At 58.8% G+C, this 113,513-nt stretch carries 106 protein-coding genes and 7 pseudogenes (2 of these 113 cut by a window edge); 62 read left to right on the top strand and 51 right to left on the bottom strand.

Annotated features, from left to right (window positions below; genetic code table 11):
• The 3 genes in view from ACRQ1B_RS24010 to fhuB are tightly spaced (each overlapping or abutting the next) and all read left to right on the top strand, a layout consistent with a single transcriptional unit that may run on beyond the window.
• Nucleotides 1-1,456: the 3' portion of a TonB-dependent siderophore receptor gene (locus ACRQ1B_RS24010; protein WP_432296654.1), read on the top strand. It extends 944 nt beyond the left edge of the window; 1,456 of the gene's 2,400 nt are visible here — the last part of the coding sequence; its start codon lies off the left edge, out of view; it ends in the stop codon at nt 1,454-1,456.
• Nucleotides 1,456-2,343 (top strand): ABC transporter substrate-binding protein, encoded by an 888-nt coding sequence (locus tag ACRQ1B_RS24015; RefSeq protein WP_432296655.1) that lies wholly within the window; start codon nt 1,456-1,458, stop codon nt 2,341-2,343. Before ACRQ1B_RS24010 ends, ACRQ1B_RS24015 begins: the two co-directional genes overlap by 1 nt.
• Nucleotides 2,343-4,343 carry a Fe(3+)-hydroxamate ABC transporter permease FhuB gene (gene fhuB, locus ACRQ1B_RS24020; protein ID WP_432296656.1) on the top strand — a complete coding sequence of 667 codons (2,001 nt, stop codon included), beginning with the start codon at nt 2,343-2,345 and terminating at the stop codon, nt 4,341-4,343. Before ACRQ1B_RS24015 ends, fhuB begins: the two co-directional genes overlap by 1 nt.
• Nucleotides 4,344-4,393: 50 nt before the next feature.
• Here the strand turns inward: fhuB and hutC are convergent, their stop codons facing one another.
• The gene (hutC, locus tag ACRQ1B_RS24025; protein ID WP_432296657.1) at nt 4,394-5,125 is read right to left on the bottom strand and encodes a histidine utilization transcriptional repressor HutC; all 732 of its coding nucleotides are present in this window, start codon (nt 5,123-5,125) and stop codon (nt 4,394-4,396) included.
• Between the two features lie 308 nt (nt 5,126-5,433).
• On the opposite strand from hutC, the gene hutI reads away from it, so the two are divergent.
• The 14 genes and pseudogenes from hutI to ACRQ1B_RS24095 all read left to right on the top strand — a co-directional run bounded on the left by hutI (nt 5,434) and on the right by ACRQ1B_RS24095 (nt 21,407).
• A complete protein-coding gene (gene hutI / locus ACRQ1B_RS24030) occupies nt 5,434-6,663 on the top strand; it encodes an imidazolonepropionase (protein ID WP_432296658.1) in 1,230 nt (409 codons plus the stop codon).
• Nucleotides 6,660-8,150 (top strand): annotated as a pseudogene (hutH, locus tag ACRQ1B_RS24035) (histidine ammonia-lyase); the annotation flags it as partial. The gene hutI and the pseudogene hutH, both read left to right, overlap by 4 nt.
• Before the next feature lie 117 nt (nt 8,151-8,267).
• Nucleotides 8,268-9,953, top strand: coding sequence for a urocanate hydratase (gene hutU / locus ACRQ1B_RS24040; RefSeq protein ID WP_432296800.1), 1,686 nt, complete (start codon nt 8,268-8,270; stop codon nt 9,951-9,953).
• Nucleotides 9,954-9,991: 38 nt separating this feature from the next.
• A complete protein-coding gene (locus ACRQ1B_RS24045) occupies nt 9,992-10,144 on the top strand; it encodes a HutD family protein (protein ID WP_432296659.1) in 153 nt (50 codons plus the stop codon).
• A 281-nt stretch (nt 10,145-10,425) separates the two neighbouring features.
• Nucleotides 10,426-10,953, top strand: a complete 528-nt coding sequence (locus ACRQ1B_RS24050; protein WP_432296660.1) for a MarR family winged helix-turn-helix transcriptional regulator — start codon at nt 10,426-10,428, stop codon at nt 10,951-10,953.
• Entirely contained in the window at nt 10,953-11,642 is a 690-nt protein-coding gene (locus tag ACRQ1B_RS24055) for an SDR family NAD(P)-dependent oxidoreductase (protein WP_432296661.1), read from the top strand. The genes ACRQ1B_RS24050 and ACRQ1B_RS24055 overlap by 1 nt, the downstream gene beginning before the upstream one ends.
• 212 nt (nt 11,643-11,854) lie before the next feature.
• Nucleotides 11,855-13,510: a peptide ABC transporter substrate-binding protein gene (locus ACRQ1B_RS24060; RefSeq protein WP_432296662.1), complete on the top strand. Its 1,656-nt coding sequence runs from the start codon at nt 11,855-11,857 to the stop codon at nt 13,508-13,510.
• A gap of 64 nt (nt 13,511-13,574) precedes the next feature.
• Nucleotides 13,575-14,525 carry an ABC transporter permease gene (locus tag ACRQ1B_RS24065; RefSeq protein ID WP_432296663.1) on the top strand — a complete coding sequence of 317 codons (951 nt, stop codon included), beginning with the start codon at nt 13,575-13,577 and terminating at the stop codon, nt 14,523-14,525.
• Nucleotides 14,526-14,536: 11 nt separating this feature from the next.
• Nucleotides 14,537-15,409 (top strand): ABC transporter permease, encoded by an 873-nt coding sequence (locus ACRQ1B_RS24070; protein ID WP_432296664.1) that lies wholly within the window; start codon nt 14,537-14,539, stop codon nt 15,407-15,409.
• A 7-nt stretch (nt 15,410-15,416) separates the two neighbouring features.
• Nucleotides 15,417-17,018 (top strand): ABC transporter ATP-binding protein, encoded by a 1,602-nt coding sequence (locus tag ACRQ1B_RS24075; RefSeq protein ID WP_432296665.1) that lies wholly within the window; start codon nt 15,417-15,419, stop codon nt 17,016-17,018.
• A gap of 63 nt (nt 17,019-17,081) precedes the next feature.
• Nucleotides 17,082-18,404 carry an NAD(P)/FAD-dependent oxidoreductase gene (locus ACRQ1B_RS24080; protein WP_432296666.1) on the top strand — a complete coding sequence of 441 codons (1,323 nt, stop codon included), beginning with the start codon at nt 17,082-17,084 and terminating at the stop codon, nt 18,402-18,404.
• Nucleotides 18,405-18,432: 28 nt separating this feature from the next.
• The gene (locus ACRQ1B_RS24085) at nt 18,433-18,795 is read left to right on the top strand and encodes a cupin domain-containing protein (protein ID WP_432296667.1); all 363 of its coding nucleotides are present in this window, start codon (nt 18,433-18,435) and stop codon (nt 18,793-18,795) included.
• Nucleotides 18,796-18,864: 69 nt separating this feature from the next.
• Nucleotides 18,865-20,037, top strand: a complete 1,173-nt coding sequence (locus ACRQ1B_RS24090) for an NAD(P)/FAD-dependent oxidoreductase (protein WP_432296668.1) — start codon at nt 18,865-18,867, stop codon at nt 20,035-20,037.
• A gap of 38 nt (nt 20,038-20,075) precedes the next feature.
• Entirely contained in the window at nt 20,076-21,407 is a 1,332-nt protein-coding gene (locus ACRQ1B_RS24095) for an NAD(P)/FAD-dependent oxidoreductase (RefSeq protein ID WP_432296669.1), read from the top strand.
• Between the two features lie 267 nt (nt 21,408-21,674).
• Here the strand turns inward: ACRQ1B_RS24095 and ACRQ1B_RS24100 are convergent, their stop codons facing one another.
• The gene (locus ACRQ1B_RS24100) at nt 21,675-21,863 is read right to left on the bottom strand and encodes a hypothetical protein (protein WP_432296801.1); all 189 of its coding nucleotides are present in this window, start codon (nt 21,861-21,863) and stop codon (nt 21,675-21,677) included.
• 63 nt (nt 21,864-21,926) lie between these two features.
• On the opposite strand from ACRQ1B_RS24100, the gene ACRQ1B_RS24105 reads away from it, so the two are divergent.
• Nucleotides 21,927-22,133 carry a hypothetical protein gene (locus ACRQ1B_RS24105; protein WP_432296806.1) on the top strand — a complete coding sequence of 69 codons (207 nt, stop codon included), beginning with the start codon at nt 21,927-21,929 and terminating at the stop codon, nt 22,131-22,133.
• Nucleotides 22,134-22,366: 233 nt separating this feature from the next.
• On the opposite strand, the gene ACRQ1B_RS24110 is transcribed toward ACRQ1B_RS24105, so the two are convergent.
• The 8 genes from ACRQ1B_RS24110 to mdcA all read right to left on the bottom strand — a co-directional run bounded on the left by ACRQ1B_RS24110 (nt 22,367) and on the right by mdcA (nt 29,618).
• Complete coding sequence (locus ACRQ1B_RS24110; protein ID WP_432296670.1) at nt 22,367-23,293, bottom strand: malonate decarboxylase subunit epsilon; 927 nt, start codon at nt 23,291-23,293, stop codon at nt 22,367-22,369.
• A 4-nt stretch (nt 23,294-23,297) separates the two neighbouring features.
• Nucleotides 23,298-23,933 (bottom strand): malonate decarboxylase holo-ACP synthase, encoded by a 636-nt coding sequence (locus tag ACRQ1B_RS24115; protein ID WP_432296671.1) that lies wholly within the window; start codon nt 23,931-23,933, stop codon nt 23,298-23,300.
• A 10-nt stretch (nt 23,934-23,943) separates the two neighbouring features.
• On the bottom strand, nt 23,944-24,888 hold the full coding sequence (locus ACRQ1B_RS24120; protein WP_432296672.1) for an AEC family transporter: 945 nt from the start codon (nt 24,886-24,888) through the stop codon (nt 23,944-23,946).
• A gap of 162 nt (nt 24,889-25,050) precedes the next feature.
• The gene (gene mdcE / locus ACRQ1B_RS24125; protein WP_432296673.1) at nt 25,051-25,881 is read right to left on the bottom strand and encodes a biotin-independent malonate decarboxylase subunit gamma; all 831 of its coding nucleotides are present in this window, start codon (nt 25,879-25,881) and stop codon (nt 25,051-25,053) included.
• Nucleotides 25,878-26,753: a biotin-independent malonate decarboxylase subunit beta gene (locus ACRQ1B_RS24130; RefSeq protein ID WP_432296674.1), complete on the bottom strand. Its 876-nt coding sequence runs from the start codon at nt 26,751-26,753 to the stop codon at nt 25,878-25,880. Before ACRQ1B_RS24130 ends, mdcE begins: the two co-directional genes overlap by 4 nt.
• On the bottom strand, nt 26,750-27,043 hold the full coding sequence (locus ACRQ1B_RS24135; protein WP_432296675.1) for a malonate decarboxylase subunit delta: 294 nt from the start codon (nt 27,041-27,043) through the stop codon (nt 26,750-26,752). The genes ACRQ1B_RS24130 and ACRQ1B_RS24135 overlap by 4 nt, the downstream gene beginning before the upstream one ends.
• A 13-nt stretch (nt 27,044-27,056) precedes the next feature.
• Nucleotides 27,057-27,947 (bottom strand): triphosphoribosyl-dephospho-CoA synthase, encoded by an 891-nt coding sequence (locus ACRQ1B_RS24140; RefSeq protein ID WP_432296676.1) that lies wholly within the window; start codon nt 27,945-27,947, stop codon nt 27,057-27,059.
• Between the two features lie 15 nt (nt 27,948-27,962).
• A complete protein-coding gene (gene mdcA, locus ACRQ1B_RS24145; protein WP_432296677.1) occupies nt 27,963-29,618 on the bottom strand; it encodes a malonate decarboxylase subunit alpha in 1,656 nt (551 codons plus the stop codon).
• Nucleotides 29,619-29,862: 244 nt separating this feature from the next.
• Between mdcA and ACRQ1B_RS24150 the strand changes: the two genes are divergently transcribed.
• Both ACRQ1B_RS24150 and ACRQ1B_RS24155 read left to right on the top strand, forming a co-directional pair.
• Nucleotides 29,863-30,522, top strand: coding sequence for a GntR family transcriptional regulator (locus tag ACRQ1B_RS24150; protein WP_432296678.1), 660 nt, complete (start codon nt 29,863-29,865; stop codon nt 30,520-30,522).
• 159 nt (nt 30,523-30,681) lie between these two features.
• Nucleotides 30,682-31,223: pseudogene (locus ACRQ1B_RS24155) on the top strand (FMN-dependent NADH-azoreductase).
• Nucleotides 31,224-31,337: 114 nt separating this feature from the next.
• Here the strand turns inward: ACRQ1B_RS24155 and ACRQ1B_RS24160 are convergent.
• From ACRQ1B_RS24160 to ACRQ1B_RS24175, 4 genes are all read right to left on the bottom strand, one after another.
• Nucleotides 31,338-32,096, bottom strand: coding sequence for an SDR family NAD(P)-dependent oxidoreductase (locus tag ACRQ1B_RS24160; protein WP_432296679.1), 759 nt, complete (start codon nt 32,094-32,096; stop codon nt 31,338-31,340).
• A gap of 48 nt (nt 32,097-32,144) precedes the next feature.
• Complete coding sequence (locus ACRQ1B_RS24165) at nt 32,145-32,891, bottom strand: SDR family NAD(P)-dependent oxidoreductase (RefSeq protein WP_432296680.1); 747 nt, start codon at nt 32,889-32,891, stop codon at nt 32,145-32,147.
• 103 nt (nt 32,892-32,994) lie between these two features.
• Nucleotides 32,995-33,918, bottom strand: a complete 924-nt coding sequence (locus tag ACRQ1B_RS24170) for a LysR family transcriptional regulator (protein WP_432296681.1) — start codon at nt 33,916-33,918, stop codon at nt 32,995-32,997.
• 319 nt (nt 33,919-34,237) lie between these two features.
• On the bottom strand, nt 34,238-34,633 hold the full coding sequence (locus tag ACRQ1B_RS24175; protein ID WP_432296682.1) for a winged helix-turn-helix transcriptional regulator: 396 nt from the start codon (nt 34,631-34,633) through the stop codon (nt 34,238-34,240).
• A 74-nt stretch (nt 34,634-34,707) separates the two neighbouring features.
• Here ACRQ1B_RS24175 and ACRQ1B_RS24180 point away from each other — a divergent pair, with 74 nt between their 5' ends.
• Nucleotides 34,708-35,457, top strand: a complete 750-nt coding sequence (locus tag ACRQ1B_RS24180; protein ID WP_432296683.1) for an SDR family oxidoreductase — start codon at nt 34,708-34,710, stop codon at nt 35,455-35,457.
• A gap of 229 nt (nt 35,458-35,686) precedes the next feature.
• Here the strand turns inward: ACRQ1B_RS24180 and ACRQ1B_RS24185 are convergent, their stop codons facing one another.
• From ACRQ1B_RS24185 to ACRQ1B_RS24195, 3 genes are read right to left on the bottom strand one after another with little or no spacing between them, the layout of a single operon-like run.
• Nucleotides 35,687-36,265, bottom strand: a complete 579-nt coding sequence (locus tag ACRQ1B_RS24185; RefSeq protein WP_432296684.1) for a sugar O-acetyltransferase — start codon at nt 36,263-36,265, stop codon at nt 35,687-35,689.
• A gap of 39 nt (nt 36,266-36,304) precedes the next feature.
• A complete protein-coding gene (locus tag ACRQ1B_RS24190) occupies nt 36,305-36,886 on the bottom strand; it encodes a DUF1349 domain-containing protein (RefSeq protein ID WP_432296685.1) in 582 nt (193 codons plus the stop codon).
• A gap of 10 nt (nt 36,887-36,896) precedes the next feature.
• Entirely contained in the window at nt 36,897-38,102 is a 1,206-nt protein-coding gene (locus ACRQ1B_RS24195) for an MFS transporter (protein WP_432296686.1), read from the bottom strand.
• Nucleotides 38,103-38,161: 59 nt separating this feature from the next.
• Here ACRQ1B_RS24195 and ACRQ1B_RS24200 point away from each other — a divergent pair, with 59 nt between their 5' ends.
• Nucleotides 38,162-38,719, top strand: a complete 558-nt coding sequence (locus ACRQ1B_RS24200) for a TetR/AcrR family transcriptional regulator (protein WP_432296687.1) — start codon at nt 38,162-38,164, stop codon at nt 38,717-38,719.
• A gap of 13 nt (nt 38,720-38,732) precedes the next feature.
• On the opposite strand, the gene ACRQ1B_RS24205 is transcribed toward ACRQ1B_RS24200, so the two are convergent.
• The gene (locus tag ACRQ1B_RS24205; protein WP_432296688.1) at nt 38,733-39,341 is read right to left on the bottom strand and encodes a LysE/ArgO family amino acid transporter; all 609 of its coding nucleotides are present in this window, start codon (nt 39,339-39,341) and stop codon (nt 38,733-38,735) included.
• Between the two features lie 96 nt (nt 39,342-39,437).
• On the opposite strand from ACRQ1B_RS24205, the gene ACRQ1B_RS24210 reads away from it, so the two are divergent.
• Nucleotides 39,438-40,334, top strand: coding sequence for a LysR family transcriptional regulator ArgP (locus tag ACRQ1B_RS24210; RefSeq protein WP_432296689.1), 897 nt, complete (start codon nt 39,438-39,440; stop codon nt 40,332-40,334).
• 47 nt (nt 40,335-40,381) lie between these two features.
• On the opposite strand, the gene ACRQ1B_RS24215 is transcribed toward ACRQ1B_RS24210, so the two are convergent.
• The 3 genes from ACRQ1B_RS24215 to ACRQ1B_RS24225 form a co-directional block, all read right to left on the bottom strand.
• On the bottom strand, nt 40,382-40,807 hold the full coding sequence (locus ACRQ1B_RS24215; protein WP_432296690.1) for a putative quinol monooxygenase: 426 nt from the start codon (nt 40,805-40,807) through the stop codon (nt 40,382-40,384).
• Nucleotides 40,808-40,882: 75 nt separating this feature from the next.
• Nucleotides 40,883-41,902, bottom strand: a complete 1,020-nt coding sequence (locus ACRQ1B_RS24220; RefSeq protein WP_432296691.1) for a zinc-binding alcohol dehydrogenase family protein — start codon at nt 41,900-41,902, stop codon at nt 40,883-40,885.
• A 24-nt stretch (nt 41,903-41,926) separates the two neighbouring features.
• A complete protein-coding gene (locus ACRQ1B_RS24225; RefSeq protein WP_432296692.1) occupies nt 41,927-42,346 on the bottom strand; it encodes a GlcG/HbpS family heme-binding protein in 420 nt (139 codons plus the stop codon).
• Nucleotides 42,347-42,645: 299 nt separating this feature from the next.
• On the opposite strand from ACRQ1B_RS24225, the gene ACRQ1B_RS24230 reads away from it, so the two are divergent.
• A complete protein-coding gene (locus ACRQ1B_RS24230) occupies nt 42,646-43,011 on the top strand; it encodes a winged helix-turn-helix transcriptional regulator (protein WP_432296693.1) in 366 nt (121 codons plus the stop codon).
• A 36-nt stretch (nt 43,012-43,047) separates the two neighbouring features.
• On the opposite strand, the gene ACRQ1B_RS24235 is transcribed toward ACRQ1B_RS24230, so the two are convergent.
• A complete protein-coding gene (locus tag ACRQ1B_RS24235) occupies nt 43,048-43,920 on the bottom strand; it encodes a LysR substrate-binding domain-containing protein (RefSeq protein WP_432296694.1) in 873 nt (290 codons plus the stop codon).
• A gap of 107 nt (nt 43,921-44,027) precedes the next feature.
• On the opposite strand from ACRQ1B_RS24235, the gene ACRQ1B_RS24240 reads away from it, so the two are divergent.
• The 6 genes from ACRQ1B_RS24240 to ACRQ1B_RS24265 all read left to right on the top strand — a co-directional run bounded on the left by ACRQ1B_RS24240 (nt 44,028) and on the right by ACRQ1B_RS24265 (nt 49,827).
• Nucleotides 44,028-45,149 carry an ABC transporter ATP-binding protein gene (locus tag ACRQ1B_RS24240; protein ID WP_432296695.1) on the top strand — a complete coding sequence of 374 codons (1,122 nt, stop codon included), beginning with the start codon at nt 44,028-44,030 and terminating at the stop codon, nt 45,147-45,149.
• Nucleotides 45,146-46,027: a carbohydrate ABC transporter permease gene (locus ACRQ1B_RS24245; RefSeq protein WP_432296696.1), complete on the top strand. Its 882-nt coding sequence runs from the start codon at nt 45,146-45,148 to the stop codon at nt 46,025-46,027. The genes ACRQ1B_RS24240 and ACRQ1B_RS24245 overlap by 4 nt, the downstream gene beginning before the upstream one ends.
• A complete protein-coding gene (locus tag ACRQ1B_RS24250) occupies nt 46,024-46,854 on the top strand; it encodes a carbohydrate ABC transporter permease (protein WP_432296697.1) in 831 nt (276 codons plus the stop codon). Before ACRQ1B_RS24245 ends, ACRQ1B_RS24250 begins: the two co-directional genes overlap by 4 nt.
• Before the next feature lie 40 nt (nt 46,855-46,894).
• Nucleotides 46,895-48,145, top strand: a complete 1,251-nt coding sequence (locus tag ACRQ1B_RS24255) for an ABC transporter substrate-binding protein (RefSeq protein ID WP_432296698.1) — start codon at nt 46,895-46,897, stop codon at nt 48,143-48,145.
• Nucleotides 48,146-48,212: 67 nt separating this feature from the next.
• Nucleotides 48,213-49,049 (top strand): phosphodiesterase, encoded by an 837-nt coding sequence (locus tag ACRQ1B_RS24260; RefSeq protein WP_432296699.1) that lies wholly within the window; start codon nt 48,213-48,215, stop codon nt 49,047-49,049.
• Nucleotides 49,050-49,137: 88 nt separating this feature from the next.
• Complete coding sequence (locus tag ACRQ1B_RS24265; protein WP_432296700.1) at nt 49,138-49,827, top strand: HAD-IIA family hydrolase; 690 nt, start codon at nt 49,138-49,140, stop codon at nt 49,825-49,827.
• Nucleotides 49,828-50,083: 256 nt separating this feature from the next.
• On the opposite strand, the pseudogene ACRQ1B_RS24270 reads toward ACRQ1B_RS24265, so the two are convergent.
• The 6 genes and pseudogenes from ACRQ1B_RS24270 to ACRQ1B_RS24295 form a co-directional block, all read right to left on the bottom strand.
• Nucleotides 50,084-50,221, bottom strand: a pseudogene (locus ACRQ1B_RS24270) (IS5/IS1182 family transposase); the annotation flags it as partial.
• 162 nt (nt 50,222-50,383) lie between these two features.
• A complete protein-coding gene (locus ACRQ1B_RS24275; RefSeq protein ID WP_432296701.1) occupies nt 50,384-51,388 on the bottom strand; it encodes an ABC transporter ATP-binding protein in 1,005 nt (334 codons plus the stop codon).
• On the bottom strand, nt 51,385-52,179 hold the full coding sequence (locus tag ACRQ1B_RS24280) for an ABC transporter permease (RefSeq protein WP_432296702.1): 795 nt from the start codon (nt 52,177-52,179) through the stop codon (nt 51,385-51,387). Before ACRQ1B_RS24280 ends, ACRQ1B_RS24275 begins: the two co-directional genes overlap by 4 nt.
• A complete protein-coding gene (locus ACRQ1B_RS24285; protein WP_432296703.1) occupies nt 52,176-53,003 on the bottom strand; it encodes an ABC transporter permease in 828 nt (275 codons plus the stop codon). Before ACRQ1B_RS24285 ends, ACRQ1B_RS24280 begins: the two co-directional genes overlap by 4 nt.
• Entirely contained in the window at nt 53,000-53,824 is an 825-nt protein-coding gene (locus ACRQ1B_RS24290; protein WP_432296704.1) for an alkaline phosphatase family protein, read from the bottom strand. Before ACRQ1B_RS24290 ends, ACRQ1B_RS24285 begins: the two co-directional genes overlap by 4 nt.
• A gap of 92 nt (nt 53,825-53,916) precedes the next feature.
• Complete coding sequence (locus tag ACRQ1B_RS24295) at nt 53,917-54,966, bottom strand: ABC transporter substrate-binding protein (protein ID WP_432296705.1); 1,050 nt, start codon at nt 54,964-54,966, stop codon at nt 53,917-53,919.
• Nucleotides 54,967-55,041: 75 nt separating this feature from the next.
• Here ACRQ1B_RS24295 and ACRQ1B_RS24300 point away from each other — a divergent pair, with 75 nt between their 5' ends.
• Nucleotides 55,042-55,782 (top strand): UTRA domain-containing protein, encoded by a 741-nt coding sequence (locus ACRQ1B_RS24300; RefSeq protein ID WP_432296706.1) that lies wholly within the window; start codon nt 55,042-55,044, stop codon nt 55,780-55,782.
• 633 nt (nt 55,783-56,415) lie between these two features.
• On the opposite strand, the gene ACRQ1B_RS24305 is transcribed toward ACRQ1B_RS24300, so the two are convergent.
• From ACRQ1B_RS24305 to ACRQ1B_RS24325, 5 genes are read right to left on the bottom strand one after another with little or no spacing between them, the layout of a single operon-like run.
• Nucleotides 56,416-57,369 (bottom strand): aliphatic sulfonate ABC transporter substrate-binding protein, encoded by a 954-nt coding sequence (locus tag ACRQ1B_RS24305; RefSeq protein ID WP_432296707.1) that lies wholly within the window; start codon nt 57,367-57,369, stop codon nt 56,416-56,418.
• Between the two features lie 49 nt (nt 57,370-57,418).
• Nucleotides 57,419-58,123: an ABC transporter ATP-binding protein gene (locus tag ACRQ1B_RS24310; RefSeq protein ID WP_432296708.1), complete on the bottom strand. Its 705-nt coding sequence runs from the start codon at nt 58,121-58,123 to the stop codon at nt 57,419-57,421.
• On the bottom strand, nt 58,120-58,959 hold the full coding sequence (locus ACRQ1B_RS24315) for an ABC transporter permease subunit (protein ID WP_432296709.1): 840 nt from the start codon (nt 58,957-58,959) through the stop codon (nt 58,120-58,122). The genes ACRQ1B_RS24310 and ACRQ1B_RS24315 overlap by 4 nt, the downstream gene beginning before the upstream one ends.
• Nucleotides 58,952-60,085 (bottom strand): LLM class flavin-dependent oxidoreductase, encoded by a 1,134-nt coding sequence (locus ACRQ1B_RS24320; RefSeq protein WP_432296710.1) that lies wholly within the window; start codon nt 60,083-60,085, stop codon nt 58,952-58,954. Before ACRQ1B_RS24320 ends, ACRQ1B_RS24315 begins: the two co-directional genes overlap by 8 nt.
• Nucleotides 60,082-60,945 (bottom strand): ABC transporter substrate-binding protein, encoded by an 864-nt coding sequence (locus ACRQ1B_RS24325; RefSeq protein WP_432296802.1) that lies wholly within the window; start codon nt 60,943-60,945, stop codon nt 60,082-60,084. Before ACRQ1B_RS24325 ends, ACRQ1B_RS24320 begins: the two co-directional genes overlap by 4 nt.
• 130 nt (nt 60,946-61,075) lie before the next feature.
• Between ACRQ1B_RS24325 and ACRQ1B_RS24330 the strand changes: the two genes are divergently transcribed.
• The gene (locus ACRQ1B_RS24330; RefSeq protein ID WP_432296711.1) at nt 61,076-61,477 is read left to right on the top strand and encodes a metalloregulator ArsR/SmtB family transcription factor; all 402 of its coding nucleotides are present in this window, start codon (nt 61,076-61,078) and stop codon (nt 61,475-61,477) included.
• 21 nt (nt 61,478-61,498) lie between these two features.
• On the opposite strand, the gene ACRQ1B_RS24335 is transcribed toward ACRQ1B_RS24330, so the two are convergent.
• On the bottom strand, nt 61,499-61,759 hold the full coding sequence (locus ACRQ1B_RS24335) for a hypothetical protein (protein ID WP_432296712.1): 261 nt from the start codon (nt 61,757-61,759) through the stop codon (nt 61,499-61,501).
• Nucleotides 61,760-62,033: 274 nt separating this feature from the next.
• Here ACRQ1B_RS24335 and ACRQ1B_RS24340 point away from each other — a divergent pair, with 274 nt between their 5' ends.
• The 7 genes from ACRQ1B_RS24340 (at nt 62,034) to ACRQ1B_RS24370 (ending at nt 70,151) form a co-directional block, all read left to right on the top strand.
• A complete protein-coding gene (locus ACRQ1B_RS24340) occupies nt 62,034-62,876 on the top strand; it encodes an ABC transporter permease (protein ID WP_432296713.1) in 843 nt (280 codons plus the stop codon).
• Nucleotides 62,877-62,902: 26 nt separating this feature from the next.
• Nucleotides 62,903-63,901, top strand: coding sequence for an ABC transporter substrate-binding protein (locus ACRQ1B_RS24345; protein ID WP_432296714.1), 999 nt, complete (start codon nt 62,903-62,905; stop codon nt 63,899-63,901).
• A gap of 10 nt (nt 63,902-63,911) precedes the next feature.
• Entirely contained in the window at nt 63,912-64,688 is a 777-nt protein-coding gene (locus tag ACRQ1B_RS24350) for an ABC transporter ATP-binding protein (RefSeq protein ID WP_432296715.1), read from the top strand.
• A gap of 13 nt (nt 64,689-64,701) precedes the next feature.
• Nucleotides 64,702-66,159 carry an NtaA/DmoA family FMN-dependent monooxygenase gene (locus ACRQ1B_RS24355; RefSeq protein ID WP_432296716.1) on the top strand — a complete coding sequence of 486 codons (1,458 nt, stop codon included), beginning with the start codon at nt 64,702-64,704 and terminating at the stop codon, nt 66,157-66,159.
• 16 nt (nt 66,160-66,175) lie between these two features.
• Nucleotides 66,176-67,615 carry an NtaA/DmoA family FMN-dependent monooxygenase gene (locus ACRQ1B_RS24360; RefSeq protein WP_432296717.1) on the top strand — a complete coding sequence of 480 codons (1,440 nt, stop codon included), beginning with the start codon at nt 66,176-66,178 and terminating at the stop codon, nt 67,613-67,615.
• A gap of 9 nt (nt 67,616-67,624) precedes the next feature.
• Entirely contained in the window at nt 67,625-68,431 is an 807-nt protein-coding gene (locus ACRQ1B_RS24365) for a sulfurtransferase (protein WP_432296718.1), read from the top strand.
• Nucleotides 68,432-68,720: 289 nt separating this feature from the next.
• On the top strand, nt 68,721-70,151 hold the full coding sequence (locus ACRQ1B_RS24370) for an MFS transporter (protein ID WP_432296719.1): 1,431 nt from the start codon (nt 68,721-68,723) through the stop codon (nt 70,149-70,151).
• Between the two features lie 78 nt (nt 70,152-70,229).
• On the opposite strand, the gene ACRQ1B_RS24375 is transcribed toward ACRQ1B_RS24370, so the two are convergent.
• A complete protein-coding gene (locus ACRQ1B_RS24375; RefSeq protein WP_432296720.1) occupies nt 70,230-70,577 on the bottom strand; it encodes a type 2 periplasmic-binding domain-containing protein in 348 nt (115 codons plus the stop codon).
• A 73-nt stretch (nt 70,578-70,650) separates the two neighbouring features.
• On the opposite strand from ACRQ1B_RS24375, the gene ACRQ1B_RS24380 reads away from it, so the two are divergent.
• Nucleotides 70,651-71,097 carry an RrF2 family transcriptional regulator gene (locus ACRQ1B_RS24380; RefSeq protein WP_432296721.1) on the top strand — a complete coding sequence of 149 codons (447 nt, stop codon included), beginning with the start codon at nt 70,651-70,653 and terminating at the stop codon, nt 71,095-71,097.
• A gap of 12 nt (nt 71,098-71,109) precedes the next feature.
• Here ACRQ1B_RS24380 and ACRQ1B_RS24385 read toward each other — a convergent pair.
• Together ACRQ1B_RS24385 and ACRQ1B_RS24390 are read right to left on the bottom strand one after the other, a co-directional pair.
• Nucleotides 71,110-71,765: pseudogene (locus ACRQ1B_RS24385) on the bottom strand (acyl-CoA dehydrogenase family protein).
• 150 nt (nt 71,766-71,915) lie between these two features.
• On the bottom strand, nt 71,916-72,449 hold the full coding sequence (locus ACRQ1B_RS24390) for a flavin reductase family protein (protein ID WP_432296803.1): 534 nt from the start codon (nt 72,447-72,449) through the stop codon (nt 71,916-71,918).
• 392 nt (nt 72,450-72,841) lie between these two features.
• Between ACRQ1B_RS24390 and ACRQ1B_RS24395 the strand changes: the two genes are divergently transcribed.
• From ACRQ1B_RS24395 to ACRQ1B_RS24425, 7 genes are all read left to right on the top strand, one after another.
• Nucleotides 72,842-73,837 carry an MsnO8 family LLM class oxidoreductase gene (locus tag ACRQ1B_RS24395; RefSeq protein WP_432296804.1) on the top strand — a complete coding sequence of 332 codons (996 nt, stop codon included), beginning with the start codon at nt 72,842-72,844 and terminating at the stop codon, nt 73,835-73,837.
• A gap of 20 nt (nt 73,838-73,857) precedes the next feature.
• The gene (locus tag ACRQ1B_RS24400; RefSeq protein WP_432296722.1) at nt 73,858-75,195 is read left to right on the top strand and encodes an LLM class flavin-dependent oxidoreductase; all 1,338 of its coding nucleotides are present in this window, start codon (nt 73,858-73,860) and stop codon (nt 75,193-75,195) included.
• Nucleotides 75,196-75,259: 64 nt separating this feature from the next.
• Nucleotides 75,260-76,447, top strand: a complete 1,188-nt coding sequence (locus ACRQ1B_RS24405) for a M20 aminoacylase family protein (protein ID WP_432296723.1) — start codon at nt 75,260-75,262, stop codon at nt 76,445-76,447.
• Nucleotides 76,448-76,486: 39 nt separating this feature from the next.
• Nucleotides 76,487-77,026 (top strand): GNAT family N-acetyltransferase, encoded by a 540-nt coding sequence (locus ACRQ1B_RS24410; RefSeq protein WP_432296724.1) that lies wholly within the window; start codon nt 76,487-76,489, stop codon nt 77,024-77,026.
• A gap of 11 nt (nt 77,027-77,037) precedes the next feature.
• Nucleotides 77,038-78,828, top strand: coding sequence for an amino acid ABC transporter permease/ATP-binding protein (locus tag ACRQ1B_RS24415; RefSeq protein ID WP_432296725.1), 1,791 nt, complete (start codon nt 77,038-77,040; stop codon nt 78,826-78,828).
• Between the two features lie 24 nt (nt 78,829-78,852).
• On the top strand, nt 78,853-79,791 hold the full coding sequence (locus tag ACRQ1B_RS24420) for an ABC transporter substrate-binding protein (RefSeq protein WP_432296726.1): 939 nt from the start codon (nt 78,853-78,855) through the stop codon (nt 79,789-79,791).
• Nucleotides 79,792-79,914: 123 nt separating this feature from the next.
• Complete coding sequence (locus ACRQ1B_RS24425) at nt 79,915-80,871, top strand: ABC transporter substrate-binding protein (protein ID WP_432296805.1); 957 nt, start codon at nt 79,915-79,917, stop codon at nt 80,869-80,871.
• Nucleotides 80,872-80,881: 10 nt separating this feature from the next.
• Here the strand turns inward: ACRQ1B_RS24425 and ACRQ1B_RS24430 are convergent, their stop codons facing one another.
• The 8 genes from ACRQ1B_RS24430 to ACRQ1B_RS24465 all read right to left on the bottom strand — a co-directional run bounded on the left by ACRQ1B_RS24430 (nt 80,882) and on the right by ACRQ1B_RS24465 (nt 88,958).
• Entirely contained in the window at nt 80,882-81,463 is a 582-nt protein-coding gene (locus ACRQ1B_RS24430; RefSeq protein ID WP_432296727.1) for a nucleotidyltransferase family protein, read from the bottom strand.
• Between the two features lie 90 nt (nt 81,464-81,553).
• Nucleotides 81,554-83,269 carry an ABC transporter ATP-binding protein gene (locus ACRQ1B_RS24435; RefSeq protein WP_432296728.1) on the bottom strand — a complete coding sequence of 572 codons (1,716 nt, stop codon included), beginning with the start codon at nt 83,267-83,269 and terminating at the stop codon, nt 81,554-81,556.
• Nucleotides 83,266-84,222 (bottom strand): ABC transporter permease, encoded by a 957-nt coding sequence (locus tag ACRQ1B_RS24440; RefSeq protein ID WP_432296729.1) that lies wholly within the window; start codon nt 84,220-84,222, stop codon nt 83,266-83,268. Before ACRQ1B_RS24440 ends, ACRQ1B_RS24435 begins: the two co-directional genes overlap by 4 nt.
• A 1-nt stretch (nt 84,223) precedes the next feature.
• On the bottom strand, nt 84,224-85,207 hold the full coding sequence (locus tag ACRQ1B_RS24445) for an ABC transporter permease (RefSeq protein ID WP_432296730.1): 984 nt from the start codon (nt 85,205-85,207) through the stop codon (nt 84,224-84,226).
• A 60-nt stretch (nt 85,208-85,267) separates the two neighbouring features.
• Nucleotides 85,268-86,854, bottom strand: a complete 1,587-nt coding sequence (locus ACRQ1B_RS24450) for an ABC transporter substrate-binding protein (RefSeq protein WP_432296731.1) — start codon at nt 86,852-86,854, stop codon at nt 85,268-85,270.
• A 205-nt stretch (nt 86,855-87,059) separates the two neighbouring features.
• Nucleotides 87,060-87,245 (bottom strand): hypothetical protein, encoded by a 186-nt coding sequence (locus tag ACRQ1B_RS24455; RefSeq protein ID WP_432296732.1) that lies wholly within the window; start codon nt 87,243-87,245, stop codon nt 87,060-87,062.
• Nucleotides 87,242-87,817: an LLM class flavin-dependent oxidoreductase gene (locus ACRQ1B_RS24460; RefSeq protein WP_432296733.1), complete on the bottom strand. Its 576-nt coding sequence runs from the start codon at nt 87,815-87,817 to the stop codon at nt 87,242-87,244. The genes ACRQ1B_RS24455 and ACRQ1B_RS24460 overlap by 4 nt, the downstream gene beginning before the upstream one ends.
• Before the next feature lie 298 nt (nt 87,818-88,115).
• Entirely contained in the window at nt 88,116-88,958 is an 843-nt protein-coding gene (locus ACRQ1B_RS24465; RefSeq protein WP_432296734.1) for an alpha/beta fold hydrolase, read from the bottom strand.
• A 265-nt stretch (nt 88,959-89,223) separates the two neighbouring features.
• Here ACRQ1B_RS24465 and ACRQ1B_RS24470 point away from each other — a divergent pair, with 265 nt between their 5' ends.
• From ACRQ1B_RS24470 to ACRQ1B_RS24490, 5 genes and pseudogenes are all read left to right on the top strand, one after another.
• Nucleotides 89,224-90,216, top strand: a complete 993-nt coding sequence (locus tag ACRQ1B_RS24470) for a GlxA family transcriptional regulator (RefSeq protein WP_432296735.1) — start codon at nt 89,224-89,226, stop codon at nt 90,214-90,216.
• A gap of 1,164 nt (nt 90,217-91,380) precedes the next feature.
• Nucleotides 91,381-92,103 carry a response regulator gene (locus tag ACRQ1B_RS24475; protein WP_432296736.1) on the top strand — a complete coding sequence of 241 codons (723 nt, stop codon included), beginning with the start codon at nt 91,381-91,383 and terminating at the stop codon, nt 92,101-92,103.
• Nucleotides 92,104-92,107: 4 nt separating this feature from the next.
• The gene (locus ACRQ1B_RS24480; protein WP_432296737.1) at nt 92,108-93,469 is read left to right on the top strand and encodes a sensor histidine kinase; all 1,362 of its coding nucleotides are present in this window, start codon (nt 92,108-92,110) and stop codon (nt 93,467-93,469) included.
• Between the two features lie 394 nt (nt 93,470-93,863).
• Nucleotides 93,864-95,000: a porin gene (locus ACRQ1B_RS24485; RefSeq protein WP_432296738.1), complete on the top strand. Its 1,137-nt coding sequence runs from the start codon at nt 93,864-93,866 to the stop codon at nt 94,998-95,000.
• 265 nt (nt 95,001-95,265) lie between these two features.
• Nucleotides 95,266-95,897, top strand: a pseudogene (locus tag ACRQ1B_RS24490) (IS3 family transposase); the annotation flags it as partial.
• Nucleotides 95,898-96,073: 176 nt separating this feature from the next.
• Here ACRQ1B_RS24490 and ACRQ1B_RS24495 read toward each other — a convergent pair.
• A complete protein-coding gene (locus tag ACRQ1B_RS24495) occupies nt 96,074-96,676 on the bottom strand; it encodes a TetR/AcrR family transcriptional regulator (RefSeq protein WP_432296739.1) in 603 nt (200 codons plus the stop codon).
• Between the two features lie 163 nt (nt 96,677-96,839).
• Between ACRQ1B_RS24495 and ACRQ1B_RS24500 the strand changes: the two genes are divergently transcribed.
• The 3 genes from ACRQ1B_RS24500 to ACRQ1B_RS24510 all read left to right on the top strand — a co-directional run bounded on the left by ACRQ1B_RS24500 (nt 96,840) and on the right by ACRQ1B_RS24510 (nt 99,845).
• Nucleotides 96,840-97,247, top strand: a complete 408-nt coding sequence (locus ACRQ1B_RS24500; RefSeq protein WP_432296740.1) for a RidA family protein — start codon at nt 96,840-96,842, stop codon at nt 97,245-97,247.
• 1,093 nt (nt 97,248-98,340) lie between these two features.
• Nucleotides 98,341-99,246 (top strand): DMT family transporter, encoded by a 906-nt coding sequence (locus tag ACRQ1B_RS24505; RefSeq protein ID WP_432296741.1) that lies wholly within the window; start codon nt 98,341-98,343, stop codon nt 99,244-99,246.
• A complete protein-coding gene (locus ACRQ1B_RS24510; protein WP_432296742.1) occupies nt 99,243-99,845 on the top strand; it encodes a TetR/AcrR family transcriptional regulator in 603 nt (200 codons plus the stop codon). Before ACRQ1B_RS24505 ends, ACRQ1B_RS24510 begins: the two co-directional genes overlap by 4 nt.
• A gap of 93 nt (nt 99,846-99,938) precedes the next feature.
• Here the strand turns inward: ACRQ1B_RS24510 and ACRQ1B_RS24515 are convergent, their stop codons facing one another.
• The 3 genes from ACRQ1B_RS24515 to ACRQ1B_RS24525 form a co-directional block, all read right to left on the bottom strand.
• Nucleotides 99,939-100,973 carry an HlyD family secretion protein gene (locus tag ACRQ1B_RS24515; protein WP_432296743.1) on the bottom strand — a complete coding sequence of 345 codons (1,035 nt, stop codon included), beginning with the start codon at nt 100,971-100,973 and terminating at the stop codon, nt 99,939-99,941.
• Nucleotides 100,974-100,989: 16 nt separating this feature from the next.
• A complete protein-coding gene (locus ACRQ1B_RS24520; protein WP_432296744.1) occupies nt 100,990-102,555 on the bottom strand; it encodes an MFS transporter in 1,566 nt (521 codons plus the stop codon).
• 183 nt (nt 102,556-102,738) lie between these two features.
• Nucleotides 102,739-103,506 carry a siderophore-interacting protein gene (locus tag ACRQ1B_RS24525; protein ID WP_432296745.1) on the bottom strand — a complete coding sequence of 256 codons (768 nt, stop codon included), beginning with the start codon at nt 103,504-103,506 and terminating at the stop codon, nt 102,739-102,741.
• A gap of 29 nt (nt 103,507-103,535) precedes the next feature.
• Between ACRQ1B_RS24525 and ACRQ1B_RS24530 the strand changes: the two genes are divergently transcribed.
• Both ACRQ1B_RS24530 and ACRQ1B_RS24535 read left to right on the top strand, forming a co-directional pair.
• The gene (locus ACRQ1B_RS24530; RefSeq protein ID WP_432296746.1) at nt 103,536-104,531 is read left to right on the top strand and encodes a LysR family transcriptional regulator; all 996 of its coding nucleotides are present in this window, start codon (nt 103,536-103,538) and stop codon (nt 104,529-104,531) included.
• Between the two features lie 546 nt (nt 104,532-105,077).
• Nucleotides 105,078-105,714 (top strand): annotated as a pseudogene (locus ACRQ1B_RS24535) (ATP-binding protein).
• A 112-nt stretch (nt 105,715-105,826) separates the two neighbouring features.
• Here ACRQ1B_RS24535 and ACRQ1B_RS24540 read toward each other — a convergent pair.
• The gene (locus tag ACRQ1B_RS24540) at nt 105,827-106,108 is read right to left on the bottom strand and encodes a hypothetical protein (RefSeq protein ID WP_432296747.1); all 282 of its coding nucleotides are present in this window, start codon (nt 106,106-106,108) and stop codon (nt 105,827-105,829) included.
• A 130-nt stretch (nt 106,109-106,238) separates the two neighbouring features.
• Here ACRQ1B_RS24540 and tssI point away from each other — a divergent pair.
• The 5 genes and pseudogenes from tssI to ACRQ1B_RS24565 all read left to right on the top strand — a co-directional run.
• Nucleotides 106,239-108,377: pseudogene (gene tssI / locus ACRQ1B_RS24545) on the top strand (type VI secretion system tip protein TssI/VgrG); the annotation flags it as partial.
• Between the two features lie 715 nt (nt 108,378-109,092).
• Complete coding sequence (locus ACRQ1B_RS24550) at nt 109,093-109,632, top strand: hypothetical protein (RefSeq protein ID WP_432296748.1); 540 nt, start codon at nt 109,093-109,095, stop codon at nt 109,630-109,632.
• Between the two features lie 6 nt (nt 109,633-109,638).
• Nucleotides 109,639-110,700, top strand: coding sequence for a DUF2169 family type VI secretion system accessory protein (locus ACRQ1B_RS24555; protein ID WP_432296749.1), 1,062 nt, complete (start codon nt 109,639-109,641; stop codon nt 110,698-110,700).
• Between the two features lie 110 nt (nt 110,701-110,810).
• Nucleotides 110,811-112,406 (top strand): PAAR-like domain-containing protein, encoded by a 1,596-nt coding sequence (locus ACRQ1B_RS24560; RefSeq protein ID WP_432296750.1) that lies wholly within the window; start codon nt 110,811-110,813, stop codon nt 112,404-112,406.
• Nucleotides 112,406-113,068 (top strand): T6SS immunity protein Tdi1 domain-containing protein, encoded by a 663-nt coding sequence (locus ACRQ1B_RS24565; RefSeq protein WP_432296751.1) that lies wholly within the window; start codon nt 112,406-112,408, stop codon nt 113,066-113,068. The genes ACRQ1B_RS24560 and ACRQ1B_RS24565 overlap by 1 nt, the downstream gene beginning before the upstream one ends.
• Before the next feature lie 211 nt (nt 113,069-113,279).
• Here ACRQ1B_RS24565 and ACRQ1B_RS24570 read toward each other — a convergent pair.
• Nucleotides 113,280-113,513, bottom strand: a protein-coding gene (locus tag ACRQ1B_RS24570; RefSeq protein WP_432296752.1) for an IS3 family transposase (it continues 866 nt past the right edge of the window). Within the gene, nt 113,280-113,513 belong to an annotated coding region that runs on past the window's edge; the region does not span the whole gene.

The raw sequence follows: 113,513 nt of genomic DNA on the forward strand, positions 1-113,513 counted from the left end.
CGGTGAAACCAACCTCCAGATCGCTGACGATCGATATTTTCTGCAGCCATCGGTAACCTGGGCACCATCGGATCAGACGTCCTTCACCATCTACAGTCTCATCCAGAATTCGAATACGGGAGGCGGTGTCGGCGCGGTGGTCGATCCCGCAGGAAATGTGCTCGACCTGCGATCCAGTGATCCGGACTATGACTACAACAAGATCCAGCAGCGTCAGGTCGGTTACGAATTCGATCATGAATTCAACGATCTGGTGACCTTCAGGCAAAATCTGCGGTATTCCGACATGGATCTGCGCAGCCGCTATCTCACGGTATCCAGTTGGACGGGGACGATGGCGCATCGCACGCCCTGGTCCGTTCGCGACGATACCTGGGTTTTCCAGGTGGACAACCAGCTTGAATGGACTTTCGATACCGGGCCGGTCTCACATACGCTTTTAACCGGCGTGGATTTCATGAAGGTCAAGGGCTCCATCGGTTACGGGTTCGGTGCCGCCGATCCCATATTCGATCTCGATATCAGTAACCCTGTCTATGGCATCGACGGACCGACGGCTCCATACAATTTCCTCCTGCTCGATAGAGACCTGCAGCAGACGGGGATTTATGCCACGGATCAGCTCGAAATCGACAACTGGCGCTTCACGCTCGGTGGTCGATATGCCTGGGCGAAGCAGGGTGCCGATGGAACGCAAGGTGGTGTCGCTTACAGCGAAAACATCGACAAGGGCGCTTTCACGATGCAGACAAGCGCGCTTTACGCCTTCGATAACGGCATTTCTCCCTATGTCAGCTACGCCACGTCCTTTGATCCTGTGACCAATCTTCCGGTTCCCGGTACCAGTCTGAAAGCTGCCGAGGGCGAACAGTTCGAAATCGGCGTCAAATACCAGCCGCCCGGTTCGGACATCCTGCTGTCGGCTGTTGCCTATCATCTCGTCGAAAAGAACAAGCCGGTCCTCGACGATCCTTTGCTTGGAACCTATCGCTCGCTCGGTGAACTGACCAACAAGGGAATCGAGTTGGAAGCGCGCGCGAATTTCGCCGACGGCTGGGACATGGTGGCTGCTTATACCTATGCGCACTCTCGGATCACCGCGGGTACGAATGTCGGAAATGAACCAGCGGTCAAGCCGGCGCATGTCGCCTCGCTTTGGGGCAATTACACGTTCGCGGAAGGAACGGCACTCGACGGTTTATCCGCCGGAGCCGGTATTCGTTACGCAAGCTCTGCCTATACCAGTGAGGCCAATACCCGAAAAAACGACGCGACATTGTATGTGGATGCTGCGCTCAACTACAATTTCGGTGCGATCGACAAAAAATATGACGGCCTGACCGCGGCATTCAATGTCCGAAACCTCGGCGACAGCAAGGACGTGGTGTGCAACGGGACATATTGCTCTCTGGCGCAGGGGCGCAATTTTACTGGCTCGTTGAAATATCGCTGGTAATGGCGACGAAGGTTCAGATCTCCCGTCGGTTGTTGATGACCATGGCATTGGCGATGCCGTGGTCTGCTTCAAGGCCTGCGCGTGCTGAGACCGGGGGGATCGCGTCGCTTGATTACGGTCTCGCCTCCACCATGCTGATGCTGGGCATCGCCCCGGCAGCCGTGGTGGCACGCGCGGACTGGCAGCAATGGGTTGTCGATCCGGTCATGCCGGAAAGCGTCGCAGATCTCGGCACCGCGACCGAAATCAATCTGGAAGTGCTGGCGAGGTTGAAGCCGGCGCTCATTCTCAGCACGCCGTTTCTGGCTGCGTCGCGATCCCGTCTGGAGACAATTGCGCCGGTGAGGGAGTTCGACGTCTATACGGGGGGAGGCAACGCATTGCCGGCCTCCTTCGATGCCACACGGCAACTCGGGAAATTGCTGCAGCGGGAAAACCAGGCCGCGGATTTTCTGGTCCGCGCTGATGCCACCTTTGAGAATTGCCGCCGACGAATTGTGAGACGGCCGGCACCGCCGGTGGCGCTCATCACCATGATGGATGAACGTCACGCCCGTATCTATGGTGGGCCGGGGCTTTACCAGGGAACGCTTGAACGGCTGGGCGTCAAAAATGCCTGGCAGGCCGAGACCAATTTCTGGGGTTTTCAGACGGTCGCCATCGAACAATTGATCAGCCTGCCCGACAATGCCCATCTGATGATTTTCGAGCCGCTGATGCCGCCAGATATCCTGCTGCGCCTCGGCGATAGCCCTCTCTGGCGCAACCTGCCATTCGTGCGTGCGGGCCGCGTATCCGTGCTGCCTGGCGTATTGATGTTCGGCATGGTGCGTGAGGCCATGCGCTTTGCCGAACTGCTGACGGAGCGGTTGGAGCAGCTCAGTTGATGCCTCTTATCTCCTTCAGGTCGCCTGTCGCCGTTGTTCTCCTGCTGTTTTGTCTGGGATTGTTGCTCGCTGCCTGGAACATCGGCTCGGATGTTTGGCGGTTGTTCGAACCTGCGGAAAATTACGATCCCAGGCGGATGATGTTGGCCTATTCTGTCTTGCCGCGCCTGGTCACTGCGCTGACCGTGGGCGCCGCGCTGTCGCTTTCCGGGGTCATGCTGCAGCAGGTCTTGCGCAATCCGCTTGCCTCACCGACCACGCTCGGCACGTCTGCCGGGGCCAATCTCGCCATGGCGGTGACAATCCTGTTCGTGCCATCACTGCAAGGGTTCGGTCGCGATACGATCGCGATTGGCGGTGCTGCCCTCTCTGCCTGTCTGGTGCTTGCGATCGGCAGCCGAAAAGGAGCGTCGCCGCTATCCTTCATTCTGTCGGGATTGATGGTCGGTCTGTGGTGCAGCGCGCTTTCAGCCGTATTCATCCTGATGAACGATCGTTATCTTTCGGGCCTGTTCCTCTGGGGGGCAGGCTCGCTCGCCCTTCAGGGATGGTCGGTGCCGCTGTCACTCCTTCCCAAGGTCATCGCTTGCGCCTTGGCCGCCGGTCTTATGGTTCGACCGATGGCGCTGATGGAACTGGGTGATGCCGGTGCGATTTCTGCCGGTCTTTCGGTCCGCAGGGTGCGGGTGATGGCGATCGTTGTCGCCGTCATTCTGTCGGCGTTGGTGACCAGCGCCGTTGGTGTCATCGGTTTTGTCGGCCTTGTTGCGCCGTCGATTGCCCGGCTTGCAGGGGCAAGGCGGTTTTCCCGGCAGATCCTCTGGTCACCCTTGATCGGTGCCGGGCTTCTGCTGGTCACCGATGAAGCGGTCAAGCTTTTGTCCGCCGTCACCGGTGCCCTGCTGCCGACGGGTTCGATGACGGCGCTGTTGGGGGCGCCGGTCATTCTTTTGCTGCTTGCCCGATTGCCGTCGGAGAATGGTCGCCCGCCCAATCTCGGGGAAGGGCGCGGCCACAGATGGCATACGCCGCGCTTCATTCCGGTCCTGTTCGTCGCCGCACTTCTCATCGCGGTTATTGCTGTTCTGCTTGTCGGGCGGACTGGGAACGGACACTGGGAAATTCTGCCTCTTGCCGAGTGGCGGAGCATATTGCCCTATCGCTGGCCACGGGTTGTTGCCGCGTTTTCGGCAGCGGTCATGCTGGGTGCCAGCGGTGTCATCCTGCAGCGGCTGACCGGTAACGAAATGGCCAGCCCCGAACTTCTCGGCATTTCCGGCGGTGCGACCACCGGCGTGGCGTTGGCGCTGTTTACGATAACCTCGGCCGGATTTACCGTTCAGTTGGGCTTTGCGGCATTCGGTGCACTGGCCGTTCTGGTGGTGGTGCTTATTCTCGGGCGGCGATCGGGATTTTCACCGGAGCGCGTATTGCTGGCTGGTGTGGTGCTGACGGCCATGCTCGATGCGCTCATCGGATTCCTCGCGGCCGGTGGTGACCCACGCGCGATGATGTTGATCGGCTGGATGGCCGGCTCCACCTATCTCGTAAACGAGACATCGGCGCTTTCGGCTCTGGCCAGTGCGATGCTATTGGCCGCATTGGTATTGCCGGCAACGCGCTGGCTGACGCTGTTGCCTCTGGGTCGGGACGTTTCTCAGGGCGTCGGTGTGAAGGTGCCGCTCGCCCGCGCTGTGCTTCTGCTCCTGTCAGCCGTAATGACAGCAGCTGCAACACTTGTGGTCGGTCCCTTGAGCTTCGTCGGCCTCGTCGGGCCGCATATCGCCCGCGAACTGGGTTTTCGCAGCGCTTTGGCTCAACTGGCGGGTGGGGCGCTGGCGGCCGGTTTTTTGATGCTGATTGCCGATTGGCTGGGCCGTATGATTGCTTTTCCCTACCAGATTCCGGCGGGCCTGATTGCGGTCCTGCTCGGCGCGCCGCTGCTGATCTCCATACTGATGAAGAACAGTGAAAGCGGCTCACGGCGGTGGCTCCGATGAGGAACGGCAGGGAGCGTCCTGTCGTAATCGTCGGATGAATGGCGTATTGCTCAAACCGTCGTTGCGGGTGTGAATTTGGCAATGATCGCGTGGTGCTCGGCAGGATAGGTAAACCTCACGAAGGTGACAGGTCCCTGATCGCTCCAGGTTTTCCTCTGCACGACGAGACAGGGAGCGCCTTTTGCGATTTTCAGCTGGACTGCGTGATCGTCATCCGCTGCGATCGCATAGATCCTGTGTTCGGCGGTAATCCATGGAACTTGAAGCTGAAGCCATTTGCCAGGCGGGATTGCCGAGAAATCGATCTCGGAAGCGGCGGGGACGACGTCGAGATTGATGATGCGCTCTTCCAGGCAGAAAGCGATGTCGCCGGCATGGTGCACGCACACGATTTCATTGACGCTTCCGGTCTTGCCGAGGCCAAGGGTCTCGATCTCCGTCTTGTCATTCCGGCGCTTTCGGCTGGACACGAGGGTGAAGCTGTACTCCCGCTTCAGCGCGATGACTTCCGACTCGATGTCGTGGATTTCCAGTATGGCTGACTGGGTCCGAGGCTGAGCGACGACGCTGCCGGAGCGCTTGCGCCTTTCTATCAGGCCGGCGCTGGCCAGCTGCGACAATACCTTGTTCACGGTCATCCGCGATACGCCGTAGGACTTTGCCAAATCCACCTCGAAGGGCAGGCGGAAGCCCGGTGGCCAGTCCCCCGAAATGATTAGCTTTTCAATGTCGCCGAGTATGCGACGATGCAGCGTGGCCGTGCTCGGCGACTTGGGTGTCATGGATGGTCCTGCAGCTTCTATCGTTCTTCCGTCTTCAGCCCGCAGCACTTTTCTTACGCGTCGCGTGAGTTCAGCCTTCTCGGGCGTGAGGCTGGCCGATGGATCTTCGATTTTATCTGGCGACCCTTTGCGGCGCAGTTTTTACCCTGAACACACACGGTGTCCACCCTGATGCATCGCTTCCGCATGCGTCGGTGGTCTTGAGTGTCAGGTCTCCTCTTCACTCTTTACTCATGGTCAGAAAATTCTTGCTCATATCGTTTTATGTATATACATAATTTGCGTCAGACGAAAAGGAGGGTCAGGACATGCTTGCACGCAGGCTGGTTCTGAGAAATGCGCGCCTGGCGACGCTCGATGAAACGCATTCCGGGCTGGGCCTCATAGAGGCGGGTGCGCTTGTAGCCGAAAACGGCATCGTTGTTTATGTGGGGCCAGAGGCGGCCCTGCCGGCAGAATTGTGTGGAGACGATGCGGAACTGCTCGACCTGCAGGGGCGGTGGGTGACACCGGGTCTGATCGACTGCCACACCCATCTTGTCTACGGCGGCGATCGCGCAATGGAATTCGAGATGCGTGTGGCGGGAGCGACCTATGAGGAAGTCGCCCGCGCCGGCGGCGGGATCGTCTCTTCGGTCAAGGCGACGAACGCACTCTCGGTGCAGGAACTCGTTGCCGCCACACTGCCGCGTCTGGACGCGCTGATTGGAGAAGGCGTCTCGACCGTTGAGATAAAATCCGGTTACGGGCTGTCCATCGAAGGTGAATTGAACATGCTTCGTGCCGCCCGCGCACTGGAAGAGGTGCGACCGGTGCGCATTCTCACCTCGTATCTTGCCGCCCATGCAACGCCCGTCGAATACAGGGGGCGCAACGGCGACTACATCACGGAGGTCGTGCTGCCGGGCATGGACGAGGCATATGCCGCAGGCCTGATCGATGCGGTCGATGGCTTTTGTGAGGGGATCGCTTTTTCGGTGGATGAAATGCGCCGTGTTTTCGACCACGCCAAACGACTGGGAATTCCGGTCAAGCTGCATGCGGAACAGCTTTCAGAGCTTGGTGGTGCGCAGATGGCGGCGTCCTATGGGGCGCTCTCTGCTGATCACCTTGAATATCTGACCTCCGAAGGTGCCGCTGCAATGGCGCGGGCAGGCACGGTTGCAGTCCTTTTGCCAGGCGCGTTTTATGCATTGAATGAAACCCGCAAGCCACCGGTTCAGGCGTTGCGCGATGCCGGCACAAAAATCGCGGTCGCGACCGATTGTAATCCCGGCACCTCGCCGCTGACCTCTTTACTGCTCGCCATGAACATGTCCGCCACCCTGTTCGGGCTGACCGTCGATGAATGTATTGCCGGCGCGACACGAGAAGCCGCACGGGCACTCGGCATCTTGTCGAAGACAGGAACGCTTGAGGTGGGCAAGTCGGCGGACCTTGCCATCTGGGACATCCAGCGTCCCGCCGAACTTGTCTACCGCATCGGCTTCAATCCGCTCCATGCCCGCATCTTCAAGGGCCACAAGGTGACAGAATGACGATCTTACTTCATCCCGGGCAGGTTCCGCTCGCCGACCTCGAAACCATCTATTGGAACAACGGTTCGGCCGTGCTCGATCGATCCTTCGATGCAGGGATCGAGAAAGCTGCCAAGCGCATCGCAGAAATTGCCGCGGGTAACGCCCCGGTCTACGGCATCAATACCGGCTTCGGCAAGCTTGCCTCGATCAGGATCGACAGCACCGACGTTGCAATGTTGCAGCGCAACCTCATCCTTTCACATTGCTGCGGCGTTGGTGCTCCCTTGCCCGAGAACGTCGTGCGCCTGATTATGTCGCTGAAGTTGATTTCACTTGGTCGTGGTGCATCCGGTGTGCGCCTTGATCTCGTCCGGTTGATCGAGGGCATGCTTGAAAAGGGCGTGATCCCGCTTATTCCGGAAAAGGGGTCGGTTGGTGCTTCGGGGGATCTTGCCCCGCTTGCGCATATGGCGGCGGCGATGATGGGAGAGGGCGAAGCGTTTCTGTGCGGCGTTCGCATGACATCATCAGAAGCCTTGTCGAAGGCGGGTCTCAAGCCCGTTATGCTGGCGGCCAAGGAGGGTCTGGCGCTCATCAATGGCACACAGGCATCGACGGCCCTGGCTTTGGCTGGTCTCTTCCGCACACATCGCGCGGCGAAAACGGCTCTTGTCACCGGCGCACTTTCGACTGACGCGGCGATGGGTTCCTCCGCGCCGTTTCATCCCGACATTCATACTCTGCGTGGTCACAAGGGGCAGATCGATGCTGGTGCGGCTCTGCGCAAACTTCTCGCGGGATCAAAGATCCGGGAAAGCCATATCGACGGTGATGAACGCGTGCAGGATCCCTATTGCATTCGTTGTCAGCCGCAGGTCGATGGCGCCTGCCTCGACTTGTTGCGTCAGGTTGCGCGAACGCTGGAAATCGAGGCCAATGCGGTCACCGACAACCCGCTGGTGCTGTCCGACGACGAGGTGGTGTCCGGCGGGAACTTTCATGCCGAGCCGGTGGCATTCGCGGCAGACCAGACCGCGCTGGCGATATGCGAGATCGGCGCCATTGCCCAGCGTCGTATCGCACTTCTCGTCGATCCCGCCTTATCCTACGGATTGCCTGCTTTTCTCTCGAAGAAACCGGGATTGAATTCCGGCTTGATGATCGCCGAGGTGACCTCTGCTGCATTGATGAGTGAGAACAAGCAGATGTCTCATCCAGCCTCGGTGGACTCCACACCGACCTCGGCCAATCAGGAAGACCATGTGTCCATGGCATGCCATGGCGCACGCCGACTGTTGGCGATGACGGATAACCTGTTCGCCATCCTTGGTATCGAGGCGCTGGCCGCCGTTCAGGGAATAGAGCTGCGCGGCCCGCTTTCGACAAGTCCGGAGCTGCAGAAAACAGTTGCGGTTCTGCGTGCCTCTGTGCCGACGCTGGAGGACGACCGGTACCTGGCGCCCGACCTTCAGGCGGCGAGCGAACTGGTTGCGTCCGGTGCTTTGGCCGGGTCCATTTCGCCCGGCATCCTTCCGGTGCTGGAGGTTGACCACGGGTCTTGTCAACGCCACGCAGGGTTCTGGCCCCTGCGTCTGAATTCAGGAACAAGTGGGAGGAAAGTCATGAACAATCCGCGTCACAACATCCGCGAGGTGCGCGCACCGCGCGGCAGTGAGCTCAATGCCAAGAGCTGGATGACGGAAGCGCCGTTGCGCATGCTGATGAACAATCTCGACCCGGATGTCGCGGAAAACCCGCACGAACTGGTCGTCTACGGCGGGATTGGCCGTGCCGCCCGCACTTGGGATGATTTCGATCGCATCGTCGGCACGCTGAAGACCCTCGGCGACGATGAAACGCTGCTCGTGCAATCGGGCAAACCGGTCGGCGTATTTCGGACCCATAAAGATGCGCCGCGTGTGCTGATCGCCAATTCCAATCTGGTTCCGCATTGGGCCACCTGGGACCATTTCAATGAATTGGATAAACGAGGTCTCGCCATGTATGGCCAGATGACTGCCGGTTCGTGGATTTATATCGGCACGCAGGGCATCGTGCAGGGCACCTATGAGACCTTTGTCGAGGCTGGTCGCCAGCATTATGGCGGCAATCTCAAGGGCAGGTGGATCCTGACCGGCGGTCTCGGGGGCATGGGCGGCGCCCAGCCGCTTGCTGCAGTCATGGCCGGCGCCTGTTGCCTGGCCGTCGAATGCGATGAAACCCGCATCGATTTTCGCCTGCGCACCCGTTATGTCGATGCCAAGGCCAGGACGCTCGATGAAGCGCTGGCGATGATCGCCGAGTGGACAGCGAAGGGTGAGGCCAAATCGGTTGGCCTGCTCGGCAATGCCGCCGAAATATTTCCGGACCTAGTCAACCGCATGCAGGCGGGCGGCCCGCGCCCCGATATCGTCACCGACCAGACCTCGGCGCATGATCCGCGCAACGGTTACCTGCCGGTAGGCTGGACAGTAGAGGAGGCCAAAGCCAAGCGTGAGTGCGATCCGAAATCGGTAGAAATCGCGGCGCGCGCTTCGATGAGAGCCCATGTCGAAGCCATGGTTGCCTTCTGGGATGCCGGTGTGCCGACGCTTGATTACGGCAACAATATCCGTCAGGTCGCCAAGGACGAAGGTTTTGAAAACGCCTTTGCCTTCCCCGGTTTCGTACCGGCCTATATCCGCCCGCTCTTCTGCCGCGGCATCGGACCGTTCCGCTGGGCAGCCCTCTCCGGCGATCCGGAGGATATCTACAGAACCGACGCAAAGGTGAAGGAACTGCTGCCTGACAACAAGCACCTACACAACTGGCTGGACATGGCTCGCGAACGCATTGCCTTCCAAGGTTTGCCCGCCCGCATTTGCTGGGTAGGTCTCGGTGATCGCCACAAGCTCGGCCTCGCCTTCAACGAAATGGTGCGCAATGGCGAGCTTTCCGCTCCGATCGTCATCGGTCGCGACCATCTTGATAGCGGTTCCGTCGCCTCACCCAACCGGGAGACGGAGGCGATGAGGGACGGTTCGGATGCCGTGTCCGACTGGCCGCTGCTCAACGCACTGCTCAATACCGCATCGGGCGCCACATGGGTGTCGTTGCATCACGGCGGCGGTGTCGGCATGGGTTTCTCGCAGCATTCCGGCATGGTGATCTGTGCCGACGGTTCGCAAGATGCCGATCGCCGGCTGGAACGTGTGCTGTGGAACGATCCGGCCACCGGCGTCATGCGCCATGCCGATGCGGGTTATGACATAGCGCTCGATTGCGCGAAGGAAAAAGGCCTGCGACTTCCCGGCATTCTGGGAAACTGAGCCATATGCAAGTCCTGCGCTCGTCGCACTGCAGACGCATGCCGTGGAAAAGCGGCAAGGAGGAAACGACGGAGATCGCCGTTTTCCCTCCCGATGCATCGATCGATGATTTCGACTGGCGTATCAGCATGGCGACAGTTGCGCCGGACGATCCGTTCCCTCGCTCTCCACGGAAGGGCGCTCGCCTGTAGACGTTCTGCCGAGAACTGCGCCGCATGCGTACCCTGCAGATATATCGGCGTCCGCTCACATTCTTGGCTCCACACTTGGGTGACCAGACCTATTTCAAGCCAATTGTGGTCGCGCGTGGCTGCCTCCTTTCCGGGCGAAAATGAAATATACCAAGGTGCAAACAGCGCATTTATTGGGCATGATAATGAGATGATGTAAAAATAGACATTTATCAAAAAACTGCTTGACGATCTCAATCAAATTATAGTTGACTACCTCAATCAAATGACTGGGGCGTCGGATGGATGAGACGGTTAAAAATGGCGGTTCGGAATGGCCTGGCGAAGGGTTGGTTGTTTCGCCTGAAACCATCGACCTTGACGTTTTGCACGACACGTTCAGCTACTTCATCCGTGACATCAACATTGCCGTCAGCCGAGATTGGGATGCGCGGATTGCCGACATGGAGGACATTCGCGGCACGGGCAAGGTTACCGCGCTTTTCATGATCGCCAACTATCCCGGCATTCACCCGTCCGCGATTGCCCAGATCAATCTGCGCGATCGCGCCGAGGTGGCCCGGACTTTGAACGGGCTGGAGAAGGCGGGTCTCATTCACCGCAAAACCGGGCGCAAGGATTCCCGTTCATGGTCTCTCTTCCTGACGGAAGAAGGTGAGAAATGCGTGGTGGAACTGCGCAAGCGCATTCAGGAATCTCGTAAATTCCTCTGCGATATCTCCGATGACGAATACGAGCAGGCGATGAATGTGCTGCGCCGGATCTATTGGCGTCTCGTCATGGCGCCGCATCCGGTGGGAGAGCGCTGATGGAGGACAGGGTCGCACTCATTAGCGGCGCCGGTCGCGGAATAGGCAGAGCTATCGCCGAGCGCCTGGTTGCTGACGGGTGGAAACTGTCGCTCGGTCTTCGGCAGCCGCAAGAGCACTGGCATGGGAATGCCGCGATACACACGCATGCCTACGACGCCCTAAAAGGCGGCGAGGCGCAATGGGTTGATAAGGCACTGGCACGTTTTGGCCGCATCGATGCGGTTATTGCCAATGCCGGGATCATGATCGCCAAATCCGTTGTCGAGATAGATGACGAGGATCTGGATGCCATGTGGGCGGTGAATGTCAGGGCGCCGCAGCGTTTGGCGAAGGCTGCATTTCCTGCCTTGTCGGTGTCCGGTCGTGGCCGCATTGCCATCATCGCATCACTATCCGGAAAGCGCGTGGCTTCGGTCGATTCCTCTGCCTATGCGCTGACCAAGCACGCGGCTGTGGCGCTGGCTCACGGATTGCGCCAAGCGGGCTTTGAAAAGGGCATCCGCACCACCGCCATCTGCCCGGGTTTCGTGGCGACCGATATGGGGCTGGCGCTCGCCGCGGAGAATGCCGATGCGATGACGCGCCCGGAAGAAGTCGCCGACATCGTTGCTTATGCCATCAACCTGCCGAACCGCGCGAGCGTTGCGGAAATGACCGTCAACTGGCGGGCCGAACAACTTTATTGAGGAGATTAGGGCGCCTTGCCGGGCGCAACGAACTCGACCGCGCTGCGGTCGCAGATTGAAAAAAGAAGTCGGAGAAGGCGCGTCCTTACAACCGGCCATCAGGGGCAAGCCCCTGTTTAGGGAGTCATAAGTACCTGCCCGGCCAACCGGGCAAGGATTGCATCGTTCGAAATTTATGAACGCCAACAATTCTGATAATAAGGGGAACAAAAATGACCACCAGAAACAATGACTTCCATGCCAGCCGGCGCCAGGTTCTGGCCATGCTCGGAATCGGTGCCGCCGGAACGGCCCTGTCCACCATGCTCGGGCCGGGCATCGTGAGGGCTCAGGAAGCCCCAAAGGGCCAACTCGTGCTCGGCTTCTCTCAGGAGCCGACCGTTTTCAATCCCCATCTTCTCCATATCGAGGTTGATGAAGGTGTCTATTTTGCCCTTTTCGACCCTCTTTTCGGTGTCGATGAAAAAGGCGAATTTTTCCCGTGCCTTGCCGCCGAAGTACCGACGGTCGCCAATGGCGGCGTCTCCGAAGACGGGCTGAAATGGAAGGTCAAGCTGCGCGAAGGTGTGACCTGGCATGATGGCAAGCCGTTTACGGCGGAAGATGTGAAGTTAACGATCGAGCTTCTGGTCAATCCGAAATTCAACAGCTGGCGCCACACCGGCCATGAACTGGTCCGCGACATGACGGTGGTTTCGCCGACCGAACTGACCTGGACGATGGAAAAGCCATACGCGCCCTATGCGTCGATCCTGGCGTCCACCTTCATCGTGCCGAAGCATGCTTTCGACGGGCAGGCCGACCTCAACAACACGCCGTTCAACAATGCTCCGATCGGCACCGGTCCCTACAAATGGACAAAGCGCGTCGCCGGCGATTACATCGAAATGGCCGCCAATACCGGATATTACGGCGATGGTCCCTATGTCGAGCGTCTGGTCGTCAAATACATTCCGGACCTGACGGTCATGTATACCCAGTTCAAGACCGGCGACCTCGATGTCGTTGGCCTTCAAGGCATCAGCGCCGATCATTATGAGGAAGCGTCGGGCCTTGCCGACCGCGAGGTGGTGAAGGCACCGGGAAGCCCGATCGAGACCTTCTCGTTGAACCTCGCCCTGCCGGTGTTCCAGGACAAGGCCGTGCGTCAGGCGCTCTATATGGCCGTCGATAAGGCGTCGATCATCGATGCGCTTTATTTCGGTCTGCCGGTGGCGACCGAAAGCTACATGCCGCAACAGGCTTTTCATTACAATGCCGACCTGCCCAAGCACGAGTTCAACATCGAAAAGGCGAGTGCGCTTCTGGAAGAGGCAGGATGGAAGCTCGGCAGCGACGGTGTCCGCGCCAAGGACGGTCTGCGCCTGTCGTTCGAAAACTCGACGACGTCCGGCAACCATCTGCGTGAACAGATGCAGCAGTTTCTACAGCAGACCTTTGCCCAGATCGGTGCGGAGATGACGATCCGCAATCTGCCGCCGGCGGTCATGTGGGGCGACCACTGGATGATGTCGCAGTTCCAGAGTGCGATCGCCGGCATCGTCTTCCTGACGGGTGGCGATCCCGACACGTCGGATTACTTCAGTTCGAAGTCGATCGCGGCACAGGGCGGGGCAGGGCAGAACACCTGGCAGTGGAAGAATGAGGAAGTCGACAAGCTGCTTGCCGAAGGCGCTTCCATCTTCGTGCCGGAAGAGCGGAAGAAGGCCTATGCCAGGATCCAGGAACTGGCGCGCGACGAACTGCCCTTCCTGCCGCTGCACCAGTTCACCGATCTGCGCGGCTACAAAAAAGGCTTTGCCGGATATGTCGCCAACGTCAACGTGCGCATCGACAGCTGGAACGTCAACAGCTGGCGCTGGAGCTGATTGACCGGGCCGGGCCTTCGGGCCCGGCTACCTCCCCACATGACCGCGACGACGGAGATGCGAAATGCTGCGCTTTCTGCTTGGCAGATTGGGGCAAAGCCTTGTCCTGTTCCTGATTGTTTCCCTGATCGGCTTCTGCGTGCTGATGCTGGCACCGGGAGGCCCGATGTCGAAATTTGCGCTGACGCCGGGTATCAGCAAGGCGGATCTCGATCGCATTGCCCATGAAATGGGTCTCGATCGGCCGATCTTCATCCAGTATGCCGACTGGCTCTGGGGGCTGGTGCGCGGTGACTGGGGCAATTCGTTCCGGGACGGGCGACCGGTTCTCTCGATCATCGGCGGCCATATGTTCGCCACGCTGCTTCTGATGGGAACATCGACGGCGATTGCCATCGGTCTCGGTGTGTGGATCGGCATGAAGAGCGCGATCAAGCGTTATTCGGTGTTCGACTATTCGATGACGATTGCGACCATGGTCGCGCTTTCCATCCCGACATTCTGGTTCGGCCTCGTCGCTATCTACATCTTTTCGCTCAATCTCGGCTGGTTCCCGGCCGGCAACATGTACACGATCGGCGACCAGTCGTTTCTCGATTACGTGCATCACCTGATCCTGCCATCCATGGTGCTGGCGCTCGTCAATATCGCCATCTGGAGCCGCTACATGCGCTCCTCCATGCTGGAGGCGATCGGGCAGGAGTTTGTCAAAACGGCGCGGGCCAAGGGTGTTCCGACAAGAACCATCATGCGCCGCCATGTCGCCCGCAATGCACTCCTGCCGATGATCACGCTGGCCGGCATGCAGATCCCGCAATTGCTGGGCGGAGCGCTGGTCGCCGAAACCGTCTTCACCTGGCCGGGCATGGGGCGGCTGTTCCTCGATAGTCTCGGTTACAGCGACTACCCGGTGATCATGGGCCTGCTGATGTTTTCCGCGATCCTCACAGTTATCGGCAGCCTGCTGGCAGATCTCTGCTCAGCTTTTGTCGATCCCCGTATCCGGCTGGCATGAGGAGACAAACAATGGCAACCGCAGATCTCATCCTTCCGCCGCGTCCGCGCAACCGTGTCGTCGCACGTTTCATGCGCCACAAGCTGGCCGTCATCGGTTTCTTTATCGTCACGATACTCATCCTCGCCAGTATCGTCGGACCATGGCTCATTCCCTATGATCAGCTTTATATCGATCTGCGCGCCCGCAACGCTCCGCCCCTGACCGGCGCCCATATCTTTGGGACAGACCCGCTCGGACGCGATGTCGCGGCACGTTTGTTGATGGCCGGCAGGGTGTCACTCACTGCCGGCGTGGCAGCCATGCTGATCTCCACCGTGATCGGTGTGCTGGTCGGAACCGTGTCCGGTTATTACGGCGGGCGTATCGGTGCCGTGCTGATGCGCATCGTCGATGGCTTTCTCGCCTTCCCGAGCGTCTTCCTGATGCTGACACTTGCCTCCTTCATCAAGCCGAGCCCGCTGATGATCACCGTCATCATCGCGATCACCAGCTGGATGCAGGTCGCCCGCGTGGTCGATGCGGAAGTCCGCTCGCTCAGAAACCGCGAATTCGTGCTGGCGGCAACCATGCTGGGTCTTGCGCCAAACCGCGTCATGTTCCGGGAAATCCTGCCCAATGTTATGGGGCCGATCATCGTTTCGGCGAACCTGACAATCGCGAACGCCATCCTGCTGGAAGCCTATATCTCCTTCTTGGGTTACGGCATCCAGCCGCCGCTTCCCTCCTGGGGCAACATGCTCAACGGGGCCCAGCAATATCTCGACAAGGCGCCCTGGCTTGCCATCGTGCCGGGCATGGCGATCACGCTTGCCGTGACCGGGTTTAATTTCGTCGGCGACGGGCTGCGTGACGCGCTCGATGTCCACGGCGACGGAAAGTGAGGCAGCCATGACCCCTGTTTTGACCGTAACCGACCTGACCGTCAGCCTGCCGCTGGTCGCCGATCGCCCCCATGCCGTCCAGAACATATCCTTCACGCTGGAGGCCGGAGAAATCCTCTGCATCGTCGGTGAATCCGGGTCCGGAAAATCGGTGACCGCCAATGCGGTGATGGGCCTTCTGCCGCCACCGTTGAAGATCGAAAGCGGTACGATCCGTCTTCATGATCGGGAAATCCAGTCGCTCGGCGAAAAGGAGCGATCGAGTGTCAACGGCCGCGTCGTGTCGATGATCTTTCAGGATCCCCTGTCGGCCCTCAATCCGTTGATGACGGTCGGCCAGCAGATCGAAGAGGTGATGCTGACACATCCGGACGTCGCGCCACCGGATCGCTGGGCGCGTGTCATAGAACTGCTGGATATGGTCGGTCTGCCGAACCCTCCTGCCATGGCGCATCAATATCCGTTCCGGCTTTCCGGCGGTCAGCGCCAGCGCGTGATGATCGCCATGGCGTTGGCGCTCGATCCCGATCTGCTCATCGCCGATGAACCGACCACGGCACTCGACGTGACCACGCAGGCGCAGATCCTCGACATCATCAAGCGCCTGCAAAGGCAGAAGAAGATGGCGGTGATGTTCATCACCCATGATTTCGGCGTGGTGGCCGATATCGCCGACAAGGTGATCGTCATGGAAAAGGGCAGGCTGATCGAGCAGGGGGCGGCGGATGCGGTGCTGCGCGCCCCGCGCGAGCCCTATACCCAGCGCCTGCTGGCCGCCATTCCCACCATGCGCACGGAGCCGCGCAAAGCGGTGCGCGCGGATGCGCCGACGGTTCTCGACGTCAAGGATTTGCGCAAGACCTACAAGACCGGCGGGGGCCTTTTCGGCAAAGCTCGTGTCGTACAGGCGCTTGATGGCGTCAGCCTGACATTGCGCAAGGGTGAGACGATCGGGATCGTGGGTGAATCCGGTTCCGGCAAGTCCACCCTCGGGCGCATGGTGATGAAACTGCTCGATAGCGATGGCGGACAGATCATTCTCGATGGCGAGGACGTTGTGCCGCTGAAGGAAAGCAGCTTTCGGCCCAAGCGACCCTATATCCAGATGGTCTTTCAGGATCCGTTCGCCTCGCTCAACCCGCGCCATTCGATCGAACATTCGCTGATCTGCGGGCCGATGAGTTTTGGCACCTCGCTTGCCGAGGCCAGAGCCAACGCAGTGCGGTTGTTGAAGCGGGTAGGGTTGCCCGAACAGGCGCTTGAACGGTATCCGCACGAATTTTCCGGCGGCCAGCGTCAGCGCATCGGCATTGCCCGCGCGCTGATGTTCAACCCGGTTCTTCTGATTGCCGATGAAGCCGTTTCGGCCCTTGACGTTTCCATTCAGGCGCAGGTGCTGCAACTGCTCGACGAGATCCAGCAGGAAACCCGCATCTCGATGATGTTCATCACCCATGATCTGCGCGTTGCCAGCCAGATCTGCGATCGGATCGCGGTGTTGAAGCAGGGACGCCTCGTCGAATTGTCACCTGCCCACGAACTCTTTTCAGCGCCAAAAGACCCGTACACGAAAAGTCTCGTCGAAGCCATTCCGGGGTGGAGCGCCTGATGGTGGCTGGGTGTGAGATTTCCATGAGTTTTTCATCAGCAGATACAGCCGGAAGGATCAGACATGCCAAAATTTTCGCCCTTTGATGCATCCTACTGGTTCGCATCCGCACCACCCGCTCCTGATACCGGACGTCTCGCGGGAGAAAAGAAGGTCGATGTCTGCATCGTCGGTGCCGGCTATACCGGCATGACGACGGCGATCGAGCTGGCAAAAAAAGGCGTTTCGGTCGCGATGCTTGAGCGTGAAGAGGCCGGTTACGGCGGTTCCGGGCGCAATGCCGGACATTGTAGCCCTACCTTCTCCTATTACGAACTGGACAAGGTGCGCGCGCTGGTCGGCCAGCCATTTGCCGAAAGACTGATCCAGCGACAGACCCGCGCTGCCGACAAGGCGGCCGAATATATCAGCCACTACGATATCGATTGCGAATGGGTGCAGAACGGGCTCGTGATCGGTGCCATGCGGCCAGGCCATGTTCCGCATCTTCAGCACAAGACCGACAGTTACAACGCCGTTGGCGCGCGCACTCGCGTTCTCGGTCGCGATGAGGCGATCGCCATCACCGGTTCGCCGCGCATGTATGGCGGTTGGCTGCATGAGGAGGGTGCACATCTTCACCCGCTGAAATATGCCCGCGGCCTTGCCCGCGCCGTCATTTCGGAAGGCGTGTCGCTTTATACCGGTTCACCGGCAACCGGCTGCGAGCGGGTTGGCAACACGTGGAAGGTGAAAAGCAGCAACGGCCATATCATCGCCGACAAGGTGATCTTTGCCACCGGCGCCTATACGGTCGATGGCTGGCCGAAACTTGAAAAAAGTTTCCGCATCCTGCCGGTCTATGTCTGCGCCACCAATCCCCTGTCGGACAAGCTGCGTGAGACCGTTCTGCCACGCAACACCTCGATGATCGACGGTCGCGGCGATTTCTATTGCTACAAATGGTCGGCCGACAATCGCATCATCGCCTCAATGTTCCTCATGGGGCCGCGCGGCCGGGACCTCGACCACACACGCAAGGTGATGACAGACAAGCTGAAATGGCTGCATCCGCAGATCACCGAGGAAATCCGCTGGGATTATCTCTGGTTCGGCGAACTGGACATGCAATACAAAACCGTGCCGCGCCTTTATGGGCTGGCGCCTGGCGTGGTGGCGCTGACCGGCCTCTCCGGCCGAGGTGTGCCGACCGGTACGATGCTGGGCGGCATTCTGGCCGACTGGGCCACCGGTGTTGCCGAACAGGACCTCGATCTGCCAGTCGAACCGCTTCAGGAAGCGCCGTGGTGGATGGATTACGGCCCCAATTACAAGCTGCGCGAGATGCGCTTCGTCGACAATTTCATGAGCAGGCGTGGCGGCGTCGAGCTTCCCCCTCACCATTGATATCCTCCAAAGAAAAAAGGAAGAACAGATGACGATCTATGCAAAGGTCAGCGACGACACAGGCCTCATGGAAGCCGCCAAGGCCGAGGACGGAACCCAGTCCTACCGCAACATGATCTGGGTCGATGAAGGTGATGCCGACATCGCCACCAAGGCGGCCGTCTGGATCGCGCCTCCGGGCACTTACGCCTATCCCGCACGCCCGCTGGCTGAAACCTTTGTCGTCATGGAAGGCGAGGCGGATTGCCAGGTGGCCGGCGGCGAAATCCGCCGCATCGGTGCCGGTGATATCGTCACCATTCCCGTCAACGCGTCGATCTCGCTGACGGTGCTTTCGCCCTTCCGCAAGTTTGCGATGGTCGTGCCCAAGGGCGGCGCGGGCAACGCCTGATTTTTTGCCGGCCGCAGCGCGCAAAGCTGCGGCCGGATCAGGCCTGCGAGGCGATGGGGAGACAAAAGAATGGACAGGTTCGATGTTGCCGTGATCGGCGCCGGTATCAGCGGCTGCGCGACGGCCTATGCGCTGGCAAAAACCGGTGCCAGCGTGGTTCTCATCGATCGTTTTGGTCCGGCGGCCATGGCATCGGGCTGGACGCTTGCCGGTGTGCGGCAATCGGGTCGCGACCCCGCCGAAATGCCGCTCGCCATCGACGCTGTCGCCACCTGGCAGACACTGCATGAAGAACTCGGCAGCCCAACCCACTACACGCGCAAAGGCAATCTGCGGCTTGCCCGCAACGAAGCGGAATATGGGCAGATACGCGACATGGTCGCCGATCAGCAGGCCGCTGGCCTCGACCTTTCATTCCTGCCGGATAATCAGGCCGTGCGCGACATTGCCCCGGCGGTTTCGCCAGAAATTCTGGGGGCATCCTTCTGCCCGAGCGATGGTCACGCCGATCCGCAGGCAGTCAGTGCCGCTTATATGGCGGCGCTCACACGTCTTGGCGTGAAAATGCTCATGGGGGAGAATGTCGAGGCGATCGAAGTATCCGGCGGCAACGTCGCCGGCATCCGGACCGCGAGCCGCCGGTTGTCGGTCGACAGCACTGTCCTGACTGGTGGTGTCCTCGGCAACACATTGCTGGAACCGCTCGGACTTAACGTTCCGATCCGCACGCCCATGGTGGCGGTTATCCGCAGCGTGCCGATCGCCCCGGTGCTCGATCAGGTGATCGGCGTCTGCGGCGGTGACTGGGCAGGTCGCCAGGAAGCGAACGGACGGCTGCGCATCACCAGCGGCATGCTGGATTGGCAAGGAACGATGGAGACAGTGAAGACGGATGCCGGAGAGCGCCCGCTCATCCGCCCGCCACTGTCCAGTCTCGGCGAGATCATCGGCAAGCTCGATGACCTTCTGCCCGGTCTGTCCGAAACGCCGATCGAGCAATCCTGGGCGGGGCTTCTCGACCTGACATCCGATGCCCTGCCGGTGCTCGATCATGCGCCCGGCATTGATGGCCTTGTCGTCGGCATTGGGTTCTCCGGACACGGCTTCTGCCTCGGGCCTGTCACAGGCCAAATTCTTGCCGATCTCGTGACCGGGCGTCTGCCCGCACATGATCTCTCGGCATTCAGGTTCAATCGGTTTGGCGTGCGTAGCCCTCAGGCAAGGCTTGAGCTTCACGGCTAAATCTTAATAACAATCAGAATTTTCAGGAGCTTTTCAAAATGCCCGGTCCCTTTGTCGTTCCGTTTCATGGAGATACGGATCTTCCGCAGAAAGTGGATGTCGTTGTCATCGGCGGCGGCATTATTGGTGCGTCGACGACACTCGAACTGGTCGAGCGCGGTTACAAGGTGGCGCTTTGCGAGAAGGGCGGCATCGGTCATGAGCAATCCAGTCGCAACTGGGGCTGGGTGCGCATTACCCGGCGCGATCCACGCGAAGTGCCGCTGATGGCAGAAGCCCTGCGAATATGGCCGGGCATGAACGAGCGGCTTGGTCGCGACGTCGGCTATAACCGCGCCGGCATCACCTTCACCTGCCTGACCGACAGGGAAGTGGAGGATCACGAGCGCTGGATGATCAATCTCGAAGGGTATCAGCTCGATACCAAAATGCTGACGCCGCGGCAGTTTGCGGAGATGAATCCTGGCTCGAAACTCGATATCAAGGGCGCTCTCTTCACCTCGGTCGATGGCCGCGCCGAACCGCAGAAGGCAGCGCCTGCTATAGCCGAGGCTGCCCGTGATCGTGGCGCCCATGTGATGACGGAATGTGCCGTGCGCGGCATCGATACCAAGGGCGGCAAGGTGTGCGGTGTTTTTACTGAGCGCGGTTACATTGCCTGTGATGCGGCCGTGCTTGCCGGTGGCGCATGGTCAAGCCTGTTTGCCGGCAATGCCGGCATCCGTCTGCCGCAGCTGAGGGTCATCAACTCGGTCATCCGCACAAAACCGCTGGAAGGCGGTCCGGAATCGGCAATCTGGACGAACGGATTTGCCATCCGCAAACGACAGGATGGCGGTTACACTGTTGCCAACGGTTTCGAAAACATCGTCGACATTGTGCCGGACAGCTTTCGTTTCTTCCGCGAGTTCCTGCCGGCATTGGGGCACGAATGGCGCTCGCTGATGTTACGCGGAGGCCTCGGTTTCCTCGATGAGGCGCGTTTGCCACGACGCTGGAAGATGGATGAGGCCTCTCCCTTCGAATATAATCGGGTTCTCGATCCAAAGCCGTCCTTCAGCCTGCAGGACAAGGCATTGGCGAACCTGCGCAAGGCTTTCCCTGTTTTTGAAAAGGCCGAGGTGGCCCAACGTTGGGCCGGCAAGATTGATGTTACGCCCGATGCAATTCCGGTTATCTCAGGCGTTGATCACGTACCGGGATTTTTCATCGCGACGGGCTTTTCCGGCCACGGTTTCGGTATCGGTCCCGCAGCCGGTCGACTGATGGCCGACATTGTTACCGGCGCGCCGCCACTCGTTGACCCGAACAATTTCCGTTTCAGCCGCTTTGACGATGGCACAAAGATTAGAATCATCAGCGGCTTCTAAATTCGTGTGCTCCGAATATGGTTCCCGCGTTCCACCGATGCCAGATGAAGCTTTTCCCGGCTGCATCTTTTCGCCCCTGCCAGAAACGAGAGGGAGAAAAGAAATCGGCGCAGGAGCCAAGCGGGTGCATGTTGATCCGAGAGACTGCGTTGGGAGATAAAAATGATTTCGACCATCTGGCTGTTGATTATACCGCCGCGCATTTGTGTTCGAACTGCAGCTCTTTACAGAGAAATTATCGTCAAACCACTCTAAGTTATCGATATATCAGTCGTTTATGATGCGCGGTGGATGGGCCGAAGGTTCATACCTTTTCAAGAGCCTAACCAATAATCTCGATCCCCTGAAAATTCGTTCATTATCGGTGACAACAATGCAGCTGTTGGATTGCGCAATGGCAGTCACGATTGTGTCCAAGGCACTTCGTGGGCGGCCCGTCGCCTTTCCGTGTGCCATGAGCTGGCCCCAGGCCAAAGCTGCCTTTTCGTCGAACGGAAGGATGCGACCAGCAAAGAGCGAATGCAGCCCTTCGTTGCCGGCAAACCAGGCTTCAAGGGCGGCTCGCTTATTTCCCGCCGGCTTCTCAAGTATTCCTCGGTGTATTTCGGGACAGTGCGCGAAGCGGTTCACAAGTCATCGTCGGCCTGCTCGGCAATCCATGTCATCAGTTATGTCGAAGGCTCTGGTTTGGTGATTTTGCTGATAATGTTGGTGTCGAGAAAATAGGGCATTACAGATCTATCTCGCGACCTTTCCTCACGTGGCTATGTCCAGATCGGCTCCGACCATCGGTGATCGGCGGCAAGCCGGGAGAATTCCCCCTTTTTAGCGGCTCTCCGGCAAGCTGATTGCCGATAACGTCATGGCGGCGGATTAGCTACCAACTGCTAAGCCGCAACTAACGCGACATCTCCGCCCGTACCTTTGGGAGTGCTGAAACTTTACGTTCCCAAAGGCGCCTATGCATTCTTTTGCTTTCCCGACATGTAGACAATGGTGTCGATGGGCGTGTCGTTCATCGATTTCACGTCCAAGTCATCAAAAGCGTCGCGCACCAGATTGGTCAGCGTGTTGCCCGGCGGCATCTCGATAAACAGACGTTCTCCCAGTTCGTAAAGCAGCGTGGTGGAATCGTGCCACAGGACGGGATGGCTGACATTGCCGGCCAGCTCATCGGTCACGGCGTTTGCGTCGCGAAGAAGGCGCGCCGTGCGGTTGCCGACGTAATTGATTTTAGGTGCGCGGATGTCGTATTGCGTGATGGCTTTGGAAAGCGCCGTTGAAACAGGTGCCAGAAGCGGGCAATGCGACGGCACACTTACGTCCAGCCGCTGGGCACGTCTTGCGCCCTCGTCCTTTGCCAGCGTGATGAGCCGTTCCAGCGCCGAGCTGGCCCCGGTCACGACGATTTCGGCCGCCGCGTTGAAGTTCGCCAGATAAAGCGGTTCGTTGGCGCCTTCGGCAAGTTTTACCAATTGCTCAAGCCGCGCTTGGCGAAGCCCCCCGAAAGCTGCCATTCCATAGCCTGTCGGATAGCTGCACTCCATCAGCGTCGCCCGCATCTTGACCAGCGCCAGCGCATCCGCAAAGTCGATGGCGTCAGCGGCAACCGCGGCACCGAACGAGCCGATCGATATGCCGGCAACGCCGTCGGGCAATACGCCTCGGTATATGAGGGCCCGGGCACAGGCCGTGCCAGCAATCAGCAGGCCGAGTTGCACATTGACCGTGGACTTGAGCGACTCCTCGCTATCGAGGCTGAGCGGATCGGCCTTCAATGCTTCGGCGGCTTCCTGGAGCGTTTCGGAAACGCCATCCACGTCGGGCAGGGCATGCAGGAAACCGGCTGTCTGTACGCCCTGGCCGGGAAAGAAAAATGTTGTCATCGTGCTATTCCTTTGACCATGGCGTTGCGAGAAGTTTCGGGCCGGTGGCCGTGCGAACGACGACCGGGCCGGCAGTATCGGCAAATTCGATAAGGGCGGTGGCGCCGGCGGGTGTTTCCAGAAGCATGTCGCAGCGCGCGCCGAAACGGGTCGTGAGGGCGAGAAGGCTGCGGGCGTCTTCCTTTCTGATCGGCGTGTCGGCACGAAAAATGAGGTCGAGATCGCTGCTCGGCTTTGCTGTCGGTCTCCCGCTTGCCAGTTCAAAACCGACACTGCCCGTCGGACCCCATCGCAAGCCGGCTGGCGGCAACTGCCGCGTCAGTTCTCGCAGGGCCGCAAGCGCGGAAATCATTGCAAGCCTTTCGGTCGGCAGCCGGCCGATACGGCGAACGAGCGCTTCGGGTTCGAGCCGTTCGATGATGGCGGCTCGGTCCAACCAACCGCCCCAGCGCTGATGTCTTTCCTCTCCCCGGATGCCGATCGGCAGCAGTTTGTCGCGCTCGTCGGCCCGTCTGATCACGGCAAAGGCCGCAGCCGCCTGCTGCCCCGCCCACCATCCCGGCACCTCCTGCGCCTTCAGCGCCGAAGGGTCGAAACGGACGATATCATGGGGTCTGAAAGCGGCTGCGGAGACGTTCATGGGATCACCCTCAGTTCGGGGCCATAAAGGCGATGGCAATGGCAAGTGTCACAATGCTGAGCAGCGACGAGGCGACCAGCGTCGACCCGGCGACAGCCGGGCGCGAGCCATAACCGGCGCCGAAGACGAGGCCGAAAAAGCCTGCCGGGATGGCCACCAGAAGCACGACCTGACCGGCAAGCGGTTCAGGAACATGCAGTGCCTTGACGACGGCCAGCGCGATCAGCGGCTGGATGATGTTTTTCAGCGCGGCGCCGAGAACGACGTTGCCGGTGATGCGGATCGGCTGTGCGGAAAGGATCAGCCCCGTGAGGAACAGGCCCATGCCGGCGGTTGCCGCACCGATGACGCCAAGCGACTTGTCGACCAGCGGCGGCATGTGAATGCCAAGAAGGGCAAGGATGACGGCCAGAAGCGGCGCAATGAAGATCGGTTTGGAGACAGACTTGCGCAGCGCACCGAGAAAACGGGCAATGCCTGACTTGCCGGCGCCATCCTGCTTCGACAGTTCCAAGAGGGTCAATGTCAGTGGCGAGATGGTGACCGAACCAGTTGCAATCGCAACGGCCACCGGAAGCGCCGCATCGCCACCATAAACGCTGACGAGAAGCGGCAGGCCGATGGAGGCGAAGTTCGGGAAGGCGACGGTCAATGTCTGGACGGCGCCATCCGCCTGAGACATCTTCAAGACCTTGTACTGAACGACCGCCATGAAGATGAAGACGGCGAGCAGTGCGATGGCGAGTACGAGCATCAGCGATGCGTTCTGGACGATGACCTCACGCGATGTCCGCGCAATGGCCGTAAACAATGCAGCCGGCAAGGCAAACATCATCAGCGTGTGGTTCAACGAAGCGATGTTGGTGTTGTCGACGATACGTCTTTTGCCGGCAAAATAGCCGAGCAGCATGACGAAAAAGACCGGCACAAGCGCCGAGGCTATGATCATGGACATAGCAATACCCTTTCCCTGACCGCCGGGTTACCCCGCGGTAGATTGATTGATGTGAGGAAAAATTCTTAAAAAACAGGACCTTCTGCCGATGGCCGGAAAAATTGACCGGGCAGGACGGCCGGCACCCCGGCGTTATCCTCAGGAGTGCCGCCCCTCATCGGTTTAGACGGCGTCAGCCCACTGGGCCGCGAGCCGTTTGCGAACCTCTATCGAAGCTGCGCGGAAATTCTGCGCCGCCGCGGATGTCAGGCGATTGCTGAGATCGCGTTTGCCGCTCTGGCGAACATCGGCGACGCAGGCCGCCAGCACGTCGCGGACCTTGCCGATATCGGCTGCCGATGGCTGGCCGGCATCAACACCGGTGATCAGCCCGTGCAGCATGCCAAGCTTGGCATAGTTGCGGATGTCGTAGGACATCGGCGGCACCTTCTCGCCCATTTCGTCGAGTTCGGAAACTGGACGGCGGGTGATGCGGGCTGCGGCCTGCCTGCCCATGGCATGGACCAGCACATCCTTGTCGTCGAGGGCAACGATGCAGTTGGCCTGATAACCCTGTGCCAAGAAGGCACCGGACATGGCCTTGCCGACGAGCAGCGAAATGACCGGGTGGCCGGCAAGACGCGCCTGAGCGTAGGCATCGGCGGCGGCCGCGCAGGCCAGCTGGATGCCCAGCATTTCCTCACGGCGGCCATAGGCCTGGCTCGTCACATCGACGACGGCAACGATTGGCCGGGGTGTGCCATTCCTGTCGGCGGCGATGGTTTCGCGCACCAGCTTGGCGAGAATCCAGCCCTGTTCGAGGCCGACTTCGCCGTTGCGGGCACGCGGAAAGCGGTTGTCGGGATCCGGCACCACGGCGATGAAACGGGCGGTGTCTTTACCCAGAGGCGCATCGGCATAAAGAACCGAAGGCTTTCCAAAGGCGGCTTCGCCATCGGTATTGGTCAGTTGGCCGAGCCACAGGCGGCCACGGCTGAGAGGAGCGTTGCTCATTTCGTTTCTCCTTTTCCCCATGCGGCACGCAGAGCCAGAGGCTCGGCAGGACCGGCGGGATCAAAAGCTTCAAGCTTGGCCAGGTATTCCTCGACACAAGCGCTGCGCGGCTGCTCAACGACACCCTGACGGAAGGCGGCACGAACCGCCTTGGCAATGGCGTCCGCATCGTCTTCGACCAGCGTATCGGCCTGACCGATTGCATAACGTTGCTCGCCGCCGATCAGGCTCCAGATCAGCTTCTTGTCGGAAGCATCCAGTTCCTGAATACCGGCTTCCTGCTCGATCACTTCCGGGCCGTTCATGCCGATACGGCCCTGCCGGGTGACGATCAGATGGCTGCACAGCGAGGCCGCAAGCGACATGCCGCCGAAGCAGCCGACCATGCCGGCAACGACGCCGACGACCGGCACATGTGAGCGCAGAGCGACGATCGCCGCATGGATTTCAGCAATCACCGCGAGGCCAAGATTGGCTTCCTGCAGACGCACGCCGCCAGTTTCGAACAGGATGACCGGCTGGATCGGGATACCGTTTTCATGATCCTTCAGCGCCTGCTCGAGCGCACCGGCGATCTTGGCGCCGGCGACTTCACCCATGCTGCCGCCCTGAAAGGCGCTTTCGATGGAGGCGATGATGGCGGGCTTGCCGTCGATCTTGCCCTTGAGGAGAACGACACCGTCATCGGCCTGGGTAACGATGCCCTGCTGCGGCAGCCAGGGCGAGGTCAGGCGATCGAACGGGCCAAGCAGGACACGGCCGGTTCCCTCATCAAGGATCGAGGAGGCGCGTTTTGCAGCACTCAGTTCTATGAAGCTCTTGCGGGAAAGGAACTGCTCCCAGTCGGGGCGCGATTGTTGGGCGTTGCTCATTTCGAGGCCTCCACAGCTTGGCGCATACGCAGGGCGACCATGCCGGGCGTCGCGCCGAAATCATTGATCTCAATGGATGCTGCACCGTCGAACTCGGTGAAGAACCGGTCGATGACATTCTTCCAGATCTGGGCATAGCCATTGACACTGGTGGTCACCACGACATGCGCCACACCATCTTTCGAAGGTTCGATCAGAACCTCCAGATCACCGGAGCCGACGACGCCGACATGTACCTTTCCGGCAAAGGCGGATTTCGCGGCCGGATAATCGTATTTCAGGATTTCCATAGGAATATCTCCATCAGTTGCGGGTTGGCGCAGCAGCGCTGGCAACCCGATCGAGGAAAAGAGTGGCCGCCAGCATATCGGCGGCCCCTCCCGGAGAGGCGTTGAACGCCATCAGTTCGTCATGCAGGCGCAGGAGCCTGGACATGCCAGCTTCGCTCGCACTTCCGCCGAGGCCGAGCACACGGCCAGCACCGGCTTTTGCCAGATCGAGCGCCGGCTTGCCGCCCCTGTGCAGCAGGCAGGTGTCGTCGAGGCTGGCCATGATCGCCATCAGCGCATCGAGGCGGGCAAATTGCTCACCCACGCCGTTACGCCGAGCCTGCCGCAAGGCCGGCAATCCGACGTCGGCAACATGGGGAAAGCCCAATGCCGCCTCGCCGCGTGCGCCCGGCACGCCATAGCTCGCTGCCACCCTCTGCCCATGTGAGGGAGCCGAGGGGATGAAGCGGTCCGGCAGGCGTGAAATCCTGCCGGCCAGAGCGGCGATATCGCTGGCACGGTTGCGGGGGCGCATGACAGCGGCCGCAAGCAGAAGGCCGACCGCCCAGATGGCGCCCCGGTGGGCATTGCTGCCACCGGTGGCCGCCATCATCGCCGGTTCGCCGGCGCGACCGATGGCCGCCAGATCCTCACGCAACGAACGATCCGGCACTCGGCCCTCGGCGCAAAGCGCCATGGCAAGGAAGGTCGGATGCAGCGACCGCGCGGAGCGGCACATGCTGTCGAGCGTCAGGTCGTCATGGGCACCGGAACCCCGGCTGTCGACGAGAGCGGGCTTGGGGCCAAGCTCGACCTCGTCGATCAGCGCCTCGACGGCCCGGTCGGCGAGCCATATGGCTCTCGGGCTGTTGAGCGGGGCGGGCTTGGTGGCATTCGCGCCACCGTGGGCGAAGGCTATCGTCATCACCGTGACCTCCGCTTACCAGCTTCTGAACTGCGGCGGCGGCGTGTAGAGACCTCCGGACCAGGCAACGAGATCATCGATGCTGCGCGCCGCGAGCAGGGACCGGTTGGCCTGATTGCGGCTGACATTCAGGTCCTCGGGAAGGGCGACAATGCCTCTTGCGCGAAGATCGGCGCTCTTTTTCGGGTTGGCCCGGCGCCCGAGTTCGGTTGCACCCGCAATGGCGGCAATCGCCTCGCGGCGTTCCTCGCCATCCACCTTGTAGACGTAGGCGATGCCTTCCTCAGTTACGACATGGGAGACGTCGTCGCCGTAGATCATCACCGGTGCGATCGGCATGCCGCTCTTCTTGCCAACCTCGATGGCATCAAGCGAATCGACAAAAGCCGGTTCCCCGCCTGCCTTGAAGGTTTCGAGTGTCTGCACGACCAGCTTCTTGCCGCGGGCGATCGGCTCGTCCTTGGTCATCAGGCTCAGCCATGCCTCGCTGGAATGGCGACGGCCATGCGGATCGCTACCCATGTTCGGAGCGCCGCCGAAACCGGCCAGACGGCCGAGCGTGACGGTCGAGGAATTGGCGTCGGCATCCATTTGCAGGGTCGAGCCGATGAACAGGTCTACGCCATATTGCCCGGCCAGCTGGCAGAACACGCGGTTGGAACGCAGGCTGCCGTCATTGCCGACAAAGAACACATCGGAACGGGCCCGAATGTAATCTTCCATGCCCACTTCGGAACCGAAGCAGTGGACACTATCGACCCAGCCGCTTTCGATTGCCGGAATCAGCGTCGGATGCGGATTGAGCGTCCAGTTCCTGCAGATCTTGCCCTTGAGGCCGAGCGACGTGGCATAGGTCGGCAGCAGCAGCTCGATGGCTGCCGTGTCGAAACCGATGCCGTGGTTGAGGGCGGTCACGCCGTGACGCTCATAGATGCCACGGATGATCATCATGCCCATGAGGATCTGCAACTCGCCGATATGGCGCGGATCACGGGTGAACAGCGGCTCGACGGCAAACGGCTTGTCGGCTTCTACCACCATGTCCACCCAGGAGGCGGGAATGTCGACACGCGGCAGTTCATCAACGATCTCGTTAACCTGCGCGACCACGATGCCGTGGCGGAATGCCGCCGCTTCAACGATGGCCGGCGTGTCTTCGGTGTTGGCACCAGTGTAAAGATTGCCGTGGCGGTCAGCCTTGACCGCGCAGACAAGCGCCACATTCGGCGTCAGATCGACAAACATGCGGGCGTAGAGCTCAATATAGGTGTAGATCGCGCCGATCTCGAGTTTGCCGTCTTCCAGCAATTGCGCCACCCGCAGGCTTTGCGGCCCGGCGAAGGAAAAATCCAGCTTGCGGCAAATGCCGCGTTCGAACAGGTCCAGATGTTCACGTCGGCTGATCGTGGAAATCAGCAGATGAATGTCGTGAAGCTTGGCAGGATCGGCTTGAACAAGCGATCGGGAGAGGAAGTCGGCCTGTTTCTGGTTGTTGCCTTCCAGCGCGACGCGGTCGCCGGGCTGAATGATGGTTTCCAGCGCCGCGACGATATCACGGGCTTTCAGGATCTTTCCGTCGAGGTACGAAGCCGCGGCCTTCAGCCGTCTCTTCTTTTCATCACGACGGGTGGTCCAGGAGCGCTCCATGGGAGCAAGTGTCTGAATATCCATAATGGCATCCTCGGTCATTGAAGAGGATGAAGCGCGTGCCAACGACGTGTCGAGCCCTTGAGGCGCTGCTTCGTGAACCCGGCCAAACGGCTGGGATGCGTCCAAACGTACTCTTTTTGTGTTTTTATGCAATATCCTTGTATACAATAAATCGATGCACATTTGGTCGCGTCTTGCTTAACGTCGACATTGTAGGTTATCTGCCCGCATAATGAGGGTGGTGACGGGGAAAAGGAGTGGCGACGTGACACGCAAACGCTCGGAACATATTCAGGAAAGCCTGGAGGACGACATCGTTACAGGTCGTATTGCGCCCGGAACACGGTTGGAGGAGGTGGAACTGGCTACCCGCTTCGACACGTCGCGGACCCCGGTGCGGGAGGCGCTCCACAAGCTTGCCGCCGCAGGGCTTATCCAAATCCTGCCGCGCAAGGGTGCAATCGTTCCGCGCGTCGAGCCGCAGACCGTGCTGGAAATGTTCGAGGTTATGGCTGAAATGGAAGCCGCAACCGCCCGGCTCGCCGCCCGGCGGCTGACGGATGTCGATCGCGTCGCGATTGCCGAAACGCTGGAGGACTGTCGCAGCGCCGCTCTCAACGACACGCCCGACGCCTATTATCACCGCAATGAGGAGTTCCATCAGTCGATCTACCGAGCAAGCCACAACCTATATCTGCAGGAGCAATGCAATGCATTGCTGCTCCGGCTTAGCCCTTTTCGGCGCTTACAGTTGCGCCTTCCCAATCGCATCGTCTCCTCGCTGGATGAGCACGAGGCGCTGGTGGCGGCCATTTTTGAAACTCGCCACGACGATGCAGCCCGCATCGCCCGCGATCACGTTCAGGTGCAGGGCAGCGGCTTCAACGATTTCGCGGCCCTGCTGCGCTCTCAGCAACGGGGCTGATACAAGGCGCTTTGAGCAGACAAAAAGGTGATCAGTTGAGGCACGCGATCACGCTAGGTTTCGCACTGAAGCCAATAGCTCAGGGCCATGCAGTCGATTCGGCAGCTTGTCAGCCCCCGTGGTGCTGCCTCCGTATCCCACAATCTCACGGATAAGTTCATGTCGGACTGGAAAGCCGCCCATGCGGATGGCCAAGTCGTCGCCCGCGATCTGTCTAAGGATGTGTTGCCCCATGTCACCATGGATTGGCTCGCCGCCTATTTCACCCCGCCGCAGGCGCTGACACCTGAGATGTCGGCACAACTTGCTCTGTCCAATACCCTGGTGCAGGAGCTGCTGGATGCAGACGAGATCGTAATCTCGACGCCGGCTACAATTACAATATTCCCGCCAGCCTCAAGGCTTGGGTAGATCACATTGTACGCAAGGGGCTTACGCTCGGCTTCGACGGTGCGGGACTGGTAACCGGTAAGAAGGCGACCCTCATCATCGCATCAGGCGGCGCTTACAGCGAAGGCTCCCCGATCGCGCACCGCAATATTGCCCATAATTACAGGAAGCTGATCCTGAATGTCATTGGGATTACCGATGTGTCCGTTATTCACGGCGAAAATGCCAAATCCGTCGACATGGACCAGTCCACGATGCATGATTTCGTAGACAGCTACGCGGCGCAAATCAAACAATTGGCGTTGAGCTAAACACCTGGAAATCACCGTGTGTTTCTCGACTGGACCGGTCTTTAAAGACGAAGGACCGGTCCAGCTTTTCGCATTTCTTTCGTGTTGTCAGGCTGGTTTGTTTCAGATTTCGCATCAAGCAATCTGAACGCTGAAGCCGCCATCAACCATGAATATCGATCCGACAACAAAGCTTGCACGGTCCGATGCGAGGAACGCGACGGTCTCGGCGATCTCACGCGATTCGGCTGAGCGCCCAATGGGCGCAGCCTTTCCGTGGTCGGCCAAAAACTCCCGGCCGTCATCGCGGAAGGTATGGAGCAGGTTGGTGACCACGTCTCCCGAGCCAACCGCATTGACCCTGATGCCATGGGGAGCCATCTCCAGTGCAAACGCCCTGGTCAATTGCGCGACCGCGCCTTTAGAGGTCGCATAGGGTGCAATACCCTCGAACGCGAAGAAGGAGGCGTAGGAGGCGATGTTGACGATGGCCCCCTGTTTGTTGGGAAGCATCGCTCTGGCGGCCTCCCGGGAAAACAGGAAATAGCCGGTAGCATTGATCGCCATGACCTTTTCCCATTCCTCGCGGGTCGTATCGACCACAGACTGGTAGTTGATGTAGCCGGCATTGTTGACGAGGATGTCGAGCTTGCCGAACCGCTCGATGGCGGTAGCGACGGCCTTTTCAGCGCTGCCATCTATCGTCACGTCGGCAACCAGCGGCACGAGGTTGGCGGAAGCCATTCCGTCTACGGACTTGTCCTTATCGACAGCGACCACCATGGCCCCTCGTTCGACAAACAGTTCGGCAACCGCGCGTCCGATACCGCTTGCCGCCCCGGTGACGATCGCCACCTTGCCGAGAACCTCATCTGGACTGTTGTTGTCAGCCATCTGCTTTCTCCAATATATCCTAATTTTCCAGGAAGCGTTGGCGGAAGTTTACCAGGGATAAGCCCCATCGGGCCCGGTGAAACTCCCGGTCGGGCTTTCCATGTCCAACGCGGCGAGGACAAGCGGCCGGGCTCCAACCTCGACACTGTCCGTGCCCTGGAAATCGTTGATGGCGGTTGCTGTGTAGCCTGGGCCAGCCGCCCGAACCTTGATGCCGGAATCCTCAAGTTCGATGGCAAGCGCCATTGTGATCGCATTAAGTGCGGTCTTGGAGGCGGAGTAGGTGACGCCGTACGAAGGCCGAAAAGGGAAACTCGGATCGGCGTTGAGGGTGAGCGATGCTACTCCGCTCGAAACATTCACAATACGTCCAGCGGACGACAGTCGGATCAGGGGTAGCATCGCCTGCGTAACGGCGAGCGCACCGAAAACATTCGTCTCGAAGACAGCGCGGACTTCGTCCACCGGCGCAACACTTGCCACGCTCGCGGCAATGACTTCCTCACCCGATCCATAACGCCCTGATTGGACGATCCCGGCGTTGTTGATCAGGAGGTCGAGACGGCCGAATTCGGCCTTGATGCGCTCGGCAGCATTGGCGATGCTCTGCGCATCTGTCACGTCGAGCTGGATGGCCACTGCGCCATCGCCGATCTCTTCGGCCGCTTTCTGCCCGTTTGCGAAATCACGCGATCCGACGAGCACGGCGTAGCCGTTTTTGACCAGTTCCCTGGCGACCTGCTTCCCAAGTCCTTTGTTGGCCCCGGTTACCAGGGCGGTCATCTTCTCTTGCATTTTTGACATCCTCTGCGCTGCATGCCTTCGCAATGTGCGTGGGCTTGTCTCCACAGAGCTAGTTCGTCTCGAACGTTGCGGAAGGCCGTAACGGGACTAACTTCTATTCCCTGATGGAATAGGCACCGTGAATACGGAGACTTGGCTCCTCATCGATGCACTGCATGATGAAGTCGCTTACGACCCTTACCCGATGCGGGATCCGGCTGCTGCTATAGACCGCATGGAGGGGAAATGGATCGGTAACGAAATTGACGAGCAATTCGATAAGCTCGCCGGAACGAAGATCAGCTTCAAACAGGGTTCGGGCGCTCTGGACGATCCCGAGACCGGCAAGAGCGGCTGCGCGCATGTCAGCAGGACTATTGGCGCTGAACATCCCAGCGCCCGGGGACAGCGTATTCCGCTCGCAATTGGTAAATTGCCAGTCGATGATTGCGGCAAGATATCGGTTCGGCAGGAGATGGTGATCGGCAAGGTCCGAAGGCCTCATCGGCACGCCGTGGCGAGCCAAGTAAGCAGGGCTTGCAACAGTTGCGATCCGCATGGAGCCTATCCGGCGCGCGACGAGTCCGGAGCTGTCAAGGTGGCCGACACGGATGGCGAGATCGAGACCCTCCTGGACCAGGTCGGCATACCGTTCCGAAACGACGAACTCGACGGTGACATCGGGGAAGCGCTGATAGAAATTGGGCAGTTTCGGCACGATCACCATGCTCGTGAGGATCGGCGGGACTGCGACCCGAACGGCACCGCTTGGTCGGTCGTGACTATCGCCCACCCGGCTCTCTGCGTCATCCAGATCGCCCAGGAGGCGAGCGGCGGCCTGATAAAAATCGAGGCCCGTTGATGTCGGTCGCAGCGCACGCGGCGTTCGGATGAGCAATTGTGCGCCAAGCCGACGTTCCAGCGCCGCGATTTGCTTGCTGACTGTCGGCTGCCCAACCCCCAGCTCGCGGGCAGCCTGGGAGAAGCTTCCACTCTCAACGACACGAACAAAGAACTGCAATCCTGCGAGCCTATCCATTCTTGAAGAGAATAGGGCGCACAGGTCTATCGGCTAGCCCGAGGCGATGACTGTCTGGCGCATCGCGTCCATTCTACCTCCGGCTTGAAGCGGACACTGGTGGTCGCAAACATCGGCGGAAATTTTAGGCCTCCGACACGGCGGCACGCATCATGGAGGCGCCGTCACGATCTACTGTAGCAGTCTCACGAAATTACTGGCCGCACGCCCGTCGCGTTCTGCGTCGGCTCCACGACCTCCCTCAACAGCCGCTTTGACGGCAAGGGCGATAGCCTGTCCGCGATACTCGGATGCGAGGGCCGCCCCTCGACCGAACAGATCAGGGTTCAGCGTCCAGGGAAGATAGCCGTATCCGATGCTCCGGCGATCGGTGGAGGAATAGCGCCTCTACGCGCCCCCGGTGCTCATTTCCCCACTCGCAAAGAGGAAGTAGCGCTTCGACGAGCGTCATTCCGAACGGCGTGATCGTGTACTCAACCTTTGGCGGCACTTGCTGATAATCGTGGCGGACTAGCACCTCGGCAAGCACCAGCTCTCGTAGTTGCTGAATGAGCACCTTTTCGCTGATGCCCCTGACCAACCGCTTGAGGTCGCCGAATCGCTTCGGTGCGCCGCGCAGGTGATAGAGGATTAGCGTCTTCCATTTACCGCCCATCACGACCAACGCGACGTCCAACCCGCAATCGGTCTCGTTCATGCGTACCAGATTTTTCATACTTACCTTTTGGTGGGTTCTATCACTATCGACGGTATAACCCATATACTGAACCTCAGATAGAGGAGATCGATATGAACAGGCTCAGGGGCAAGGTTGCGGTAGTTACAGGCGGCAACAGCGGCATCGGACTTGCGAGTGCCAAGCGGTTCGCGGCAGAAGGCGCGCGCGTTTTCATAACCGGTCGTCGACAGGCAGAACTCGATGCGGCGGTGGCCCAGGTGGGGGGCATGGCGCGCGGCGTGCAAGGCGATGTGGCGAAATTGGCTGATCTCGACAGGCTGTACGAAGTCGTACGCGAAGAGGCTGGCCGCATAGATGTACTATTCGCAAATGCGGGAGGCGGCGCGTTTCTTGCGCTCCCTGATGTCACCGAGGAGCATTTCGACCAAGCCTTCAACACGAATGTCAAAGGAACTCTGTTCACGGTGCAAAAGGCGCTGCCGTTGCTCGTGGACGGCGCATCGGTCATTTTGACCGGCTCGACCGCTGCCAGCACGGGGTCACCGGCCTTCAGCGTCTATGGTGCGAGCAAAGCAGCGATCCGCAGCTTTGCTCGCAACTGGATTATGGACCTTGCGCCACGACGAATCCGTGTGAACGTCCTCGTGCCCGGAGCCACTTCGACGCCGGGCTTGCATGGACTTTCCTCGAGCGATGAAGAGGACCGAGCTTTCGTCGCGGCGATGGAGGCGCAAATCCCGCTGGGTCGAATGGGAACAGCAGACGAGATCGCCGCGGCAGCGTTGTTCCTGGCGTCAGACGAAAGCAGCTTCGTTAACGGCAGCGAACTGTTCGCCGATGGCGGACTGGCGCAGGTTTGACAAGCCTGTCTCCTTCGCTCCTCTGCGCAGCTCACTCCCCGTCACAAATCGAATTGTCCGACTTTGAACGCCTTGGTGCTTGTTGCAACTTGGAGAAACTAAAGTGAAGACTTTTCATTACCGTACGAAGTTGAGTGGAGCCGCTGCGCTCATGGCAAGGCCCCTAGCGGGGCGAGCACAATCTCGGGCGTATAGTACCGCCAACAAACGAAGCGGTCGTCAGAGAGCTCTATCGCGTCGCCGAGGCCGATTCCGTGATCTGCCGGATGATACGCGCAGGATTTCCGCCGACCAACGTCATCGGTGGCACGTCCCTGATGACGATGGCGCCGGCGGCCACCACGCTGCCCTGACCGATCGTTACGCCTGGGAGAATCTGTGCGCCAGCACCGATCCAGACATTGTCTTCAATCGTGACAGGATAGGCGTATTCGAGCCCCTTATTCCGGCGTTCTGCATCGAGGGGATGGCCGGCACAGCAGATATGGACGTTTGGCGCGATGAACACGTTGTCACCGATCGTCACCTTCGTGCAATCGAGGATGACGAGGTTCACGTTGGCGTAAAAATTCTCTCCGAGAGAAATGTTGAAACCGTAATCGCAGTGGAAGGGCGCCTCGATAACAAAATTCTCGCCCGTCTTGCCGATCAGCGAACGAAGAATCTCGCGGCGCCTTTCGCCTTGACTGGGCGGCGTGTGATTAAATTCAAACAGGGCGTTCTTTGCAGTATCGCGCTGGGCAAGGACTTCGGGATCGTAGTTCGCGTCGTAGAGCAAGCCAGCGGCCGCCTTTTCCATTTCTTTCATAGGTCTTCCTTTCATTTTAGCGGCATGGCACCGCGAGGGTCACGTGAGGTCGTGGAGGTCTTTTCCGATTGCCGGACCGAGCTGCCATTCAGAGAACCGCACTTCCAGACCCGACCGTTCCGGCGTGCAGCACATGGGGCCAACGAAATACTTGGAAACTTCTGGGAACGGGCAGAGGCGCACCAATGGCCACATCTTGCCGTCGCTGGATGCCTGGATCCTCAATACGCCGTCCTGGACAGTCACGCGCATCCAGAAGTCGGACGGGTTGCCGGTGTATTGTCCCGTTGCCCAATCCGAGGTCTCGTTGGTCAGGACGCTGCCAAGCAGCCCGTACCCGTCTGAGAACTCTAGCCCGGTTTTGACCCAGCGACGATCGTCGATCCTGACCATGAGGCCCGCCTGGTCGTAAAGGTGGTCAAAGCGGGCCTGGATCCGGACTTGTGCGGTAAACCCGTCTGCCGTCTCGAAGGCATAGAAATGACCATTATCGCGGACAAATCCATAATGCGTCTGGCGCCAGAAATCGGTGTTCGGGTCGGTTGTCACCAGAAGTTCATCATTCGTGACGGTGAAAGTCTGTGGCTGGTTATGCCAGTGACCATCTTTGAGTGTTTGCATGTGCGGCTCCTTATCCGGCCTGACTGATGGCGTGCGTGCGCGATTTCGCCGCCGGAGCAACGACGGTGGCGGCGATGACCAGCCCAAGCACGACCAGCATAGCATTACGAAGGCCGTAGCTCTCTCCGATCAACCCGAGCAGCGGCGGCCCGACGAGGAAAGCGATGTAACCCCCAATGGTCACGACCTTCACCCTTCCTGTCGAATTTGCACCGGAGTCACCTGCCGCTGAGATTGCGACCGGGAAACCAAGGGAGGCGCCAATGCCCCAAAGGAAAACCGACAATCCGGCAAGCACAGGATGATGGGAGAAGATTACGAGACCGAGACCGATTGCTCCGAGAAAAGCGCTTGCCCGGATGACAGCGACCCTTCCAAAGCGTTCGAGGAAAAAGCCGCCGGTGAAACGGCCCACAGTCATGGCCGACGCGAAAAACAGAAACACAAGCGATCCTGTTGTCGGAGAGAAACCGTGTTCATCAACCATCAGGATCGGCAGCCAATCATTTGCGGCTCCTTCCGCAAGCGCCATGGCAAGACCGATGACGGCAATCGCGAGCAGTCGGGGATCGCGCCAGAATGCATTGTCATCCGTTGATTGAAGATCAACCGTTTCGCGGGGCGCCCTTGCCTCTCCCGCAGGGATGTGGCGGATAAAATGGAGGATCGCCGGTGTGATAAGGACTGCGACGATAGCAAGGTGCCATTCCACGGGCAGCGCGACTGCATTCGCTATCAGCCCAACGACCGCGCCGCAGACCGTGCCGAGACTGAAACATCCGTGGAGGGCATGCATGAGCGGCCTGCCGGATTGCTTCTCGACCAGCGCCCCATCGATGTTGATTGCGATCTCCGCTAGGCCCATGCCGAGCCCGAACAGGCCAAGGCCGAGGGCAACGATGATGGCTACACCGCCCCAGGTGCCGGCGGCGATCGTAGCGATGCCCGCGGCCACCAGCCACGTGCCGATATTGGCAACGGCTTTCGTCCCCATCTGGCTCACGAGCAAGCCCGACAGCAGGATCCCGGCCATCGAGCCGATCGACAGCCCGAGAAGAACGAAGCCCATTTCTGCTATTGAAGCCCCGATGCGATCTCTGATTGCGGGCGTGCGCGTCACCCAGGATGCCATCGCGACGCCCGGTATGAAGAAAAGCACGAACAGAGTGAAACGCCGTTGGGAAATTGAGGGCATCGCGAACCTTTGATCTGGCATTTTGCGGCGATATATGTACGAGTGTACACAAAGTCAATGATAGGGCGATGGGGCGGGACGTGGAAGCAAACAAGCCTAGCGGGCGGTCGCCGAACGATCCGGAACGCCGGGATCGGATAATCGAGGCGGCCCTTGTAACCATCGCGAAACTGGGCGTTGCTGATACCAGCCATCGTCGCATCGCCGAGGTGGCCGGCGTGCCGTTGGGATCGCTGACCTACTATTTCAAAGGGCTGGATGACATCATTGGTGCGGCTTTCGAACGCCTTGCGGAGCAAGTGTCTGGGCGTTTCACTGCAGTGTTGAGAGGGGCGCGAAACAAGCAGGAGGCAAAATCTGCCATTGTCAGCTTTCTCTCGGAAGTGTCCGAGCGAAAGCACAATGAGATGGTGCTGAGCTACGAGCTCTATGCCTATGCGTCCCGCCGCCCGGCGCTGAAACCCATCATGCTAAGCTGGATGGCTGCAAGTCGAACGGCGCTCGAGGCGCATTTTACACCGGCGCAAGCGCGGGTGCTTGACGCGATGATCGAGGGTGTCACGATTCACAATGCCACCAGCCCTAGTCTTATAGGACGAGAAGAAGTTGAGGATTTGATCGAAAAACTGTCCCAGTGATTTGCTATCTGACTCACGACCCGGTGAGCAGCTTGAAGGCTATTGCCCACATGACGCAAGCAATCACGCCCTCCAACACGCGCCATGCAGTGGGGCGGGCAAAAACCGGGCGCAGCCATCTCGCGCCATATCCCAGCAAGAAGAAGAAAAAGAACGAGCCTGTCACGGCGCCTGCGGCAAACTCGAGCCGTTGATCGGGAAATCGTGTGGAGATGCTGCCGAGAAGCACGACGGTGTCCAGATAGACATGAGGATTGAGCCATGTCAGCGCCAGACACATTGTCATGGTCTTGATGAAGCTAGCGGCCGTGCCATTCACCAGTTCCAAGGCTGCATTGGACCTTAACGCCGACACGAGACTTTTTATCCCGTACCAGATGAGAAAAGCAGCTCCGCCATAGCGCATTACTGGATCAAGCCAGGGCATGATTTCCATCACATGACGAAAGCTTGTGACGCCAACGATGATGAGAATTGCGTCCGAGGCACCACAGGCGAGGCATACGGCGAAGACGTATTCGTTCCGTAAGCCTTGACGCAAAACAAACGCGTTTTGCGCGCCGATCGCCACGATCAGGCTCAGGCCCACGGTCAGGCCCGTAAAATAGGTGGATGCGTTCATTTGAGGGAGTTCCAACGAGGTCTTGAGCTGGTTCACTACGGGCCTTGTTCGAATTAGCCAAATTAAATATCCTTACGGCAATTAAGGTAGGCTAACATGATCGACTATTCGGCCCTTCGCGTACTTCACGCAGTCGTCCTGACTGGGAGTTTCGAAAAGGCGTCCGCCGTTTTGAACGTGACGCCGTCGGCGGTTTCTCAGCGGATCAAACAGCTTGAAGAAAGAGTAGGGGCCGCGCTGGTGGTGCGGGGAAACCCGTGTACTGCGACAGAGCAAGGAGAATGGCTCTGCAGGCATATGGAAAACGTCGGCGTTCTCGAGACCGAATTGTTCGAAAGCTTGCCGTCGCTTGCGGATAACGCTTCCGCTCCTCAAAAAGTCACTCTTCAGATCGCGACCAACGCTGACAGTCTGGGCACGTGGTTTCTGGAGGCGGCTGCCGACTTCGCACGATCGTCAGGCTACTTGCTGAACATTGTCGTTGACGACCAGGATCACACCGCAGAATGGCTGCAAAAGGGAAGGGTGGTTGCGGCAGTGACGAGCGTCACGAAGCCGATTCCGGGCTGTCGCAGCTTTGAGCTGGGTGCTCTTCGCTATCATGCGACCGCAAGCCCGGATTTTATCGCCAATCACTTCGCGAACGGGGTAACACCGCAGACGCTCGCCCATGCTCCGTCACTGACCTACAATCAAAAGGATCGGCTGCAATCCGAGTGGATGCGCAGTGTCTTCGGCGAGGAGGTGAATGTGCCGACGCACTGGCTGCCCTCGACGCAGAGTTTTGTCGAAGCGAGCCTTTTGGGCATGGGATGGGGAATGAACCCGACACACCTCGTTGAACAGCATTTGAAAGCCGGGCGGCTGATGGAATTGCTGCCCGGCAAGTTGCACGACGTAAATCTGGTGTGGCAGATCAATCGTATCGCGGCCGATCCATTAGCTGCGCTTACCCGAAAAATTCTGGAGATTGCGCGACGATCGCTCCTATAAGCGGGCGGTTGCGGAAAACGGTTCCGGTTGACGATATTCTCCGCTTTTCAGGGGAGAGGTGCCAGAACCGTCGCTTCGACGCTTCCTCCAAGCATTGGCTTCACGTTTTCGAGGAACGTCTTGGACTCCGGAAGCGCCTCGAACGTTGCGAATGCGGCCCTGTCCTTGAACCATTCGATGGCAAGAAAGACATTTTCATCCGCGGTGGCCGCCACGCGGAAATCGATTACCTCCGGCCGCTGCCGGCTGGCCACGATGCGCGCCTTCATGATTTCCAGGAAAGCATCGCGCTGATCGGGACGAATGGGGAGTTTTACCAAGAGTCCATGTTTCGCGGCATCCAGCTGCGCGAAAGCGCCCGCCGGCGTCTGTGCCCGTGCCATCGTGGCTGTGCAGGTTGTTGCGAAAACGGCGAGAGCCAGCGAGAGTTTTGAGATTTTGATCATGAATATTTCCAAGGCGAGTGCCGCCAATCAATGCGCGGTCGCGACGGTTAGGGAAGAGGCAGGAGGCGAGGGCGGCTTCCATGGCCGCCCTCGTTCAGTCGATCAGGCGAAACCTTCGAGGACGACCTTACCGATGGTCGAGCCGCTCTCCAGTTGAGCATGCGCTTTCTTCAGATTGTCGGCATTGATCGTGCCGAGATGCTGCCTGACAGTCGAGCGGATCGTGCCAGCATCCACCGCGTCGGAAACTCTATCGAGGATGTGCCCCTGTTCCGCCATGTCTTCGGTTTCGAAGATCGCCCGGGTGAACATCAACTCGTGATGGATGGAGACCGCCTTGCGCTTGAATTTCATGATGTCGAAACCGGCCGGATCGTCGATCAGGCAGAATCGCCCCTGCGGCGCGATCAGTTCCACGATGTCATCGACGTGCTTTTCGGTCTGGGTCGTGGAGAACACGAAGGCGGGAGCGCCGATGCCGAGCGCAGCGATTTCGGCGGCGAGCGGCTTCGAATGGTCAATCACGTGATGCGCACCGAGTGAACGAACGAATTCCTGCGTTTCAGGACGCGACGCGGTCGCGATGACGGTGAGGTTAGTAAACTGGCGAGCAATCTGAATGGCGATCGATCCGACGCCGCCCGCGCCGCCAATAATGAGGATTGCCGCCGCGGCGCCGGGCACAGGCTTCTTCACGTCCAGACGGTCGAAGATCGCTTCCCATGCGGTGAGTGATGTCAGCGGCAGCGCCGCAGCATCCGCCCAACCGATCGTGGAGGGTTTCGTCCCGACAATGCGTTCGTCAACAAGATGGAATTCGGCATTTGCCCCCGGGCGGATAATGGAGCCGGCATACCAGACTTCATCGCCCGGCTTGAAGGTTGTGACATCGGATCCGACCGCGGCGACGACACCGGCGGCGTCCCAGCCGACAACTTTCCAGTCGGAACCCGCTGCCGGCGGTGTGCTGCGGCGGATCTTGTAATCGACCGGATTGACAGAAATTGCCTTCACCTCAACGAGGATGTCGCGGCCCTCTGGAACCGGCTTCGGCAGATCAATGTCGATAAACGCATCTGGGGCGGAAATGGGCGATGGGGTTTTGTATCCGACAGCCTTCATCGAAAACTCCTTTGGTGTTTTGAGTTACTTGGAAAAATTGCGAAGGGCTTCTTCGCCTGCTTCCTGATCCTGCGCCCAGCTTCCGCCGGAAATGCCAAGGCCGCCGATGATCACGCCGTCCTCCATGATCGGGAAACCACCCGCAGCCGCCATGACACCGGGAACATGCCTCAGATTGGACGCGCCACGGTCGTCGAGAAGATCGACCCACTGAGCGGTCGAAAGGCCGAAGGACGCTGCGGTGTAGGCTTTGTCGATGGCAATGTTGACGGCGAGATACGAACTTCTGTCGCTCCGCTCGAATGTTTTCAGATTGCCCGCGGCGTCGACAATAGCGACGACCGGCTCGAAACCAATGCGTTCGCAGGCCGCGGTCGCCACGGCGATCAGGCGTGCTGCCGCCTCGCGGGTGATCGAACGGGAGATGAAGCTGTTTTCCGGCATGGGACGGTTCCGTTTTTTCTCTATGCTGGCGGCGTGACGAGCAGCCTTCGTGCTTCATCTAGCGGTACGGGCGCCATCTGAGGATACGCACAACGTTTGCTCATAGTATCCAAGAGGATACCGACCGGCAGTCCAAAGGTTTATAATTTACATAAAATACAATGGCTTGGACCTATATCCCAGAAGGCCTTAGCCAGTACCCTTGCCACGCAAGAACATTGCCACCGCGGGCAAAGCTGGATACCTTCAGGTGAGATTGTACACCCGCAAATGAATATAGGTATCGAAAGGATACTGCCTTGGCCAAGGTTCGCCATTCACGCTTCGATTGTCACCCGGGCTGCTCGGTCGAGGCGGCTATCAGCCTGATCGACGGTAAATGGAAATGCGTCATTCTCTTTCACCTGCTAGGCGGAACGATGCGCTTCAATGAAATCCGCCGTCAGGTTGGCGGCGTGACACAGCGCACGTTGACCAATCAGCTGCGGGAGCTGGAAGAAGACGGGCTGATCGAGCGCAAGGTCTACGCGCAGGTGCCGCCGAAAGTCGAGTACACCATTTCGCCCCTCGGGCGCAGTCTGGAGCCTATCCTGGCGGCGTTGAAGGTCTGGGGGGATGGCAATATCGGACGGTTCGGCAAGCCAACCGTGGCGGACGCCGCATAAAGTTTCACTCGCCTGCAGCCGTGGCCGCGGAGAATGTCATTCCACCAGAGCCATCAAAGCTTTGACTTCCCTGCGCCGAAGGTTTCGCGACAGACATGCAACATGTTCTACATAGCGGTGCTCCAGCTCGATGATCGGCAGTCGCGTCACGGCAGGATCGTCACGCGTGACGGCGAGTTCGAACATGAAACCTATGCCGACACCCTGCAGAACGGCCTCGTAAACGGCTTCCCGCTCGCCCAGCCGCAAGGCGGGCTCGATCGTGATCGCCGCCGCTTTCAGGGCTTTCTCGACGGCAGTCTGCGTCAGGGAATGTTCCGTGCGGAAAATCAGCGGCTGGTCGGCCAGTTCAGATAGGGAAACCGGTTTGCCGCGCTTCGCAAGCGGGTGCTTGCTGGGGACGAGCGCGATGGCGCGCTGCTCCATATAGGCAATACGGGTAAACGCATCATCGTCGGGTACGCCCGTCAGGATGATAGCGTCACAGCGCTGTTCGTGTAGCGCCGTCGTCACCTGATGCCAGTTGCCGAAGCTGGCATTGATGCGAACGCCGGGATAACGCCGCCGGAACTCCGAGATCAGCGCCATTGCCGGATTAGGCGCGCCGCACATCACGTTGAGCTCTCCGGTCTTGAGGGCGCTTGACGCACTCAGGATATCGGTGGCGATCTCCTCGATCACACTCAATTCCATCGTTTCCTGAAACAATGTTTTGGCGAGGGGCGTCATCCTGGCGCCGTCACCCGTGCGCTCGAAAAGAAGAACGCCGTGACTTTGCTCGATCGCCTTGATCTGGGCCGTCACAGCCGGCTGGCTGAGGCCCAGACGCCGGGCAGCGGCTGAAAAACTACCCTCCTTTGCAACAGCATTGAAGGCACGCAACTGGGCGTAGCTGATCTTGGATCGCATGGAGGCTACCTGATGCAGGGTATAAATTGAATTTATAATATGTCATCCCGATGTAAAATTTATGAAATATCAGGCCCGTCATCCAATGAACTTTCAGGACTTGAACTATGGCCGGCGTGAATATCAGATCTGTAGCGAAGACATTCGGGGAGACCCGCGTCCTCAAGCGGGTTGACCTCGATATACGCGACGGCGAATTCATCTCCCTGGTCGGTCCGTCAGGATGCGGCAAGTCGACTTTACTGCGCATCGTTGCCGGTCTCGAGGAGCAGACGGAGGGCAACATTCTTCTTGACGGCAAGGCCGTCGATCGCATGCGCCCGCGTGACCGCGACCTCGCGATGGTTTTCCAGTCCTACGCGCTCTATCCGCATCTGACCGTTGCAGAAAACATTGCCGTGCCGCTTACCATGCGTCGCCTGTCGACGCTGGAGCGGTCGCTTCTCGGTAACGTGCTGCCATCGGCCCGTACGAAACGCCGGGATATCGCGGTCGAGGTCGACAAGGTCTGCGACGCCCTGTCGATCTCCATGCTCAAGGATCGCAAACCGGCCGCGCTGTCCGGCGGCCAGCGCCAGCGCGTCGCGCTTGCCCGGGCAATGGTCCGCAAGCCGAGCGCCTTCCTGATGGACGAGCCGCTGTCCAACCTGGATGCCAAGATGCGCGTGCAAGCGCGGGGAGAGATCGCCGCACTTCACCGTCAGCTGGGTTCGACCTTCATCTACGTTACCCACGATCAGGCCGAGGCGATGACGATGTCGGATCGCATCGCCGTGATGATGGGCGGAGAGATCCTTCAACTTGACACGCCGGATCAGGTCTATCAGATGCCGCAGGACCTGCGCGTCGCCGAATTCATCGGCAGCCCGAAGATCAATGTCGTCAAGGCCGTGTCGTCCGAAGACGGACGCCTCTCGCTTGTCTCGGAGGAAAGCACCGGGCAGGCCGTAAGCGCTGCATTCCGGCCGGAAGCGGCCCGGTTGGTCGGCGAAACGGAAGCTGTTCTCTCCGGTACCGTACATCACGTCGAAAATCTCGGTGCCGACCTGTTCGTACAGGTGAGGCTGGATGGCGGCGATGACTTGGCGATCGTTCGAAGCGACCCTGCAGGCCTGCGCCCGGCAGTCGGCGACAGGGCAGGCATCGCCATCGATCAATCGCGTCTCCACGTTTTTGGCGCCGATAATCGCCGCATCGATGGCGCTTTCCGGCTGGAGACGGCACGATGAGCCTTTCCGCCAGCCAGAACAGGGCCGGCCTCGCTCTGATCGCACCTGCGGCCGCCCTTGCAGTCATCTTCCTGCTTGCACCGCTCCTGTCGATCTTCGTGCTGGCGTTCACGGACTATCAGCTTGGCGACAGGGCGTTGCGCTTCGTTGGACTTGAGAATTTCCATTCCCTCGCGGGCGATCCGGTCTTCTGGCGCTCGCTCAGCAACACGCTGCTTTATTCCGCAGTCGTCGTTCCCGGCTCGGTCGCGCTGGGTCTGGTGGCAGCGCTCCTGGTCGATGCGGGAACGTCGCTTCGATCATTCTACCGAACGGCCTTCTTCCTGCCGGTCATGGCAAGCCTGCTGGCCATGGCGGTGGTCTGGGAGTTCATGCTGCATCCGAGCTTCGGCATCGTCAACGCGGCGATGAAGGCGATCGGACTGCCGCCCCACAACTGGCTGAGAGACGGTGACATCGCGCTTTATGTGCTTGCGGTCATCGGCATCTGGCAGAGTTTCGGCTTCAACATGGTGCTGTTCATGGCCGGGCTGTCGGCAATCCCGCGCGATCTCTATGACGCAGCTGAGATGGACGGCACGCCGCATGCCTGGGCCCGGTTCCGGCTGATCACCTGGCCGCTGCTGGCGCCGGTCACCGTCTTCGTCGCCATTACCTCCGTCATCCGCTCGTTCCAGGTGTTCGACACGGTTCATGCACTGACGCAAGGCGGCCCCAACAAGGCAACCGAAGTGCTGCTCTACACAATCTACGCGGAAGGCTTCGAATTTTTCCGCAGCGGCCATGCGGCGGCAATCACCGTCGTTTTCATCATGCTGGTTGTCGGTGTCAGCCTGCTTCGGTTCGTGTCCCTCAAGAAAAACGGAGCAGGCGCATGACGATGGGCTCTTTCATCACCTCGGCGCTTCGCCACGTATTCTTGCTTCTGATCGCGGTCTTCGCGCTCCTGCCTTTCGCGGTCATGATCTCGACTTCGATCAAGCCTGCGAACGAGATCTTTTCCGATACGGTCCGCTGGTGGCCGGAAAAGCTGGCGCTGGTCGAGAACTATTCCGATGCATTGTCATCCGCGCCGCTGATGCTCTACCTCGCCAATGGCGTCATCGTCACGGCGGCGATCTTTTTCCTGCAGGTGCTTGTTTCGCTCCCGGCCGCTTATGCCCTGGCGAAACTGCGCTTCGTCGGTCGCCGCGTCGCTTTCGGTTTCGTGCTCTTCTGCCTTCTGATCCCATACCATGCGATCGCGGTGCCGCTGTTCATCCTGCTCTATTACGTTGGCCTGCTGGATAGCTACAGCGCGCTCGTCCTGCCCTTCACCATATCGGTCTTCGGCATATTTCTGATGCGCCAGTTTTTTATGGGCGTACCGGACGATCTGGTCGACGCCGCCCGCATGGACGGAATGTCGGAGTTGTCGGTTGTCTGGCGCGTCATGCTGCCGGCCGCCATCCCGGCACTCACCGCTTTCGGCGTCTTCTCGGTCGTGGCACACTGGAACGACTATTTCTGGCCGCTGGTCGCCGTTTCGAGCGATCGCTACTTCACACCACCGCTTGGTGTCATGGCCTTCCGAAATGCCGAAGCCGGCAACGATTTCGGTCCGCTCATGGCCGCGGCCACCATCATTGTCGCGCCGCTTCTCGCCCTGTTCCTTCTCGCTCAGCGCCGCTTTATCGAAGGCATCGCCTTCACCGGTATCAAATAGTTCAACCTCCCGCTCTACCAACCCAAATGGAGATCCATCCATGAGAATGATCCTCACCGCTGCAGCGCTGTCGCTGTCGGCATCCTTCGCTATGGCCGACACCACCATCACCGTGCAGTATCCCTATCCGGAACTGTTCGATGAAACCCAGAAGCAGCTGGCCGAAGCCTTCACCAAGAAGCATCCCGACATCAAGGTCGAATTCCGTTCGCCCTACAAGGAATATGAGGATGCCGCACAGCGCGTCCTGCGCGAAGGCATCACCGGCAATGTGCCGGACGTGACCTTCCAGGGCCTGAACCGCGTCCGCGTGCTGGCCGACAAGAACATCGCGATCCCGCTCGACGACTTCATCGCCAACGAAAAGGATTTCGATGCAGCCGGTTATCACGAAGGCATGCGTCAGGCTGGCGCCGTCAACGGCAAGGTCTACGGCTTTCCCTTCGCGATCTCGCTGCCGATCGTCTATTACAACATGGACCTGCTGAAGAAGGCCGGCCTCGACGAAAACAGCCTGCCGAAAACCTGGGACGAGATCATCGACGTCGCCAAAAAGATCAACGCTCAGGGCGAGGCCGGCGGCGTCATGGCCGAATGGGCGATCACCGGCAACTGGCTGTGGCAGGCCATGGTCTTCGCCAATGGCGGCACCATGCTGACCGAAGACGAGACCAAGGTTGCCTTTGACGGTGAAGCCGGCAAGCAGGCGATCGGAACGCTCGCGCGCCTTGCAACCGAAGCGGAATCGCCGAATATGACAGCTAACGACATGCTCGCCGCATTTTCAGCCGGCAAGATCGGCGTCATGGTCACCACAACCTCGCGCGTCAACGCCGTCACCAGACAGGTCGGCGATAAGTTCGAGCTGAAGACGGGCGAATATCCGGATATCAAGCAGGGCGTCACGCGTCTGCCAGCCGGCGGCAATGTTGCCATCATCACGGCAAAGGATGAGGCAAAACAGAAGGCTGCCTGGGAATTCCTGAAATTCGCGACAGGCCCGGAAGGCGGCGCGATCATGGTCCGCACCACCGGCTACATGGCGCCGAACACCAAGGCAGCTGATCTGCTCAAGGATTTCTACACCCAGAACCCGAACCAGGCCGTCGCCCTTTCCGAGCTTCCCTACCTGACCGGCTGGTACGCATTCCCGGGCGATAACGGCCTGAAGATCACCGACGTCATCAAGGATCACATCCAGTCGATCATGGATGGCAGCCGCGCCAAGGAGCCCGACGCCGTTCTGGTCGATATGGCCGCCGACACCCAGGCTCTTCTGCCGCGTCGCTGATCGGTTTCGTCCCGCCGCGCGGCCGCTCCCGGCCGCGCGGCAAACAGAAGAACAAGGAATATCCGCAATGAAGCTCATTCACCTCACCGACACGCATTTCGTGCCGCAGCCCGCAACACTTTTTGGCCTGAGCCCGCGAGATCGCTTCGATGCGGCGCTTGAAAGCATCAACGCGGATCATTCCGATGCCGATCTGGTCGTCATCACTGGCGATCTGGCGCATTGGGGCGAGGTGGCCGCGTATGAGGAGTTGCGCAAGCGCGTCTCTGGCTTCAAGTCGCCGGTAGTGATGATGATCGGCAATCATGACGATCGCACAGCGCTTCGCACCGTTTTCCCGGAAGCGATGGACGACGGCAGCGGCTTCGTTCAGGGCAGCCGCGTTGTCGATGGTCACCGTCTGATCTTTCTCGACACCAAGCAGCAGGGAACCCATGCCGGCGCCTATTGCGAGGCACGGCGGACATGGCTTGCGAGCGAGCTCTCCAAGGGCACAGAACCCGTCCTGCTGTTCATGCATCACCCGCCATTCCTGACCGGTATCTCATCGATGGATATGGTCACGCAGCAGGATGCAGATGCGCTCTGGCAGGTGCTCGAGCCTCATTCGGACCGGATCCGCCATATTTTCCTCGGCCACGTGCATCGGCCGATCTTCGGTAACTGGCACGGCATTTCCTTTTCGCTGATCCCGGGTCTCAATCATCAGGTGCCTCTGGCACTCGCTCCGCATGGCGACGACATCCCCGGCAGCCACGAACCGCCGGCCTATGCCGTGGTCTCCGTCGGCTCCGAAGGTCTCGTGATCCATCTGAACTACTTCCTCGACCAGTCGAGGCGTTTTCCGCTCGATGGTTACGAGGTCAAGGGGCGGGAATACGCGCTCGGCTTTCCAGCCGCCTGAATCTGAAAGTCATCCTTAATCTTCAATGGCATTCCGCAGGGAGGATCTCCCTGCGGACAGCTTTGCCTTATCCCGGTTTCTACCCAGCATGCATCAATTCAACGATATGGACGGCGTTCTCTTCGATCTGGACGGAACACTCGTCAGCGACGGCAAAGCACTTCCATGGGCGCGCGAGCTCGTGGATGCGAGCAAAGGAAATTTCGTCATCGTCACCAATGATGCCGAGCATACGAACCATGAAATTTCACGGATGATGCAGCAGGTCGGTCTGGCGGTTGATGCGGATAGAATCGTCATGGCCGGGATGGAGGCGATCCGCCTTGTTGCGGAAGAAATGCCTGGCGCCAAGGTGGCTTTGGCGGCCAGCAGCTCGCTTCAAACCTACGCCCAGAGCCTGGGTTTGCATCTCAGTGACAGCGATCCCGATGTCGTTCTGATCGGCCGTGACCGCAATTTCTCCTATGATACGATAAGAATGGCGTCAAACGCGGTGCTGGCCGGTGCACAGCTGGTCGTCTGCAATCCCGACCTGACCCATCCGGGCAGCCGAGGGACCATCGTGCCGGAGACCGGGGCGCTCGCTGCCTCCATCCTGGCATGTACGGGACCCGTTGCCTATCGCATAGTCGGCAAGCCCGAACCCGGCATTTTTCTCGCCGGCATGCGTCTTCTTGGATCCGATCCCTCACGCACGCTTATGGTCGGCGACAATCCAAATACGGACGGAATGGGCGCCGCCCGGGTCGGAATGCACTTTTTTCAAGTTGGTGTATAACCCCGAGATACATCAGTTTGAGTGATATACTCTTTCACATTGTCGGCAAACGAAATAGGCCTCTTTCAAGCACGTTGAATTTTGCCACGAGGCCGAATTTCTATCTAAGCTATCCAATTGCAGCGGACCTTGCCCTCGCAGCGCCCCCCGGACTCCAAAGGAAAAATCCATGTGGCCTGGACCAACGAACACGTTTGGTAGCCAGGCTGCTGGCGACCGTCAGCACGGCGCAATCTCTTAGAGTCCCTCCGAGAATTCATGATGACCGTGCGATCCGCTTGGTCAGCGTCATGATGGATGCGACGTAGATAAAAGCCTCAACCGACTTTATCGTCGCCTCCGGGTCTTTCCACTGTCGCCGATTTCGGCTGATCCAGGCAAAGTGACCTGAGACCCATTGTTCCTCCAGGGAAGGGCCTGATGCAGGTCGTCGATGAATAAATGACGTTTCAGGTCTTTCTGCGGTCTAATGGGCAGGTCGTGGGTTCGTATCCGTTCAAGAGCGAGAATAGACAGAAACCGGCGTCCGCCTTTATCTTGGGGCGCCTCTACGTTCTCAGAGGAAGTGAACGTTCGACGGATCGATCGTCACAATTGTTTCCGCGCCTGCAGCAAGATGCCCTTCGTTCATGGCGCTCTGCGCTTCCGCGTTGAAAAGGATGCCATTTGCCTGCATCACGTATCGTACGACATGTCCGGCAGCCACCGTTTCGACAACGGTCGCTGCAACCTCGAAGAGGTTTGAATTTTCGGAAGCCTTGCCGAACTTCAACACATGCGGATGGATAACCGCCGTCTGGTCGAAATCCCTGCCGATCAGGCGACCAAATTCCGCGGGGGTCAGGATGTTGGCATTGCCGATGAATTTTGCGACGAAGATATCCGCGGGCCGGTAGAAGATCTCCGGCCCTGATGCTGTCTGTGCAATGCGTCCCTTGTTCATTACCGAAATACGGTCGCCGAGCGACAGCGCCTCGTCCTGATCGTGCGTGACCAGGATGCTGGTGAGTCCGGTGCGGCGCTGGATGCGCTTCAACTCGTCGCGCAGGCGTTTGCGGATCTGGGCGTCGAGTGCCGACAAGGGCTCGTCCAGAAGAAGCAGCGAGGGTTCGAGCACGAGCGCGCGAGCGAGCGCCACGCGCTGTTTTTGTCCACCGGAAAGCTGGCGTGGACGGGCATCCGCCTTGTCCTGCAGCGAGACGATCTCCAGAACGGCATCGATCTTGTCGTTGATCTCCTTGCGGGCAAGGCGGCGCTGCTCAAGCCCGAAGGCAAGGTTCTGGCGAACGGTCATGTTAGGGAACAGCGCATAATGCTGGAATACCATGCCGATGCCGCGATCTTTCGGATGCAGCTTTTCGATGGAGCGGCCGGCCAGATGGATCGAGCCCTTGTCCGGTTGCACCAGCCCGGCGATGGAGCGCAGCAGCGTGGTCTTGCCGCAGCCGGAAGGGCCGAGAAGGACATGCATTTCACCCTGCGCCACGGAAAGATCGATGTCGTCGATAATGACATTGTCGCCGTAGCGCATGCCGATGGCGGAGAGGTCGAGATAGGTCATGATTTTGTCTCCGTTCGCCAGACGAGCCGGAAGGCGGCGAAGGTGATGAGAAGCGTGATGAGGAAATAGACGATGACGATGACGCTCGACAGGCGGCCGCTGAGGTCCCGCTGCGCGAACATGTACATCTGCAGCGTTTCGAACTGGCCGCCGACCAGCATGCGGGCATAGACGAATTCGCTCATCAGGCCTGCGAAGTTCAAGACGACGGCGAGCGCGACACCTGGAAAGATCGAGGGCAGGATGACCCGACGCAAAAGTCTCGCGTCGCTGATACCCAGCAGCCGTCCGGCTTCAAGAAGTTCCGTTGTATCAATCGCCCGAAGGCTGTTCTTGACGTTGATGTAGAACATCGGAAAGCAGAGCGGCACGTAAGTTAACACGAGGACAATCGGCTGGCCGCTGAACTGCAGAGGTGGTGCGGAAAACACACGGAGGTAACCGACCATAAGGATGATGGTGGGGACCGCGTAGGGCAGGATCACCAGCCGCGCCATCCAGGTGTCGAGTGACGGCCAATAGAGATGAGCGGCAATGACGGCCGGCACTATCAACAGGCTGGCAAGAAGTAGCGCCAGTCCGGCAACCGCGATAGAGCGCAGCAAGGATGATTGAAACCGATCGTCCGAAAGGATGGTCTGATAGGCGTCCAGCGACAGCCCGCTTGGCAGGATGCCGCCGGTCCAGCCTGTGGCGATCGAATTGAGGAAAGTGGCAAGGACCGGCAGCAGCATCAGGATCGCTGCAAGCCAGAGGGTTGCGGTCAGGGCAGGATGGCGGGTCGTCGTCATCGCTTGTCGCCTTTCAGGAGCAACTGGCTGACGACAATCGGCACGAGCAGAACCAGTAACAACGCCATTGCGATCGCATTGGCGAGGTTGGGATCGGAAAACACGTCACCCGAAACGAGTTCGCTGATACGGATGGTGACGACGTTGACGCTGGTGCCGGTGAGGGCAAGCGTCGTTGCATATGTGCCCATGGCATTGGCGAACAGGAGTGTGGTGATGGCGATCATCTGGCGGGCGACCACTGGCAGGCCGACACGTAGCCAGAACCGCGTGGTGCCGACACCGATCAGGCTGGCGGCTTCCTCGAGCTCCGCCTCGATGGCGTCGAGAACGGGGATGATCAGCAGCACGGCCAGGGCAATCTGAAAATAGCAATAGGCGATGATCAGGCCCGTCAGCGAATAGACGTTGAACGAACCGATCAGGCCGGATGCCTTCAGGAGCAGCGTCAGCGTGCCGTTCAGGCCGAGGAGGAAAACCAGCGCCATGGCCAGTGGCACGCCGGCGAAATTGGCTCCGATATTGGCGAGCGCCATGGCGATGCGGCGCGTGCCGCCCTTCCTATAACGAAGGCTGACGGCGATCAGAAAACCGAAGACCATCCCGATCGCCGTCGTCACGACAGAGATCAGCAGTGAATTGACAAAACTCTGGGCGTAATAGGCGCTCGTGAGGATTTCGACATAGTTGCCGAGCGACCAGGCACCGGCCTTGCTGAAACTGTCGATCAGGACGGTTGCCAGCGGCCAGACGACCAGTCCGCCCAGCATGACGAGGAAGGGGGCAGCCAGAAGTTTCATGGCCGGAGAGGCGTGGTGGCTCATGGGCGAGCCATATCCGGCTTCAGCAGGGCGGGGACGGATAGGCCGTGATTTTCGATGCCGAGCAATTCGCAGATCAGGCCGGCAAGTTCGGTCTGTTTCGGCTGGACCGCGGCATCGAGCGTAAAGATGTCGGCACCGACCGTATAGAGCGGAACGGTCGCTTCGTCTTCATGCGGACCGCCGTGATTGCCGTCGTCGCTCATGCCATGATCGCTGGTGACGATGACGGTATAACCCGCCGCACGCCATTGCGGCACATAACGGGCGAGAAGATCGGCTGCATTACGAGTGGTATCGCGATACTGGCGGGAAGCGCCGCCATGCTTGTGGCCGATATCGTCGATGTTCATCGGATGCAGCAGGAGGAAATCCGGATTGTGTCGGCGTATAAGATCATCGGCATCGGCAAACAGGTGATCGTCCGGGTAATGGTCCTGCCAGTAAAAGACGCCATGCTGGATGCCGCCGTCGGAATTGCTGATGTGACGGAATTCCGGGCTGAAAGGCGCCTGATTGTAGAGTTCGAAATACCAGTGATAGGCGGCGGCAGCCGTCACCAGACCTGCCTCGCGGGCCAGTGAAAAGACGTTGTCGAACTTCGAGCGCCGCACCACGCCATTGCTGGTCACACCGTGGATGACGGGCGGCAGGCCGGTCATCAGCGTTTCGTAGAGCGGGCGGGAAATCGATGGCAGTTCGCTATCGACACGATAGACCTGCGCTTCAGCTCCGGCGACCAGCGCCTCCATGTAACCGAGGCATTCGCGTGCGGTCGAATACCGGAGGCCATCGAGAATGATGAAGATCGTGCGCTTCGTCATGAAGCCGGTCCTTTTCGCTGATTTCAATGCAGGAACGTCCCGCGGATCGATCCGCGAGACGGGATGTTTGAGGGAAGATTATGTCGCCGAAATTACATTTTCGGAGCGACGAGATCGCGCCACAGCTGGGAGATTTCCTTGGCGGCGTCCGAGGTCCATAGTGTCGGGTCGATCGGGCGAGCGGCCTTGTACTGGTCGGACGGCAGTAGCTTTTCCTTGGCGTCGGCCGGCAGTTCGATATGGTCGAAGCGGATCGGACGAGCGTAGCCGCGGGCAAGGTTGATCTGGCCGGCGTCGCTGAGGATGTATTCGCGGGTCAGCTTGGCGGCATTCGGGTTTTTCGAATGCTTGTTGATGATTGTCGCATAACCGCTGGTGACCGAACCGTCAGACGGGATGATGACCTTGAACTTGTCCTTGCCGACGACGTCGCGGTAGTTCAGCGCATTGAAGTCCCAAAGCGGTGCGACCTGGATTTCGCCGCGCTCCATCAGCGCCGGGGTGACGCCGCTGCCGACGACGCGGCCCTGTTCGGCCAGCTTCTGGAACAGTTCGACACCGGGGCGCAGGTTCTTCTCGTTGCCACCCTGCGAAACGGCAGCAGCGAGGATCGACGCATTATCCTGCGCGCCCGAACCGACCTTGCCCATGGTGACCTTGTAGTCGCCCTTCAGGAGATCTGCCCACGAAGTCGGTGGATTGGCGACATCGGCGGAGACGAGGAAAGCGATCGTGCCCGTATAGCCGATCACCCAGTTGCCGTCGGCGTCCTTTGCCCAGTCGGGGATTTGATCCCAGGTGGTAGTCTTGAAAGGCATGGTAACGCCGCGGGTGAGCGCGATGGGGCCGAATTCCAGGCCGACATCGCCGATATCGGCGGTGGCGTTGACGCCTTCATTGGCGAACTTGGCGATCTCTTCGCCGCTGCTCATGTCGGTGTCCGAATGTTTCAGGCCATATTTCTCGGTCAGTTGCTGCCAGGTGTCTTTCCAGTTGGCCCAGTTATCAGGCATGCCGACACTGTAGACAGCGCCTTCCTTGCGGGCAGCCTCTTCGAGGGCGGAAATGTCATTGGCGGCAGCAATGCCGGAGTAGGCCATAATGCCAAGAGCGGGCAGGGCCAGGAAAGTGCGACGGAACATGTTTTGCCTCATTGGTATAGACCAGATGAGATGTTCTATGGCAAACTGTGATGACAGCCGCGTGACGGGGATGGAATGACTGCTAAAAGCGCGAACGAGATCATCAAGCGGCCTTCGCTTACGCTGGAGCAGGCAATCAGGAATGATCTTGCCGATGGTCGCCTTGTGGTGGATCGGAGGTTGCCGCCTGAGCGGGAACTTGCCGAGCGTTACCGCACGACGCGCATTACTCTGCGCGAGGCGCTCTCCCATCTGGAGATGGATGGTCTGATCTATCGCGAAAATCGCAGGGGTTGGTTCGTTTCAGGCCGTCGCCTCGTCTACAATCCGCTGTGGCGAACCGACTTTCAGCGCATGACGCGGGAACAGAACCGGCAGGCAAGCACTGAACTGATCGAAGCCGTCAGCGTGGTTGCCCCGGATGGTATCTGCGCATTGCTGGAGCAGCCTCTTGGAACGGAGTTCTGGCGCATCCGCCGCCGCCGCCGAGTCGACGATCGCCTTGTCGTCTTCGTGGAGCACCACCTCAGCAAGGTGGTTTTTTCCGATATCTTGGAGCAGGACCTGACCGGTTCGCTGACCAATCTCTACCGCGAAAAATATGCGCTTGAATACGGTGACGTCTCCTTTGAGATCAACCCGATTGCGCTGACCGGCATGCCGGCGGCTGAGTTGCACTGTTCCGATGGCACGTTCGGTTTGCAGATCGTGCGCGTCAACCGTGACCAGACAGGTCGTATTCTGGATTGCGATTTCGAATACTGGCGACACGACGCTGTATCTGTTCGGATAGATACAAGGGACCATCTCTCATAGCCGAAGTTCGCCCGTAAGAATTCGTTTGATTGATTGGGCTCCATACGCGTTGGGAAGACGCGCAAACCGATAGCCTGAATGGAGAGGCCGTTGCGAGCAGACTGGTGGCGGTATCGTGGATGTCACTGACGTCTGCCCGGCCGGGCGGCGGTTTAAGCATTATAGCGATCGATCGCCGCCAGTGCGAGGGCGTGGTTGTCCATCTTGTAGCGCAACAGCCCTTCGTTCTGATTGCAGACCTGTCAGGTCTGGTCGGCTGGGATGCCGAGTTCAAGATGCCAGCGTGTAGAGAGGTGAGTTCGCCCATAGCGGTGGCTGAGTTTTGCGCGTTTCACCGTCGCCAATCTCACAGCCAACAGAAATCCACTGCGACGATGATATTCGACGCGCAGGCCTTGGCAGGCATTCCCACGATGTCCCTCATCACTCTTTAGCGCTGTCCGGCTTACGTTCAGCTATTGGTCACTCGTTGCACGCAAAGTCGACTCTACATCGAGTTACTTCATAGCTTTAGCCTCTTCAAACTGCGAATTAACTGTTCGATTCCACTGAAGACCTTAAATAACCGCTTGTGAGCAGGTCGGGCGTCCAAAGCATTCTTTTGCCCGGACGCGCGCCACGCCGACTGCCCGCCTACTTTAATGATACGACACCGGCAGCGACATCCGGCAGGGCCGGAATGATGCCGCTCTTGGCATACCATTCCGCAACGGCGGTGATCTGCTTCACGTTGGCTTCGGAAACGCCGGTGGTCGGAACGGCATTGTTCTCGCCGATTTTCGGGCCGAGATCGGCTGGCACGTTCATCTCCTTGGCCCAGATGGCGCCGGCTTCCGCCTTGTTGGCAACGGCCCAGGCATTTTCAGACTTGATGACATCGAAAACGAGCTGCAGCTGATCAGCCTTGTCCTTGGCGAAGGCGCTGCTCGCGACCAGAACCACGGCATTGTCGGACTTGATGGCGGCACCATCGGCCACGACCTTGCCGTCATAGGCCTTTTCCGCGATCGTCAGGAATGGGTCCCACGTCGCCCAGGCGTCGACATGGCCCTGGGTGAAGCTTGGGCCGCTATCGCTTGGGCTGAGATAGACACGCTCGACGCTTTTCGGATCAACGCCGTTGGTTTCAAGGCCCTGCATCAGCAGATATTCGCCGGTGCCACCCCGATTGACCGCGACCTTCTTGCCTGCAAGATCCTTGATCGAGGCAATGCCGGAATCCTTCTTGACGACGATGCCCTCCGAGCCTGGCGCCATTTTCTGATAGGCGAAGACGACCAGTGGGATTTTTGCGGAAAGTGCCGCGATTGCAGAGGTCGAACTGCCGGCGGTGATATCGATGCTGCCGGCATTGAGCGCCTCGAAGGCCGGGGCGGCGGCCGGGAAGGGGCCGGCCCACTCAACCTTGATGCCCTTTTCCGACAGCGCCTTTTCCAGCGTGCCGCGGGATTTGGCGAGGGTGATATCATTGGGGCCGCGCAGCCAGCCGATCCGCACGACGTCGTCGGCAGCCTGAACGGAAGGGGCGAAAGTGGCGGCGGCGGTGACGAAGGCCGCGGCAGCAAGGAATGTACGCTTGGTGATCATCGGTGTGTCCAATCTGCCATTCTGGCGTGGGGTTCAGGCATGCGGGTGTTCAGGCATGAAGGGGTTCGACGCCGAGTTCTTTCAGGAGTTCGGCTTCTATACGGCTGGTTCGGGGATCGTCGCGGCGGCGAGGGTGATCGATATCGACTCGGATTTCCTTGATGAAACGGCCCTGGTCGAGCACCAGGATACGGTCGGCCAGCGCCACCGCTTCCCAGACGTCGTGGGTGACGAGCAGAACGGCCGGGTGATGTTTGCGCCAGAGTTCGAACACCAGATCATGCATGCGCAGCCGGGTGAGGGCGTCGAGCGCGGCAAAGGGCTCGTCCAAAAGCAGCAGTTCCGGCTCGCGCACGAGAGCCCGTGCGAGCGCCGAGCGTTGCGCCTCGCCGCCCGAAAGCGTCAGCGGCCAGGCATCGACCCGGTGCGACAGGCCGACATCGGCCAGCGCCTGTGTCGCCAAAGATCGCGCATCCGGGCGGCGCACGCCGAGCGCGACGTTTTCGATCACGCTTTTCCAGGGCAGGAGGCGTGGCTCCTGAAAAACCACCGAGCGGCGGGCGGGAAGCGCGAGCTTCTGAGCCGGTGCGGTGTCGAGACCGGCCAGAACACGCAGCAGGGTGGATTTTCCAGAGCCGCTACGGCCGAGCAGGGCGACGAATTCGCCGGGCTCCATGGTCAGATCGATGCCATCGAGAACGGCCGGGCCGCCGAACGTGCGGTGCAGTTTGCGGATATCGACGAGCGTGCTCATGCGATCACCTCCGGGCGCCAGCGCAGCGCATAGGCTTCGATCATGCGCACCAGACCGTCGGTCAGCAGGCCCATGATGGCGTAGACGAGAAGGCAGACGACGATGACATCGGTCTGCAGAAAATCGCGGGCATAGGTGATGATGTAGCCGATGCCGCTGGAGGCGTTGATCTGTTCGCCGACGACGAGGCTCAGCCACGCGACGCTGAGGCCATAACGCACGCCGACGAGAAGCGAGGGCAGCGCGCCGGGAATGACGATATGGCGGATGATGCCGAATGTGCCGAGCTCCAGCGTCTGCCCCGCCTCGATCAGCTTCTTGTCGATGCCGCGAATGCCGCCATGCAGGGTGAGGTAGATCGGAAAGACGGCGCCGAAGGCGACAAGCCCGATCTTTGGCGCTTCGCCGATGCCGAACCACAGGATGAACAGCGGCAAGAGGCCGAGGAACGGCATGGCCTTCAGCATCTGGATCGGCGGATCGATGATCGTTTCGCCGATCCGCGACAGGCCGGAGACCAAGGCCAGAAGGATGCCGAGCACGAGCGCGATGGAAAATCCGGCCAGCACCCGCAGGAAGGACACGATCAGGCCGTTGATCAGCTCACCGGATGCGACGAGGCGCCCAGCAGTGGCGATGATTTCGCTTGGTCCGGCAAGGATGCGCGGCGACAGCAGGCCCGTCATGCTGGCGAGCTGCCAGACAAGGATGATGGCAAGCGGCGAGGCCAGCCGCATGGCGGTATTGGCCAGTTTGCAAGTGCCGCGTCGGCCCGGTGCCGGGCCGGTTGCCGGTTCTGTTGCGCCGGCCTGACCGGCCGTGCTGATATCAGCCATTGGCGGGTTTCCCGGACAGATCGCGATCGAACAGCGTCGACCAGGTGAACTGCTTGCGTTCCGGCACCAGTCGCTCGACCGGCAGTTTGGGCAGGACCAGTTCGCCAAAGCGATAGGCTTCCTCCAGAAGCGGCATGCCGGAGAGGATGAACGTATCGACGCCGACCTTCTGGTAAGCCTCCAGCGTGCGGATCACGGTGTGGGGCGAGCCGACGATGGCCGTTCCGGGACCGGGGCGCACGAGGCCGATGCCGGCCCACAGGTTGGGGGCGATTTCCAGATCGCGAAGATTGGTCGGCTTGATACCGCCATGCATGGCGCTCATCCGCTGCTGGCCGATTGAATCCGTGTTGGAAACGAAACGCTTGTTGCCGGCAATCGCCGTCTCGTCCATCTGGTCGTAGAGATCGGCTGCCGCTTCCCAGGCCTTGGCGTCGGTCTGGCGGACGATGACATAAAGGCGGATGCCATAGGTCAGTTCGCGGCCATGTTCCGCCGCGCGGGCTTTTACCTGCTTGACCTTCTCGCCCATCTGCTCCGGCGATTCGCCCCAGGAGAGATAGGTTTCGACATGCTTGGCCGCCACTTCGATGGCGCTGTCGGACGAACCACCGAACCACAGCGGCGGCGGCTGGATGTCTGTGCCGGCCGGCAGCGCCAGCTTTGCGCCTTCGGTCTGGAAATATTTGCCCTTGTGGGTGACGCTTTCGCCCGCCATCAGCCGGTGCCAGATGGTCAGGTATTCATCGGCCATGACGTAGCGTTCGTCATGCGGCAGCATCATGCCATAGGCGCCGAGCATTTTTGCGTCGCCGGAGACGACGTTGAGCATCAGGCGGCCGTTGGAAAATTCCTGAAACGTCGCCGCCATCTTGGCGAGCAGCGTCGGGGCTATCAGGCCAGGATGAAACGCGATGAGGAATTTCATCCGTTCCGTATAGGGCAGGAGCGCGCCGGCCAGCGGCCAGACGTCGTGGGCGCCGGTGGCGAAAAGCGCGCCGGTATAACCGAGATGGTCATAGGCTTGGGCGAGCTGCTTGTAATAACCGTAATCGATGGTGCGCGAGCCTTCCGGCTTCCACGGATAGGCACCATCGGGAGCGCACATGTACCAGAGGACGTTCATGGTCGGATCTCCTTGCCGGTGTTCGTGTCGGCAGTCTTGGTCTCGATGGTGAGTTTTGCGGCGAGGTCGCCATGGGCAAACAGCGTGTCGGCTTCTGCCTGCTGTTCGCGCAACAGGCGCTCATCGGCGGCAATCACGTCCCAGTTCCGCTCGGAGACGATCCGTGTCCAGGCGCGGCGCTCTGCCTCGTTGCCATTGGCAGACAGCAATGCCGCGGCCTTTTCCGGGTCCGCAGAGATCTGCCGGCCGAGCTGTTGCAACTCGCCGGCGAAGGCGTCGAGCGTCTCGGCCGACAGGCCACGATCCCTGATCGTCCAGAAGGTCGAACGATTGGGAATGAGATCACCGCAATGGGCCAGAACACGGAACTCGCCGCTGACGAGAGACTGTTCGAGATGTGGTGCCATGGCGATCCAGGCGGCAACGGTTCCGCTCTGCAAGGCTTCGCGGGAGGGCACGGGGGCGATATCCCGGCGCTCGACATCGGTCAGCGTGAGGCCCGCCTCCTCAAGGCGCTTGGCGAGGAAGTAGGTCAGGAAAGAGCCATCCACCAGAGCGATCGGCTTGCCCTTCAGATCGGCGATGGTTTCGATGCTCGAGGTTTTTGAAACGAAAATCGCACCGTTTGTCGGGCGCGGGGCCGATGCGCCGGCATAGGCGACCGACAGGCCGGATGCTGCTGCCAGGATGGGTGGTGTGGAGCCGGTGCCGCCGATGTCGAACTCGCCGTCCTGCAGACGTCTTGCCGTCTCGCGTCCCTCGACATAGCTGACGAATTCCGGCTTGAACGATGAAAAGGCGCCGGGCCATAAAGATGCCAGGCGAAGGTGCAGATTGTTGGGGTGGTGGCCAATCCTCAAAACCAAAACGTTCACCTCATTGAATGTTGTTATATAAATTTATATAATGAAGGTGGCAGGCTCAGCGAGAAATGCGACGCTGAATTTGCGCCATAAGGAAGAAAAATATTCCAGTGCCGGAGGACACGACATGAGCATGGATGAGAAGGCCAGCGGTGAACGCGATCGCAAGCCGCATGTGCCGAAGATAAAATGCCAGGCGATCGGCGAGGCGTCCGACTTCATGAAGTCGATGTCCAATCCGGTTCGATTGTCGATTCTGTGCGTGCTGATGGAAGGCGCACGCACGGTGGGCGAACTGGAAACGATACTCGACGTGCACCAGCCGACCCTGTCGCAGCAGATCGGCGAGTTGCGCGAGGCAGGTATCATTACCGGAGAACGGGTTGCCAAAGCGGTCGTCTACCGGCTGACCGATCCCCGCGCAGGCCAGATCATCGGCCACTTGCGTCTTCTGTTTGCAAATCCGCAGGCTTCGGCCATCTGGCGTGGCGCACAGTTCGACGAAACGCTGCCAGGCGAGATGGGCTGATCCAGCAAAAGATGATCGGCATCATAATGTGCCGTTGAAATGGCGGGCCGTGTTGCCACCAATGCCAAAGGTTTTTGCTGCAATGAGGGGCTGCTGGAGGTGAGGTTTAACATTGCCCACCGTCCCATCAAGTGGCAGCCCACCGACGAGTCCGGCAGCGAGGATGATAGTACGCAATCGGTGTTCTTGGGTGTTGCATCGTATCGATGCGGGTTGAGGAAACGCGTTCATGCCTGCATGCGCGATATCGCTTGTCTCAGAATTTCCGCGCTGAGCACCCATGGCATCCAGTCCCGTGACCCATAGCTGGAGCAACCAAAGGCAAGAGGAGAAATCTTCAGTCCTATCGAACCCAGTCGCTTCGTCTCCACGCAGTTTTCTCCGTGCTGCACCGTTGATTCAGTTGTCGCGACCCTATCGATGAAGGGCGTGGCAGCACGTGAAAAAGCGTTTCCACCGTTTGACGAATGAAAAGAATAATCTACCTTTTTTGTAGTCTTTTGCCGACATAGCCTTGCGACGATCAATTCCGGTCAATGCAGGACACCGGCACTTCATGACACTCGCAACCACATTTGAAACATCGCGCCAACAGTCTTCCCTAAGCCGGAAGCCAAGTGCGACCGCATCACGACAGTGGTCATTCCTAAGCTGGTTGCGCGTCGGGCAGATTGCGCTTGCCGCAGCAATCCTGCTGGTCATCCAGTATGCGGTCGACAGCGGATCGGTCAAACAGATCTATCTGGCTTCGCCCACGCAGATCATCGCTGCTTTCCCGAGGCTTATCGGCCAGAGCAATCTTTTTTATCACCTCTACATCACCTTGTCGGAGGCGCTGCTGGGTTTTGCTCTGGCATTGACGCTCGGCGTTGCAACCGGGATTGCGATGGGCCTGTTTTCCAGGGTGAACATGTTTTTCAGTCCCTTCCTCGTCTCCATGATGGCGATCCCGAAAGTGACGATCATCCCGCTTCTGACGCTCTATCTGGGTATCGGCTTTTCCCACAAGGTCTTCATCGTTTTCCTCTTCGGATACTTCATCTTCGTCTTCAACACGATTGCCGGTATCCGCCAGGTCGACGAAAAACACCTGAAAGTCGCACGCGCCTTCGGCGCCAGCCGGTTGCAGGTGATCACCAAGATCATCCTCCCGTCGGCCGTGCCCTCGATCATGGCGGCGGTGCGGCTGGAAGCTGCGATGTGTCTGGTGGCAGCTCTGTTCGCTGAAATCGTCGCCTCCAAGGCAGGGCTTGGCAACATGCTCAACCGCGCCGTGGGCGTCTACGACACGGCCAGCGTTTTTGCCCTTGTCGTCACCATCACCGCCATCGCCCTGATCACCGTCTCTTTCATCAATATCCTGGAGAAGCGCGTTTTTCTCCGCTGGAAATTCATCTGATGCCGTCAAACCGCAGGAAATCCGCAATGAAACTCATCACGCCAATCGCTCTTTTTGCCGGGCTTATTTTTGCCGGTACCGCGGCCGCGCAATCGCAGCCTGAGAAAAAGACACTGACGCTGGCGGAAAGTACCGCTTATACGCAGCAGCCGATACGTTTCGGCGTGGAAAAGGGCTTTTTCGCCGAAGAAGGTCTCGATGTGCAATTCACCGACGTGTCGGATATTCCGACCGGCGTTGCCACCGGCGAGCTGACCTTTGCGTTCGGCCCGACCAGCCAATTTCTGCGGGCCGCAGCGCTCGGTTCGCCGATCAAGATCGTGTCGTCCGCTTTCCGCAGCAAGGGGCCTTTCTTTCTGCTCGCGGGAAAGAATGTAAAGGATTTCGCCGATCTGAAGGGCAAGACGATCGGCAATGCCACCGATGGTTCGAACATGGATGCCTATCTCAAGGTGATCCTGCGCGAGAACGGCATCGACCCGGCCAAGGATGTCACGCTGTTTGCCGCCGGGACCTATCAGCAGGCTTATGGCGCGCTGATTTCCGGTCAGGTCGATGCGACCATCATTCATCAACCGTTCCCGGCCATGGCTGAGCTGGAAGGCGAGGGCAAGACACTGGCGCGTGGCTGGGACTATCTGCCCACCTATCATACCGGTGTGCTGATCGCCGGCAACGACGTCATCGCCAACGATCCGGACCTGCTGCAACGTGGACTGCGCGCCTATTTCAAGTCCTACACCTACGCCAAGGCCAATTACGACGAATACCTGCCGTGGCTGCAGAAACAGTTGCACCTGAACCCGGAGGCCGTCGCCAACGCGATCCGCCAAGAAGACGATATCTGGGACAGCAACCCGGCCATCGATCGCAAGGCAATCGCCGATACGCAGGCCGTCGAGATCGCGCTGGGCAACCAGAAAGAACCCTATGACGCGGAAAAGTTCATCGATGATCGTTTCATTCCCCAGGAATACGTAAAGCCGTTTTCCTATCCGGCGCGCCCGGGCGGCACTTCCAACTGAGGTTTTGTCGATGGCGCTGTTTCAGATCTCTTCCGTCGACAAAGTCTATCCCGGCAGCCCGCCCGTGGTTGCGCTGCAAGACATCTCGCTGAATATCGAAAAAGGCGAATTCATCGTCTTTCTGGGGCCGAGCGGTTGCGGCAAGAGCACGTTGTTGGAGCTGCTGTCCGGCTTGCAGCAGCCCAGTGACGGGCTGGTGTCTTTCCACGGCCGCCCCATAGAGGGGCCGCACCATTCGCTGGGCGTCGTATTCCAGGATGCATCGCTGCTGCCCTGGCGCACCATCGAGGATAACGTCTCGTTCGGGCTGGAACTGTCCGGCATCGGCAAGATCGAGCGCGGCAACACGGCGCGGCATTACCTCGACAAGGTCGGCCTCACCGGCTTTTCCGAAAAATATCCGCATCAGCTTTCCGGTGGCATGCGCCAGCGAGCCGGTATTGCCCGCGCCCTTTCGACTGAACCGGAAGTGTTGCTGATGGACGAACCATTTGGTGCCGTCGATCACATCACCCGTATCAAGCTGCAGGAAGAACTGATCGGTCTTTGGCAGGAAAACCGGCGCACCATCGTCTTCGTGACGCATGATGTCGGCGAGGCAGCCTTCCTGGCCGATCGTATCGTGCTTTTTTCACCGCGTCCCGGGCGGGTGCATACGATCTTCGACGTCGACCTGCCACGCCCGCGCCGGCGCGGAGATCTCGAATTGCTCAAGCTGGAATCGAAAATCTACGACACGCTGCATGCGGTCGAAAACCAGAGCCGTGCTGCGGAAGCGTCGGTCTGATCAGGAGATCACCATGGCCCATGAGGGACAGAACCACACGACCAGTGACGGTGAACGCCGCCAGTTGCATCTCGGCTACATGTATTGGGCCAATGGCACGCATCCCGCAGGCTGGCGTTATCCGGGTGCGGCGCATGAAGGTGCATTCGAGCCGGACCATATCGTCCGTCTTGCCCGCACCGCGGAAGCGGCAAAATTCGACTTCTTCTTTTTCGGCGACCGGTTGGCGACGGGGCTGAACTACGAGCTCACCAACACGTCGGTCTTGGCACGTTTCGAACCATTCACGGCAGCTTCCTATCTGGCCACCAAAACGAGCGAGATCGGCATCGTCGTCACCGCCAATCCGACCTATTACGAACCCTTCAATCTCGCGCGGCTCGTTGCGTCGCTTGATCATGTCACCCATGGCCGCGCCTCATGGAACATCGTCACCGGTGCGGATGGACGGGCAGCGCAGAATTATAGCCGCAGCGAACATGGCGATCCCGATTACCGTTACGACCGTGCCGACGAATTCGTCGCGATCGTGCGACGGCTGTGGGACAGCTGGGAAGACGAGGCCTTTATCCGCGACAAGCAGACGGGCAATTTTGTCGATGGCGAAAAGATCCATCCGCTCAACCATGTCGGCAAGACATTCAGCGTCAAGGGGCCACTCAATGTCGCGCGTGCGCCGCAGGGGCATCCGGTCATTCTTCATGCCGGCACATCGGAACGGTCGAGAAATTTTGGCGCAGGCGAGGCCGATGTGATCTTTGCGGCCTCCGCGACGCTGGAAGACGGCATTGCCTATGCCAACGATATCCGCCGCCGCGCCCGGGAAAAGGGCCGGCCGGAGGGACAGATCAAGATACTGCCGGGGATCACGCCGCTCGTCGGCAGAACACGCGAGGCAGCGCGGCAGATCTATGACCGGTTGAACGCGCTGATCATCCTCGACGATGATGTGCGGTTCGGCGGCCGGGAACCGTCTTACTGGAACCTAGATGCCAAGGTGGCCGAAATCCGCGGCGAGGCGGTCGGCGCCGGTCATCGTAATCTCGGAGCCCTGTCGCAGCGTGTCGGCATCTCGCTGTCACATGTCGGCATCGACGATCTGGTCGACCTTGAGCGCGCCGGCGCATTCAACCACGTCGGTTCGAGGCTTCTCGCCGAAACCGAGCGCCGAACCGGCCGTGGCATTGGTCAGGTCAGCTGGCGCGATCTCCTGCACACTTACATCGTCGGCGGCCATGTCGTCGTCGGCAGCGCGCAGGATATCGCCGACTATTTCGAAAACTGGTTCAAGGCCGGTGCCTGCGACGGTTTCAACGTGCAGTCCGCCTATCTCTACGAACAACTGGACCTTTTCGTAGAGCTGGTCGTGCCGGAACTGCAAAAGCGCGGTCTTTTTCGCACGGAATACGAGGGCGCAACGCTGCGCGATCGGTACGGCCTCAAGCGTCCAGTCAATCAATTCGCTGCATGAAGCGGGGTTCTTCGCGATGACACTAACACCGAAAAAGCAGAGAGAACTGCATCTTGGCCTGATGTTCTGGGCGGGTGGCACCCATCCGGCCGGCTGGCGCATGCCGTCGTCTAAGGCCGATGCCGCTTTCGATATCGAGTTTCTGCAATATGTGACACAGCTGGCCGAGAAGGCGAAATTCGACTTTCTTTTCCTCGGCGACCGTCTTGCCACCGATCCGCAGCTGCAGACCACCAATCCGGCGCAGATGTCGCGCCTCGAACCCTTCGTCTCGGGAGCGAGCCTTGCGGCTGCGACCTCGCATATCGGTATCGTGGTCACGGCCAATCCGACCTATTATGACCCTTTCACCGTCGCCCGCATGTTTGCCTCGCTTGATCATCTGAGCAAGGGGCGCGCATCCTGGAATATTGTGACCGGTGCAGATGCCATCGCGGCCGCCAACTTCAGTCGCGATACCCATTGGGAAACCGAAAAACGCTATGACTGGGCCGATGAATTCGTCGATGTGGTCAAGGGCCTATGGGACACGTTCGAGGACGATGCCTTTGTGCGCGATCCGGCCAAGGGTACCTATGTGGATCCGGGCAAGGTCCACAAGCTCAACCACAAGGGCCAGAATTTTGCGGTCGAAGGCCCGCTAAATGTCGCGCGTCCGGTGCAGGGGCATCCGGTCATTCTGCATGCCGGCACATCGGAACGTTCGCGGCAGCTCGGTGCGCGCGATGCCGATGTCATCTTCGCCGGTCAGGGCACGATCGAGGCCGCCAAGGCCTATTATGCCGACATGAAGGCGAGGGCGGTGGCTTATGGTCGCGACGAACTCGATTTCTCCATCCTGCCCGGTCTGACGCCGATCGTGGCGCCGACGACGGAAGAGGCCGTTGCCATATATGACAGGCTGAACGGTTTTCTGGTGCTCGACAAGGAGGACAATGACGGTGAGGAAGTGCGGTTCGGCGGACTGGGACGCAACGCGCTTCGCAATCTGACGCGCGTATCTGGCATACTCGGTGTCGATGTGCGTGGTAGCGATCACGATGCGGCCGTTCCGCTTCAGGTGGCCGAACAGGCCTCTCCGGAAGGGCTGGCCCTGATCGCCGAGGCGACACGCCGGACACGGCGCACGGTGGGAGGGCCATCACCGCTTCTGTTCAAGGACCTGATCTACACGACCATCTTGTCCGGTGCCGTCGCGATCGGAAATCCGACGGAGGTCGCCGATTTCATCGAGTTGTGGTTCCGCGAAAAGGCGGCGGACGGCTTTAACATCTTTCCGCCCTATGTGCCCGAATCCGTCGAAGCCTTTGTAGACCTCGTCGTGCCGGAACTGCAGAGACGTGGCTTCTATCGCAGCGATTATTCCGGCAGCACATTCCGCGATCATCTTGGCCTGACACGGCCGGAAAACAGGTTTGCCGCGAAAGATGCGGCGGCTAGCAGCAAGGTGGCATGAGGAACCGACATGACCGAGCTTAAAGGCCACGGCCCGTTTTTCCTTGCAGAAGATCTCGCATCCCTGCAGCAGGCCGGGCGGCACGTCGTCATCCTCGCCGTGATCAGCGACACGAAGGACGACAGGCCATTGCGAATCGAGGGTGCGATCGATGTCGATCTGGCCCGAGAACTGGCGGGACCGGGCGGCGGCACGCAGGGTGCTCGTCCCTTGCCGGCGGTGGCGGATCTGCAGCGGGCGGCGCGGCGCTGGGGTCTCGGCGACGACACTATCGTTGTTGCCTACGACAACGGCAATGGTTTTGCGGCGGCGCGCGCCTGGTGGACGCTCACATGGGCGGGCGCCCGGCAGGTTTATATCCTTGACGGCGGGCTGGCTGCCTGGACGTCGCTTGGTCTGCCTGTCAGTCGGGAACATCCGAAGTCACCGGCCGAAGGCGACATTGTTCTGACGGCCGGCCATCTGCCGGTTCTCGACGCCGACGGCGCCTTCTGGCTGGCGGGTCAGAACAAGCTCTTTGATGCCCGAACAGAAGACGTGTTTGCGCGTGGCCATATTCCCGGCGCTATCAATGCCTCCGCGTCGAAAAGTCGAGCAGCTGATGGGCGGCTTTTGCCGCAGGACGATCTTCGGGCAGCACTGAGTGCCGATTTTGGTGATGGGGCGGAAATCGGTGTCTATTGCGGCAGTGGCGTCTCTGCAGCGTATCAGATTGCCGCCCTTGCTTCCGTCGGCCGTTCGGCCGCTCTTTATCCGGGTTCGTGGTCCGCATGGTCAGCGGATCCGGATCGTCCCGTTCAGATCGGAACGTCATGAAAACGAACCGGCCGATCGGCTTTTGGCGCGCGCTGGTTCCGTCTTAACAAGCTATCTTGGCGACCCCGACCCAAGGTCAAAACTCCATCAAGGATCAGGCTGCCAATTCGTGCGGTCGGACAAAGACATGCCGATTCAGCACTTCGGCACCTTGTAAAAGGCAAACATTGGCAGTCAGATGAGTTTGATCAGATTCGCCCGCGGCCGAACGCTTTTCCTGACCGCATCTCCACCATCATTCGACAGGCTGCCGCGTGCGGTTGCAAGAAGACTTGAGTCCATTCCCCTGATGTCAGATCAGCCTTATTCGTCCTCGGACATTGATCGTCCCGCTGCGAATTTTCGTGTCGTCGCTCTCATCGTTGCCAGCGCCATGCTGATGGAAAATATCGACGCCACGGTTCTTGCAACGGCCCTGCCGACCATGGCGCGGGATTTCGGCGTCGATGCCCCGGCAATGTCGATTGCACTGACATCCTATCTTCTCAGTCTGGCGATCTTCATTCCGGCCAGTGGCCGGATCGCCGATCGTTACGGATCGCGCACCGTCTTCCGGGCCGCCATTTTTGTCTTCATTGTCGGATCGATCTGTTGCGCTCTTGCGCCCACCTTGCCGGCACTTGTGCTGGCGCGTCTGCTTCAGGGGGCAGGCGGGGCAATGATGATGCCTGTCGGGCGTCTTGTGCTGATGCGCAGCGTCGAGCGCAAGGACATGGTCAGCGCGATTTCCTGGCTGCTCATTCCCGCACTGGTCGGACCGATCCTCGGCCCGCCGATCGGAGGTCTGATCGTCACATATCTCGACTGGCGCTGGATCTTCTACATCAATGTTCCGATCGGCATTGTCGGAATGATCGTGGTCTCCCTTTATATCCAAGAGTTCAAGGGAGAAGCGCTCGTCCGCTTCGACTGGATCGGGTTTGTAATCTCCGGGGTTTCCCTCGGCGCTCTTTTGTTTGGGTTCGAACTGGCCAGCCATGATGGCGCGGGCTGGCTTGCGATCGGTCTTATCGTGGCCGGTTGCCTCGCCGGCATCGCCTATCTGCGCCATGCGAGTCATCATCCGGCGCCGATCATGGATTTTTCGCTGATGAAGGTTCCGAGTTTCGGCACCTCCGTCATTGCCGGATCGCTGACACGCATCACGCAGGGCGCCCAGCCTTTCCTGCTGCCGCTGCTGTTCCAGCTCGGTTTCGGTTATTCGGCAGCGACTGCGGGGCAGATGGTCATTGCCACCGCGGTCGGCGCTCTGCTGATGAAGCCGTTCGCCAAGCCGGTCTATCGTTATCTCGGTTTTCGCGTCAGCCTTGCGGTGAACGGTATTCTGGGAACGATCGGCTACGGCATATGCGCCATGTTCGGTCCGGACTGGCCGGTCTGGCTGATGTTCCTGGTCATGGCTCTGGGTGCATTTTTCATGTCGTTCCAGTTCACGGCTTATAACACCGTCGCCTATGACGAAATCCCGCCGGAGCGGATGAGTTCCGCCACCAGTTTCTACACGACGATCCAGCAGCTGATGCTGTCTCTGGGGATCTGCATCGGTGCGCTTGCGCTGCGCGCTTCGATGGTCGTAGTCGGAAACGCAGAGCCGAAACTGAACGACTTTTCGATTGCCTTCATCGTCGTCACGCTGATCTCGATCACCGCAACGATCTGGAACCTGCGTTTCCACCCTGCTGCGGGTGCTGAAATCAGCGGGCATGTGCCCCGGCTTTAGGACGTCCATCGACTGCGACGACCCCAAAGGCATCATTGAGCTTTTCGGGCAAAGCCTCCGCTTGCGCACACAGCTTCGTCACCTGCGGATCGCCACCGGCCTGCTCGGTGACAAAGGCGATGAAATCCTCCTTGTTTTCCCTGATCCATTTCTGTGTTTGCGCCCAAACACCCAGCACGCGTTCGACGCCTTCGGATGCTTGTCGAGAAACTCTTCCGGCACGCTGAGGACACTGCTTTCACGCAAGGTCTTGTCGCTGAAGATGGCTCTGTCGGCTGCGATTTCCGCCTGTGCCGTCTGCGGATCGTTCCCCATCCACGCGTCAACTTGACTCTGTCGAAGCGCTGCAAAACCTCCCCGGAGCTGCAGATTGACGACCTTGAGATCGTTGATGGTCATCCCTCCATGCAGGCTTTGTTGAACCATGCGCCGCCTTCGTGTATCGGAAGGATCATCCCTGCGTTCTGTGCCAGGGCGAAGGACGGGTACGTATATCTCGATGCTCACCAAGAAGGGGAAATATGGCCTCAAGGCGCTGGTTCATCTCGCGCAGCTTGAGCCCGGCAAGACGGCCTTCGTGAGCGAGATCGCCGAAAAGAACAATATTTCTAAGAAATTTTTGGACGCCATCCTTCTGGAATTGCGCAAGGGTGGCATCCTGCGCTCCAAGAAGGGGCCAGGTGGTGGTTATGCGCTTTCCAAACCGGCCTCCGAGATTTCGATCGGGCAGGCAGTGCGTATTCTCGACGGGCCTTTGGCGCCGATCCGCTGCGCCAGCAAGACGGCATTCGAACCCTGCGACGACTGCGATCATCCGGAGGACTGTCAGGTCAGGCATTCGATGACGGAAGTCAGGGATGCCATTTCCGCGGTTCTCGATACCATGACGCTGGAGCAGATGGTCACCAAGCGTTCTTCCGATCTCGCCGACAAGATCATCCGGTAATCAGGACAGGGGTCAGAACTGGCCGTTGGGCTCCGGCAGTTTGCCGTTGAGGTGAAAGTCACCGATGGCATGGTGTTTCCGGCGCACCGGATCATGCACCGTGTGAGTACGGGCATTGCGCCAATGCTGGTCGAAATTGAAGTTTTCGTCCGTCGATGACGTTCCCGCCAGCTCGAACAAGGCGCCGGTCGAATAATATTTGCGGCCGGAGATGCGGTAGCCGGGGCCGTCCGGTACAACGCGTGTTTCTATGTCGCCCGATGCCTTCACATCCCGCTTCGCCAGCGCATTGGCGAAGTAGCGCCCGGGTGAAGAAATACCGTTTCTGCTCTTCGCTGCCGGCAAGACGCAGCACATCGAGAATATAAAAATGGTTTTGCGGAATCTAGCCGATGGAACTGTCCGCTTCCGACAGGATCGCGAGCATTTCCGCCAGATAGGGGTTGGAGATATCCGCTCCACCATATTCGGCCAGCACTGTCACGCCCAGAAGACCCGATTGTGCGACAAGCTTCATTTCCTGATGCGGCAGAATTCGCTCACAGTCGCGGAGGCTGGATCCTTCGCTGGATGGCCAGAGACCGGGCAATCTCGATTGTCTGGTCTTCATGAGCGATATAAGGCGCTACCGCCCTGAGCTTTGCTGCCAAGCCAACGACATTGCCCATCGGAGATTCTTGAAAAAGCATTTCGGCATAGACGAATTGGCCCTCGGCGGCGTGAGATCAATCTGCTTCACCGGGGGCATAAAGAGAATAAAGCTTCAATATCCGTGCCGGCGTTGGGGTGATCTACTCCAATCTATCAGGCAGTTGATTTCAGGATGAAACCGATCCGTATCGGCCATGGCTGTAGATCAATGGTGAACCGCCCTGCGATGTCACGGCGACCACGCGACCGATGATGATGGCATGGCTGTGCCTCTCGATGATCTCTTCCACTTCGCAATCGATGGATGCGAGTGAACCGACCAGCGCTGCGGCACCGGTCACCAGCGTGGTCCATTCGGCGCCACCGTAACGCTGGCGGCCCTTCAACCCGTCCTTGCCGGAAAAGCGCTCGGCGACGACCTGATCCTCGATATCGAGAATGTTGACACAGAAATGGCCGTGTCTGGCAATAACCGGCCAGGTGGACGAGGATCTGTTGATGTTGACGATCATTGTCGGTGGATCGACAGACAGCGCGGTTGCCGACGTCACGGTGGCGCCGGTTCTGTCTTCCCCGTGCCCCGCCGTCACTACGGATACTGTCCCCGCGACATGCCGCATGACGGCTTTCAGGTCCTCGGAAGATGGTGCGGGGAGGTGAATTGGCGGTTCGCTTTTCAACAATGTGGCCAGCGTGCTCATCATGTCTCCATCTTTTGGAAGCGAAGGGTTTTAAGGTGCCTGCCGCTGCATTCATGGATCGAAGGCTAAATGCTATTTGATCTGTAGACAAAGAAGAACGTCGCGAAAATCGCATGGAATGTAGAATGAATTTTTATTATCTGCGGATCATGTTTGGTTTGGCGATGGGAAACTTCTTCAAAATTGCATTACGCTGAAGCCTGGCGGTCGGCTTGTTCTGTCGCCGCGTATGCAGCCGGTCCGGCCGCGCACCGGTCGCAAAATGCTCGCTACGCCGGAAAAGCCGACAAGGATTTTCTCCGTTTTCATCAGCAATCGAAAATAACGCCCTTCATTATCTATCAAATCAGTAGACAAATAAATGCATGATCGAAACTGCCAGCGAGGCGACGATGTATGCACTGAGCCTGCTTGACAAGAGCCCTATATCCTCAGGAGAGAGTGCCGTGACAGCGCTCGCGGACACAGTGAAGCTTGCCAAGCGCGCAGAAGAGCTTGGTTATCGCCGCTTCTGGGTCGCCGAACATCACGGCAGCACCGAACTTGCCAGTTCGGCACCGGAGGTGCTGATCGCCTGGATACTGTCGCACACATCGCACATCCGGGTAGGGTCGGGCGGCGTCATGCTGCAGCACTACAGCCCCTACAAGGTGGCCGAGGTGTTCAATCTGCTTGCGTCGCTGGCGCCGGGCAGGGTGGATCTTGGTGTCGGCAAGGCGCCTGGCGGGCTGCCACAATCGACAGCTGCCCTGCAGGCCTATCGCTTGGAAAAACCGGATTTCGAACAGCAGCTTGCCGAGTTGCAGGCCTTCCTTGCGCACGCCGTGAATTCACGGCGATCCACGGGGCGTGCCTTTTCAGGGCCGCAGCCGCTGGTGGCCGCGGAACGGTTCCTGCTAGGGGCAAGCCCGGACAGCGCGAGACTGGCGGCGGCGCAGGGATGGGATTTCGTGTTTGCCGGGCACCTCAATGGTGATCCGGAGAACCTGCGCCTCAGCCTTGAAACCTATCGCCGGGAGAGCGGTGGACGCGCGCCGATTTTGGCGCTCGCGGCCTATGCATCTGAAAACGCGGCGGATGCACAGGCGCTCGTCTCGGAACTGAAGATCTTCAAGGTATTTCTCGACAACGGTCAGTCGGTCAGCCTTGGTCGCCGCGATCAGGCGGAGGAGTTTGCCAGGCAGGCAGGCGCCAAGGATTATCGTATCGAGGAGCGCAAACCGAGTGTGCTGCATGGCACGGCGGACACCATCCATGCGGAGCTGGCTCGTCTGGCATCGCTCTACGGCGTCGAGGAATTCATCCTTGAGCCGCCCGCCGCCGGAATCGATCGGCGTCTGGCCTCCATTGAGCTTCTGGCTCGCAACCCACTTTCGGCAGCAGCCTGATTTCTCAAGGGAGATATAAGATGACCAGAAAAATCAATTTCGGCATCATGTTGCAGGGCGCCGGCGGCCACATGAATGCGTGGCGTCACCCTAAGAGCCCAGTCGATGCCAGCGTCAATCTCGACTTCTTCAAGACGACCGCTCTCAAGGCGGAAGCGGCGGGCATTGCTTTCGCCTTCGTCGCTGACGGTCTCTACATCAACGAAAAGTCGATCCCGCATTTCCTCAACCGTTTCGAACCGTTGACCATCCTGTCGGCGCTGGCGACGGTCACGAGCAAAATCGGCCTCGCCGGTACGGTCTCCACGTCTTATAGCGACCCTTTCACAATCGCGCGGCAGTTCGCCTCGCTGGACCTCATCAGCGGCGGGCGCGGCGGCTGGAATGCGGTAACGACGCCGTTGGAAGGGACTGCGAAAAACTACAGCCGCAACCACCCGGAACATGCGTTGCGTTACGAGATCGCCGACGAATATCTCGAAGTCGTCAGAGGCCTGTGGGACAGCTGGGATGATGATGCATTTACCCGCGATCGTGAGAGCGGAAAATTCGTCGACCGGGAAAAGCTGCACACGCTTGGCCACAAGGGCCGGTTTTTCCAGGTGGAAGGTCCGCTGAACATCCAGCGCTCGCCTCAGGGCCAGCCGGTGATCTTCCAGGCGGGTTCCTCGGATGCCGGTATCGGGCTTGCCGGCAAACACGCCGATGCGGTTTTCACCAACGGCGTTTCGGTGGAAGAGAACCAGACCTTCTCCCGCCGCGTCAAACAGTCGGCGGTAGCGCAGGGGCGATCTGTCGACGACGTCAAAATTTTCCCCGGCATCGGGCCGATCGTCGGCCGCACGCAGGCCGAGGCTGAAGAAAAATATCAGACAATCCGCAACCTGATCTCGATCGATGAGGCGCTCGCCTATCTCGGCCGTTTTTTCGATCATCACGATTTCAGCGTCTACGATCTCGATGCGCCGTTCCCGGAACTCGGCGATATCGGCAAAAACAGCTTTCGCTCCACCACGGATCGCATCAAGCGCGTGGCGAAGGAGCAGGGGCAGAGCCTGCGGGAAGCAGCGCTCGGAGCAGCAACGCCGCGTGAAGGTTTTGTCGGCACTCCGGAGCACGTCGCGTCAAAACTCATCGAGTGGTTCGAAAACGGCGCGGCCGACGGCTTCATCCTCGGCTTCCCGGTAATTGCCGAGGGACTCGACGATTTTGCCCGTTTCGTCCTGCCGATCCTGGAGGAGCGTGGTTATTTCGACCCGCATTTGAAGGGCAGCACGCTACGTGAAAACCTCGGCCTTCCATACCGCCAGAGCGTCTATGCGAGCGCCGGCGGAGAGGTCGAAAAAGCCCGCGCATAAAACTCTGAAAAGGTGAACCAGCCGGCGACAAGCCGCCGGCATCAACCTTCGGAAAGCGAAAACCATGAATATCCATATTGACGGCGCGCGTCATCGCGACGACGCCGAACGGTCGATCCTTGCCTTCTCCGATGAGCTGGTGGCGATCCGGCGTGATCTACACCAATACCCGGAACTCTCCTTTCACGAGGGACGCACCGCCAAGGTCATCGCCAAATATCTGCTCTCCTACGGTTACGAGGTGACGGAGGGCGTGGGCGGCTACGGCGTCGTCGCGGCGCTACGGCGAGGCAATGGCGACAAGCGGCTCGGAATCCGTGCCGATATCGACGCGCTGCCGATCGAGGAGGCGACGGATCTTCCCTATGCCAGTCACAATCCGCGCGTCATGCATGCCTGCGGACACGACGGCCATACGACCATCCTGCTGGGTGCCGCGCGTTATCTTGCCGAACACGGTCGTTTTTCCGGAACGCTGACTCTGATCTTTCAGCCAGCCGAAGAAGTGGGGGCCGGCGCGAAAAAGATGATCGAGGACCGGCTGTTCGAGCGGTTTCCGGTCGATGCTGTCTTCGGCTTGCATAACTGGCCAGGCGTGGCGGCGGGGCAATTCGGATTTGTCGAGGGGCCGGCGATGGCGTCGGTCGACCAGGCGCTGATCCGCATCATCGGCAAGGGCGGCCACGGCGCTTCGCCGCATGAAACGGTGGATCCGGTTCTCGCCTCGGCCTCCTTCATCACCGCCTTGCAGAGCATTGTCGCCCGCAATGTCGATCCGCTGGAAATGGCGGTGCTGACGGTGGGATCGATCCATGGCGGTTCGGCCTCCAATGTCATTCCCGACAGCGTCGAACTGAAACTGACGGCGCGCGCCTATTCGCCGACGGTGCGGGACCGTCTAGAGGAGCGGGTGCCGGCGCTTGCCCGTGCCCAGGCGCAAAGTTTCGGAGCGGAGGCGGATGTCAAATACCGCCGCGGTTTTCCGCCGGTCATCAATCATGTCGAGGAAACCCGGTTTGCCCGCCGCGTCGCCGAGGACGCATTTCCGGCAGAGCAGGTGGCTGTCGATTTCCGGCCGCGTACGGCAAGCGAAGACTTTGCCTACATGCTGCAGGAGCGGCCCGGTTCCTACCTCTTTGTCGGCAATGGCAACAGCGCACCGCTGCACAGCCCGCTCTACGATTTCAACGACGATCTCATCGTGCCTGCCGCCCGCTATTGGGCCCGGCTTGCCGAAACCTTTCTGGCGTGAGTGCCCGAAACCATCGCTCGAAACATGGGAGTGCGACCTGTGAGTGATCGCTTTTATTACACGACACCGATCGATCCGCTGGCGCGGCCGCTGATCGAGGAGCTGACCTTCGAATATGACAGCCGTTACGGCACGTTCTTCCATGCCGAAGGCGCGACCAAGGAGATGAACCGTTACGGACCGGAGGTTTTTGCGCCGCCGTACGGCAATTTTGTGCTGCTGCTGCGCGATGGTCAGGCGATCGCCGGCGGCGCCTTCATGCGCCACCAGGATGAGGGCACGACGGAGGTCAAGCGCGTCTGGACCCATTCCGGTTTTCGCCGCCAGGGGCTGGCGAAACGTGTCCTGGTGGAACTGGAAGAGCAGGCGCTGCGGCAGGGTTATGCCCGCATCTACCTCACCACCGGTTTTCGCCAGCCGGAAGCGGTCGGCCTCTATCTCACCAATGGCTACACGCCGCTTTACGATACCACAGCCGATCCCGAGACCGTTCGCCAGCTTCCCTTTGAAAAACATCTGACCGCCGGCAATTTTGCCGCCGCGCCGACCGGCCGGGTATCCGCCCTGCACGGCCTCTGAGGAAACCCACAATGACGATCACGACGGATTTCAATGACATCCCGGTGGATGAAAACCGCAAGGCGGCGGTCAAACGCGGCGATTATTCGCATTATCGCGTCGTGCCCGCCCGTTATCCGGCCCGCACGATCGGCACCGTTTTTGCGCTTCTGGTCATCGCCGCCACGCTGCATTCGGTTCTCGGCAATCCACGCTGGGGCTGGGATGTGTTCGCCGAGTGGTTCTTTGCCGAGCCGGTTCTGGTCGGTCTTGCCCGCACGGTTCTTCTCACGGCGCTTGGCGCGCTGTTCGGGTTCATTCTGGGCACCGGTCTGGCCTTGGCGCGCGTATCGGGCTCACCGCTGCTCGTTGCCGTGTCTTGGACCTATATCTGGATCTTTCGTTCGATCCCGCTGATCGTGCTTCTGCTGATCCTCAACAATCTCGGATATCTCTACGAAACCATCACCATCGGTGTGCCCTATACCGGCCTAAACTTCATCAGCTGGAATACAACACAGCTGATCACGCCCTTTGCCGCCGCCGTGCTCGGCCTCACCCTCAATCAGGCGGCTTTTGCTTCGGAAATCATCCGGGGCGGCATTCTCTCTGTCGATCAGGGCCAGCTGGAGGCGGCGTCCGCGCTTGGCCTGCCTCGCAGCCGGCAGGCATCGCGCATCATCCTGCCGCAGGCCATGCGCTCCATCCTGCCGACCGCCTTCAACGATATCATCGGCCTCGCCAAGGGTACGTCGCAGGTCTACATTCTGGCCCTGCCGGAACTGTTCTATACGATCCAGATCATCTACCGCCGCAATCTGGAAGTCATTCCACTCCTGATGGTGGCGACCGTCTGGTATCTGGTCATCCTCACGGTTCTGTCGATCATCCAGCATCATATCGAGCGGCATTATTCGCGCGGTGCGCTGCGCAACCCGCCGCCTTCGATCTTCTCCGGCCTCTATCGCCGTCTTGCACCGGCGCGTGCGCCCGCCGTTGTCAGCGATGAGCCCGTGGTCCGCGCGGAGGCCAGGCCCGCCACCCCAAAGCCGCTTCATGCGCGCGGCGGCGAAGTGACCATTCACGGCGTTTCGAAAAGTTATGGGCCGCTTAAAGTGCTGGACGACGTATCGCTGCGCATTCCGGTCGGCAGCGTCACGACCATTCTCGGCCAATCCGGCTCCGGCAAATCGACGCTGTTGCGCTCGATCAACCATCTGGAGCGCGTCGATAACGGTTTCATCGCCATCGACGGCGAGTTGATCGGCTATCGCCAGGACGGCGAAACCCTCTACGAACTGAAGGAAAGGGACATCCTCAAGCGCCGCGTCGAAGTCGGCATGGTGTTCCAGAACTTCAACCTCTTCCCGCATCTGACAGCGCTGGAAAACATCGCCGAGGCGCCGGTTTCCGTGCGTGGTCTGCCGCGCGAACAGGCGCGGGTCGAGGCGCTCGACCTTCTTTCCCGCGTCGGTCTTGCCGAAAAGGCCGATGCCTATCCGCGCCAGCTTTCCGGCGGCCAGCAGCAGCGTGTTGCCATCGCCCGCGCGCTGGCGCTGAAGCCGAAGGTGCTGCTCTTCGATGAACCGACCTCGGCGCTCGATCCGGAACTGGTGGGCGAAGTGCTCGACGTCATCAAGGAGCTTGCCCGATCCGGCGCCACGCTCGTCATCGTCACCCACGAAATCGGCTTTGCCCGTGAAGTCTCCGATCAGGTCGTCTTCATGGAACGGGGCCGTATCCTTGAAACCGGCACGCCGGACAAGGTTTTTGGTCAGCCGGACCATCCACGTACGGCCGAATTCCTCGCCAAAGTCCTTTAATCACAACAATAGGAAACACTCAGAATGTCTTACAGAACACGACTTCTCAGCATTGCCGCCGGCGGCCTCCTATCGCTTTCGGCGGCGCTGGCCTCGATTGCGCTGGCGCAGACGCCCGATCTCTCGCCGGAACAGAAAGACCGCGTCCGCGTCGAAAAGGTCGAGGCCGCAGCCAAGCTGGTCCCCGCCGATTTCAAATTCGTGACGCCCGGGAAACTGACAGTCGCCTCCATCCCCGGCCGCCTGCCGTTCGCGGTTTATGCGGATGACAACAAGACGCCGGTCGGCAGCGAACCGGATATCGCGCAACTGGTCGCCGACAGTCTTGGGCTGGAGCTGGAACTGGTACCGATCGCCTGGGCCGACTGGCCGCTCGGCGTCACCTCGGGTCGTTTCGATGCGGCGATCCACAACATCACCGTTACCGAGGAGCGCAAGCAGAAATTCGATTTCTCGACCTACCGCACCGATCTGATCGGTTTTTACGTGCCGCTCAACAGCAAGGTTCAGAGCATTTCCAAGCCGGAAGACGTCGCCGGCCTGAAAGTGATCGTCTCTTCCGGCACCAACCAGGAACAGATCCTGCTGCGCTGGATCGAGGCCAACAAGGCCAAGGGTCTCGCTCCGAGCGAAGTGCAGTATTACGACGATGAGGCCGTGCTCGACGTGGCGCTGCAGTCCGGTCGCGCCGATGCCTATCTCGGCCCGAACGCCACTTCGGCATTCAAGGCTGCCCAGGAACAGAAGACGAGGCAGGTCGGCACCTTCTCGGGCGGCTGGCCGGAAACGGCGGAAATCGCCGTGGCCACCAGGAAGGGGGCCGGGCTTGCGGAAGCGATCACCACAGCGCTGAACGCCCAGATCGAGAACGGCAATTACGGCAAGGCACTGTCACGGTGGAACCTGTCTGCGGAGGCGATCAAGCAATCGCGAACCAACCCGCAGGGTCTGCCCAAGAGCTGATCCCGCAACTTTGATCTCAAGGTTGCTGATGTGTCGGGGGACGCAGCAGCCGGGGGCGCGGGCAATCCTCCCGTCCGCGCCTCCCTTCCCGTCAACCGGACGAACGCTATGAGTACCAAAGCCATGAACATTATCGAAAAACTCGGTCGCGTGATCAGCGTCGGCCTGCTCAGCCTGCCGCTTTTTGCGCTGCCTCCGGCCTACCAACAGGCACTGGCTGCGGGCGACATATTCGATCTTTCCCCTGAACAGCCCGGCCGCGTGCGAGTGGAGAAGGATGCAGAGGCAATTGCGGCACTGCCGAAGGATTTCAAGTTCACCAGCCCCGGCAAATTCACCGTCGCGGTTTCCACCGGCGGGCCGCCGCTCGCCACCTATGCCACCGATGCGAAAACGGTCGTCGGTGCCGATCCCGATTACGCGCTGGCGATTGCCGACAGTATCGGCCTTGAACTCGAACTGGTGCCGGTCGCCTGGGCCGACTGGCCGCTCGGGCTGGTCTCGGGCAAATACGACGCGGTGATCTCCAATGTCGGCGTTACCGAACTGCGCAAGGAAAAATTCGACTTTTCCACCTATCGGCAGGGCCTGCACGGTTTCTTCGTCAAGGCCGATAGCAAGATCAAGAATATCCGCGAACCGAAGGATGCGGCGGGGCTGCGCATCACGGTTGGCGCCAGCACCGATCAGGAACGCATCCTGCTCAAATGGAGCGATGAAAACGTTGCCGCCGGCCTGAAGCCTATCGAGCTGCAATATCACGACGATGACGCGGCGCGGGTCATCGCGCTCCAGTCGGGTCGCGTCGATGTCATCGTCCAGCCGCATGCGCAACTCGTTTATATCGCTGCCCGCGACAAGAACATAAAACGCGTGGGCACACTCTCCGCCGGTTGGCCGGAGCGGTCGGACGTAGCGATCACCACCCGCAAGGGATCGGGTCTTGCAGACGCGCTGACGCTTGCGACCAACAATCTCATCAAGTCCGGCGCCTATAAAAAGATCCTCGAACGCTGGCAGCTTCAGGAAGAGGCGCTGCCGGAATCGCGTACCAATCCGCCCGGGCTTCCAAAGAGCTGAGCGGCGGGTTTCACGATTGATCCCATGAAATGACCGCTAGGTCAGGCCAGCGCGCAAGCCATTTCGAGGATTTTGCCCCATAGATCTCACGCGTGATTTGCTTCTTGTTTGCTCGAACAATACCAGCGAGAAGATCGTCAAGGCCGAATGGCGCGCATATCTCTGCCTCACGTCCCGCAGGGCGCATGCCGATTGCCGTTGCGGTCGTTGGAAAAGTGTCGATGGCATCCATTGCAGAGCGATAGGGAGCTATCGAATAGCCGAATTTGGCTTCGTACCAGAGGTGGACGCGCGCTTCATTTTTCACATCAATCCAGGTCGGAAGATTCGGAAACAAACCTCGAATACGCTTCGCCTGCTCTTCCTCGCTTTGCTGGCTCAGATCATTCGGGTCGAAGTAGACCAGATCGATATCCGATACTCCATATTCCGCATTGAACCCAAAACGCGCATTCCATACCGTTTGCGCGAGACAGCCGGCAACCAGCCAACAGTCGGGTAGATCGAGCCGCTCCCAGCCGTCCCAGACAGCGTGAATCGCGGAGTTCGTCAACACAGAGGCTTCAAAGTGGGTGAGGTCAATCGTATGCATATTTCACCCGTCGCGTCATTTTCTGTGATGGCTCCAAATCTTGAAGTTCCAATACTCGTTAGCAAGCAGTTTGCGGCGGACTTACACCCGTCATCCAGCCTCTAACGGGAGCGTTTCCTCGCCCCCGATAGTCGTCAAAACGCAACGCTGGCCCGCCTCTCTGTGCCGAAAAATCTCGCTAATATCCGGCGCGGCGGCAAGGAGCATTTTCGTATAGGCATGCTCGGGCCGCTCGAACACCTGCTCGACCGGGCCTTCCTCGACAAGCACGCCTCCCTTCAGCACGCCGACCCGGTCCGCCATCCGGCGGACCACGGCAAGGTTGTGGCTGATCAGTAGGTAGGTGAGGTCGAACTCCGCCTGCAGGCTCGCCATCAGGTCAAGCACCTGCGCTTGAACCGAAACGTCGAGAGCGGAGGTCGGCTCGTCGCAGACGATGAAACGCGGACGGCTGGACAGCGCCCGTGCAATGGCGATCCTCTGCCGCTGGCCGCCGGAAAATTCGTGCGGATAACGATGGCGCGCGCCCGGATCGAGCCGCACGCGTTCCAGCAATTCGCTGACCTGACGGTCGATCTCGGCGCTGCTGCGCACCAAGCCGAGCCGGCGTATCGGTTCGGCGATGATGTCGCCGACCTGCCAGCGCGGATTGAGGCTGGCATAGGGATCCTGAAAGATCATCTGCACGGCGCCATTGCGCGCCGGTCCATCGCCGGCCCACACCGCCTTGCCTGCAACGGCTACCTTTCCGGATTGGGCGCGCAGCAGGCCCACGACGATGCGCGCAAGCGTCGATTTCCCCGATCCGGATTCCCCTACGAGAGCAAATGTCTGGCCTTCGCCGACCGAGAAGCTCACATCGTTGACCGCCGTGATGCTGCGGATTGGCGAAAGGCGTCTCAGCAACGGCCAGGAAAAACCGCCCGGCAGTGCAAAATCCCGGCGGATGTTTTCGATACGCACCAGTTCGCCGGCCTGCGGTCGCGGCGGTCGTGTGCTCTTGCTGTGGATCGAAGGAATGGCGGCGATGAGGGTGCGGGTGTAATCCTCCCGTGGGTGGCACACGACCTGCGCGACAGGGCCCGTTTCGACGATGCGGCCTTGGTTCATGACCACGATGCGGTCGGCGATTTCGGCAACCACACCCATGTCATGGGTGATCAGCAGCACGGCAAGCCCGCGCTTTTCGCAGAGCGACTTGAGAAGGGCCACGATCTGCGCCTGAACCGAGACGTCGAGCGCGGAGGTCGGCTCGTCTGCGATCAGCAGTTCCGGGTCGGCGGCAATGGCAAGAGCGATCACGACGCGCTGGCGCATTCCACCGGAAAACTGGTGCGGATAGGCATCCACCCGCCGCTCCGCTTCGGTTATGCCGACCTCGCGCAACAGGTCTATCGCGCGGCGGCGGGCGGCCTTCGCATCGAGCGGCAGGTGGCGGCGAATGGTTTCAATGAGCTGGCGGCCGACCGTATAAAGCGGGTTGAGGCTGACCAGCGGGTCCTGGAAAACCGTGCCGATGCGCCGGCCGCGTATCGTGCGCAATGCAGGCTCGGAAAGGCCGTCGATGCGTTTTCCGCTCAGAAAGATCTCGCCGGATGCGATCCGGCCGGGACGATCGATCAGGCCGGTCACGGCCGCGCCGGTCATCGACTTCCCGGCACCGGATTCGCCGATCACACCGAGGACTTCGCCGCGCGCAATGTCGAGCGAGATGTCGTCGACGGCTGTGAATGTGCCGTCACCGGTCGGGAATTCCACCGTCAGGTTTCGGATGGAGAGGACGGGAGGATGGTCAGGTTTCGTCATCGGCGGCCGTCCCGGAGGCGAGGGTTGAGCGCATCGCGCAGGCGGTCGCCGAGCAGGTTCACCGACAACGCGAGCAGGACGAGCGTTGCGGCCGGGAAACCGAGGATCCACCATTCACCGGAAAACAGGAATTGTTGGCCGATGCGGATCAGCGTTCCGAGCGAGGGCCGTGTGGGTGGCACGCCGACACCGAGATAAGAGAGGGTAGCTTCCTCGATCACGGCCAGCGCAAGTCCGATGGTCGCGATGACGAGAACGGGGCCTGCAAGGTTTGGAAGAATATGGGTAACGAGGATGCGGGCCGGCGAGACGCCGATCAACCGGGCAGCCGCGACATAATCCCTGCGCTTTTCGACCAGCGTCGCACCGCGCACCGTGCGGGCAAACTGGGGCCAGTTGGAAAAGCCGATGGCGAAGATAAGGATCCACACCGCCGCACTTTCCTGCTGCGCTGCCGGCACCAGACCTTGCGCGATGCCGAAGACCAGGAGCGCGATCAAAATGGTGGGAAAGGTGAGCTGCGCATCAGCGACGCGCATGATGATCGCGTCCGTCACACCGCCGGCATAACCGCTGACCAGGCCCGCAGTCACACCGATCGCCAGCGACAGGAAGGTGGCGGCGAAGGCAACGGTGAGCGAGACGCGGCTACCATAGAGGATGGAGGAGAACACGTCGCGGCCCTGGTTGTCTGTGCCGAAAACGAAGGTGTTTCCGGTAAAGGCGCTCGGCTCCAGCGGCGGCGTCATGCCGTCGAGAAGATCGAGTGTTGCCGGGTCGAACGGGTCATGGGGCGCGATCAACGGCGCAAGGACAGCCGCCAGCATCAGGCCGAGAGCGAGCGAGAGGGCGAGCCAGGTGACGATCCCCAGTTTTGGCCGTTTTCGAACGGATGATTTGTGTGCCGACGGGGCTGGCGAGGGAGAGACGGGGAGTTCCGTATCGATGGCCATGTCATGTTTCCCCGCCGTTATGGCCGACACGCAGGCGCGGATCCACGGCGTAATAAAGAATATCAACGATGAGATTGATGAAAACGAAGAGCAGCGCGATGAAGACGAGATAGGCCGCCATGACGGGCACGTCCACCGACTGCACGGAATTGATGAACAGCGAGCCGACGCCTGGCCACTGGAACACGGTTTCCGTGACCACGGCGAAGGCGATGACCGAGCCGAGCTGCAGACCGGCAACGGTGATGACCGGAACGAGCGTGTTTTTCAGTGCATGGCCGAAATGGATGCTGCGTTGTGGCAGGCCGCGGGCACGGGCAAACCGGATGTAATCCTGCCTCAGCACTTCCAGCATTTCGGCACGGATCAGCCGCATCAGCAGCGTCGTCTGGAAAAGCGACAGGGTGATGGCCGGCAGGATGATGGAGCGCCAGCCGGACAGGGTGAGCAGCCCGGTCGTCCACCAGCCGATCTTCACCGTCTCTCCCCTGCCGAAGGATGGCAGCCAGCCAAGTTCGACGGAAAAGACATAGATGAGGCCGATGCCGATCAGGAAGGTGGGGAGCGACACGCCCACCAGCGAAGCGGTCATGATGAAATGGGTGAGCGGGCTTTCGGGCTTCAGCGCGCAGTGGATGCCCAGCACGCCGCCCAGCACCAGCGCCAGCGTCGCGGAGGCGAATGCCAGTTCCAGGGTTGCCGGCAGGCGTTCGGCGATCATGCGCGTTACGGGTTCCTGCTGCTTGTAGGAAATGCCGAAATCGCCGCTCAGGCCACGCTGGACGAAGGAGGCAAACTGGACGGCCACCGGCCGGTCCAGCCCAAGCCGCTGCATCATCACTTCGCGGTCTTCCAGCCTGGTTTCCTGGCTCGCCAGCGATTCCAGCGGATCGCCGACAAAGCGGATGACGATGAAGGCGATGAGCGCCACCGCCAGCATCACCAGTATCGATTGGAATATGCGTCTGAGAATGAAACCTGTCATGCGATCATCCGGACGGGACAGGATGTCGCCATCCTGTCCCGATCCCGCCTTGTCCTGTTTTTATTCGCTTATCGTCACGCGACCGAGTTTCGGGGATGCATCCGGCGGCACTTCGAGGTCGATATTGTCTCGCACGGCCCAGGTGGTGATCTGGTTGTGAAGCGGCAGGTAGATGGCCTCGGCCTTCACCTGTTTCCACAGTGCGGCAATGGTGGCGTCGCGCTTTGCAACGTCCGTCTCTGCTCCGAGCGACTCGATCTTCGCATCGACCTCGGCGTTCGAATAATAGGTCGGATTATAGGCGCCGTAGCGGCCTTCCCGCGTGTGAACCAAGTCGTTGAAATTATAGGCGCTGTCGAATGTCGGCACGCCCCAGCCGTAGAGGAAGAAGTCGGTCTTGCGCTCGGTCAGCAGCGGGGAATGCTGGGCGAACGGGCGCGAGGCGAGCGTGACTTTCACGCCGATGCGTCCGAGAAAACCGACGACGGCCTGCGAAATCGCCTCGTCATTGACATAGCGGTTGTTGGGCGTGTCGAGCGTGATTGTGAACCCTTCGGGATAACCTGCCTCGGCCAGTAGCGCCTTGGCCTTGGTGACATCCGCCTTGTTGTAGGCGTTGAGTTCTTCTGACCAGCCATGCACGAAGGGCGGTACGATGATGCCTGTCGGAATGGAGTTTCCGCGCAGCACGACCTTGTTCAGCGCGTCGCGATCGATCGCGAGATCGAAGGCCTGCCGTACCCGCACGTCGTGCAGCGGGTTCTTGTCCTTGATGTTTGAGGAGGTGAGCGGTGCTTCGTCCTGCCTGTAGCCGAGGAAGATCGAGCGGTTTTCCGGGCCGCTGATGATCTTGATCCCGGCGGTTTTCTTCAACCGTTCGATATCCTGAACCGGCACGTCCTGTACGAAATCAACCTCGCCGGATAGAAGTGCCGCAACCCGCGTGGCGGAATCGGCGATCGGGGTGTAAACGATCTGCGTGACGTCCGGCTTGTGATTTTCCCAATGCTTGTCGAATGCGTCGAGCACCGTGCGCACCCCGACTTCACGGGACTTGAGAACATAAGGGCCGCTGCCATTGGTGTTGCGAACGGCGTGATTGTCCTTGCCAGCCGCATAATCCTGCACGTCCACGACATTGTTCTTTTCGGCCCAGCCCTTGTCGAGGATATAGGTGCCCGTCAGGTTGTTCGGGTAGATAAGGTTCGGGGCGCGAAGCTTGACCGCGACCGTCAGGTCATCGACCGCCGTGACGTCGACCACATCGGCGTGAAGCTGCCGAAGGTTCGATTTTTCAGAGCGGGCCCGGTTGAGGGAAAAAACGACGTCTTCGGCGGTCAGGTCTGCACCGTCATGGAATTTCACGCCCTTACGCAGGGTGAACAGCCAGGTCGACGGATCGCCGTCTTTCACCTTCCATTCGGTCGCGATACGCGGGATCAGGCTACCCTTTGCATCGCGCCAGACGAGGCTTTCATAAATGTGGTTGAGGATCGCGTGGGTCACGCCGTCGTTTTGCGCGTGCGGGTCGAGCGTCAATGCATCGGACGCGCGGGTCCAGCGAACGGTCGCCGCGTCGGCGGCCAATGTCGTGACCGAAAGGGACAATAGTGCCGCGGCAAAACCCGCAATATGGGCAGTTTTCATACAGGATCTCCGTATCCTTTCGAGCTGCGTGAAAAGCGCGCTCTTGCGTTGGTATGTATTCTAGTAAATCAGTAGCTTTTTTCGCGGGACAGAAAAAATCGTTGCGATTTTGCGATGTTTGGAGATTGTTTGCGCTGCGCCCGGGCCCGGAGATGTCATTTGTCCGCTTGGAGGACAGGCAGATGAGCTGCCCTCCATATCCGTGTCAGGCCGCGCTCCGCAGCCCAAGATTGCCGCTCAGCGTGCCGTGGGCGCAGTCCTTGCGGTAGACGCCCCATTCCTGCAGGTGGGGAGCGAAAACGAAACCGTCGGCAGCGTTTTCCTGAACATAGCGGTTGATCTCGCGCGCTACCGTTTCCGGCGTGCGCTGACGTGCCGTGACCTTGATCACCAGTTGGCGAATGCTGAGTTTTTCGCGTTCGGCGATTTCAGGCCATTTGCGGGCTGTCTCCAGCCGGTCATCAATGCGGTTTGCGCGGCCTTGGGCCAGAGCAGGCGAAGAAACTCGGGATCGACATCCGGCAACGGGCGTTTGGGATCATAAGCAGAAAGATCGCGGTTCCAGACCTGTTCCAGAAGCACGGTGGCGTTCTTCGGGCTCACCTGTTGCAGGCGAATGGCTCTCAGTTTTTCCTCCGCATCCGCCTGGCTGTCGCCCAGCGCAAAGGCAGCGCCCGGCAGGATCTTCAGGTCGTTCTCGCCGTGTCCATGCCGGGTCAATCTGTTCTTCACGTCGCGGTAGAAGGTCTGCCCTCCTGCCGGCGAGCCATGGCGGGAATAGATGAGATCGGCATGGCTTGCCGCCAGATTGCGCCCGGTGTCGGAAACGCCACCTACGCGATCACCGGCCCGCCTTGCGGGGAGGACGGCAGATCGGGGCGGCCCGCGATGCCGAAATGTTCTGAGTTCACCGCGAAGTCGCCACCTTGCCAGATGGTTCACGCCGCTTCGATGAGCTCGCATGCGCGCTCATAACGTTCGGCAAAGGGAAGGTGATCGCCGCGGGGGAAATTCGCGCCGGTAAAGGCGCCGGGCGAGGTGACCACGTTCCAGCCTGCGCGACCTCCCGAAGTGGTTCGAGACGTTCGCGCAGGGTTGATGCCTGACGCGTCTGCCCGATACCGGCAGCCCGCAGCGCCGAAAGGATAGCGATCCCCTGCTTTTCGGTTCATAATAACTGGGCCAAAGGTTCGATCTTCATTGAGACCTCGATCTTAGACGACCGTCGCAGTTCGTTGCGACGGTCGTCCGATTCTGAACTTCAGCTTCGGACAAATGCCAGAATATCGGCGTTCAGCACATCGGCATTGACCGTGAGCATGCCATGCGAGAAGCCGGGATAGGTCTTTAGCGTGGCGTTCTTCAGAAGCTTGGCAGACTTCAGTGCCGAATCTGCGATCGGAACGATCTGGTCGTCTTCCCCGTGAAGCACCAGCGTCGGCACGGTGATCGCCTTGAGGTCTTCGGTCTGGTCGGTTTCGGAAAACGCCTTGATGCCGTCATAATGGGCCTTTGCGCCGCCCATCATGCCTTGACGCCACCAATTCTGGATCACGCCTTCCTGCACCTTGGCGCCGTCACGGTTGAAGCCGTAGAACGGACCGGCCGGCACATCACGGAAGAACTGGGCGCGATTGGCCGCGAGTGCCGAGCGGAAGCCGTCAAAGACTGCCATCGGCAGGCCTTCAGGATTGGTTTCGGTCTTCAGCATCAGCGGCGGAACCGCAGAGACGAGGACGGCCTTGGCGACGCGGCCAGAAGGCTGGCCATGCTTGGCAACATAACGGGCGACTTCACCACCACCTGTGGAGTGACCGATATGGACGGCATTCTTCAGGTCAAGATGCTCGGCGACTGCGAAGGCATCGGCAGCATAATGGTCCATGTCATGACCTTCGGCCACCTGCGCCGAGCGACCATGCCCACGACGGTCATGGGCAACGACGCGATAACCCTTGGAGAGGAAAAACAACATCTGCGCATCCCAGTCATCCGATGACAGCGGCCAGCCATGATGGAAAACGATCGGCTGCGCGTCCTTCGGACCCCAGTCCTTGTAGAAGATTTCGACGCCGTCCTTGGTGGTTACAGTGCTCGTAGTCATTTGCGTTACTCCTTGTGTTGTCGAGGAAATGGAATCTTTCGCGATTGCCGGCATTTGCATTCCTGCCAGTGAGATGGCAGCCCCTCCGCCGATCAGTACTCTGCGTCGTGTAGTCCAAGGGCCGGAGCCCTCTTTAGACGTAGTCATTATCGTTCCTTTCTGAGGGCAAATCGCCTTGTGTTGGCTTCGATGTGGACAGATGTAGTGAGTTCCGGCATGTCATTGGCGTGTCTGAAATGACTTTAAGCATGCTGAAAGTGACAAAATGGATCGTGACGTTGACCTCGTGTCTGAAATCGGGCTCCTCATCTATCCGGATTGCCAATTATCGGCCGTCTACGGGCTGACGGACCTATTCCGTATCGCCAGCCAATGGATACCGCAGCAATCCAAGGTCTTGCGAGCGATCCGAGTTTCTCACTGGCAGGCCACCGATAACGATATCGTCTGTGTATGGGACAGCCATCCCGGACGACCGCATCGTCTTGGGCATGTCATCGCACCGCCAAGCATCATCATGCCTTCAGACATGAAGCCGATGCCGGCTGCGGCGGCCTGGATGGTGGAGCAGCATGGGGCGGGGGCGACGGTTTGCTCCGTCTGCGCCGGAGCCTTTGTTTTAGCCGAGACCGGCCTAATCGACGGACGAAAGGTGACGACGCATTGGGCTTTCAGTGACGAGCTGGCGGCGCGCTATCCCAAGATCGAACTTGCTGCAGAAAAGTTGTTGATCGACGACGGCGATGTCATGACCGCCGGCGGCATACTGGCTTGGTCGGACCTGGGGCTGACCCTGGTAGAGAGATTGATGGGGCTTGGCGTCATGCTTGCAACTGCTCGCTTCCTGTTGATCGACCCGCCTCGGCGCTATCAGAATCCGTATCGCAGCTTCATTCCCAAATTCGATCACGGCGACGCCGCAGTTCTGACCGTCCAGCATCACATTCATGCAAATGTTTCCGGCGCGCACGAGGTGCCGGAACTTGCTGCGCATGCCGGACTAACGGAACGCACATTTTTGCGGCGCTTCGCCAAAGCCACCGGGCTACGTCCCACAGAATATCTCCAACAGGCCAGGATCATGAAAGCGCGTGATGGCCTGGAAACCACAAATCAATCTGTCGAGCAGATCGCCTGGAGTGTCGGGTATTCCGACGTGACCGCGTTCCGTCGAGTGTTCCAGCGGCTTACGAGCCTTCCTCCGGGCCAATATCGCCACAGGTTTGGAACCACCCGGAGTGATGAGGCGCTCAGTTGAAACAGCATTCTTCGGCGTAGACATTCACAGATTACTACCGGGTTGAAATTCTCGGTGGAAACGCAGAGTCAGTTCTCAGTGGCAATCAACAGGCAGGGGCATTATCGCGCCCCTGCACCGAAAACAGCGTCGCATTGAATGCGTTGACGGTCGTTGCATTGCACGTTTTCGAAACGGCCCGCCAACCGAGATTATGCGTGTGCAGATTGCATCATTGAAGAAGTTCAACTGAAAATCACGATATTGAATCGTCTAAGTTACACTTCAGCTCGACGGTGCTGATAATCGAACGGATGCCATCCGCCCCCCAAGACACCATTCCCAAAATACGGCCCTCTCTCGTTTTACGAACGAAAAGGACTGATGCTTGCGAAGACGGTTTTCTCGATAACGGGCTAAAAACTTCTGTCTGAATATCGCGCCTCGTTTGAGCTGGTATTTGTAATGCGTCAAATGCATGGATTTCATTCCAGTACGGAACGGAATCGATCGTGAGATCGGCTCTCTGCACGGCTATGACATACCTGCTGCCTTGCTTGAGACGGAGCAATTTTATTCCATCAACGGAGGTCAATTCTATCACCTATTTCGATATAGAGCACGAACGCCGAAAACACGGCGTTCTCTTCTTTCACAACAGAACATTTTCTTTGGGATTAGCCCCGTAAAATGGCAGCTCGCAGGAAAATGGGTGTCGTGTTGCCGGCTGAAACACGCACCTGTGCGAGCTATGAGATGTGGTGTGGTGGCATTCAGTTGCCTTGGAAAAACAGAATCGATCGTTACGCGGTCCGGCTCGCCGCAGTGGCAGATACAGGCATAAGAGTTGCGCAGCTGGAGACTGTTGACTGGAGGTCAAATGATCGGGGAACCATTGCTCCAGCCGCGCTTCCATCGCCGCTCGCTCAAGAGGTGGATCTCTGTTCAGAGCTCACGGCAATTCATATCGTTCGACATCGCATTTCTCTCGAGTTTCTCCGTCCGCGGACGAATTCGCTTGAAGAAAATGTCTTCGATCGATGGCGTTTGAGTACCGGTGGTTTGTCGCCATTTTATCTTCGGAGAATGTTTTTTTGTATCGGTTGGTCACAGTAATCGCGGCCTGCGACATTCGGATACAATTTTTCTCGTGCGTTGCAACGCAGGATGGCATAAGCCGACAGAATGTCGGTTTCCTACAGCATTCTCATAGTCGATGATCATCCGGAGATCCGCGATGCCCTTCGACGTTATCTTGAAAAAGTCGGTATGCGCGCGACCGCCGTCGGTGGCGGCAAGGAGATGGACCGGGCGATGTCGGAACGAGATTTCGATCTCGTGATCCTCGATGTCATGATGCCCGGCGAAGATGGCCTGGCCATCTGTCATCGCTTGCGGGCCGTGAAGAAGATACCCATCCTGATGGTCAGCTCTCTCGGCGAGGAAACCGACCGTATCGTCGGTCTGGAACTCGGCGCGGACGATTACATCGTCAAGCCCTTCAATCCTCGGGAAGTCGTAGCCAGAATCAAAGCGATTCTGCGTCGTGTGGAAACGGCCGATGCGACCTCTACCGGGCCGACCGGCGGAAAGCTTTTTCGCTTCGTCAATTGGACGCTCAATGTCGACCGGCGCAGTCTTGTCGACAGCAATGGGTCCGACACGGTTTTGACATCGGCGGACTTTCGGCTGCTTGTCGCCTTTCTGGAAAGACCGAGGATCGTGCTGTCGAGAGATCGTCTGCTGGAGCTGACCAGCGGGCGAGATGCAGGCCCTTTCGACCGCGCTATCGACAACCAGGTCAGCCGGCTTCGCCGCAAGATCGAACCCGGCGCTGCCAGACCGGAAATCATCATTACCGTCAGAGGCGGCGGTTATTGTTTCGCGGCGGATGTGGCCAAGGAATGAGACCGTGAAGATCGGACTTGGTTACAAGGCCCGGGACCAGCTCATTCTTTTTCTGCTGGGCTTTCTCTATGTCGCTCAGTTTCTGGGCGTATCATTCCATACCAAGACCGAAGATACGCGTCTCATCCGGTTTAAGGCGAAGGATGTTGCCGACCGTCTGGTGCAGGCGGGTGTGTTGGCCGAAGCCAGCGCACCATCCGTCAGACAGTCGATTATTCGCTCGCTGTCATCGACCAATTTTAACCTGACGAGCGGTGGCACGCCCGGTGTTAAACCGCCCGACGGCCACTCCACCGATTTGAGTGAACACGTCACTGGCCAGCTGCAACTCGATCCCGCAAAAGATCTTCGGGTCGTGGCGGAAAAACAACCGGGAAAGCCCCTCTTGAGCGGTGGTTCGCTCTTCGGTGATGATCTTTACCTCGTTGCGGCATCGATACGTCTTAAAAGCGGAGAATGGCTCACGGCGCGCGACATCTTGCAGATTCGCAAGCCCTGGGCGCGTCTGGCCACCTCCATGCTTGCCACGTCTCTTATCGTTGTGACGGGCGTGCTGTTGCTGACGACGGGATTTGCCAGGCGCTTGCTTCGTCTGACTGCGGCAGCAGAAAAGCTTGGACGGGACAACGAACTGATACAGGTTCCGCTGGAGGGCCGACCCGAGCTTGCCAATCTGACACTGGCTTTTAACGCAATGGCGGAACGGTTGACACGGCTGTTGTCGGAGAGGGCGCATATACTGGCTGTTATCGGCCACGATCTCGGATCGCCGATTACGGCAATGCGCCTTCGAATAGAACTCCTGGACGATGACGAAACGAAGGAGCGGCTGACAGTCTGTCTCGATGAGATACAAAGCCTGGTTGCCGCGGCTCTCGCTCTGTCGAAAGGCGGCGATGCGACTGAAGTGCCCGCAGAGTTTCCGCTCGACGCCATGCTGCAAGATCTGGCTGATGAATTTCGGGAGACGGGTGTCGATGTTCTTCTCCTGAAAGCGGATAGGGTCAGGATGTATGGGCGGCAAGCGTCGCTGCGAAGGGCCATCCGCAACGTTATTGAAAACGCGGTGCGTTACGGCAATTGCGCACGTCTTTTCCTTTCGGTCCGCGGACATGATGTCGAGATCGTCGTCGAGGATGACGGGCCGGGCATTCCCTTTTCGGACAGGCAACGTGTATTCGAACCCTTTGTACGCCTGGAGCAATCGCGCGTGGGCGCGGTAAGCGGCAGCGGTCTTGGTTTGGCTCTTGCGAAAAAGGTTATGGAAGCTCATGGCGGCGTGATTCAGTTTCTCGACCCCGAGATCCGCGGAGCGCGCGTCATAATGCGGCTGCCTTACCGACAAGCGACCGTTCAGCCCGACTAAAATTCCTGGCTTTTGCTGCAGCAATCCCCGCGGGCCGCGTTGCGCGACAACGTCGCGACGGCCGGTCGTGCTTTTTTCCCTGTGGTGGAACGTGAAAACAATCTCGGCACCGACTCGAAGCCGCCAGCAGAATTGTCGCAATATTGTCGCGGACTAACGTCGGCTGACACCTGAAGATTACGCAGGAATACAGGCCGATATAAACCGCAGTTTTTGTGCCACACCCGCATCCCCGCCGGCGCGATTGCACGCCCACCCTCGGCTCTCACCGCTGTATCGGCGGATCTATGCTCGCCTAATCTCAGAGCCGCCGAACCGCCCCATTCGGCGTCCTGATCACTGCATGAATTCCGGATCACCCGGCTGATGCATATTGTCTTAAATGGAGATTTCAATGAAAATGAAGAGCCTGCTTCTTGGCTCCGCCGCGGCCCTTGCAACAGTATCCGCAGCCCAGGCGGCCGATGCCATCATTGCTGCCGAGCCGGAGCCGATGGAATATGTTCGCGTCTGCGATGCCTTCGGCACTGGTTATTTCTACATTCCCGGCACCGAAACCTGCCTGAAGATTGGCGGCTATGTTCGCATCCAGATCGATGGCCGTAGCGATGCTGATATCGACGGCCTAGGTAAAGTTCAGGATGGCGGCTATATGACCAAAACACGTGGTCAGCTCGTCATTGATGCAAAGTCCGATACGGAGTTCGGCACGCTCGCTTCCAAGATCACCCTGCGCGCGAACAACAACAGTAACGGCAATTCGGACTTTTATTTGGAAGACACCTACATCGAGCTCGGTGGTTTCCGAATCGGTCAGTTCTATAACTATTTCGATATTGGCGTGCCCGGCGAAACTGTTCTGGCAGATGGCGGGCCGATCGCAGGTTTTGGCGGTATCGGAGGTGTGCGTGACGGTCTTGGACTGGGTACGGATGGTTACATGGCTGGCGACACCCTCAACAATTCGGTACGGTACACGTTCGATAACGGCACGTTCCAGGCCTATATTCAGGGCGATGCTTTTAACTCGGAAGCGGGCTGGAAATACGACGACGACATCGAAGATACCGCTGATGAGGTCGGTATCAACGGCCTGATCGCCGGCAAGTTCGGAGGCGTCGCAATCGATCTGTTCGGCGCTTACGAATTCGATAACGAAGACGGCGTGCTTGCCTCGACGCTGACTGCCGAAATCGGCCCTGGGTCACTGGGTGTCTTTGGTGTTTATTCGTTTGGTCCTTCCCGTTATTGGGACTTCTCCGAATGGAGCATTGGTGCCGAATATGCCATCAAGGTAACGGACAAGTTCACCATCGCACCGGGCGCACAGTACTGGGACAAGATCCTCCCCGTTGACGGCGATTACGAAGGCGGTACCGCATGGCGTGTCGGTGTTACCGCCGACTACGAAGTCACCGAAAATCTGGCGGTGAAGGCAACCGTCAACTACACCGATGTCGATATCGACATGCTCGGCGTTGGTGATGGTGACCACTGGGATGGCTTCTTCCGCCTTCAGCGGTCTTTCTAAACCTACCCAGACCTTTTGATATTGGAAGCCCGGCTGCATGGTCGGGTTTCTATCGTTCAGTTCGTCGTTGTTTGAACAGCGCAGAGTTTTGCTGACTCACTCGCAGTGCCGACGTTCGGCTGGCTTCAACCGTCGCATAACTGTGTTCCGACCACATGCCTGGGCTATTGATCTCCATGACGATTGTGCCTGTCGGCCATCACAGCATGACCGCTGAGCTCGCTCTTCTCGCTAGATCGCTGATACGATGCATCATGGGTATTGGGGCGAGATGTGCTGCCCGAACCGGGTTGCGCGTCTGACGCGTCTCGCCAGGATCAAGGCGCAGATCGGCTACAAACGCCGTCCCGGCATCTACGGCGGCAGGCCTGCCATCGCTATGGACAACACACTCGACCGACAATTTGACGTAGCGGCTCCGGACAAGGCCTGGGTCACGGACATCACCTACATCCAAACCTGTGAGGGCTTCGCTTACCTTGCGGTCGTCATCGACCTCTATTCTCGCCGGGTCATCGGCTGGGCGATGCAGAGCCGACAGACCACGGGCGTCGTATTGCAGGCTCTGCTCATGGCGGTGTGGAGGCGAAGGGAAAGGTACTGCCCCCCTCGGACCAGGGCTCGCAGTTCACCAGCATGGACTGGGCCTCGTTGCTCAGGCACCTCAATCTGGTTCATTCGATGAGCCGACGCGGCAACTGCCATGACAATGCGGTGGCCGAGAGCTTATTCAATCTCCTGAAGTGAGAACGGATACGTCGCAGAGTTTACCGTTCACGCGATTAAGCTCGCCAGGATGTGTTCGACTACATCGAGATATTCTAAAACCCGAAGCGCAAGCACGTCAGAAACGGAATGCTGTCGCCCGTCGAACTCGAGAAGCAGCAGAAGGCCAGGCCCGACGGTGTCTCTCGGGGCTATTCACAACGCCTTTTTGCATTGGCAGACGGGGTAATACCGTGCGATCGCCGTTCGTACGGTTCGCGGCGGTTTTTCTGCCCGCTGTTCTTGCGATCAGCCTGCGAGAGTGATGACCGCAAGTGAAACGGCAATGATTGCCATCGGCCTATCTCCTAAGCAGTAATGCCGCGAATGAGCGTCTCAATCATCCGTGAGATAAATTTCTCCCGCGAGCCGAAATCTATGTCGTCAATCGTGATGGTCAGAGTGACTGCGCCATGAACGCCGGCCCAGACAATGTGTGCGAGATGGCTCGGATCGATACATACCACCAAGCCAGCATCCCGCGCCTGCATCATGCGCGATACAACAATGTTGTAAGATGCAAGTGTGGTAGCTTCCGATAGTTTTCCCGGTTCGACCTCGCTAGGTGTCTCAAGAAACAGGAGCCGGAACCTCGCAGGATCTTCCAGGCCAAAAGTACCGTAAGCTCTCAGCATAGATTTGAGCGCTGTCAGATGATCGGCTTGTATGCGATCAATCTCGGCGAACCGATCATTGAGTAGATCCAGCGCATCCCTCCAAAATGCAATCAGAAGATCCTGTTTGCTCGGGAAGTATCGATAAAGCGCTCCTGGACTCAAGCCAAGCCGCTGAGCAAGGACCCGCATCGAGATCCCTGTGATGCCGACTTCTGCCGCCAGCATCGCGGTTGCGTGGAGAATGTTTGCCTGCGCGTTCGCCAGATCGGCCGAAGTCATTGCGGGACGCGGCATAACATGATAACCCTTGTTAAATGAACGCGTTTAATAAACGCGTTCAAGATACGAATGTCAATAAGCTGTGTTTGCGACAGGGCGGGTGATTCGACTGTCCACCCCTCGGCAAATCGTCCGCTCTGTCGCGCGCTGCCATCTCATCGAGATAGAAGTGAAGGGAATGAAAATGGAAAAGCCGCAATTTTTCGTTACGCCCGGCTACGGCTCTCATATGCGTGACAGCCTGCATTACTCGCAGGCCGTCAAGATTGGCAACCGGATTGAGACTTCTGGCCAAGGTGGCTGGAATGACAGTTTCGACATCCCCGAAGCCATCGAGGATGAGATTGCCAAGGCGTTTTTTAATCTAGAGCGAACCCTAAAGGCTGCTGGTGCTGGCTGGGAGCATGTCATACATGTTAACTCTTACCACGTCGGCGGCATCACCCAGCCAGTCAATGCAACAATCACCCGCTTTTTCAGAGATCTAATGCCCAACAATCCTCCGATCTGGACGCAGGTGGGCGTCGAAGCATTGGGGCTGCCGGAAATGCGGATCGAAATCCGGGTGACGGCCATAATCGCCTGATGGGGCCGCCGTCTGCCGACGGCTATTCAACATGCAAAGATGTTTCACACCGCATCAAGTCGCCGATCGCGATCGATGCGGTGGCGATTTATCGCGTCCAAACGATACATGCGGAGGTCTGCGCAATGACAGAAATACCACTAAATGGTTCCTGGATACTGAAGTCCCTTGACGGCATACATGGTGGGCCGATCTTAATACCGGGCGACTTTCGACCTGTTGGCCCGTGACGTTCGCCACATTCATTTTTGGTCAACCCGGCCTCTGGAGGACCTGCCAATGTTTAGGCTTCTTGCGAATGCGGCCTTTGCGGAGGCCCGCGAAGAATTTATTGCGTGCCACAACGGAGCGGACTGCGTCAGATCCCCTTGCCCATCTTTCGACCTTGATTTGAGTTCACTCGAGCACTCCGACGAAGTAAAGCCCCATCGTGTGGGCGGCGAGCAACAAAAATTTTCTATGAAGGAACAAGCTCACCGATCGCTGCGCGTGTTCAGCGCATCGTGCATGATGTAACTAGCGACGAAAGAGCGATGTGTTCGTTTCAGTAGTAGAATGAATACACTTGTCGGCAAGACCGAAGTTATTGAAGTGAAGGCGAGGGTGGTCTGGCCCATAAAGGACAGTTGTGCACTCTCCGCGGTTTACTGGCTTCGGTCAGAACCTCCCGCGATAAAGGCCAAATCCCTTTCGATGACAAGTCGTGCGTCGTCGTTATTCGGCATTCATCTCCGGGGCGGGCGCGCTGTGCTTTCAGCTCATCCGAGCTTGCCCGATATGCTTGAGCGCAAGCGCCTAGCTTATACTTTGTCGCTGCTCCGCAAAGCCAGCCTCTCTATATAGCCGGATTCGTTGCCAAGACGGATCAATCCCGTTCGACTGGGCAAAACCCGATTGTTTCGCCTGATCCAAGACGCGTTATCATCGCATTGCATGCTCCAAAGTCCTCGGAGCCCGCATGCATTGTCGTAGCGTCCTTTCATAAGCGGGCAACGAACAATCCTCCACCACTCTTGCGGGAAATCAAAAATGATACTAGATCGTATCAATACGATAACGTCAGTTCCTTTCCGCAACGATATAAGAGAATGCCATGTCGCTTTCGCCAAAAACGGCCGCCGCTATAGCTGCGATCCTGTGGGGATTTACCTACATCCTGACAACATCCATGCTGCCGCCCAACCCAATGTTCAACGCGTCGATCAGAGCGATCGGAGGTAGTCTCCCGCTGCTTTTAATGGCACGCGATCTTCCACCGCGAGCGTGGTGGGGCAGGATGGTTGTGCTCGGAACATTGAATAACGGCCTGTTTTTTGGCCTTTTATTTGTTGCCGCGGTGCGGTTGCCAGGAGGCATGGCGGCCACATTCCAGGCACTGGGGCCACTATTTATGGTACTATTGGCCCGCCCGCTGCTGGGTGTGACACCTTCTTCGGGAAAGCTGCTCGCAGTCGCGGCTGGTGCGGTGGGCGTCTCGATGGTTGTTCTTAAAGGCGGTGCGGGGCTTGATATGATTGGTGTGCTGGCGGCCTTCGGCGCGGCACTTTCCGTCGCTCTTGGAGGAACACTCCTTCACAAATGGGGGCGGCCATCCTCCATCGTAAGCCTCACGGCATGGCAAATGCTGATTGCCGGCATCGAATTGTCGATCATTGCCTTTTTGCTCGGCGATGTCCCTTCCGGCCTGTCTCAGAACAATGTTCTGGGATTGACGGTCATCGCACTTATCGTGACTGCTTTGCCGTTCTATCTCTGGTTCACCGCCATTCAAGGCGGAGGGCCAGCAATGGTTGCGCCGATGCTTTTGTTGACGCCGATTACGGCTTTCATTCTCGATGCCGTGATCGCGGGGATCGTGCCTGCGCCCATGCAGGCTTTTGGTGTCGCAGTCGTTATAGGTTCGTTGTTGTATGGTCAGCACGTTGATCGTAAGGCTTTCCACATTGCACACCATCACGCACCATCCGAGAAACAGAGAAGGGCAAAAAAGACACTATGAATGAACGCAGTCGGGTCACCTCACGGGGGCAGGCCCGCCACCACACACTCATTGATGCGGCCGCCGAACTCTTTTTGGAGAAAGGTTACGCCGAGGTCACGATTGATGAAATCATCCTTTCTGCCGGTGGATCCAAGACGAATGTCTACCGCCAGTTCGGCGGAAAGGATGGCTTGCTGGCGGAGGTCGTTGAGCAACTCTGCTCGGAGTTTCTTTCACCTCTGTCGCAACTCGAGCTGGGAAACGTAGAACGCAAGATCGGGTTGGGGATCCTTGGTCGAACTCTGTTGCGGCAGCTTTTGCAACCGCGGCACGTTGCGTTCCAGCGTATGGTTTTGGCCACATCAAAGCAGTTTCCGGAGCTCATGGCCAAATGGTATCAGGCGGGGCCGCGCAAAAGTCAGGCGTTCATAGCGCTATTCCTTGGTGAGACGGAAAAAGCCAGATCACTCGCCGTGTTCTTTCACGACATGATTGTCACTGACGCGGTCAATTCCGCGATGATGGGAAAACCGGTTTCGTGGACGGATATCGAAATCCGAGTGGACGCCGCCGCAGAGCTGGTTGCCTGGCGGATAGAGAAGACTGGAGTTAGCTGAGCCCATGCGGGCAATTTGGATTTGGATACTCTGCTTCCGCGGCGGTTGGTGCGACTAGCCTCGTAAAGAAGGCGCTCACGAGTGACCTGCGTTTCACTCCCTTCTTGTTGTATCAACCGAGGCTGTGACCGACATGCCGACCCGGAGATGGGAAAGAAGTGGCTGCCCTTTTATCAAGCGTATCTTGATGGCGATCCTTTGAACAACTTTTGTGAAATTGCCTGTCGCATTATCGGGTTGGATTGCTGAAAAGGTTGCGCCACTTGCAGGTGAAATACTATCGATTACGCCCTTAAGTTCGCCTTCCGGAAAGCTATCGACAGCAACGGCGACCGGCTGTCCCAAACCGAACCCGGCCAACTGTGTTTCGCGGAAATTTGCGATCACATAGGCTGACTGGAGCGGTACGACGGCGAGTAGGGGGGGGCCGGGACTGACATAATTACCGACCCTGGCACTCAGTTGCCCAACTGTGCCGTCTATCGAGGAGACGATATGCGTATGGGAAAGGCTTAGAAGTGCTTTCTCCAGATCGGATTGAGCGGCGGTAGCGTTGGCGATAGCCTGATCGCGTTGGGCCTTGAGGGTATCCACTTGCGCACGCGCGGAAGCGAGAGCCGCTTCGTCTCGGGCTTTGGTGGCGCTGGCCTGCTGCAGTGCAGAGGCCGCTCCCTGTTGCTTTTCGAGTGCTGTGCCGCCGCCGTTGAATAATGTGTGGTAGCGCTTGGCATTGTTCTCGGCAAACGCCAGCGCCGCCTCGTCAACTCGCACAGTTGCTTCAGCCTGTGCGATGACTGTCGCATGTCGCCTGAGTTCTGAATCTGCATTCTGGACTGCCGCTTGCGCCGCAGTGAAATTGGCATTTGCCAGCGTGACGGCTGCACGGTATTCGCGGTCGTCGATGTGAGCGACCTCCTGGCCCGCCCGCACAGTTTGGTGGTCTGTCACAAAAACTTTGTCGATCAATCCAGAGATGTTCGGCGCTACGGTGGTGTAGTCCGCCATCACATAAGCATTATCGGTAGACTGGATTTCTGAGGCGGCCGTCAATGCGCGATCAGCACTGAAGGCGATTAAAGCGCAGCCGATACTGGCGGCGGCGGTAAACAGCTTTGCGTGTGGTGTCATAGTGAAACTCCAAATGTCAGCGGGTCGCCACGGCCTGGGGTGGTGACGGCGGATAGACCCGTGCAGGAAGAAGAATGGTGAGGATGAAAAGCAGGCCGGCAACGCCAACCATCATCAAGCTGACATCGGCAATTGTAAGCACGATTGCCTGCTCTTTGATCGTGCCGGAGAGTTTCAATAGGTCGCCGACGCGCGTATCGAAACCGGAGACTGTTGAGCGGATGCTACCGTAACGATCGACAATCTGATTTGAATGTGTGTGCTCGCGCCAGGCCTCCACGGTGCCGACAAATCCGGTGGCGATGGCACTGGAAAGCCCCTTCGTCACGTTGAACATACCGGACACGAAAGGCCCATCGGCTGGCGCTAGTGACATGGTGGCGGTTACGAGAACCGGAATGACGATCATCGGCTGAGCAAGCACCTGAAGCGCCTGCAACAGGTAGAAGTTTTCCCGAATCCATTCTGACGTGATCAGGCTGATGCCCCAGAAGGACCCAGCTGTGAGCGCAATGCCGGCGCAAAGCACCCATCGACTGTCGACCCTCCTCGTGTTGCAGATCGCTGCGACGAGCGGCAAGGTCAAAAGTTGTGGAAGCGCAAGATATAGACCGATTGGCGCAAGTTGCGTGGTTCGGTAGTCTTGAATTTCCGCAAGATAAGTCGCCGGAAGCTCAAGATTGGCGACAGCAAGCGTCAGCACGCAAGTAAGTGCAACAAGGCCGAATGAGAGTTCGCGAGATTTGAGCAGTTGGATGCGGAAAAACGGGGAGGGGTGATGCCACTCGTTCAACACGAACAGACCAAAGAGCAAAAGACTGCCGACGAGCAAATGGCAAATCAGGTCAGAGTTGAGCCAATCCAAGCGATCCCCCTGCATCAAAAGGACGACAAGCATACCAATCGCGGGAAAACCCAAAAGTATTCCCAACCAGTCGAATTGCCGAAACCGCTCAAGTCTCAAAGGGTCCTGAGGAATGCCCCACCAGATGAGAGCGGCGCTGATGAGCGACAGTGGAATGGGTTGCCACAAGACACCGCGCCAACCGAAATGATCGAAACAGAGAGCTGCAAGCGGTAACGCTATATTCGGCCCGAAAGTGGCTGTCAGCGCGTAAGCGCCAAGGCCGTAGATCTTGAATTTTGCAGGTAGAAAGCGCAGTGCCACCGTCATCAGTGTCGGTGGTAATGCGCCGCCAGCCAGTCCCTGAAACGCCCGTAGAATAATGAAACTTTCCAGGTCAGGCATGAATGGTGACAGGAGGGCGAGCACTGCTAAGGCGATAGCCATGATTGATGCAAAACGCCTTATCGAGAATGTTCCGGAAAACCATGGCGCGAAGGCCATGGCGGAAACAGAGAATGCCGCGTACCATGTGGTAACCCAGGTCCCCTCGTCGGAACCGATCCCCAGCGCGCCGCAAAGATCGGACAAATTAAGATCCGTCACGCGTTCGTTGAAGCTGGCGACGAGAACGGCCAGGAGCACGCCGCTTAAGCCTGCGGCAAGACGCGGCGTGAATGGTGTCGGGACGGGCAGGCGAGCTGGCACAGCCACAGCCGATGACGAAGTTCCATTCATTGCGTTTCTTTCAAAACTGAGGGGGCGGGCAGAGACAGAGGTGACTTGCGTCTGGAAATGCGCTTGCCGAAATGAAAACGAGCAGGGACAAGGATGAGGGATCCCATTCCGACGACACCGCCAAGGATCAGCCGGTCGGGCAAGAGGTTCCCGCGTGTCACCGACTGAAAGTCAAGCTCGTGACTATTGATCGCCTTCTGCATCGCGAAAGGCTGTTTCGCCTTTCTTCCAGTATCCTGAGGTTGTGAGGCGGCGGTGGTCTAATCCGAGTGCCTGGAAGTGACGCCTCACCTCTCTTACGACTGTCGCTTCTGCCGCGAACCAAACGGCGCTCGCATCATCGGTAATGTTTACCGACATCATCGCTGATTGCAGGGCATCGTGACCGCCTGCCGATGCTCCGGCTCTTGCGAACCATGCAACAGACACGTTTGCAGTTGTGACGAATTGCTGTCGGTCCGCAATGTCCGCGACTTCGATGAATGCCGTGACGGAAATGTCGCTGGTCATCGTTTCGATAATGGCGCCGATGGCAGGCAATGCTGTTTCGTCGCCCCCGATAAAAAGGCGGCGGATGGATGGATCAAGGCGAAAGCCGGTCCGAGGTCCGGCTATCTGGATGATGTCACCAACCTTGGCTTGCCGGGCCCAGATCGAACACGGCCCATGATCGTGCAGGACAAAATCCAGATCCATTTCGGAGTCGCGTTCGTAGAAGTTTCTGATCGTGTACGCCCGACCGTTCGGCCGTTCCTCAGCCTCCGACGGCACGAAAACCTTTACCCATTGGGCTGGCCGAACCGCAGCGAACTCGCTCAGGCTCGAACTGCCTACGGTAATTCTTTTCATATTGGGGCTGAGTTGAACGACATCCCGGACCTCGACAGGCAACAGTCGGCGGCCAGGCCGTACGGGGCGATCGTGGAAATTGTCATGTGTTAGAGAACTCATCGTGTGTCTTCCTTCTAAGGAGTTTGCACTTGAGTTTTTATTATCACTGGGTGAGGAGTGCGTATAATGCAATTAATATATTTATATATTGCGCCACATGCATGTTGCGTGATGATGGTTTCGGTTCGGCTGGAGGTATTATGCTCGACTTAAATCTGCTGCTGGCATTGGACGCATTGTTATCTGAAGGCAGTGTCGCTGGCGCCGCAAAACGCATGAACCTGAGCCCGCCTGCGATGAGCAGACAGCTTTCCCGAATACGGCATCTGCTGCGTGATCCGGTATTGGTGAGAGCCGGGCGGGGACTGGTCCCCACTCCGCGTGCCGAAGCCCTTCGCGATCGTCTTCGCCAGCTGATCATCGAGGCTGAAGCATTGGTGCGTGGAGACAGGGATGTTGATCTTGCAGCCTTGGACAAGACTTTTACGGTCAGAAGTGGTGACGGCTTTGTTGCCAGTTTCGGTGCCGCCATCGCCGCAACAATGGCTATCCAGGTGCCTAATGCGCGTCTACGTTTTATTCCGCAAGGAAACGAGGACGTGCAATCGGTCAGAGATGGCACGATCGATCTCGATATCGGTGTAATGGGAGAACTCGGGCCTGAAGTTCGGCTGCAAACTCTGTTTCACGACCATTTCATTGCTGTGGTACGGCGAGAACATCCTTTACTGGGACAAACCGTTAAGCTTGAAAGTCTTGTTTCCTACCCGTTTGTCTCGGTTTCTAGGCGTGGCCGGTTTAACGGACCGCTCGATGATGTCCTCGCATCTGTTGGACATTCGAGAATGACGTCTCTCGCGGTTCCAAGCATGTCCGATGCACTTTCGGTCGTGGCATTTTCGGATTGCATAGCCACGGTGCCGGCGAGATTATCAAAGGCACTCAGGCAAAATCTTTCGGATATCGATGTGCCCTTGCAGACCGATCCCATCGTTATATCCATGGCTTGGCATCCGAGATACGAAAATGATCCGGCAAACCGTTGGCTTCGCAGTTGCGTGCGCAAGGTCGTTCTGGAAAAATGAGCGGCTGTGGAAAAATAACTTGAAAGAGCAGCGGAAAGTTTTACTGGGACTTTCGATGGGCAATTTCAATTAGCGTCATTTTCAGGTGCACCCGCTCCTGTAACCAATTCGCAGTTATTACCTGTTGGTTTCCATGTGGAACTGAGCCGGTTATGGAGTGAACCCTTCGGGCTGGACTGCCAATCGGCTCGGAATTTTGGGTCTGACTCAATCTTGATGATGTTTTAGATTCCACTGGCCTGGTTTTGCACGGAGAACCAGGGCTATGCGAGCCCAGTTTCGGCTTTCCGATCCGATCCCTGCTGAGCTGACCATGAAGTCAGTGCACCACACACCCGACGCGATCGTCACCGCCGCATACGGTTGGTCCCTAGGTTGCAGGTGTCCCGAATGCGGTACGATCTCCCATCGTGTTCACAGCCGCTATCCTCGGATGATCGCCGACCCGGCTCCCGCTGCAACCGTGCAAATCCCGGATGCGCTTCGGCTTGCCCATGAGCCGGTCGCCGACTGCGCCCGTTACGACAGGCTTAGGAGAGTAAGTTGATGGAACGCACACAAGTTCTCGAACTGATGAGCACGCTGAATCTCTACGGAATGCGCAGCGCCTACGACGAAGCCATGGGAAGCGGAATCAAACGGCAGCACGAGCCGCCGCACATTGTCGGCGACCTCCTGCAGTCGGAGATCGCCGAGAAGCAGGCACGCTCAATCCGTTACCAGCTCAGCATCGCCAAATTGCCGTTGGCAAAAGACATCGACGACTTCGACTTCGCCGACACGCCTGTCAATGAATCCCTGGTGCATGAGCTGGCCACCGGCACCTTCGTTGCCGACCAGCGCAACGTCGTCCTTGTCGGCGGCACGGGAACGGGCAAGAGCCATCTGGCCATTGCAATTGCCCGTGCGCTTATCCGTAAGGGGACGCGTGGGCGCTTCTTCAATGTCGTCGATCTGGTCAATCACCTGGAAACGGAAACGCGCAACGGCAAGCAAGGTCGGATGGCCGATTACCTCACGCGCCTCGGTCATCGTCACGACGAACCTTGCCTTCGGCGAATGGCCGTCCGTGTTTGGTGATGCAAAGATGACGACGGCTCTTCTCGATCGCCTGACCCATCACGGCGAGATCGTGGAAACCGGAAACGAGTCCTGGCGCTTCAAGAACCGTTCTCAAAGCTAAAGCCGAAGATGCCCATCACCCGCACTTGGCCTACCCTCTGCAATCCCGGCCAGCGCCGGGCAGGCCAAGCGCTGATCGCTTACAGGGGGGGATATTGGACGCCGATAAGGGATCAACATTCCGAGCCGATTGACACCTCGCGGGTGAGGGCATAGGTTTCGGCATCATCTGCGGGTGGCGCGATCGTTTGCCTGTCGTCTTTCTTCCTGGCCAACTGTTCCCCGCCTGTCTGCCTTGCCTCATGCCGCACCCCAAGTCGAAACCGGATCGATCGAAGCGCGGCACCAAAGATGCCGGTCTCGCCGATTATTGCAACAGACAATGCCGCTTTCTCCAGCCGCTTTTGCAACTGCAAGGCCCCGTAAATTCCCCCTATCTTCGAAACCTTGCCCATTCAGGGTTGACCTGACGGGTCGCGGCTCTAATTTTCGCCGCGATTAAGACGTGCATTTTTTGGCATCACCGGTTTCCGCTTTCTGGTTCCCGTGGTGCTTTTCTTGGTTTTCAGATTGCCGGAGCCACTTATGGACAATGCATCTTCAGCCGCCGATTTCATCCAGGCGAGCCGTATCCTGAAAATCAACTCCCCGCTTGGTGAAGACCAGCTTTTGCCCGAGCGCGTGACGATCGAAGAAGGCATTTCCTCGCTGTTCGAAATCCGCCTCGTGGCCCGCACCAAGAAAGCGCAGATCAAACCGGAAGAGTTGATTGGCCGGCTCCTCAATGTTTCCGTCGAAGTGCAGCAGGGCGATGGCGAAGAAGGTTCTGCTGTCCGTCGTCCGTTCAACGGTCTCGTCACCCAGCTCAACGAAGGCCCGCCAATTACCCGTGGCCTGCGCTCCTATGCGATGGTACTGCGCCCACAGATGTGGCTGCTCACCCGTCGCTCCGATTGCCGCATCTGGATGGACAAGACGGCGGTGGAGATCGCCGAAATCCTGTTTTCCGAACATGGCATCCCGGCACCAGATACATCGGGTGTGATTACATCGCCACCCAAGCAGCATTACTCCGTTCAATGGAACGAGACGGATTTCGCTTATTTATCAAGGCGTTTCGAGGAAGACGGTCTATTCTACTGGTTCAGCCATGAGGATGGCAAGCACAAGCTTCATGTCGCCGATACCGCCAACGGGTGGCTTGGACCATCGCCGTCTGCACAAGGCGAGGGCAGGGTGCGTCTGGCGCAGGGCTCGTCCGACCGCAACCACATTAACGAATGGGCACGACAGTTTTCTTACGTGCCAGGCCAGCGCGCCGGCGCCGACTGGAATTTCGAGACACCGCGCATGGTGCCGGGCACGATGACGCCATCGCTGGTGCAGATGCCGGATGCCACGAAGCGCGAGCTTTACGAATACCCGGCGCGTATCTCGTCGGTGGCTGAGGCCGAACGTGCGCAGAAATTGCGGTCGCAGGCGTCTGAGGCGGATCACGACCGGGTTTATGGTGCTTCGACGAGCCGCATCATCGAGACCGGTCGCCGCTTCACGCCCTACGAAGTCGCGCATCCGGACCATGCCTACGACGAACATGTCGTCATCAAGTCCGTTCAGACAGTCGTCGATCGCTCTTACGAGACCAACAGCAACGAGCCGGAATACCGCAACGAGTTCGAAGCCGTCCCCTCCCGTGTGCCGATGACGCCGCACCGGGAAACCAAACGCCCTCGCATAGAGGGTACGCAGGTGGCGATTGTGGCCGGACCGGAAGGTGAAGAGATCCATCCCGATCAGTATGGCCGCATCAAGGTCTGGTTTCCTTGGGACCGCAAGGCGAAAAAGGACGGATCGGATACCTGTTGGGTGCGTGTGGCGCAAAGCTGGGGTGGTGGCACCTGGGGCGCGCAGGTCATTCCGCGCATCGGCATGGAGGTGATGGTATCGTTCATCGACGGTGATCCTGATCGACCCGTCGTCATCGGCGCGGTCAATAACCCGACCAATTCCGTGCCCTATGATCTGCCGGCCAACAAGACCCGCATGGTCATGCGATCGAATTCCCATAAGGGCCAGGGCTTCAACGAAATGTCGTTTGAAGACGAGGCGGGCAAGGAGAACATGTTCTTCCATGCCCAGAAGGATCAGACGACGCGGGTTCTGAACGACCGCACCAAACGCATTGATCGCCACGAAGTGTCGGCGATCGGCGCCAACCGCACGGTCGAGGTCGGCGGTAACCAGAAGCAAGAAGTCGGTGGCTCGATGAACACCGTTGTCGGCGGCACCGGGCCGATGGCCATGGCGCTGATGGGGGCGGTGCAGAGCATGGCAGGCCAGACGTCAGGACTTCTGGGACAGGCTGCACAGATCGCCGGCGCTAGCGGCCCTGGTGTTGCCGCGTTTGCTGGCACTCTGGCTTCTTCTGCTCTTGGTTTTCTGAGTGCAGGTGGTCTGGGAAGTCGTCAGGGTGTAGTTGCCGGTGCCAGTCCGCGAGGAGATGCCGGTACTGCACTGGCCGGCTCCGGCAGCGGGGTTGGTGATGCGGCATCTGACCTGTTCCCTCTGCCGGGCATCATGAACACCATTGTTGGCTCATTCAAATCCGACACGATCGGCATTGCGCGCGTCGAGCAGATTGGCGTGTCCAAGGTGACCAATGTCGGTCAGACCGCGATGGAGAATATCGGTAAATTCAAGAAGCTAACCGTTGGCGAGGAATTTGTCATCGAATGCGGCGCTTCGAAGTTCATCATGCGCAAGGATGGCACCGTCATCATTCTTGGAAGCAATTTCAACTTCACTGCGTCTGGCCCGGCGCAGTTGAATGGCTCTGTTGTCGATCTCAATAAGCCGGGTGGACAGGCGCCACCGGTAGCAGAAGCAGCCGAGGAAAACAAAAAAACTGCGATGACACATACACTCGATGAGGACGTACAGAAACTGATCGACCAATCACCGACCCTCAAAAAGGATCTTGAGGAACTTGCAGCAAAAGGTTGGAAGGTTCGAAAAGGGATACCGGGGAAAGGCACGTATGTTGTGAGAGAAGACAAATTGATCACCATAGATGCGGACACATATAACAACCCAGAAGCAGTGGTCCGGTCGCTGGCGCATGAGGTCGGTCACGCGAAGTATAACTACGTTCCCGACTATTCGTCACGACATAATTACATTGATGCCGGATTGTCTGATGAAGGTGCAGCTGTATTTAATGAAATAAAAGTTCAACGCGAAATTATCGGAAATGGTGGCTCGGATATTGGATTCACGAGGGATTACATCAACGGAGATCACTACAACCGCGTTTACGATAACGTACAAAAAGGCACATTTCCTGATAGCATGGGGCACTTGATGATCGGCCGTGATATAGGCCCCAATGCGAGAGGATCTGCTACGGGTCAGCTATATAGCGACAAGTACGGAGCTAGTTATGACCGATACACCGGCAAGAAAGGCTGGGAATAGATTTATACCCTTTCTCTATTTTACACTGTTTACAGCAGGAGGAATTGCAATGAGCTTGGCCGCTCCGACACTATCAGCCATTCAAGATCTCGTTGGCAATCTGAACAGAGAAAATGTGCGCACCAAAGGCGCATTAGAAAAAACTCTCGGCCTCGTTCTCGAGGAGGACGAAGGAACTTCAATCTTCTCTTTCTGGAAGACCGAAAATAAAGAGGTCGGAGGACTTAAGATTACTGAGTTGTCCTATCGTGAGCCGCGAGAAGGTGCGGGCGCGGTGGCTGGCGCGCACCTAATCATGCGCTTGGCAAATGACGGCTGCGTCGGAAGAAACGAACTTCTTGCCGCCTATCCCGAAATGCAGATTACAGCACCGCCGGCACCCGAAAACCCTGACCCTCTGCAATCCTATCAACAAGAAACGGCCTCGGCATTGTTAAGCTTTGGTTTCTCTCTCGATGGAGAGGAATGCCTCGGTAAAATTGTCTTTTCATTGAAAAATCCGTGAGCGCCCGTGTCAGTCGATAATCGCACGACGTTTCCCGCCATTGCGTTTCGCCAGTACAATCGGACTGGCGACCTTCTGGGTGTTGTATCCGCGCGCGGAACTTTCAAATTGGCCCGTAATGGCCCGCTGGTGATTGCCGACACTCAGCACCCTCTCGTTTTGTCGGACACTTATGACGGTGACCCGCATGGCAGCGTGCAGACTGCACAGACCGATCTTGTGCCGTTCAAGCCCGGTACGGATGTCACCTTTCTAGGCGCGGCGCATACGCCGACAGGCGAAGAGCTCAAATCCTGGACCTGCCGGCTGACGGTCGGAAAACTTTCGAAGCAATTGCGTGTTTACGGGCCTCGTGAATGGCATGCAAAGACGCGCAAAACATGGAAGGGCCTGATCGATCGCAGTGCGGAAAATGCGCTTGAAGGCTGGGAACTGAGCGAGGCGGATCCTGTCTCCTATGTTCCGCTCGACTGGAGTTACGCCATTGGGGACGCCAGTGATCCCAATGGCGCCAACCCTCTTGGCATGAGATTTCCGGACGACGAAAGCTTCGAGCAAAGGCCGACCTGGCCGGCACCACGGATCGAGGCCGAAACCGACCAATTCGTTTCCTATAAAAGCAAGCCCGAACATCATGTTCCCGAGGGATTCGGTCCTGTCTCTCCATGGTGGCAGGCTCGAGCACAACACGCCGGCACCTATGACGACCAATGGATAGACGAGCGACATCCGCTCCTTCCCGGCGATTTTGATTTTCGCTTCTGGCAGTGTGCTCATCCGGATCTGATCAGCGATCCGTGGCTGAAGGGTGATGAGAGTTTCGCTCTTGAAAATCTGCTGCCTGGGATTCCCCGACTGGAGGGGAGGCTGCCTAATCTGACCCTTGGCGTGACCATAGATCAGGGTAATGGTCCCCGGCGGGGGCCGATGGTTCTCGATGGCGTGCATTTTGACATGCGTCCCGGCGTCGGCCGGGTGTTCCTCACCTGGCGCACGGCGTTTCCATGGCCGAAACGCCAGGGATTGCCACGCCTTGAGCTTTATCCGGTGCAAGAGGCAACGGCATGAGCGAACCGCTGGAAATCGAGATCGTCGGCAACCATGTGCGCAATGTCAGCGCCGAGGCGGCGGCGACAGGCGCGATCGCCCGTAACGGCTTGGTGTCAGACCAGCCTGTCATGTGGAACATGGCCGGTGACTATTTCTATCAGTTCAAGGATCCGGCGGTTTACGACAGCGTCGTCGAATTTCATGATCCGGAACTCCGCTCGAAATTGTCTCTTCCTGAAGAGGAAAAGCAATCGCTGCAGCGGCCGACGACCGCCAGCACGCCGCCTCCGGAATTCATCCCTGATACGGCACAGGCCAAAGCCGTTTGTCTTTCCCCGGATGTCTGCAAAACACCGGATAAACCCATTCCCTACATGGTCCACGGACGGGGATGCGACGACCGGAACTATTCCTCGAATGTCTCTTCGAACGGAGACCTCGTCAAACACGCCCAATCGGTTTTCACCATCACCCATGGTGATGAGCCAGGCATAGGTAAGGGTGTTTGTTCCGGCACAGTCGGTGACATCGTCGAACCAGTTACCTCATCGCCCATCGTGCGCGTGAATGGCATTCCGGTTCAGCGCCATGCCGATCGGTGTACGCTGAACAATGGTAATTGCCCCGGCGAATATGTGCATGTGAATTCGGTGGAGACTCATGCCGCGCCGGATGCCACGGATGAAGATGACCGGAATGAAGCCCAGAAAGGCTGGGACGGCTTCTACAACAATTCCGGCGAAGCGCAGATGATCGGTGACGGCATCAGCCGCGTCGGTGATTATTTCGGCGATCCGTCGCTGATCGGAGAGGACATTCAGTCTGGTGTCGATGCGATCCCCTCCTGGGACGAAGCAAGACAATGGGGCACGGATGTCGGGACAGGAATCAAGAATACGGCGGAGGATGTCTGGAACGATCCGGGCGGAGCCGCCAAGGATGTTTGGGACTGGGGGGCTGACGGGATAACCGGCGCCTGGGATGGTCTCACCGGCGCTTACGACGAAGGCGGCGTGTCACAGGCCGGCGGCCATCTTGCCGCGACGGTCCTTTCCGTGGTCAATCCCCTCCGTAAGGCCAAGATGGTCGGCAAAGCCGCCGATGGGTTAGGTGATATCGGGCAGGCAGGCCGCCGTCTCGACGGTCATGGGGACCATCACGACAACAACAACGACCGCCGTGATAATCACGGCGATCAGAATGAAGGCGACGATGGTGTCCGAAGCACGCGCGTGGTACCGACGAAAGATGTCGAATGCTTCAATAAACCCAGCCATCTTTCGGATGACGAATTTGACAAGCAGTTGAAAGAGCAGCAAGCCGCCATTAACGACATGGATGCGGACTTGATGCTTGCACGCCGAAAAGCCATTCGCGATGCTGGTGGAACAAGCCCATTGCGTGATTTGCCCGCTCAAGGTCGCGCACGCACCAATTACGAAAACAACAGGTTGGCCGAACTCGCTGATGACGGCATCGTCGGTGATGCTGCAAAACAGCAGATCGAGGACGAGCTTTCAAAATTGGCTGCAACGCACCGGCTTGATATCATTGCCGGCGGTGATGCCAGCGACATATCCGGCATGGGAGACCGTTCCGTAAACTCGTCATTGGGCGCGCAATGGAGAGGCCGCAGATCGCAGTCTCTGGAGGACTATGCGGCAGAAATGAATGCGGCCGGAATGGGCAAAGAGAAGATGAAAGTTACATTGAGGAAATGCTGATGCTCTCGGCAACATTCGCAGAATTGGTAGATGGAAAAATCGTGGCGTCCACCCGCCTCGATGATGAAAGACTTGAAAAAATCCGCTCGATGGTCCCCGCTGATCTGGCGAGCCTCTACGATCAAGTCGGGCTTTGCACTCTGAAGGCAGGTCGTTTGCAACTCTGCGATCCTCTGGAGTTCAGAGGAATACTAGCACTTATATTCAAGGGTGATTCCCAGTTCAGCCATAACGATTGCCATGCTTTTGCCTATACGTCGTTTGGCATGCTTTATTGCTGGTCGAATGAACTGGCACTGGTTGTTGTGGATCTGATCACCGGGCATGTGACGAGCCGCGGTGCGCTTGGCAAGATAAAGGCGGGCGCGAACATCTCCAACCAGATTTACGTCCCCTTCAGCCTCTCCGACGAAGCGCTCGATCTTTCCGACGAAGACGGTAAGCCACTGTTTTTACGCGCAGCCAAGAAACTGGGAGCGCTTCAGATCGGGGAATGCTTCGGGTTCGTACCTGCTTTAGCCCTAGGTGGAACTAGAAGACTTGAACATCTCAAGCGCATACGCGCGCTAGAGCATTTTGCAATTGTTGCGCAGACCCTGGAATTCCAGCTCGTTGATGTTCAAGGTTACGGCGAAGAGACGATTGTGCGTTCTATAGGATGATAAATGCGCTTGAAGGCTTTGACGTGTAAAATAGCTCCCCCGCATTCCCGTTGAGTTGAAAATCCTCGATTTACCTCGTTTAAGGCCATATCGGCAGTATGTCGATTGTTCCTGACCCATTGCGGATCGATCGTGTGTTTGGACACATTGCCCCTGTGACGTGCTCCCCGAATTTGGGCCAGCGGGAGCTGGAATTTTCCGGGGTTGAAGCTCAGGTCGGCGGGGATGCCGATGAGCCGTTCATGAGCGAAATCGGCACCTTGTTGCCGATCGCGCTGTGTGGCCGGAACTCGTTATAGTCTCTACGCCAATCCTCCATCTTTGCCCGCGCGTCGTCAAGGCTCATGAACCAGTGGGCGTTCAGGCACTCGGCGCGGAACTTGCCGTTGAAGCTTTCAATGTAGCTGTTGTGGGTCGGCTTGCCCGGGCGGGAGAAGTCGAGCAC

Origin of the sequence: Endobacterium panacihumi, from assembly GCF_050847465.1 — a bacterium.
Taxonomy (GTDB): domain Bacteria; phylum Pseudomonadota; class Alphaproteobacteria; order Rhizobiales; family Rhizobiaceae; genus Neorhizobium; species Neorhizobium panacihumi.

Coding starts and splice junctions, on each gene's coding strand:
- ACRQ1B_RS24015 (WP_432296655.1), top strand. CDS start 1,456: ATGGCGACGAAGGTTCAGATCTCCCGTCGGTTGTTGATGACCATGGCA.
- fhuB (WP_432296656.1), top strand. CDS start 2,343: ATGCCTCTTATCTCCTTCAGGTCGCCTGTCGCCGTTGTTCTCCTGCTG.
- hutC (WP_432296657.1), bottom strand. CDS start 5,125: ATGACACCCAAGTCGCCGAGCACGGCCACGCTGCATCGTCGCATACTC.
- hutI (WP_432296658.1), top strand. CDS start 5,434: ATGCTTGCACGCAGGCTGGTTCTGAGAAATGCGCGCCTGGCGACGCTC.
- hutU (WP_432296800.1), top strand. CDS start 8,268: ATGAACAATCCGCGTCACAACATCCGCGAGGTGCGCGCACCGCGCGGC.
- ACRQ1B_RS24045 (WP_432296659.1), top strand. CDS start 9,992: ATGCCGTGGAAAAGCGGCAAGGAGGAAACGACGGAGATCGCCGTTTTC.
- ACRQ1B_RS24050 (WP_432296660.1), top strand. CDS start 10,426: ATGGATGAGACGGTTAAAAATGGCGGTTCGGAATGGCCTGGCGAAGGG.
- ACRQ1B_RS24055 (WP_432296661.1), top strand. CDS start 10,953: ATGGAGGACAGGGTCGCACTCATTAGCGGCGCCGGTCGCGGAATAGGC.
- ACRQ1B_RS24060 (WP_432296662.1), top strand. CDS start 11,855: ATGACCACCAGAAACAATGACTTCCATGCCAGCCGGCGCCAGGTTCTG.
- ACRQ1B_RS24065 (WP_432296663.1), top strand. CDS start 13,575: ATGCTGCGCTTTCTGCTTGGCAGATTGGGGCAAAGCCTTGTCCTGTTC.
- ACRQ1B_RS24070 (WP_432296664.1), top strand. CDS start 14,537: ATGGCAACCGCAGATCTCATCCTTCCGCCGCGTCCGCGCAACCGTGTC.
- ACRQ1B_RS24075 (WP_432296665.1), top strand. CDS start 15,417: ATGACCCCTGTTTTGACCGTAACCGACCTGACCGTCAGCCTGCCGCTG.
- ACRQ1B_RS24080 (WP_432296666.1), top strand. CDS start 17,082: ATGCCAAAATTTTCGCCCTTTGATGCATCCTACTGGTTCGCATCCGCA.
- ACRQ1B_RS24085 (WP_432296667.1), top strand. CDS start 18,433: ATGACGATCTATGCAAAGGTCAGCGACGACACAGGCCTCATGGAAGCC.
- ACRQ1B_RS24090 (WP_432296668.1), top strand. CDS start 18,865: ATGGACAGGTTCGATGTTGCCGTGATCGGCGCCGGTATCAGCGGCTGC.
- ACRQ1B_RS24095 (WP_432296669.1), top strand. CDS start 20,076: ATGCCCGGTCCCTTTGTCGTTCCGTTTCATGGAGATACGGATCTTCCG.
- ACRQ1B_RS24100 (WP_432296801.1), bottom strand. CDS start 21,863: ATGGCACACGGAAAGGCGACGGGCCGCCCACGAAGTGCCTTGGACACA.
- ACRQ1B_RS24105 (WP_432296806.1), top strand. CDS start 21,927: ATGCAGCCCTTCGTTGCCGGCAAACCAGGCTTCAAGGGCGGCTCGCTT.
- ACRQ1B_RS24110 (WP_432296670.1), bottom strand. CDS start 23,293: ATGACAACATTTTTCTTTCCCGGCCAGGGCGTACAGACAGCCGGTTTC.
- ACRQ1B_RS24115 (WP_432296671.1), bottom strand. CDS start 23,933: ATGAACGTCTCCGCAGCCGCTTTCAGACCCCATGATATCGTCCGTTTC.
- ACRQ1B_RS24120 (WP_432296672.1), bottom strand. CDS start 24,888: ATGTCCATGATCATAGCCTCGGCGCTTGTGCCGGTCTTTTTCGTCATG.
- mdcE (WP_432296673.1), bottom strand. CDS start 25,881: ATGAGCAACGCTCCTCTCAGCCGTGGCCGCCTGTGGCTCGGCCAACTG.
- ACRQ1B_RS24130 (WP_432296674.1), bottom strand. CDS start 26,753: ATGAGCAACGCCCAACAATCGCGCCCCGACTGGGAGCAGTTCCTTTCC.
- ACRQ1B_RS24135 (WP_432296675.1), bottom strand. CDS start 27,043: ATGGAAATCCTGAAATACGATTATCCGGCCGCGAAATCCGCCTTTGCC.
- ACRQ1B_RS24140 (WP_432296676.1), bottom strand. CDS start 27,947: ATGACGATAGCCTTCGCCCACGGTGGCGCGAATGCCACCAAGCCCGCC.
- mdcA (WP_432296677.1), bottom strand. CDS start 29,618: ATGGATATTCAGACACTTGCTCCCATGGAGCGCTCCTGGACCACCCGT.
- ACRQ1B_RS24160 (WP_432296679.1), bottom strand. CDS start 32,096: ATGGCTGACAACAACAGTCCAGATGAGGTTCTCGGCAAGGTGGCGATC.
- ACRQ1B_RS24165 (WP_432296680.1), bottom strand. CDS start 32,891: ATGCAAGAGAAGATGACCGCCCTGGTAACCGGGGCCAACAAAGGACTT.
- ACRQ1B_RS24170 (WP_432296681.1), bottom strand. CDS start 33,918: ATGGATAGGCTCGCAGGATTGCAGTTCTTTGTTCGTGTCGTTGAGAGT.
- ACRQ1B_RS24175 (WP_432296682.1), bottom strand. CDS start 34,633: ATGAAAAATCTGGTACGCATGAACGAGACCGATTGCGGGTTGGACGTC.
- ACRQ1B_RS24180 (WP_432296683.1), top strand. CDS start 34,708: ATGAACAGGCTCAGGGGCAAGGTTGCGGTAGTTACAGGCGGCAACAGC.
- ACRQ1B_RS24185 (WP_432296684.1), bottom strand. CDS start 36,265: ATGAAAGAAATGGAAAAGGCGGCCGCTGGCTTGCTCTACGACGCGAAC.
- ACRQ1B_RS24190 (WP_432296685.1), bottom strand. CDS start 36,886: ATGCAAACACTCAAAGATGGTCACTGGCATAACCAGCCACAGACTTTC.
- ACRQ1B_RS24195 (WP_432296686.1), bottom strand. CDS start 38,102: ATGCCAGATCAAAGGTTCGCGATGCCCTCAATTTCCCAACGGCGTTTC.
- ACRQ1B_RS24205 (WP_432296688.1), bottom strand. CDS start 39,341: ATGAACGCATCCACCTATTTTACGGGCCTGACCGTGGGCCTGAGCCTG.
- ACRQ1B_RS24210 (WP_432296689.1), top strand. CDS start 39,438: ATGATCGACTATTCGGCCCTTCGCGTACTTCACGCAGTCGTCCTGACT.
- ACRQ1B_RS24220 (WP_432296691.1), bottom strand. CDS start 41,902: ATGAAGGCTGTCGGATACAAAACCCCATCGCCCATTTCCGCCCCAGAT.
- ACRQ1B_RS24225 (WP_432296692.1), bottom strand. CDS start 42,346: ATGCCGGAAAACAGCTTCATCTCCCGTTCGATCACCCGCGAGGCGGCA.
- ACRQ1B_RS24235 (WP_432296694.1), bottom strand. CDS start 43,920: ATGCGATCCAAGATCAGCTACGCCCAGTTGCGTGCCTTCAATGCTGTT.
- ACRQ1B_RS24240 (WP_432296695.1), top strand. CDS start 44,028: ATGGCCGGCGTGAATATCAGATCTGTAGCGAAGACATTCGGGGAGACC.
- ACRQ1B_RS24245 (WP_432296696.1), top strand. CDS start 45,146: ATGAGCCTTTCCGCCAGCCAGAACAGGGCCGGCCTCGCTCTGATCGCA.
- ACRQ1B_RS24250 (WP_432296697.1), top strand. CDS start 46,024: ATGACGATGGGCTCTTTCATCACCTCGGCGCTTCGCCACGTATTCTTG.
- ACRQ1B_RS24255 (WP_432296698.1), top strand. CDS start 46,895: ATGAGAATGATCCTCACCGCTGCAGCGCTGTCGCTGTCGGCATCCTTC.
- ACRQ1B_RS24260 (WP_432296699.1), top strand. CDS start 48,213: ATGAAGCTCATTCACCTCACCGACACGCATTTCGTGCCGCAGCCCGCA.
- ACRQ1B_RS24265 (WP_432296700.1), top strand. CDS start 49,138: ATGCATCAATTCAACGATATGGACGGCGTTCTCTTCGATCTGGACGGA.
- ACRQ1B_RS24275 (WP_432296701.1), bottom strand. CDS start 51,388: ATGACCTATCTCGACCTCTCCGCCATCGGCATGCGCTACGGCGACAAT.
- ACRQ1B_RS24280 (WP_432296702.1), bottom strand. CDS start 52,179: ATGACGACGACCCGCCATCCTGCCCTGACCGCAACCCTCTGGCTTGCA.
- ACRQ1B_RS24285 (WP_432296703.1), bottom strand. CDS start 53,003: ATGAGCCACCACGCCTCTCCGGCCATGAAACTTCTGGCTGCCCCCTTC.
- ACRQ1B_RS24290 (WP_432296704.1), bottom strand. CDS start 53,824: ATGACGAAGCGCACGATCTTCATCATTCTCGATGGCCTCCGGTATTCG.
- ACRQ1B_RS24295 (WP_432296705.1), bottom strand. CDS start 54,966: ATGTTCCGTCGCACTTTCCTGGCCCTGCCCGCTCTTGGCATTATGGCC.
- ACRQ1B_RS24300 (WP_432296706.1), top strand. CDS start 55,042: ATGACTGCTAAAAGCGCGAACGAGATCATCAAGCGGCCTTCGCTTACG.
- ACRQ1B_RS24305 (WP_432296707.1), bottom strand. CDS start 57,369: ATGATCACCAAGCGTACATTCCTTGCTGCCGCGGCCTTCGTCACCGCC.
- ACRQ1B_RS24310 (WP_432296708.1), bottom strand. CDS start 58,123: ATGAGCACGCTCGTCGATATCCGCAAACTGCACCGCACGTTCGGCGGC.
- ACRQ1B_RS24315 (WP_432296709.1), bottom strand. CDS start 58,959: ATGGCTGATATCAGCACGGCCGGTCAGGCCGGCGCAACAGAACCGGCA.
- ACRQ1B_RS24320 (WP_432296710.1), bottom strand. CDS start 60,085: ATGAACGTCCTCTGGTACATGTGCGCTCCCGATGGTGCCTATCCGTGG.
- ACRQ1B_RS24330 (WP_432296711.1), top strand. CDS start 61,076: ATGAGCATGGATGAGAAGGCCAGCGGTGAACGCGATCGCAAGCCGCAT.
- ACRQ1B_RS24335 (WP_432296712.1), bottom strand. CDS start 61,759: ATGGGTGCTCAGCGCGGAAATTCTGAGACAAGCGATATCGCGCATGCA.
- ACRQ1B_RS24340 (WP_432296713.1), top strand. CDS start 62,034: ATGACACTCGCAACCACATTTGAAACATCGCGCCAACAGTCTTCCCTA.
- ACRQ1B_RS24345 (WP_432296714.1), top strand. CDS start 62,903: ATGAAACTCATCACGCCAATCGCTCTTTTTGCCGGGCTTATTTTTGCC.
- ACRQ1B_RS24350 (WP_432296715.1), top strand. CDS start 63,912: ATGGCGCTGTTTCAGATCTCTTCCGTCGACAAAGTCTATCCCGGCAGC.
- ACRQ1B_RS24355 (WP_432296716.1), top strand. CDS start 64,702: ATGGCCCATGAGGGACAGAACCACACGACCAGTGACGGTGAACGCCGC.
- ACRQ1B_RS24360 (WP_432296717.1), top strand. CDS start 66,176: ATGACACTAACACCGAAAAAGCAGAGAGAACTGCATCTTGGCCTGATG.
- ACRQ1B_RS24365 (WP_432296718.1), top strand. CDS start 67,625: ATGACCGAGCTTAAAGGCCACGGCCCGTTTTTCCTTGCAGAAGATCTC.
- ACRQ1B_RS24370 (WP_432296719.1), top strand. CDS start 68,721: ATGTCAGATCAGCCTTATTCGTCCTCGGACATTGATCGTCCCGCTGCG.
- ACRQ1B_RS24375 (WP_432296720.1), bottom strand. CDS start 70,577: ATGGTTCAACAAAGCCTGCATGGAGGGATGACCATCAACGATCTCAAG.
- ACRQ1B_RS24380 (WP_432296721.1), top strand. CDS start 70,651: ATGCTCACCAAGAAGGGGAAATATGGCCTCAAGGCGCTGGTTCATCTC.
- ACRQ1B_RS24390 (WP_432296803.1), bottom strand. CDS start 72,449: ATGAGCACGCTGGCCACATTGTTGAAAAGCGAACCGCCAATTCACCTC.
- ACRQ1B_RS24395 (WP_432296804.1), top strand. CDS start 72,842: ATGTATGCACTGAGCCTGCTTGACAAGAGCCCTATATCCTCAGGAGAG.
- ACRQ1B_RS24400 (WP_432296722.1), top strand. CDS start 73,858: ATGACCAGAAAAATCAATTTCGGCATCATGTTGCAGGGCGCCGGCGGC.
- ACRQ1B_RS24405 (WP_432296723.1), top strand. CDS start 75,260: ATGAATATCCATATTGACGGCGCGCGTCATCGCGACGACGCCGAACGG.
- ACRQ1B_RS24415 (WP_432296725.1), top strand. CDS start 77,038: ATGACGATCACGACGGATTTCAATGACATCCCGGTGGATGAAAACCGC.
- ACRQ1B_RS24420 (WP_432296726.1), top strand. CDS start 78,853: ATGTCTTACAGAACACGACTTCTCAGCATTGCCGCCGGCGGCCTCCTA.
- ACRQ1B_RS24425 (WP_432296805.1), top strand. CDS start 79,915: ATGAACATTATCGAAAAACTCGGTCGCGTGATCAGCGTCGGCCTGCTC.
- ACRQ1B_RS24430 (WP_432296727.1), bottom strand. CDS start 81,463: ATGCATACGATTGACCTCACCCACTTTGAAGCCTCTGTGTTGACGAAC.
- ACRQ1B_RS24435 (WP_432296728.1), bottom strand. CDS start 83,269: ATGACGAAACCTGACCATCCTCCCGTCCTCTCCATCCGAAACCTGACG.
- ACRQ1B_RS24440 (WP_432296729.1), bottom strand. CDS start 84,222: ATGGCCATCGATACGGAACTCCCCGTCTCTCCCTCGCCAGCCCCGTCG.
- ACRQ1B_RS24445 (WP_432296730.1), bottom strand. CDS start 85,207: ATGACAGGTTTCATTCTCAGACGCATATTCCAATCGATACTGGTGATG.
- ACRQ1B_RS24450 (WP_432296731.1), bottom strand. CDS start 86,854: ATGAAAACTGCCCATATTGCGGGTTTTGCCGCGGCACTATTGTCCCTT.
- ACRQ1B_RS24460 (WP_432296733.1), bottom strand. CDS start 87,817: ATGCGAGCTCATCGAAGCGGCGTGAACCATCTGGCAAGGTGGCGACTT.
- ACRQ1B_RS24465 (WP_432296734.1), bottom strand. CDS start 88,958: ATGACTACGAGCACTGTAACCACCAAGGACGGCGTCGAAATCTTCTAC.
- ACRQ1B_RS24470 (WP_432296735.1), top strand. CDS start 89,224: ATGGATCGTGACGTTGACCTCGTGTCTGAAATCGGGCTCCTCATCTAT.
- ACRQ1B_RS24475 (WP_432296736.1), top strand. CDS start 91,381: ATGTCGGTTTCCTACAGCATTCTCATAGTCGATGATCATCCGGAGATC.
- ACRQ1B_RS24485 (WP_432296738.1), top strand. CDS start 93,864: ATGAAAATGAAGAGCCTGCTTCTTGGCTCCGCCGCGGCCCTTGCAACA.
- ACRQ1B_RS24495 (WP_432296739.1), bottom strand. CDS start 96,676: ATGCCGCGTCCCGCAATGACTTCGGCCGATCTGGCGAACGCGCAGGCA.
- ACRQ1B_RS24500 (WP_432296740.1), top strand. CDS start 96,840: ATGAAAATGGAAAAGCCGCAATTTTTCGTTACGCCCGGCTACGGCTCT.
- ACRQ1B_RS24505 (WP_432296741.1), top strand. CDS start 98,341: ATGTCGCTTTCGCCAAAAACGGCCGCCGCTATAGCTGCGATCCTGTGG.
- ACRQ1B_RS24510 (WP_432296742.1), top strand. CDS start 99,243: ATGAATGAACGCAGTCGGGTCACCTCACGGGGGCAGGCCCGCCACCAC.
- ACRQ1B_RS24515 (WP_432296743.1), bottom strand. CDS start 100,973: ATGACACCACACGCAAAGCTGTTTACCGCCGCCGCCAGTATCGGCTGC.
- ACRQ1B_RS24520 (WP_432296744.1), bottom strand. CDS start 102,555: ATGAATGGAACTTCGTCATCGGCTGTGGCTGTGCCAGCTCGCCTGCCC.
- ACRQ1B_RS24525 (WP_432296745.1), bottom strand. CDS start 103,506: ATGAGTTCTCTAACACATGACAATTTCCACGATCGCCCCGTACGGCCT.
- ACRQ1B_RS24540 (WP_432296747.1), bottom strand. CDS start 106,108: ATGGGCAAGGTTTCGAAGATAGGGGGAATTTACGGGGCCTTGCAGTTG.
- ACRQ1B_RS24550 (WP_432296748.1), top strand. CDS start 109,093: ATGACCGATACACCGGCAAGAAAGGCTGGGAATAGATTTATACCCTTT.
- ACRQ1B_RS24560 (WP_432296750.1), top strand. CDS start 110,811: ATGTGGAACATGGCCGGTGACTATTTCTATCAGTTCAAGGATCCGGCG.
- ACRQ1B_RS24565 (WP_432296751.1), top strand. CDS start 112,406: ATGCTCTCGGCAACATTCGCAGAATTGGTAGATGGAAAAATCGTGGCG.